The organism is Bacillus sp. SJS, from assembly GCF_000732485.2.
Taxonomy (GTDB): Bacteria; Bacillota; Bacilli; order Bacillales; family Bacillaceae; genus Metabacillus_B; species Metabacillus_B sediminis.
In genome coordinates this window covers 1-115,343 of record NZ_JAQV02000019.1, presented here as the reverse complement: position 1 = coordinate 115,343, position 115,343 = coordinate 1, and the positions used below count along the sequence as shown (strand labels likewise).

102 protein-coding genes, 2 pseudogenes and 1 riboswitch (1 of these 105 running past the window's edge) are annotated in these 115,343 nt (G+C 40.5%); of the genes and pseudogenes, 35 read left to right on the top strand and 69 right to left on the bottom strand.

Annotated features, from left to right (window positions below; genetic code table 11):
• The 4 genes from AS29_RS11130 to AS29_RS11115 form a co-directional block, all read right to left on the bottom strand.
• Positions 1 to 477, bottom strand: partial view of a chitobiase/beta-hexosaminidase C-terminal domain-containing protein gene (locus tag AS29_RS11130; RefSeq protein WP_051860599.1) — the start only. It extends 3,075 nt beyond the left edge of the window; only the first 477 of its 3,552 coding nucleotides appear in the window; the start codon lies at positions 475 to 477; its stop codon lies beyond the left edge, outside the window.
• A 27-nt stretch (positions 478 to 504) separates the two neighbouring features.
• Complete coding sequence (locus AS29_RS11125; protein ID WP_051860598.1) at positions 505 to 3,084, bottom strand: 5'-nucleotidase C-terminal domain-containing protein; 2,580 nt, start codon at positions 3,082 to 3,084, stop codon at positions 505 to 507.
• Positions 3,085 to 3,474: 390 nt separating this feature from the next.
• Positions 3,475 to 4,452 (bottom strand): ring-cleaving dioxygenase, encoded by a 978-nt coding sequence (locus tag AS29_RS11120; protein WP_035405844.1) that lies wholly within the window; start codon positions 4,450 to 4,452, stop codon positions 3,475 to 3,477.
• A gap of 144 nt (positions 4,453 to 4,596) precedes the next feature.
• Positions 4,597 to 5,796, bottom strand: coding sequence for a dicarboxylate/amino acid:cation symporter (locus tag AS29_RS11115; RefSeq protein WP_035405842.1), 1,200 nt, complete (start codon positions 5,794 to 5,796; stop codon positions 4,597 to 4,599).
• Between the two features lie 178 nt (positions 5,797 to 5,974).
• Between AS29_RS11115 and AS29_RS11110 the strand changes: the two genes are divergently transcribed.
• On the top strand, positions 5,975 to 7,261 hold the full coding sequence (locus AS29_RS11110; RefSeq protein ID WP_035405841.1) for a phytoene desaturase family protein: 1,287 nt from the start codon (positions 5,975 to 5,977) through the stop codon (positions 7,259 to 7,261).
• Between the two features lies 1 nt (position 7,262).
• Positions 7,263 to 8,135 (top strand): RNA polymerase sigma-70 factor, encoded by an 873-nt coding sequence (locus tag AS29_RS11105; protein ID WP_035405838.1) that lies wholly within the window; start codon positions 7,263 to 7,265, stop codon positions 8,133 to 8,135.
• 160 nt (positions 8,136 to 8,295) lie between these two features.
• Here AS29_RS11105 and AS29_RS11100 read toward each other — a convergent pair whose 3' ends face one another.
• A complete protein-coding gene (locus tag AS29_RS11100; RefSeq protein WP_442854529.1) occupies positions 8,296 to 9,753 on the bottom strand; it encodes an RNA-guided endonuclease InsQ/TnpB family protein in 1,458 nt (485 codons plus the stop codon).
• 485 nt (positions 9,754 to 10,238) lie between these two features.
• Positions 10,239 to 10,733, bottom strand: coding sequence for a lactoylglutathione lyase family protein (locus tag AS29_RS11095; protein ID WP_035405836.1), 495 nt, complete (start codon positions 10,731 to 10,733; stop codon positions 10,239 to 10,241).
• 226 nt (positions 10,734 to 10,959) lie between these two features.
• On the opposite strand from AS29_RS11095, the gene AS29_RS11090 reads away from it, so the two are divergent.
• Positions 10,960 to 11,211, top strand: coding sequence for a winged helix-turn-helix transcriptional regulator (locus tag AS29_RS11090; RefSeq protein WP_331712026.1), 252 nt, complete (start codon positions 10,960 to 10,962; stop codon positions 11,209 to 11,211).
• Between the two features lie 290 nt (positions 11,212 to 11,501).
• On the opposite strand, the gene AS29_RS11085 is transcribed toward AS29_RS11090, so the two are convergent.
• The 5 genes from AS29_RS11085 to AS29_RS21605 form a co-directional block, all read right to left on the bottom strand.
• Positions 11,502 to 11,984 (bottom strand): GNAT family N-acetyltransferase, encoded by a 483-nt coding sequence (locus tag AS29_RS11085; RefSeq protein WP_035405834.1) that lies wholly within the window; start codon positions 11,982 to 11,984, stop codon positions 11,502 to 11,504.
• A gap of 130 nt (positions 11,985 to 12,114) precedes the next feature.
• Entirely contained in the window at positions 12,115 to 13,605 is a 1,491-nt protein-coding gene (locus AS29_RS11080; protein WP_156505935.1) for a hypothetical protein, read from the bottom strand.
• A gap of 173 nt (positions 13,606 to 13,778) precedes the next feature.
• A complete protein-coding gene (locus tag AS29_RS21045; protein ID WP_082883818.1) occupies positions 13,779 to 14,756 on the bottom strand; it encodes a hypothetical protein in 978 nt (325 codons plus the stop codon).
• Positions 14,757 to 14,967: 211 nt separating this feature from the next.
• Positions 14,968 to 15,447, bottom strand: coding sequence for a DinB family protein (locus tag AS29_RS11070; RefSeq protein ID WP_035405830.1), 480 nt, complete (start codon positions 15,445 to 15,447; stop codon positions 14,968 to 14,970).
• Between the two features lie 107 nt (positions 15,448 to 15,554).
• Positions 15,555 to 16,142, bottom strand: coding sequence for a CGNR zinc finger domain-containing protein (locus AS29_RS21605; RefSeq protein ID WP_035405828.1), 588 nt, complete (start codon positions 16,140 to 16,142; stop codon positions 15,555 to 15,557).
• Between the two features lie 161 nt (positions 16,143 to 16,303).
• Here AS29_RS21605 and AS29_RS11060 point away from each other — a divergent pair, with 161 nt between their 5' ends.
• Both AS29_RS11060 and AS29_RS11055 read left to right on the top strand, forming a co-directional pair.
• The gene (locus tag AS29_RS11060) at positions 16,304 to 17,161 is read left to right on the top strand and encodes an alpha/beta fold hydrolase (RefSeq protein WP_035405826.1); all 858 of its coding nucleotides are present in this window, start codon (positions 16,304 to 16,306) and stop codon (positions 17,159 to 17,161) included.
• A 389-nt stretch (positions 17,162 to 17,550) separates the two neighbouring features.
• Positions 17,551 to 17,745, top strand: a complete 195-nt coding sequence (locus AS29_RS11055; protein WP_051860597.1) for a hypothetical protein — start codon at positions 17,551 to 17,553, stop codon at positions 17,743 to 17,745.
• Between the two features lie 66 nt (positions 17,746 to 17,811).
• Here AS29_RS11055 and AS29_RS11050 read toward each other — a convergent pair whose 3' ends face one another.
• The 15 genes from AS29_RS11050 to AS29_RS10980 all read right to left on the bottom strand — a co-directional run bounded on the left by AS29_RS11050 (position 17,812) and on the right by AS29_RS10980 (position 44,097).
• A complete protein-coding gene (locus AS29_RS11050; RefSeq protein WP_035405824.1) occupies positions 17,812 to 18,216 on the bottom strand; it encodes a hypothetical protein in 405 nt (134 codons plus the stop codon).
• A gap of 104 nt (positions 18,217 to 18,320) precedes the next feature.
• Positions 18,321 to 19,154, bottom strand: a complete 834-nt coding sequence (locus tag AS29_RS11045) for a hypothetical protein (RefSeq protein ID WP_035405823.1) — start codon at positions 19,152 to 19,154, stop codon at positions 18,321 to 18,323.
• Positions 19,155 to 19,168: 14 nt separating this feature from the next.
• Complete coding sequence (locus tag AS29_RS11040; RefSeq protein WP_035405821.1) at positions 19,169 to 22,618, bottom strand: hypothetical protein; 3,450 nt, start codon at positions 22,616 to 22,618, stop codon at positions 19,169 to 19,171.
• Positions 22,615 to 23,493 (bottom strand): DUF4007 family protein, encoded by an 879-nt coding sequence (locus AS29_RS11035; protein WP_035405819.1) that lies wholly within the window; start codon positions 23,491 to 23,493, stop codon positions 22,615 to 22,617. The genes AS29_RS11040 and AS29_RS11035 overlap by 4 nt, the downstream gene beginning before the upstream one ends.
• A gap of 107 nt (positions 23,494 to 23,600) precedes the next feature.
• Positions 23,601 to 27,875, bottom strand: a complete 4,275-nt coding sequence (locus AS29_RS11030) for a hypothetical protein (RefSeq protein WP_035405817.1) — start codon at positions 27,873 to 27,875, stop codon at positions 23,601 to 23,603.
• 15 nt (positions 27,876 to 27,890) lie between these two features.
• The gene (locus AS29_RS11025) at positions 27,891 to 28,712 is read right to left on the bottom strand and encodes a DUF4007 family protein (protein ID WP_035405815.1); all 822 of its coding nucleotides are present in this window, start codon (positions 28,710 to 28,712) and stop codon (positions 27,891 to 27,893) included.
• On the bottom strand, positions 28,709 to 33,922 hold the full coding sequence (locus AS29_RS11020; protein WP_051860596.1) for an ATP-binding protein: 5,214 nt from the start codon (positions 33,920 to 33,922) through the stop codon (positions 28,709 to 28,711). Before AS29_RS11020 ends, AS29_RS11025 begins: the two co-directional genes overlap by 4 nt.
• A gap of 7 nt (positions 33,923 to 33,929) precedes the next feature.
• Positions 33,930 to 35,477, bottom strand: a complete 1,548-nt coding sequence (locus AS29_RS11015; protein WP_035405814.1) for a hypothetical protein — start codon at positions 35,475 to 35,477, stop codon at positions 33,930 to 33,932.
• 11 nt (positions 35,478 to 35,488) lie between these two features.
• Complete coding sequence (locus AS29_RS11010) at positions 35,489 to 37,243, bottom strand: hypothetical protein (protein WP_035405812.1); 1,755 nt, start codon at positions 37,241 to 37,243, stop codon at positions 35,489 to 35,491.
• A gap of 596 nt (positions 37,244 to 37,839) precedes the next feature.
• Positions 37,840 to 38,085, bottom strand: coding sequence for a hypothetical protein (locus AS29_RS11005; protein ID WP_035405810.1), 246 nt, complete (start codon positions 38,083 to 38,085; stop codon positions 37,840 to 37,842).
• A 28-nt stretch (positions 38,086 to 38,113) separates the two neighbouring features.
• Positions 38,114 to 38,389: a hypothetical protein gene (locus AS29_RS11000; RefSeq protein ID WP_035405808.1), complete on the bottom strand. Its 276-nt coding sequence runs from the start codon at positions 38,387 to 38,389 to the stop codon at positions 38,114 to 38,116.
• Positions 38,390 to 38,451: 62 nt separating this feature from the next.
• Positions 38,452 to 39,987, bottom strand: a complete 1,536-nt coding sequence (locus tag AS29_RS10995; RefSeq protein ID WP_035406075.1) for a response regulator — start codon at positions 39,985 to 39,987, stop codon at positions 38,452 to 38,454.
• Between the two features lie 194 nt (positions 39,988 to 40,181).
• Positions 40,182 to 41,354: a sugar ABC transporter permease gene (locus AS29_RS10990; protein WP_035405806.1), complete on the bottom strand. Its 1,173-nt coding sequence runs from the start codon at positions 41,352 to 41,354 to the stop codon at positions 40,182 to 40,184.
• Between the two features lie 13 nt (positions 41,355 to 41,367).
• Positions 41,368 to 42,888 (bottom strand): sugar ABC transporter ATP-binding protein, encoded by a 1,521-nt coding sequence (locus AS29_RS10985; RefSeq protein ID WP_035405804.1) that lies wholly within the window; start codon positions 42,886 to 42,888, stop codon positions 41,368 to 41,370.
• 87 nt (positions 42,889 to 42,975) lie between these two features.
• Complete coding sequence (locus tag AS29_RS10980; RefSeq protein ID WP_035405802.1) at positions 42,976 to 44,097, bottom strand: sugar ABC transporter substrate-binding protein; 1,122 nt, start codon at positions 44,095 to 44,097, stop codon at positions 42,976 to 42,978.
• A 727-nt stretch (positions 44,098 to 44,824) separates the two neighbouring features.
• Between AS29_RS10980 and AS29_RS10975 the strand changes: the two genes are divergently transcribed.
• Positions 44,825 to 45,715: an AraC family transcriptional regulator gene (locus tag AS29_RS10975; RefSeq protein ID WP_051860615.1), complete on the top strand. Its 891-nt coding sequence runs from the start codon at positions 44,825 to 44,827 to the stop codon at positions 45,713 to 45,715.
• Positions 45,716 to 46,102: 387 nt separating this feature from the next.
• On the opposite strand, the gene AS29_RS10970 is transcribed toward AS29_RS10975, so the two are convergent.
• The 3 genes from AS29_RS10970 to AS29_RS10960 form a co-directional block, all read right to left on the bottom strand.
• Positions 46,103 to 48,199, bottom strand: coding sequence for a M28 family peptidase (locus AS29_RS10970; RefSeq protein ID WP_035405801.1), 2,097 nt, complete (start codon positions 48,197 to 48,199; stop codon positions 46,103 to 46,105).
• 132 nt (positions 48,200 to 48,331) lie between these two features.
• Positions 48,332 to 49,141: a hypothetical protein gene (locus tag AS29_RS10965; RefSeq protein WP_035405799.1), complete on the bottom strand. Its 810-nt coding sequence runs from the start codon at positions 49,139 to 49,141 to the stop codon at positions 48,332 to 48,334.
• 26 nt (positions 49,142 to 49,167) lie between these two features.
• Complete coding sequence (locus AS29_RS10960) at positions 49,168 to 50,259, bottom strand: D-alanyl-D-alanine carboxypeptidase family protein (protein ID WP_051860595.1); 1,092 nt, start codon at positions 50,257 to 50,259, stop codon at positions 49,168 to 49,170.
• Positions 50,260 to 50,586: 327 nt separating this feature from the next.
• Between AS29_RS10960 and AS29_RS10955 the strand changes: the two genes are divergently transcribed.
• Positions 50,587 to 51,444 (top strand): STAS domain-containing protein, encoded by an 858-nt coding sequence (locus AS29_RS10955; RefSeq protein WP_035405796.1) that lies wholly within the window; start codon positions 50,587 to 50,589, stop codon positions 51,442 to 51,444.
• An 11-nt stretch (positions 51,445 to 51,455) separates the two neighbouring features.
• Here AS29_RS10955 and AS29_RS10950 read toward each other — a convergent pair whose 3' ends face one another.
• Entirely contained in the window at positions 51,456 to 52,250 is a 795-nt protein-coding gene (locus AS29_RS10950) for a class I SAM-dependent DNA methyltransferase (protein ID WP_035406066.1), read from the bottom strand.
• Between the two features lie 136 nt (positions 52,251 to 52,386).
• Positions 52,387 to 52,527: a hypothetical protein gene (locus AS29_RS21385; protein ID WP_156505934.1), complete on the bottom strand. Its 141-nt coding sequence runs from the start codon at positions 52,525 to 52,527 to the stop codon at positions 52,387 to 52,389.
• A gap of 254 nt (positions 52,528 to 52,781) precedes the next feature.
• On the opposite strand from AS29_RS21385, the gene AS29_RS21380 reads away from it, so the two are divergent.
• A complete protein-coding gene (locus tag AS29_RS21380; protein ID WP_156505933.1) occupies positions 52,782 to 52,946 on the top strand; it encodes a hypothetical protein in 165 nt (54 codons plus the stop codon).
• A gap of 450 nt (positions 52,947 to 53,396) precedes the next feature.
• On the opposite strand, the gene AS29_RS10945 is transcribed toward AS29_RS21380, so the two are convergent.
• From AS29_RS10945 to AS29_RS10925, 5 genes are all read right to left on the bottom strand, one after another.
• On the bottom strand, positions 53,397 to 54,827 hold the full coding sequence (locus AS29_RS10945) for an NADP-dependent isocitrate dehydrogenase (protein ID WP_051860594.1): 1,431 nt from the start codon (positions 54,825 to 54,827) through the stop codon (positions 53,397 to 53,399).
• Positions 54,828 to 55,018: 191 nt separating this feature from the next.
• Complete coding sequence (locus AS29_RS10940) at positions 55,019 to 55,867, bottom strand: DUF6671 family protein (protein ID WP_035405792.1); 849 nt, start codon at positions 55,865 to 55,867, stop codon at positions 55,019 to 55,021.
• The gene (locus AS29_RS10935) at positions 55,864 to 56,331 is read right to left on the bottom strand and encodes a hypothetical protein (RefSeq protein ID WP_035405791.1); all 468 of its coding nucleotides are present in this window, start codon (positions 56,329 to 56,331) and stop codon (positions 55,864 to 55,866) included. The genes AS29_RS10940 and AS29_RS10935 overlap by 4 nt, the downstream gene beginning before the upstream one ends.
• Positions 56,332 to 56,709: 378 nt before the next feature.
• Positions 56,710 to 57,045, bottom strand: coding sequence for a DUF2294 domain-containing protein (locus tag AS29_RS10930; protein ID WP_035405790.1), 336 nt, complete (start codon positions 57,043 to 57,045; stop codon positions 56,710 to 56,712).
• Positions 57,046 to 57,817: 772 nt separating this feature from the next.
• Positions 57,818 to 59,272 carry a protein adenylyltransferase SelO gene (locus AS29_RS10925; RefSeq protein ID WP_035405789.1) on the bottom strand — a complete coding sequence of 485 codons (1,455 nt, stop codon included), beginning with the start codon at positions 59,270 to 59,272 and terminating at the stop codon, positions 57,818 to 57,820.
• 153 nt (positions 59,273 to 59,425) lie between these two features.
• Between AS29_RS10925 and AS29_RS21375 the strand changes: the two genes are divergently transcribed.
• Complete coding sequence (locus AS29_RS21375) at positions 59,426 to 59,602, top strand: hypothetical protein (protein WP_156505932.1); 177 nt, start codon at positions 59,426 to 59,428, stop codon at positions 59,600 to 59,602.
• A gap of 97 nt (positions 59,603 to 59,699) precedes the next feature.
• Positions 59,700 to 59,897 (top strand): type VII toxin-antitoxin system HepT family RNase toxin, encoded by a 198-nt coding sequence (gene hepT / locus AS29_RS22060; RefSeq protein ID WP_442854528.1) that lies wholly within the window; start codon positions 59,700 to 59,702, stop codon positions 59,895 to 59,897.
• A gap of 90 nt (positions 59,898 to 59,987) precedes the next feature.
• Here hepT and AS29_RS10915 read toward each other — a convergent pair whose 3' ends face one another.
• The 3 genes from AS29_RS10915 to AS29_RS10905 all read right to left on the bottom strand — a co-directional run bounded on the left by AS29_RS10915 (position 59,988) and on the right by AS29_RS10905 (position 63,082).
• Positions 59,988 to 60,413, bottom strand: coding sequence for a hypothetical protein (locus AS29_RS10915; protein ID WP_035405788.1), 426 nt, complete (start codon positions 60,411 to 60,413; stop codon positions 59,988 to 59,990).
• A gap of 192 nt (positions 60,414 to 60,605) precedes the next feature.
• A complete protein-coding gene (locus AS29_RS10910; protein WP_051860592.1) occupies positions 60,606 to 61,856 on the bottom strand; it encodes an MFS transporter in 1,251 nt (416 codons plus the stop codon).
• A 329-nt stretch (positions 61,857 to 62,185) separates the two neighbouring features.
• Positions 62,186 to 63,082, bottom strand: coding sequence for a LysR family transcriptional regulator (locus AS29_RS10905; RefSeq protein WP_035405787.1), 897 nt, complete (start codon positions 63,080 to 63,082; stop codon positions 62,186 to 62,188).
• A 111-nt stretch (positions 63,083 to 63,193) separates the two neighbouring features.
• Here AS29_RS10905 and AS29_RS10900 point away from each other — a divergent pair, with 111 nt between their 5' ends.
• A complete protein-coding gene (locus tag AS29_RS10900) occupies positions 63,194 to 63,940 on the top strand; it encodes an SDR family NAD(P)-dependent oxidoreductase (protein WP_035405786.1) in 747 nt (248 codons plus the stop codon).
• Between the two features lie 48 nt (positions 63,941 to 63,988).
• Here AS29_RS10900 and AS29_RS10895 read toward each other — a convergent pair whose 3' ends face one another.
• The 7 genes from AS29_RS10895 to AS29_RS10870 all read right to left on the bottom strand — a co-directional run bounded on the left by AS29_RS10895 (position 63,989) and on the right by AS29_RS10870 (position 69,570).
• On the bottom strand, positions 63,989 to 64,258 hold the full coding sequence (locus tag AS29_RS10895) for a hypothetical protein (protein WP_035405785.1): 270 nt from the start codon (positions 64,256 to 64,258) through the stop codon (positions 63,989 to 63,991).
• Between the two features lie 14 nt (positions 64,259 to 64,272).
• Entirely contained in the window at positions 64,273 to 64,440 is a 168-nt protein-coding gene (locus AS29_RS21370; RefSeq protein ID WP_156505931.1) for a hypothetical protein, read from the bottom strand.
• A gap of 208 nt (positions 64,441 to 64,648) precedes the next feature.
• Positions 64,649 to 65,701, bottom strand: coding sequence for a LysM peptidoglycan-binding domain-containing protein (locus AS29_RS10890; RefSeq protein WP_051860591.1), 1,053 nt, complete (start codon positions 65,699 to 65,701; stop codon positions 64,649 to 64,651).
• A 227-nt stretch (positions 65,702 to 65,928) separates the two neighbouring features.
• Complete coding sequence (locus AS29_RS10885; RefSeq protein WP_035405784.1) at positions 65,929 to 66,663, bottom strand: hypothetical protein; 735 nt, start codon at positions 66,661 to 66,663, stop codon at positions 65,929 to 65,931.
• Positions 66,660 to 67,376: a hypothetical protein gene (locus AS29_RS10880; protein WP_051860590.1), complete on the bottom strand. Its 717-nt coding sequence runs from the start codon at positions 67,374 to 67,376 to the stop codon at positions 66,660 to 66,662. The genes AS29_RS10885 and AS29_RS10880 overlap by 4 nt, the downstream gene beginning before the upstream one ends.
• A gap of 99 nt (positions 67,377 to 67,475) precedes the next feature.
• Positions 67,476 to 68,423, bottom strand: coding sequence for a sensor domain-containing diguanylate cyclase (locus AS29_RS10875; RefSeq protein ID WP_035405783.1), 948 nt, complete (start codon positions 68,421 to 68,423; stop codon positions 67,476 to 67,478).
• Between the two features lie 178 nt (positions 68,424 to 68,601).
• Positions 68,602 to 69,570 (bottom strand): NAD(P)-dependent alcohol dehydrogenase, encoded by a 969-nt coding sequence (locus AS29_RS10870; protein ID WP_035405781.1) that lies wholly within the window; start codon positions 69,568 to 69,570, stop codon positions 68,602 to 68,604.
• Positions 69,571 to 69,806: 236 nt separating this feature from the next.
• Here AS29_RS10870 and AS29_RS10865 point away from each other — a divergent pair, with 236 nt between their 5' ends.
• On the top strand, positions 69,807 to 70,313 hold the full coding sequence (locus AS29_RS10865) for a hypothetical protein (protein ID WP_035405780.1): 507 nt from the start codon (positions 69,807 to 69,809) through the stop codon (positions 70,311 to 70,313).
• 19 nt (positions 70,314 to 70,332) lie between these two features.
• Here AS29_RS10865 and AS29_RS10860 read toward each other — a convergent pair whose 3' ends face one another.
• A complete protein-coding gene (locus AS29_RS10860) occupies positions 70,333 to 71,061 on the bottom strand; it encodes a hypothetical protein (RefSeq protein WP_035405778.1) in 729 nt (242 codons plus the stop codon).
• Between the two features lie 94 nt (positions 71,062 to 71,155).
• A complete protein-coding gene (locus AS29_RS10855) occupies positions 71,156 to 71,722 on the bottom strand; it encodes a Uma2 family endonuclease (protein ID WP_035405776.1) in 567 nt (188 codons plus the stop codon).
• Positions 71,723 to 71,950: 228 nt separating this feature from the next.
• On the opposite strand from AS29_RS10855, the gene AS29_RS21765 reads away from it, so the two are divergent.
• Both AS29_RS21765 and AS29_RS10850 read left to right on the top strand, forming a co-directional pair.
• Positions 71,951 to 72,223 (top strand): hypothetical protein, encoded by a 273-nt coding sequence (locus AS29_RS21765; protein ID WP_051860589.1) that lies wholly within the window; start codon positions 71,951 to 71,953, stop codon positions 72,221 to 72,223.
• On the top strand, positions 72,166 to 72,690 hold the full coding sequence (locus tag AS29_RS10850; protein WP_231889927.1) for a GNAT family N-acetyltransferase: 525 nt from the start codon (positions 72,166 to 72,168) through the stop codon (positions 72,688 to 72,690). The genes AS29_RS21765 and AS29_RS10850 overlap by 58 nt, the downstream gene beginning before the upstream one ends.
• 116 nt (positions 72,691 to 72,806) lie before the next feature.
• On the opposite strand, the gene AS29_RS10845 is transcribed toward AS29_RS10850, so the two are convergent.
• Positions 72,807 to 73,325: a GNAT family N-acetyltransferase gene (locus AS29_RS10845; RefSeq protein ID WP_035405775.1), complete on the bottom strand. Its 519-nt coding sequence runs from the start codon at positions 73,323 to 73,325 to the stop codon at positions 72,807 to 72,809.
• 495 nt (positions 73,326 to 73,820) lie between these two features.
• Between AS29_RS10845 and AS29_RS10840 the strand changes: the two genes are divergently transcribed.
• Positions 73,821 to 74,297 carry a DinB family protein gene (locus tag AS29_RS10840; RefSeq protein ID WP_035405773.1) on the top strand — a complete coding sequence of 159 codons (477 nt, stop codon included), beginning with the start codon at positions 73,821 to 73,823 and terminating at the stop codon, positions 74,295 to 74,297.
• A 73-nt stretch (positions 74,298 to 74,370) separates the two neighbouring features.
• Positions 74,371 to 74,731 (top strand): annotated as a pseudogene (locus AS29_RS10835) (YdeI/OmpD-associated family protein).
• 736 nt (positions 74,732 to 75,467) lie between these two features.
• Here AS29_RS10835 and AS29_RS10830 read toward each other — a convergent pair.
• The 4 genes from AS29_RS10830 to AS29_RS10815 all read right to left on the bottom strand — a co-directional run bounded on the left by AS29_RS10830 (position 75,468) and on the right by AS29_RS10815 (position 80,794).
• The gene (locus AS29_RS10830; RefSeq protein WP_442854527.1) at positions 75,468 to 77,729 is read right to left on the bottom strand and encodes an alpha-galactosidase; all 2,262 of its coding nucleotides are present in this window, start codon (positions 77,727 to 77,729) and stop codon (positions 75,468 to 75,470) included.
• A 26-nt stretch (positions 77,730 to 77,755) separates the two neighbouring features.
• Positions 77,756 to 78,577, bottom strand: coding sequence for a carbohydrate ABC transporter permease (locus tag AS29_RS10825; protein WP_035405770.1), 822 nt, complete (start codon positions 78,575 to 78,577; stop codon positions 77,756 to 77,758).
• A complete protein-coding gene (locus AS29_RS10820) occupies positions 78,577 to 79,473 on the bottom strand; it encodes a carbohydrate ABC transporter permease (RefSeq protein WP_035405767.1) in 897 nt (298 codons plus the stop codon). The genes AS29_RS10825 and AS29_RS10820 overlap by 1 nt, the downstream gene beginning before the upstream one ends.
• Positions 79,474 to 79,540: 67 nt before the next feature.
• Positions 79,541 to 80,794 (bottom strand): ABC transporter substrate-binding protein, encoded by a 1,254-nt coding sequence (locus AS29_RS10815; RefSeq protein WP_035405765.1) that lies wholly within the window; start codon positions 80,792 to 80,794, stop codon positions 79,541 to 79,543.
• A 185-nt stretch (positions 80,795 to 80,979) separates the two neighbouring features.
• On the opposite strand from AS29_RS10815, the gene AS29_RS10810 reads away from it, so the two are divergent.
• Positions 80,980 to 81,936, top strand: a complete 957-nt coding sequence (locus AS29_RS10810) for an AraC family transcriptional regulator (RefSeq protein WP_051860587.1) — start codon at positions 80,980 to 80,982, stop codon at positions 81,934 to 81,936.
• A gap of 10 nt (positions 81,937 to 81,946) precedes the next feature.
• Here AS29_RS10810 and AS29_RS10805 read toward each other — a convergent pair whose 3' ends face one another.
• On the bottom strand, positions 81,947 to 82,201 hold the full coding sequence (locus AS29_RS10805; protein ID WP_035405763.1) for a hypothetical protein: 255 nt from the start codon (positions 82,199 to 82,201) through the stop codon (positions 81,947 to 81,949).
• A gap of 829 nt (positions 82,202 to 83,030) precedes the next feature.
• Between AS29_RS10805 and AS29_RS21760 the strand changes: the two genes are divergently transcribed.
• The 4 genes from AS29_RS21760 (at position 83,031) to AS29_RS10785 (ending at position 86,845) form a co-directional block, all read left to right on the top strand.
• Positions 83,031 to 83,234, top strand: a complete 204-nt coding sequence (locus AS29_RS21760; RefSeq protein WP_231889925.1) for a hypothetical protein — start codon at positions 83,031 to 83,033, stop codon at positions 83,232 to 83,234.
• Between the two features lie 407 nt (positions 83,235 to 83,641).
• The gene (locus AS29_RS10795) at positions 83,642 to 83,899 is read left to right on the top strand and encodes a hypothetical protein (RefSeq protein WP_051860586.1); all 258 of its coding nucleotides are present in this window, start codon (positions 83,642 to 83,644) and stop codon (positions 83,897 to 83,899) included.
• Between the two features lie 244 nt (positions 83,900 to 84,143).
• Entirely contained in the window at positions 84,144 to 84,974 is an 831-nt protein-coding gene (locus AS29_RS10790) for an STAS domain-containing protein (protein WP_035405762.1), read from the top strand.
• 180 nt (positions 84,975 to 85,154) lie between these two features.
• Positions 85,155 to 85,236: riboswitch (cyclic di-GMP riboswitch) on the top strand.
• Between the two features lie 61 nt (positions 85,237 to 85,297).
• Positions 85,298 to 86,845, top strand: coding sequence for a methyl-accepting chemotaxis protein (locus tag AS29_RS10785; RefSeq protein ID WP_035405760.1), 1,548 nt, complete (start codon positions 85,298 to 85,300; stop codon positions 86,843 to 86,845).
• A gap of 185 nt (positions 86,846 to 87,030) precedes the next feature.
• Here AS29_RS10785 and AS29_RS10780 read toward each other — a convergent pair whose 3' ends face one another.
• Entirely contained in the window at positions 87,031 to 87,378 is a 348-nt protein-coding gene (locus tag AS29_RS10780; RefSeq protein ID WP_035405758.1) for a VOC family protein, read from the bottom strand.
• Between the two features lie 618 nt (positions 87,379 to 87,996).
• Between AS29_RS10780 and AS29_RS10775 the strand changes: the two genes are divergently transcribed.
• The gene (locus AS29_RS10775) at positions 87,997 to 88,287 is read left to right on the top strand and encodes a hypothetical protein (protein WP_035405756.1); all 291 of its coding nucleotides are present in this window, start codon (positions 87,997 to 87,999) and stop codon (positions 88,285 to 88,287) included.
• A 377-nt stretch (positions 88,288 to 88,664) separates the two neighbouring features.
• Here the strand turns inward: AS29_RS10775 and AS29_RS10770 are convergent, their stop codons facing one another.
• Positions 88,665 to 90,368: a methyl-accepting chemotaxis protein gene (locus AS29_RS10770; RefSeq protein ID WP_051860585.1), complete on the bottom strand. Its 1,704-nt coding sequence runs from the start codon at positions 90,366 to 90,368 to the stop codon at positions 88,665 to 88,667.
• Positions 90,369 to 90,690: 322 nt separating this feature from the next.
• Here AS29_RS10770 and AS29_RS10765 point away from each other — a divergent pair, with 322 nt between their 5' ends.
• From AS29_RS10765 to AS29_RS10735, 7 genes are all read left to right on the top strand, one after another.
• Complete coding sequence (locus tag AS29_RS10765; protein ID WP_035405754.1) at positions 90,691 to 91,341, top strand: hypothetical protein; 651 nt, start codon at positions 90,691 to 90,693, stop codon at positions 91,339 to 91,341.
• Between the two features lie 844 nt (positions 91,342 to 92,185).
• Entirely contained in the window at positions 92,186 to 92,746 is a 561-nt protein-coding gene (locus tag AS29_RS10760; RefSeq protein WP_035405752.1) for a GNAT family N-acetyltransferase, read from the top strand.
• Positions 92,747 to 92,935: 189 nt separating this feature from the next.
• On the top strand, positions 92,936 to 93,355 hold the full coding sequence (locus tag AS29_RS10755) for a hypothetical protein (RefSeq protein ID WP_035405751.1): 420 nt from the start codon (positions 92,936 to 92,938) through the stop codon (positions 93,353 to 93,355).
• 613 nt (positions 93,356 to 93,968) lie between these two features.
• Positions 93,969 to 94,481 (top strand): histidine phosphatase family protein, encoded by a 513-nt coding sequence (locus AS29_RS10750; RefSeq protein WP_066099038.1) that lies wholly within the window; start codon positions 93,969 to 93,971, stop codon positions 94,479 to 94,481.
• Between the two features lie 53 nt (positions 94,482 to 94,534).
• On the top strand, positions 94,535 to 95,188 hold the full coding sequence (locus AS29_RS10745; RefSeq protein ID WP_082883816.1) for a DUF1801 domain-containing protein: 654 nt from the start codon (positions 94,535 to 94,537) through the stop codon (positions 95,186 to 95,188).
• 173 nt (positions 95,189 to 95,361) lie between these two features.
• On the top strand, positions 95,362 to 95,877 hold the full coding sequence (locus AS29_RS10740) for a DUF6584 family protein (protein WP_035405746.1): 516 nt from the start codon (positions 95,362 to 95,364) through the stop codon (positions 95,875 to 95,877).
• Between the two features lie 94 nt (positions 95,878 to 95,971).
• Positions 95,972 to 96,343 (top strand): iron chaperone, encoded by a 372-nt coding sequence (locus AS29_RS10735; protein WP_035405744.1) that lies wholly within the window; start codon positions 95,972 to 95,974, stop codon positions 96,341 to 96,343.
• Positions 96,344 to 96,409: 66 nt separating this feature from the next.
• On the opposite strand, the gene AS29_RS10730 is transcribed toward AS29_RS10735, so the two are convergent.
• The 3 genes from AS29_RS10730 to AS29_RS10720 all read right to left on the bottom strand — a co-directional run bounded on the left by AS29_RS10730 (position 96,410) and on the right by AS29_RS10720 (position 99,110).
• Positions 96,410 to 97,000, bottom strand: a complete 591-nt coding sequence (locus AS29_RS10730; RefSeq protein ID WP_035405742.1) for a sugar O-acetyltransferase — start codon at positions 96,998 to 97,000, stop codon at positions 96,410 to 96,412.
• Positions 97,001 to 97,153: 153 nt separating this feature from the next.
• On the bottom strand, positions 97,154 to 98,554 hold the full coding sequence (locus tag AS29_RS10725; protein WP_035405739.1) for a DUF4179 domain-containing protein: 1,401 nt from the start codon (positions 98,552 to 98,554) through the stop codon (positions 97,154 to 97,156).
• A complete protein-coding gene (locus AS29_RS10720) occupies positions 98,547 to 99,110 on the bottom strand; it encodes a sigma-70 family RNA polymerase sigma factor (RefSeq protein WP_066099036.1) in 564 nt (187 codons plus the stop codon). Before AS29_RS10720 ends, AS29_RS10725 begins: the two co-directional genes overlap by 8 nt.
• A gap of 328 nt (positions 99,111 to 99,438) precedes the next feature.
• On the opposite strand from AS29_RS10720, the gene AS29_RS10715 reads away from it, so the two are divergent.
• A complete protein-coding gene (locus AS29_RS10715) occupies positions 99,439 to 100,269 on the top strand; it encodes an alpha/beta fold hydrolase (RefSeq protein WP_035405737.1) in 831 nt (276 codons plus the stop codon).
• Positions 100,270 to 100,706: 437 nt separating this feature from the next.
• Positions 100,707 to 101,207 (top strand): DUF5412 family protein, encoded by a 501-nt coding sequence (locus AS29_RS10710; protein WP_331712025.1) that lies wholly within the window; start codon positions 100,707 to 100,709, stop codon positions 101,205 to 101,207.
• 97 nt (positions 101,208 to 101,304) lie between these two features.
• On the opposite strand, the gene AS29_RS10705 is transcribed toward AS29_RS10710, so the two are convergent.
• The 4 genes from AS29_RS10705 to AS29_RS10690 form a co-directional block, all read right to left on the bottom strand.
• The gene (locus tag AS29_RS10705) at positions 101,305 to 101,721 is read right to left on the bottom strand and encodes a DUF4304 domain-containing protein (RefSeq protein WP_035405733.1); all 417 of its coding nucleotides are present in this window, start codon (positions 101,719 to 101,721) and stop codon (positions 101,305 to 101,307) included.
• 380 nt (positions 101,722 to 102,101) lie between these two features.
• Complete coding sequence (locus AS29_RS10700; protein WP_035405731.1) at positions 102,102 to 102,623, bottom strand: DUF3916 domain-containing protein; 522 nt, start codon at positions 102,621 to 102,623, stop codon at positions 102,102 to 102,104.
• Positions 102,624 to 102,653: 30 nt separating this feature from the next.
• Positions 102,654 to 104,240, bottom strand: a complete 1,587-nt coding sequence (locus tag AS29_RS10695) for a HEAT repeat domain-containing protein (protein ID WP_035405729.1) — start codon at positions 104,238 to 104,240, stop codon at positions 102,654 to 102,656.
• Positions 104,241 to 104,531: 291 nt separating this feature from the next.
• A complete protein-coding gene (locus AS29_RS10690; RefSeq protein ID WP_051860583.1) occupies positions 104,532 to 105,179 on the bottom strand; it encodes a polysaccharide deacetylase family protein in 648 nt (215 codons plus the stop codon).
• Positions 105,180 to 105,423: 244 nt separating this feature from the next.
• Between AS29_RS10690 and AS29_RS10685 the strand changes: the two genes are divergently transcribed.
• Positions 105,424 to 105,948, top strand: a complete 525-nt coding sequence (locus AS29_RS10685) for a hypothetical protein (RefSeq protein ID WP_035406036.1) — start codon at positions 105,424 to 105,426, stop codon at positions 105,946 to 105,948.
• A gap of 111 nt (positions 105,949 to 106,059) precedes the next feature.
• Here the strand turns inward: AS29_RS10685 and ppsA are convergent, their stop codons facing one another.
• The 4 genes from ppsA to AS29_RS10665 form a co-directional block, all read right to left on the bottom strand.
• Positions 106,060 to 108,675 (bottom strand): phosphoenolpyruvate synthase, encoded by a 2,616-nt coding sequence (gene ppsA, locus AS29_RS10680; protein WP_035405727.1) that lies wholly within the window; start codon positions 108,673 to 108,675, stop codon positions 106,060 to 106,062.
• 182 nt (positions 108,676 to 108,857) lie between these two features.
• Complete coding sequence (locus tag AS29_RS10675; RefSeq protein WP_035405725.1) at positions 108,858 to 109,823, bottom strand: tRNA dihydrouridine synthase; 966 nt, start codon at positions 109,821 to 109,823, stop codon at positions 108,858 to 108,860.
• A 302-nt stretch (positions 109,824 to 110,125) separates the two neighbouring features.
• Positions 110,126 to 111,865, bottom strand: coding sequence for a sensor histidine kinase (locus tag AS29_RS10670; RefSeq protein ID WP_035405723.1), 1,740 nt, complete (start codon positions 111,863 to 111,865; stop codon positions 110,126 to 110,128).
• Positions 111,865 to 112,575, bottom strand: a complete 711-nt coding sequence (locus tag AS29_RS10665) for a response regulator transcription factor (protein WP_035405722.1) — start codon at positions 112,573 to 112,575, stop codon at positions 111,865 to 111,867. Before AS29_RS10665 ends, AS29_RS10670 begins: the two co-directional genes overlap by 1 nt.
• Positions 112,576 to 112,813: 238 nt before the next feature.
• Here AS29_RS10665 and AS29_RS10660 point away from each other — a divergent pair, with 238 nt between their 5' ends.
• The 3 genes from AS29_RS10660 to AS29_RS10650 all read left to right on the top strand — a co-directional run bounded on the left by AS29_RS10660 (position 112,814) and on the right by AS29_RS10650 (position 114,955).
• On the top strand, positions 112,814 to 113,767 hold the full coding sequence (locus tag AS29_RS10660; protein WP_197491601.1) for a CPBP family intramembrane glutamic endopeptidase: 954 nt from the start codon (positions 112,814 to 112,816) through the stop codon (positions 113,765 to 113,767).
• A 55-nt stretch (positions 113,768 to 113,822) separates the two neighbouring features.
• Entirely contained in the window at positions 113,823 to 114,050 is a 228-nt protein-coding gene (locus AS29_RS10655; RefSeq protein WP_035405720.1) for a hypothetical protein, read from the top strand.
• A gap of 245 nt (positions 114,051 to 114,295) precedes the next feature.
• Positions 114,296 to 114,955 (top strand): hypothetical protein, encoded by a 660-nt coding sequence (locus AS29_RS10650; protein ID WP_035405718.1) that lies wholly within the window; start codon positions 114,296 to 114,298, stop codon positions 114,953 to 114,955.
• Positions 114,956 to 114,964: 9 nt separating this feature from the next.
• On the opposite strand, the pseudogene AS29_RS22055 reads toward AS29_RS10650, so the two are convergent.
• Together AS29_RS22055 and AS29_RS21755 are read right to left on the bottom strand one after the other, a co-directional pair.
• Positions 114,965 to 115,152, bottom strand: a pseudogene (locus AS29_RS22055) (tRNA-dihydrouridine synthase); the annotation flags it as partial.
• Positions 115,122 to 115,343: hypothetical protein (locus AS29_RS21755; protein ID WP_035405715.1), on the bottom strand; the 222-nt coding region annotated here is incomplete at its 5' end. The gene AS29_RS21755 and the pseudogene AS29_RS22055, both read right to left, overlap by 31 nt.

The following is a 115,343-nucleotide window of genomic DNA, read 5'->3' as shown; positions in this document are numbered from 1 at the left end:
TGAAGGGAGGCTTGCCGTAACTGGTGATGTTTGGTTTGCTGGTGCAACAAATTGAAGGGCTGTAACAGGGTTCATACCAGGCACTGAAAAATAAGCCTTCAAAGTTCCTGTTACACGGATTTTCTTGCCTAAGTTACTTGAATTATTCACCAGGTTAACGGTATCTCTAATTGTTCCTGTAGGCAATTGAACCGGCATAATCTTCGCCTTATCTGTTTCAGTAGGTGAATCTGCTATAGCTATATTTGTGTTAACTGTAAAGGTTGGTCCATGGGAATACACCGGTCCGCTTGCTGTAGTACCCACAATGTAACCTTCAACATCGGCCACAGATGACGGGTTATTCAAAGCAATTGCATCAGCAACCGTCAATGCAGCAGCAGCTTTTCCTACAGGTGCCGCTGGTGCCAGCATAGACAGCACCAGGGCAAAGATCATTGCGAATTGAAAAGGAATTTTCCAGGTTTGCTTTTTCAAATGGGTATCCTCCGTTAATAACTATTATTAGTCAATAAAAATCGTTTCGCCGGCTACATTCACAGATTCCGCTGCGATTTCAGTTCCGCCCTTGATGATCAGATTTCCTGAGATATTGGCATACTTAAGCTCGGCCAGATCAGCCGCTTCCACCATTACGTTTCCAGGAAAAACTTGCGGTTTTGCCTCTGTTCCATTGAACTCGGAAGCTATAACAGATTGAATGATACGGGCATCCGGATAGGCCGTGATTACCGGTTTCGCTTTAAGGTAATCAGAGAAAATCTCCCAATCTGTGAATCCAGGTTCGCTCACACGGCCTTCTTCATAGGCTTTTGCAAACATTGTATATCCGTCTCCGCCTTTAGCTGTAAAGACGTTTGTTGCGACAAAATAGTTCTTGTCCATTTCAATCGCGTTAAAGGAGCCGTCTTTCTGTTTCACTTCCATTGTTGTTATTCTTGAACCTGCAGGCTGGGCAGCATTGAAGACATACTTGATTCCGGAAGCCTGAAGGAAAGCACCGTTCGCCGTCGGGTAAATGCTCAAACTGTGCTCAAGTGCTGCTTTAATTTCTGAACCTTTTAGTTCCATGATACCGAGGGTATTTCCGAACGGAAGGACAGTTAGGACTTGTGACAAAGTGATATCCCCGGCGTCTAGTGTAGTGCGGACACCCCCACCATTTTGAAGCGCAATCAAAGTGTCAGGGTTTACGGATTGAGCCTTTTTCAGCATTCCGTCCGTAATAAGGTCACCCAGGTTCGTTTCACCAGTTCTTGCAGCCGGATTTCCACCAATCAGCTTAACATCCGTTTGGCCAACTCCTGTTTTTTGCTTTTCAACTACGCTTGGTTTGTATTTCTCATTCAGAATTTGCAGTGTTTCCGCATCATCCTGGTATTTATACTCATCCGCATCTGCTTTCGTATTACCATTCTTATCTTCGTATGCGAACAGATCAAGAAGCTTGCCGTTGTGAGACTCGATTTTTCCTTTTGCGTCAAAGGTTACATTCAAAGTACCTAAAAACTTGCTGTACTCATTTGCTTGTGTAATAACAGTCATTTCTTCGCCTGTCGTATCCACATATGGAGCATCAATCTTGTTATGGGAATGGCCGCCGACAATGATATCAATACCTTCTACTTCTTTTGCCAGGGTAACGTCGTTGTCTCCGCCGCCATCCTGGAAGCCGATATGAGTCAGGGCAATAATCTTGTTGACTCCCTGTTTTTTCAACTCAGCTACTTGAGTTTTCGCCTCGTTGATGTAATTTTCAAATGCAACATCTTTACCAGGACTGGAAATGCTTACAGTCTCAGCAGTAGTTAAACCGAAGATCCCAACTTTTTCTCCATCGATTTCTTTAATGATGCCGTTGTAAATCTGGCCCTTTTTTGCATCCGCTGTAACGGAATCATGGAACATTCCTTTCAAATTAGCATCCTTTGAAAGGTCCACATTCGCACTGACGAATGGAAAACTAGCTTTTTCAACGAACTTGGCAAGAGGTTCCGTTCCAAGGTCGAATTCATGGTTACCAAATGTCATAGCATCGTATTTCATCAGATTCATAAACTCAAGGTCAGCCTGTCCCAAGTATTCATTGAAATATAGAGTACCCGAGAACACATCTCCTGCATCAAGCAAAAGGGCGTTCGGGTGTTCATTTCTGAATTCTTTAACCGCTGCAGCTCTTTTCGGAGCATTTTCCACATTCGCATGGGTGTCATTCGAGTGCATAAGAGAAAGTGTGATCGCTTTTCCCGGTTTCTCTGGGGTTTCAGGCTTTGGTTTGATTTGTTCCAAAGCGTCCTCGAATTTTTCCTTTATTTCTTGAAGGGCTTCCTTCATGTTTTTTTCTATTATTTGAATGCTTTCTTTAAGAAATTGATTGCCAGGGAATAGCTTTACAAGATCTGCTTTCTGCTTTGCTCCTCTTTCTTCCACTCTTTTAAGGAGAGCAAGCAAGGCCTCTGCTTCTTTTTCATTCTTTGCATCAATGGCAGACTGAAGCTTTTTTTGAATGTCATATTGAGTCATTTCGTATTCTGTCATTTCAATGGAAATTTTAGCAGGAAGCGTATATTTGCCATTGAATGCATGACGCACTTCAGTACCGCTAACTTTTCCAATCTTTCGTTCAAAGGCTTTTGTCAATTCATTTAATTTGCTGAAAGACATCCTGGAATCTACTGTTACTTCCATACTGAAATACCTGCTGTAATCCGATTGCATGTCAGACAGCTGCTTCCCAAGCTTTACGGCATCGATATAATGGGCAGCTTTCGTATTTGTTTGCTCTGAATACTGAATGCGGTTGAGCATTTGTGTCTTAGAAGAGGAACGCGGCATGGATTGTACTGCTGATTTCGCAGCGGCGAGGGATTTTTTTGCGTCATTGTAAGCTTTCAAAAACCCTGGGGAAGTCTCCAGTTTTTTTGACGAGTAAAATGGTGCAAGTGCTTTCACCTTGGCTTCTGCCGTTTTAACTGCCTGCTCTGCCTTGCTGATGACTGCTCCTTGAGCAGGATTTGCTGCAGCAACAGTGCTTAAAGCAATTGTACCGGCAGCTGCAAGTTGAACGATCTTTCTCTTACGCATAGTCTAGCCCCTTTAAATGAATTGATCCAAAAATCTCCTAATACAAAAATCTTCATAATTCGACATTGAATCTGATTAAAATATACTTTTTTAATTCAGGCCGTTCTACTCACAGTTTGTAAATTTTATATAAGTTTTTTGTAAATTGATATAATATTTTCCAAAGATAAACATAGATTTTACCTATCAAAATTAGATTTATAAAGTGAAAATTGCGGATTTTGTATAATATTTATCAAACTTTCCGAAAAAGGTTTCACCGATTTATTTTGTCGGAGGGGAGCAGACAGGATTCGACATCACTGTATCATCCTTCTTCTGTCATCAATCTTTTGTCCAAGGAACAAAAAAAAAGATGGCTAATTGCACCATCCTTTCATCAGATTAAACCTATTCCTTCACAAACTCCCTCGTGCTCCTCACCGTATCAATCGGCCGCACCAACCCTTCAATCTCCTCACGCTTCGGCTCAAGGAATGGAGGGAGCGACAATTTCTCACCGAGCGTTTCATACGGTTCGTCCCCCATGAAGCCTGGTCCGTCTGTCGCGAATTCAAACAGGATTTGCGGAGCGACTCTTGCATACAGGGATTCAAAAAAGTGGCGGTTCACATAACCGGAGTTTGGAAGACGGAAGCTTGAGAGCCTGTCTGTCCATTCATCCAGGACAGTGCGGTCTTCCACGCGGAACGCGGCATGGTGAACGGTTCCAAACCCTTGGACCGCTTCCGGAAGATCCGGGTTATCCTCAACGATGACCTGAGCTCCGTTTCCGCCCTTTCCGACTTCAAACAAGTGGAACGATTCTTCCTGTGCCGTTTCTTTAAATAGAAGAACTTTCTCAAGCATCTGCTTGAAGAAATCAAAATTCCCGATCCGGACGAAAATCGGTCCGAGCCCTGTGATCGCATATTCCAGTGGAACCGGCCCTTTTTGCCAAGGTGTACCGGATTCGATTCCTTCGTTGCGCTCATCAGAAATGAGCTGATACTTTTGATCATCAAAATCAGCAAATGAGAGCGTCTTTTTCCCGAATTGCTCCGTAATCCCCTCATGCTTGACGTCCAAACGGTCAAATCGCTTCACCCAGTAGTCAAGCGCTGCATCGGTCGGCACGCGGAACGACGTCTTGGATATCTCGTTCGTTCCGTGCACACCCTTCTGGATGCCCGGAAAATCAAAGAACGTCATATCTGTTCCCGCACTTCCCTTATCATCCGCGAAAAACAGATGATACGTCTGGATATCATCCTGATTCACCGTCTTCTTAATCAGTCTCATTCCCAATACATATGTGAAAAACTCATAGTTCTTTTCAGCGCTGCTCGTAATTGCGGTTACGTGGTGGATGCCTTTAAGGTGGTTCATGGTCCACAGCTCCTTATGAAAATATCTTGGATTCGAGATAAATTTATCATGTAATACTCAGCAAGTCAAGAACGGTGTTTATTTCCAAGTTGCTTAAATTAAATAGAGGATTCCTCATATCTAAGGAATCCTCTGGTTAACAAACTATTCTTTCTCCCACCGGTTAATTACCGTAGCATTCGCGGTGCTTCCGATGACATTGAGAGCGGTTCTGAATCCATCCGTTAATCTGTCGACTCCTGCGACAATCGCTATTCCTTCAAGTGGCAGTCCCGCCGCTGATAATACGGTCGTCATCATGATAATTCCGGCACCTGGCACTCCTGCCGTACTGAAGGAGACAAGCAGGGCACTGATAAATACTGCCGTAATTAATGAAGCCGTAATGGGAACATCGAAGAACTGGGCGATAAACAGGGCATTGAACCCCTGGAGAATGGCCGCTCCATCCCGTTTCACGGCTGTTCCAAATGGCAGCGCGAAGCTTGCCACGCCATGATTCATCCCATAGCGGCTTTTTGCGTTGTCCATGGATACGGGCAGTGCCGCGTTGGAGCTCGCTGTTCCAAATGCGAGAGAAAAGGATGGGAAAAAACTTTTAAAGAAATGATTTGGCTTAGCGCCAACGATTAGCAGGAATACATAATAGATGGCCGTCATCACTGCAATGGCCAGAAGCAGTCCCGCAATATACAGCAGAAGCTTGTTCAAAATTCCAAAGCCCTGTGAAGCAACGACAGATGCCATTAAGGCAAAAACCCCAATCGGCGCTGCTTTTAGGATCAGCTGCAGAATCCGGTCCACGATGGCATAGATGCTTTCAATCAAGGAAAGAAACGGCTTCGCTTTATCTTTTACCAGGTTCATGGCCACGCCGATCAGCACGGCCGATATGATGACCTGCAGCAAATTAGCGGTGCTCAAGGCTTCAAACGGATTGGTCGGGACAATGCTGACAAGCCACTCTACCAGGGATTGTCCCTTTTGAGTCTTCGATCCCTCTCCCATATTTGAAATGGAAACACCGGATCCCGGCTGCAAAATCGCTGCCGTAATCATCCCCACGGCAAGCGCTACCGAGCTAGTCACGATGTATAAGGGCAAAAGCCTGATTATATAGGAACCAATCTTTCCTGTTCCCTGAAGGCTTGTCAGTCCGATGATTAAGGATGTGAAAACAACGGGTACGACGATAAATTGAATAATCCGTATAAAAGCCTGTCCAATAGGTGACAGAATATAACGATCAATCGTTCCCACTTGACCGGGTGCGATTGCCTGTAATAGAGCTCCTGCCACAATACCTAAAATAAGGCCTGCTAAGATTTTCGTTGATAATTTCAAGTGGTGTCACTCCCTATCCCGAGTTAATTTATTGATTTACTATATAATAAATTTCCGAATGAACCAACTCATATTACTTGAGGTAGTTTACCCTTTCCGGATACATTTTTTTCTTAATTTGTCACAGAACACCTCCCCTCTTCGTCTTGTTACTAAAAACAGAAAGAGGGAATATCTGATGAAAAAATATGAAGCAGCAATCATTGGCGGAGGAATTTCTGGATTGACGGCGGCAGTTTATTTGGCAAAGGCCGGGATATCAACGGTGGTGATTGAAAAAGGAAAAACACTAGGGGGTCGGGCAAAAACCGTCAAGAAGAATGGCGCCTATTTCAATATCGGAGGCCATGCTCTCTATAAAGGCGGAGCAGCGGAAGCGGTATTAGATGAACTGGGGATTGAACTGTCGGGCGGTGTACCTGATGCGAAGGGGAGAGCTATTTGGAACGGGTCGCTCTTCTCGCTTCCCGCGAGCCTCCCTTCCCTCCTATCCACAAAACTTTTATCGCTATCCGGTAAGATCGAGCTCGGAAAGGTAATGAGAAAGCTGAAGAATCTACAGCCTGCATCAATCGGAGAGAAGAGCTTACGGGATTGGGCTGAGTCTGAAATGAACGATCCCATGGTCCGGCATGCTTTTTACGCACTATGCAGAACCTCAACGTATTGCATCGAACCCGAAAATCAGCAGGCGGCGATTGTGCTCGATCAAGTGCAGAGGGGGATGAATGGGGTATTCTATATCAACGGCGGCTGGCAATCCATGATCGATCTTTTAAAGCAAAGAGCCATAGATTTCGGTGCAGACATCGTTCATCAATCCGCTTTTTCGATCAAGAAAGAATCAGGGTTTGTGATTACTTTAAAAAACGGGGACAGAATCGAGGTTCCAATGGTTCTTTCAACAGCAAGCCCTGAACAAACCTTCTCTCTGATAGAAGGAGCGGCTGGAACCTCATTAGATACATGGAGGCAGCGCGTCAAACCAATTTATGCGGCCTGTCTCGACGTTTCACTCCGTCAGCTCCCAAAACCGAACGAGCAATTTGCCATCGGCATCGACCAGCCGATCCTGTTCACCAATCAATCAAGGGCCGCAAAATTAAGCGATAATGGCTCCTCCGTGATCAGCCTCATCAAGTACTTGGGGACGGACATAACCTCAAACGCCCAGGCTGATCAAAGAGAGCTCGAGAATTTCCTGGAATTGATGCAGCCATGCTGGAGAAAGGAACTGGAAGGCTATCAGTACTTACCTCACATGACGATCTCGAACGGTTCCTGTGCACTGAATGGCTATCTTTCCCTCGGTCCAGCGGTCCCGGATATCCCAGGACTTTACATTGCAGGAGATGGAGCCGGCCGCAGCGAATTACTTGCAGATGCCGCATTCGCAAGCGCGAAAAGAGCGTCAGCCTTGATGATTCAAAAGTGTGCAAACCCTGGAATGTTAAAGGAGGCATAATGTGAGTCCGAATGAATCCGAATTGCTTTTCACCGCTCACCACCCCCTGCTTTTCTCTTTGGCATACCGAATGCTCGGCAGTGTACAGGATACGGAGGATCTCCTTCAGGATGTGTTCATCACATTCAATGAAACAGAGACAGAAGACATTCAAAACAAGAAAGCCTATCTATGCAAAATGGTGACAAACCGCTGTATCGACCGTCTAAAATCTGCTTCGAGAAAACGGGAGCAGTATACAGGAACGTGGCTGCCTGAACCGCTGATTACCGAAAACCATCCAAACGGCGATCCGGCCGGCCAAGTCTTCTTAAAAGAATCGGTATCCATGGCCTATTTGCTGCTGCTTCAGCAATTATCCGAAACGGAACGTGCGGTCTTTATCCTGAAAGAAGTGCTGCAATACAGCTACGAGGAGATAGCAGAAATCGTCGGCAAGAGCAGCACCAATTGCAGGCAAATATTCTCACGGGCAAAAAGGCGCATCAGCCCTCCGGAGGAAGAACCCAAAATGAATCAAAAGGGGAAATGGCTCGCCGAACAGTTTTTTGGAGCCCTCGCTTCAGGAGATACAAGCAAAATTCTCAGCCTCCTGGCTGCAGACGCTTCCCTCTTAACGGACGGTGGAGGAAAAGTGAAAGCAGCCATCTTCCCAATCCTTGGAGCGGAACGCATCGTCCGCTTTTACATGGGGATATTGTCAAAGTTCCCTCAGGATATGACCTTTACCATCACTTACGTAAACGGAGATCCAGGACTCATTCTATACGCGGGGAAGCACGCGTACGCGGTCCTCTCCCTTCACATCGAGGAGAACAAAATCAAAACGATTTACTCCGTCTTGAACCCAGAGAAGCTCACTCATATTACTTGATCATGAATACTCCCACCACTTAATTTCTACCGAAATTTGAAGTGGGGGTTTCTGAGGTATCGACTTTAAAATGACGATTAACCACCAGTGGAGTTGACACATTGGTGTGCTGAAAACACCCAACCCCTCTATCCCATCGGTTGAACCTTTGGGATTGCTTTTATTTTAAGACAAATGTTTGTGGCTGCATGAAGGATGCGGCAGGTGAGGAGGGCTCGATAAAGGAATTTGCAAACACTTTCCTTATGATGTTGGCTGCCCCATTTACATCTGCATTGAGGAGTGTCCCATTCTTCGAACGGTAAAGCCCACGCTTCATACGCTTCCCTGAGAAGGAGCGTTTGACATCGTTCTGACCAAATACAGGTAGAAGGTCATTATCCAGGAAACTGGCTTTTGATGTATAGGATTCTTCTGTAAGAAGAACGTGTATACCATGCCTTTCCGCCTTGTATGTCATCATTTTTATTAAAAGAGAGTGCGGAATTGTGGTGAAAGACTGGTTGTTTCGCTTACCTAAGTCTAAGTTTTGTTTCCAGTCTTTGTTTTGACCGATGACAATGGTATCCACATCTTCTTCTAAAGCAATTTTTATCATTTGATGACTCGCTTTATGAAACAAATCTTTGATTTGCTTGAATCGTTTTTGATGAATCTTTTCTAAACGTTGAGAAGTGAAGGAACCTTCTCTTGGATGTTTACCCTGACGAAGAATACCCACATAATAGGCTTTTAGTTGGTTGAATCGTTGATTGACGGATTTGATGTTTTTGCCCTTCACTAAAACAGGTCTACGACCTGTGGTGGTGACGATGGTTGCTAGATTATCAATTCCTAAATCAATGCCCATGATTCGATTCTTCGATTCTCTCATTTTCACTTGTGAGGGAATTTCGAAAACCATTTCCACCACATAGTGACCATGCTTGGGAATGACCCGTATTTGTTTAAGTTTCCCTTCGGAAAAACCCATTTTCCCAATGTTCAGTCGCTCTTTCGTTTTTGGGAATTTGACATACCGGTTCTCTTTGATGACGCAATCCTGATTGGAAAACGAAATTTCTTTCTCTTTCCCCCGGCTGTATCCAGGTATTTTTGGTTTGGATTTAAATTTACCAGGATGGGCCTTATATTCTCGTAAACTGGCATAAAAAGACTTCCAGTTTTGAAAAACGGTCTTCATCACCCCTTGACTGGATTGGGTAGGGAGGGAACGATAATCCGGTTGAACGGCAGCTTTAAAAAAACCATCCAAGAAATGATAGTTGACATACGGTTTTTCGTTCGATGGCTCAGTAAACAAATTACATTTTATATCTTTTTGCTGGTCCAACGGCTTTGTTTCTTCTTTGCTTCTCTTTTTCTCATAAGCTAGAAGTTGGGTCTTATTCATATGTGGTAAGTGCTTCTTGATAGCTTCTAATACCTCTATTTGGAGTGGTTGTAATGCCTTCGTTTGGGTCAAACCGGTGTAAACCTGACGGATATAAAAGTTCGTGGTGTTGTACAGGTTCTTTGAATTTGTACACATCTCATTAAAATATGAATGCATCCGATACCCTTTTTTTACCCATATTTGCATCGTAGTATATCTTTTGATATCAGCCATTCTCTTCATCACACCAAACGTACGTTCCTTCTCTTTATCATACCAAAAAGGGGCCAAAAAGACTAGTCGTAAGACCGCCCATTCACCTCCCACCTAAAATTCACTCGAATTTTTGAGGAAGGAGTCCTCTGGGCTGAGATGATAGAGCACCCGCCTGGCTGCTCTCAAACTGGCGACAAGGAAGTTGCCGCCAGTTTTTTTGGTGAAGAGGATGCTGTCAAAAAATACTCATATGAATCGCAATCGAAAGATCATTTAGTATGAAAAATAGAGAGCACACTGGATTTTTCTTTTATTTATCTATTGGGTGAGGGCGCGTATTCGCGGATGCCAAAGAAAAGCATGAAGTACAGTGGACAACGATGAGAGGCCTTACAAAATTGTCCATGCAGATCCTCCACCAAAACACTCTTAAAATCACAAAATGAAAGGCCTTTCCCACCGGAAAGGCCTTATCAATTATACTACTTTAGCTAGTGGAGAAAGATTAACTATCAATAAGCTCCTTGAGAATACGTTAATTCATAGCTATGAGTGTAAATTTCAAAAATATTACCGAACGGATCTTCAACGTAAACCATTTTATATGGTTTTTCACCTGGATAATATTCTCGAATAGGCATACGCTGCTTACCGCCATGTTGTTTAATTTTTCCTACAAGTCCCTCAATGTCTGGATCTTGAATACAGAAATGGAAAATGCCCGTTTTCTTATATTCAAAGTTGTTTTCAGGTGTTTCATTATCCGGGAACTCAAACATCTCTACTCCAATTTTATCTCCGGTAGCTAAGTGAGCAATTCTAAATTTTTCCCAATCGTCTCCAAATACATCCCGGCACATTTGACCGATCGGTGTATCATCATTTTCTACATCTGAAGGCTCCATAATAACGTACCATCCAAACACATCTGTATAAAATTTAATTGCTTTATCTAAATTAGGTACTGAGAGACCAATATGAGAAAATGTTTTAGGGTATGTGAACATAAGTTTCATTCCTCCGCTTTTTTATATATTATTGGTGTGTACAATTGAACACATGACTAGTATATTTCAGGATTTTTATTAACGGAAGAACGCACTTTTTTGTGAGAAACTAACCTAAAAGTAAGAGAGGAATGAAATGCGAATGGACACTAAAGTCGATCATACCGGAAAATTAAAATGCTCGATTGAATATACATTAAACAAAATAGGAAACAAATGGTAAACAGTGATCCTGTGGCATTTAGGTACAGACGGTACTTTAAGATATAGTGATATACGCAAGCTGCTACCTGGCGTAAGCCATAAAGTAATGACTGAGCAGCTCAAGCAGCTTGAAGAAGATGATCTAATCGACCGGACTCAGTACAATACGGTCCCACCTAAAGTGGAATATTCTTTAACTGAAAATGGAAACTCTTTAATGCCTATATTGGAACTTATGCACACGTGGGGGATTGAACATAGCGAGGATTTCTGAATAAGAAATTTATCATAAGATTTTAGCTTAAAAATAAATAATATAACTACTTAAGAAGAATATTGTAAAAAACCCACAAAGGTCTTGTGGGTTAAGACTGGCGACAAATCCTTTTTACAAGGAAGTTGCCGGCATTTTTTTTTGTATATTTAGAGAGGAAATATACAGAGGTTAAGAGGATGCTGAATCAATTAGAGAAATTCGATTTTCATTTTACACCTCTTAAAACTGGAAATTCCGTTGAACAGGCCGTCCGGTTAAACTTATAAACTCTCTGTTCTCCTCCCAAATCAATCCACCATCTTATACAGCAGCAAATCATCCACATACTTCCCATCCAGAAAAAACTCCTCGTGGAGCCGCCCTTCTTCTTTAAATCCGATGGCTTTGTAGAAAGCGATTGCCTTTTCGTTTGTAGAGAGAACTCTGAGCGAAATTTTCCGTACCCCCTGCTCTCGGGCGGTCTGCTTCAAGTATTCCAAGAGCCGGCTGCCCACTTTTTGGCCTTGATAATCCGGATGAATCCCGATCGCCATATCGAACACGTGCCGGTTGGAAGGCACATCGAAAGGATGCTTAAAGCTTATGTATCCAGCGATCCGGTCTCCTTCTGCCGCTACCGTTTGCTCTCCCTCCGGGTACGATTTTTCGTAATCCTCTACGGAATCCCACTGCAGCAAAGCGGGCGTATTCGTGCTGTTCCAGATCAGCCGATCCAGCTCCATCAGCTGCTGCATGTCTTTCTTTTGTGAAGGCCGAATGTTGAGATGCATATGTATTTCCCCCTTTTTACCTTATTATACAAAAAGGACAGACCCTCTGGCCTGTCCTTTTTCTTTATTCAACAGCTTCTGGAATCAAAAAAAACTGCGAGTAAATACTCGCAGCTGATGCTTTATTATTTCAGTACTTCCTTTTCGTTTTCCTTTGAAAATGATTCTCCAGGTTACTCAGGCTCCTAACAAACCCATTCATAACCTTCCGAAGATCGGGTTCCCTCTGCACTTCCGGTTCTGCCTCAACTTCCGGCTCCAGCCCGTCCTCTTCCTCTTTGATCCAAACCTCGCAGCCCTGAAACGGATTAGCCGTTCCAAGATACAGGCTTCCATCCACGGAAGGAAAAAGATTGCGCACTCCGTAGTTCTTCGGATTGCCGAGGCCGTTGAATGTAATCGGTGTCCAGACCTTGGCATTGTTCGATTTCCAAAGGTCAAATCCGAAGAATGGATTTGAAATCAGTTCTTTCGCCTTGAGGAAGGAGAGGACCATGTCTTCCATCATTCCAGGCTCGAGAAGCAGCGGGGTTTCCTGTCCGCCGAATAGCGCTTCAAGCAAAGACTGAATCGCAGGAGGAATAACCACCGTCCAGTCAAAGGAGCCGGCATAAATCATCCCGTCATAGCTCTGGATCTGCCAGCAGTAGGCGTTGAAAGGATTGCCGAAGCCGGAAGGATAAAGGGCTAGGTTCCGCCTGCCGGTGACAGGATCAGTCGCTTCCTTCGCAATGCCTCCGACAATCACTCTCCAGCTGTCATCCGGTTCGATCCGTATGATGTCAAAGCCCTTCGTGATGACCGTTGAACCATTGAGAAGCGGGAGGAACGGAATCATGCCTGTGCCAAGATAGATGGCCTCATCGTAAATCGTCATATCAAAGGCAACGACGTTGATTGCATCACCGGCTCCCTGATCAACGACAAGCTGCCAGCCGGAAGACGGATCGGAACCAACCGTCCTCCACACATCAAAGCCGCCCTGCTTGGACAATCCGAGATAAAGACGGCCGTTGAAGCTGATCATACTCGTGATTTCACCGGTAATTTCCGGCGGCAGGGAAATCCGGTCAAACCCCGATTCACTCTCATTCAAAAGAAACAGCCTCGGAATCTCATCAGTAGACGTAAGCGGAACCGTCGCCACATAAAGACGGCCCAAATGCTCCTCCATCGACCGGGACGTCCCGCCTTCCAAACCTGCGAACGCCACCCACGACGTCTCTTTCGTCCTTTTATAAATGACAGCAAGGCTTCCATCAGGCGAAGTCGCCGCCGTATAAAGCTTCGCATCCGCTGCTCCCCTCGGATACTGAATCATGAACCGGAACCCAAACGACGTCTCTGCCGTTTTAAAATCAAACTCCCAATCCGACGTCCCATCCTTCCGAATCCGCCAGATCTCCGCCCGGTAATCATCATTCGGCAAAAACGCCTTCGGAATCGGCAGCCCCAGACCCTCAAACGCCAAATTCGGGATATTCCGTCCCGTCCCTACATACAAATACTCGCCCAGCTCATCCACCGCCCAGGCATAATCATTCTGCCTCGCATCCGAAACCTCCGGCGAAAACCCATTGATCGGAGTAATCTTCCGAAACCCGCCTGTAAACAAATGCATTCTCCCTTTCCCATGTGACCGAACCGGCCCCATCATTCTATTGCTATGGTTAGCTTATGAATGGATGGTGGAAGGGACAGGGCTTGTTGTCGGGGGGATTGGCGGAAGTTTTAGTTTCTTATACACTTGTGCATAATTATCTACCACTTAATTATAAATCTAGCTTTTAGTTATTATCTATGCTTGTAGGCATAATCAATAAAAGGATAGATTTGATTAATGTCTGTAACCCACTCCAGTCGTATGTAAGCTTCATGAGGATATTTATCAATCTCATAGGCCTTACGATCGAAACCTCTTTTTAACATTTCATCTATTTTCTCTTGAATTTTAAGTCCAAGTCTTTGATTAGGTGCTCCAATATGTAGGATTAAACATCTTTGTCTAGCAGTAGTTAAAGTTGCAAATTTAGTTGATCCCACTTTTTTATATCCTATCCCATCCTTCGTTCCAGCATCCTCACTATTAAAATTAGGATTATTCACAATATATAAATCAACTTCTTCAGCTAATTTTCTAGCCTTTTCTTTTTCAAAATGAAGAAAAAAGTAATCTTTAGACCGTTGTCTGTCACCAATTCCGTTAATTATGCAGAATTCTTCAAATTGGGTCAGCAGGAACACAGTTAAAGCATCTCCATTTTCTTTGTAAACTGTTTGATTGGCCTTAAAAAAATTTCTTACTTCTTTCCAACTCAGAAGGATGGGTTCATTATTTACATATTGTTGAGGAGCGAAATTTTTCTTGTGTCCATCTAATTGTTCTTTCAGTAAAAAAGAATTGTATCCAATCTTATTTTCAATCAGTAAGGAAATTTCTTCTGAGAGTATTGCTGCATCCGGAATATTAGAGGAGGTTATTTTCCCCTTTTTAATCACTTTGCTTTCTGCTATACCAATTATTGCAGCATAGGGGGTCTTGTTTGTTAAGCATCCTTTTACTTGATATCGATATTCAAAATTTCTCATTTTAACCGCATTAAAGCCTAACCACTTAGCAAAGTTGATAGTTAAACTTGGATTCGAATGCTGCAACACGTTTAACATGGCCTTTGTTACATTGTTTTCTATTTGTAAGATTTTCGTTCCTTCATCTTTGTTTTTAGTTTGCCCCCTGTAGTAATGAAAAACATTCTGGTAAATAACATCCATCCCCCTTAATAACATAGTGACTTAAATCTAATATCTATTTTTAAAATTAAAAATTAGCAGGAATATTTTTTTACATTATTATACAACACAATACTAGGAGGAAAAACAAGCAAGTCTAAAATATATTGATCTGTTTCAAGATCTCAACAAGTCGAGGTCCGTTTCTTTTAAAACAAACCCCACAAAAAAAACCACTCGAAAAAGTGGCTTTTCACTGCTGACGGGAGAGCATCATCTTATAAAGTTTAATCGTATTAAAGTGCATTCCCTCATGATACAAGCTGAAGGTGAGGAATTGTTCGACCGTCTCAAGCGTCATTCCGGCAGAAGTCGTATACGGAGCAGAAACCTTTTCCTCCAGGCGGCCAGACAGCGATTCCCGAATCCGGGATTGCTGCATTTCCATGAGAACCTTTAGCTCATCAAGCACCGGGACCGGAAAAGAATGCCCGTTTAACGGGGTGGATCCGTACTCAAACTGCTCTTTAAACCCATTAGGCAATACTTGCGGAAGACCTATGTATGAAAAAGCAAACCGCTCCAATACAACATACACATGTCCCGCATTCCAGCGGATCGAGTTCCTGAACCCATCCGGAATACGATCAGCCATATCCTCTGTCACGCCTTCCAGCTGCATCAATGTTTGGTTTCTCACAAACGCCAGCTGCTTGAATAGGAAGTGTTCCATTGTGATCAGCTCCTGCCCTTTTTGATTATTTTACCAAAAAGGACAAAATAATAGTAGATTCATAGTTAAACCAAAGAATTTGCTTTGCAGAAGTCTTTTTAAAGTACTTATTCCCTTTTCTTTTTCCTTGCATAAAAATCGGCTGCTTTTTGGCGATTACCGCATAATTCCATGCTACACCAACGCCTTTTTCCTGATTTTGAAGTATCGACAAAATAGAGTTGACATTCCTGGTGTTCGCATTTCCTAACTCGATGTGCAGGGGTTGAATTTAGCGTTTGAATAATTGATTGGATGATAGTATATTGCACGTGTTCTATGGTCGTTAATCCTTCAAAGACCAATGTCAATTTGTCAAACTCTGAATCGATAGATAGGCTTACCTTAATTTGTTTGGTAAGCCTTTTTAATTGCTCCGTGAGATTTAAAGAAAGTTTTCCTTGTTTTTCTAAATCACCTAAAATCATTTTGCTCAGGTCACGTAGTGATTTGAGTTCCTCTGTTAGAGAATTATGGATTTCTACATTTTTTAATGCCTGAAAATCTGACTTCCGAAATAATTTATTATCTTCAAGCCACTGAAGAGTTTTGGATGGCTCGATCAGGATATCAATGGTTTGGTTTTCGGATATATATTCCGTATTTACCAAGTTTATCCACCCTGCTCCACCTAATAAAAATAGTGATTTGTTCAATATGTTTCACCTCCATTCAATTATAACCTTTAAAAAATACGTTTACAAGTTATAAAGCGAGTAGTAATATAGAGTTGCATAACCGCTAAATTTTATTTTTAGAGGTTATAATAAATCGTTTTTCTGGAGTTATAATAAAAATTTTAAAGGAGATGTAAAAATTGAAAATCAGTTATCATAAACAAAAAGTCGGGGATGTTGAAGTTTTTTATCGTGAAGCTGGACCTAAGAACGGTCAAGTAATTTTATTATTACACGGATTCCCATCTTCAAGTCATATGTTTCGGGACCTTATTCCTAAGCTGGCAGAACAATATCGTGTCATTGCCCCTGATCTTCCCGGGTTCGGCCAAACAATAACTCCACAGCGCAGTCAATTTAACTTCACATTTGAAAATCTGTTCAAAGTAATTGAAGGTTTTACTGAAGCATTAGCTCTAAAGCATTATATCCTTTATGTGTTTGATTACGGTGCACCTGTTGGCTATCGTTTGGCAGCAGCTCACCCGGAAAGAGTTCAAGCAATTATCAGTCAGAATGGCAACGCTTATATGGAGGGATTTAGTGACGCATGGGGAACATGGGAGAATTACTGGTACTCTCCAACACCTGAAAACCGTGAAGCCTGCCGAGATTCTTTGACCCCCGAAACCATTAAAAATTTTCAGTATCTACATGGAACTGAAGCCAGTCTTGTTTCACCAGACGGGTATTCCTTGGACATAGCTTACATGTCTCGCCCAGAAGCCGAAGAAATCCAACTGGACTTAATTCTTGACTATAGCTCAAATGTTGAACGTTATCCTGACTTTCAGGCTTATTTTCGTAAGTTCCAACCTAAACTTTTAGCCGTATGGGGTAAAAATGATCCTGCCTTTCTTCCTGCTGGAGCCGAGGCTTATAAGCGCGACATCCCCACTGCAGAAGTTCATTTACTTGATACTGGACATTTTGCACTTGAAACACATGCTACAGAGATCAGTGAGCTAATTCACAAATTTCTAAAAAAAGTAAAATAATAACGGGTTGAGTACAAAGAGAATGGTCCATGCATAGAAAAAAGACAGTCCAGCAAACCGAAAAACGGAGTGCTTATACTGTCTTTTTTTCATTCGGTCAGTCTATTTTTAGGGAGCTTATTCCACCTCGCCGCCACCACCAAAAATGATTTAAATTTCCGCATCAGCCGTTCGCATCAAAATAAACACTGCGCTTCAACACAGCTATAAGAAAAAGAGTACGTTGCAATGACGGGACATGATAATGGTAAAATAAAAGGAACAACCAAAACGGAGGAATCACTCTATGCCTGTATACAACAAACTCGTTCGCGACAACATCCCCCAAATCATCCAAGCAACCGGCAAGTCTTTTGAAACCCGGATAATGGAAAACGAGGAATACATCAATGAATTACATGGCAGCCGAAACAAACGCAGAGGCGATCGAAGAACTTGCAGACCTAATGAAAATCTTTAAGCCCTTTGCGGAGGTGCACGCCTCGAGTCTTGCCGAAGTCAAAAAGATCCTCCAGGAAAAAGCGGAAAAGCGCGACGGGTTTGAGGAGAGATTTTTTCGGTTGGAATTAACAAATAAAATGTAAGGATTATAAAATATTTTAAATTTTTTCGATTGTGATATGGAATTATATTAGGCACTAATTATTTAATCATTTTTTCAACTTACTATTCAAAGATCTGATAAAACATTTATTGTTAATACACAAACACTCAATAGAGTAGTATATGGGTTCTCCTGTTTTCTTTATAACAAAATTTTCGAGAAAATAGGGATTATAAGTGACTTCCTCATAATACTCTTCGTTCTGTTTCATCAAGCCTTCGAAAGTACCTACAATATAAGCGTGTACGTTTCTATTATTAGTATTCTTTACCTTATTTCTGCCAGCCTTACCTACAATCATCTTTACGCTTTTTAATAAAATTCCTTGTCCATAACCTATCACTTTTCTTGTGGAAGCATCTTGAATTGAAAAAACATTTAAATGCAAATTTCTGTAAACTTTTATTTTTTGCCCCTTAACTAAATTGCAGCCACTTTTTATGATTAACAATATTGATCACCTCAATCAACGCTTGTCCCATATTATTACCAAAATCAGCTGCATGATTCAAAAAAAAGACGTAGCATATATAGCCCCGTCAAATTTAAATACGTTTATGAAAATGAACAAACACATGGAACAGTATCATCACTTTTTTGTAGAAATTGATCATAGCCCTCTAATTCCATACGCTCACGGTATTCCCTTAAAGTATAAGGTTTGCTATCTTTTTTCAAAATTGACACATTCTTTTCAAAATGCTTTCTAAAGTTTTCTTCCATTTCCTCTTGTTCTGCATATTTATCTGGCCAGACTGCATAAAGTAAAGCATAATGCTGAAAACCACCTCTTACGCACCTTCCTCCGCAATTGGCATGTGAAAAACCTTTTATCCCAAGCTCTGGTTTCATTTTTTCTGCAATAGTATACATTCTAGGTAGCTTTATTCCCCATTCATTCTCGATAATTGATTTTACATCTATATCTGCTTTAAAAGTATCAATCATTGGGAATCGTGTTTGTATAGGTTCCACTGGTCGATGTTCATAAAACTCTTTAAGATTAACTGCTCGATGAGATTCGTGAGGCCCAATTCCAAAGTAAAGAATTGGTTCGAGATTATGAACATCCCTCAGTTCTTCGAGAAAAACAATTGTTTGATAAACCTTCAACTCTTCTGAACACTTTGCTAATCTAGAATTCCCCAAAAAACGATAATCATAAAAAACTTCTTCGGGTGTTCTTCCATCGACGCGTTCGGTAATTTCAAGGCCGATATAATCAGCGACCTCATCCATAAATCTATAGTTATCATCATCTTCCCATAAAGTATTTGTAAAGAATAGAATACTGTTTTCTTTACCGTATGCTTGGACCATATTATAAGCTATATATGCACTAGAAGCGCCACCACTGAACATTGCTACATGGACAGGTTTTCTTTCCATTATATGTTCAACTCCTACTCTATAAATTCATCAACTAACTTTAATACCAGACACTCTATTTCATCTTTTGTGACGTTACGGCCGGCGTTTCTTATCATTCTCTCAACATTCATATATATAGTTTCAGATTTTTTTGAAAGATTAGTTTTATTTACAGTTTTAACTTTTCCATTATAAGTAATCTGATGGTGATTTTCCTGTTCTCGATCTTGTTCTAATGTAGCCTTAAAATCAGAAGCAATCTGATTTTCAAAGACCTCTTTTGTTTTGTCTGACCAATCTTCTATTTCAACACCTACGTAATTGAAAGCAAAATCACATAGCCAAGTGTCCTCACTTAAACAGTGCAGGATACTTTTAACTAAACTATTTTGCTTTTTAACTTTAGGAGGTTGTACTTCGGCCCACATAACAAGTCTATTAAAATCTTCCTGTTTAGTTATGGATAGAATCTGATTTTTGAGTTCATCCTTGTAAGCATAAAAATGATTTTCCAATTCTGATTTTTTTTCCAATAGATTTTGAAAGGCATCATCTTTATACAATTCAAACAATTTTGTAAGGCTCTCTTGTGGATTTATCTCACTACGCCGAATTGTATCTTTTAATGTAATTAGCTCTTTATTTATAAAAACGGTAGTTTGTGTAATCCTAGGTAATCCTCTTAACCAACTCAGAAGAGCATTATTTAATCTGATTACAATAGGTTTGTTTCTTATAAGTTCATTCTCATAAGAACCAAATTCTTTTTCTAACATTTGAAAAAACTTTTGAAATTCATTATTGAAATTATAATAAATATATTTATATTCTCTAGCCTCATAAAACATCATAAATAGCTTTTCTCCATTTATCCCCGATACAAATAAATCATTACGATAAAACATAAAATGGTCCCATTTATCTCTTAGCAAAGATACTAAATATATAGGTATTAGCGGCTCCCTGATACCAAATGGAGGTTTCACCATAATATTAACAAAATCTTGGAGAGTACCTTTAGTATTATGCTCTAGATGATTAACCAATGCAGTTCTCAGTATGCTATATTCATTAGATTTAATTTCATTGAGATTGGTAATATCGAGATTATTATTTTTAAGGACAGTTGCATAAATAAGATAATCTGGTCCGTGGCCTTCAATACCCAAATTTCGTTTATTATAGTCGTTTATTAAATGATCCAGAACTATCTGGCCCGCTTTTTTCTGAACATTATTCAACCTTTTACGATTAAAAGAATCATTTCTAACCTCTGGTGTATGGGGGAAAAGATGGAACATTATATCACTTAATTTATTCTCTAAAAGAATTTCACTCGTAACATCAATTATTTCACCTTTATGCATCCAAATTGTGTCACTATCATATGATACATATTTAGATAGAAAATCTTCTATTACAAAATTCAGGTCTTCTTTTTTCAATAATAATTCTTGTCTTAGGTTTTTATCCTCACTAAGAATTTCATCATTATTTAGCAGTGTCTTTATAATAAAATACTCTCTAAGTTGGTCTTCTATTGCTGTATAGGGTAAGCGAGAAATACAGAACAACAGTGGTTCCACTTGCACTTGCTTTAATTTTTCAAGAACAGGACTAAATTCATTTGAGGACTCCAGTAAGACATAAAAAACTGTTGCATCACTCGTGAAGTCTTCATCAATAAAAGTGGCTGAATTATCATTTATTATTTCTGAGCTAGCTATAAATTTAACATTTGCATAGCGTGTAATGCTCTTTCTATCGTTATATTCATTGGCGAAGAAAAAATGTTTCGGCAAACAATTTTCTAATACTGACATTTGTTTTTGTTTTGTTATCGACAACTGTGGTTCATGATCATTAATCAATTGATCGATATGGAAGGAGCTACCTTCCAATAACTCCCAATAACCTAACACACGATTAAACCGGATAATTTTTAACAAAGATAATTTTGTTAACAGTTTAGTGATACTTTCCAAACTCATGTCTAACGCAAAACAAAGAAAATCAGTATCTAATCTATTACTTGATTGAAGGCCCGCTAATTGCCATAGTGTAATAACTTTAACAAGGGATAAAGCATTATTATCGGTTAATATTTCAGGCGTTTTAGAAATCAAAGATTTATAAACTCTTAAATCTTTAAGTTCATCTTTATTTGTATCTACATCATGTAAGTTTGGAAAAAAGTACGTAAATAAGTTAGCAGCTAGATAATACTGTTTTGTTTTATATAAGTGGTTTAACAAACCACCAGTTTCATTACTTTCCAGAAATGTAAATAAAGTTCTCTCGTTTTGTCCATGATTGCTCGAAAGGTAAGGAAGAAGATATAATGCTACTGGATGTAAGGGATATATTCCTTCAACTATTATCCTTTCAATTTCTTGCTGGTTAAGTTCTGGAAACAATGGGTACTTCCTTAAATATTGATTAATTTCATACTTATATGCATTATCAGGGGCGCTGTTTGTTTTTAAATTTTGAATTATATTATCAGCTAACCTAACGAAAGTAGATTTGTCACTTTCTACATTGTAAACCTTAAATCGTTTTTCAATTCTTTGGAACTCATTTTTATACTCTTCATTCAAGAAATTAAAATATTGTCGTAAGTTTCTATGAGTTATTAGCAGAATATGAAGATTATCATTGTAATGGTCTGCAAGCTCAGCCAAATCCTGTAGATCTTGCATTGTGTCATGAATATCACGTGACTCTAATGTTTGGAGTAAACGACCAAACTCATCATATGCTATAAATAAACCTAGATTTTGATTGTTTAATTCATCTAACACTGAAATTATTTGATTTATAAAACTTTCATTAAAATCTATGGTGAAACTTGCGCCGGATGTTAAATCTGGATAGATTGATAAGAACCAATCCACTTCATATTTATCCTGGTTCATAATAGCTATACGCCATATATTTAAATCTTTATTAGAATCCTTTAGTTTCTTTTTGAATTCTTTGTAAGTTTTTGGATAATGATTTTCCCATAGATTAATAGTATCAATTATTTTTCCATATTGACCTGGTAAAACAATATTAATATTATTTTCGTTGATTGTTTTTATAATAGCCGTTAGTATAGCCTCACGGAACCGACCTTCATTACCGTTGAGGACAACTGTTAGATATTTTTTTTCAATATCTTTAGTTTTTTGTAACTCTTGATATATATCACCATGAACTTTATTGAATTTACCCAGTAAACTCTTATAAGTGCTATTGTCTATTCGTTTAGAAGCGATATTTCCTATAATGGTAGCAACTAGAGATTTACCTGTACCATATGGCCCTACAATTATATGTGATCGCTTATTATTTAAAGGATCATTAAATCCCCTTAATAAACCAAGTAGAGATTCTGCATGAGATGGAGTTGGAAGGTAGCGATCAACAAACTCTTTTTTTCCTAAATCGAATTTTATGTTTACGCTTGTCTTAAAAGTAGCGGCTGCAGTTTTCATGTTAAAACTTCAACCTTTCGAATATATTCTGTTTTCAAAAACTCCAGAGGTTCTATGTTGGGAATTCTAATTAAGTCTAAATTGTTAGTTCGAGTAAAATGTATTGGATATATAGGGTGCAATGTTAATTGATTAAGGGCAGTTACCACTGTAGATCTATTCATGTTATAAATTCTTCCCCATAGTCCGTATTCTGTAACTAATTCATCTACTGATACTGTTTCAATGTTATTTAATGATTTGTATTCTAAAAGTACATACATTAACGCTGTTAGACCTATTTTTGAAATTGACAAATTTCGTTTGTATATTATTCCTTTTTTGTCTTCTATAATTGTCAGTTTGCTTAAAGGACTTTGAATCACTTCTTCTGGATCAATATTACTTTGACCAGCAGTATAAAGCTTTACAAGACAATCTATGTCTTTTTTTAGAGAGTTATTTGAAAAGGATTTAATTTCACAATCTCTAACCCAGGTAGTAAACTTCATAGATAAATTTTCTTTAGTAATCACCGTTTCATTTAAAACATTAAAAAACCAGTACCAAGCAGTACTAGGCTCTTTTTGTCTACACAAGTGGTAGTGTAGAATTGAGGCAGTATCCTGAAATTTCACAAATTTATCATACTTATAAACTAATTCACCAATCTTAGTAATTAAATGAACTTTTTTACGCTCCTCATTGAACACTTCTTCTACAACACCCGTTGCTACAACCCAATACCTAAGAGATTGAACCATATTTTTTCCAAGTCCCATTTTCTCAAAGGCTTCTTTATCATAAAAGAATCTATTATCTTGTCTAAGATGATTAATAGCTTTATTTAGCCATCTATCTCTTAAATAAAAACTTTGATGTTGACCATAACCCATAAAAAACTTCCTTTCATTTCCTCCTGGAGCTCGTATTCCAGTGAGGGTGTAATACAAAAGAAGACATCTAGATATTATCTAGATGCTCAATCACTTATATCACTGATTTAGCTTAGGACTTTCATTTGAGATACTAATTTATCATAGCATACTTTTTTTTGCTCTTCAGTTAAATTATTGAATAAACTAAGGACCCCTTCGATAGAGAGTTCGCTTAATCTTCTCATAACCATTTTATTCACATTATTAAGCTCAATAGATGTTTCTAAAGTTAAGTAATGCGGCAATATACTTGTATCATTTAACCATGTAGTACATTCTGTTACGGTCCAATTAATTAAACTTTGCTGATTTGTTAAGTATCTTTTTATCCATTTTTCTTCTAAACTATTGATATGATTTAATACTTTTCGTTTATAAGAATCAATAAGCTGAATAAAATCTATATCGGATTCTATCTCATACCATTTTTCTTCTAGTAGCAGAAGTTCTATATTAAGTGCCTTACGATCTTCTTTAATTTTTTCTACGATCCCTGTATCATTTAAGAAATTTTGAAGCTCATTTGCACTTTGCTCAATGCTTTTCCTATCTTCTTCTTTTAGTGTTCTTGATAAAAGAGCTTTTGCTTTTACTAAGACAAGTTCACAAGCATCTATGTCGTTTAAATCAAAAAATGCATCATATACACTGGTAATCTCTTCTGTTAATTTTTCAATTTTTTCTTCTAATAATTTCACTCTAGGATCTAATTTTTCTAAGTAACTTTCTAAATAATTTCTATCAACATTATGGCTTAATATAAAATCAACTAAATCCTGGCCTTCCCTTTTTAAAATTAAAAGTACATCATATCCCATGTTTTCTGTTGGATTACTTTTTCTCAAATATTCTAAAACTGTACCATTTATATTTTGAAGCTTATGAACAACTGTAAGATCATCTAAAATCTTTTCTAATTTTGAACGAGTTTTTCTTGCTTCTTCTTTATAGTCGTATTTTATTAAATAGGTAATAATATCTTTAACCCATTTTTCAAAAAGAGTAACTTGCCCGATACTTTGGCATTTTAATCTTAAAAGCCAATTATTAAATTCTAAATTGATAAATTCATGAGATTTTTCCATTAAACTTTCAGATAATTCTATGTGTTTTTCGTTGTAAAAATACCTTGATGAGTCTTCTATGGATCCATTAAGTACTTCACTTTTTTCTATGACCTCAAATATTTTTTTAAAGTCCTTATCTCGAATACCCTTTTCAAAAGTTGCTTTAAGTGCACCTATACTTTTTGTAGTTTTTTCATGAAGTCCGAGTCCTAACTGTAGCACCATTTCCATGTGGGCAACTTTATCTTGTAAGTTTTCAGGTATATCTTCTTCTATTTTCAGCTGCTCTAATTCTTTATAAAGACTTGGACAATAATCTACATCATTGTTTCTTTCAACTTTAATTGAAAGGGATAGATATCGGGTAGATAGTTCATCTATATCTACTTTTTCAATAGAACTATCTAGGAGATTCTGTAATCTAATTTCCTTGTCAAGATAGACTTGCTTTCCCCATTCTTCTAGTCGTAATCGATTACCTTGAAAATTTACTCGAGTCTCAATTTTTCTTTGTGCTAAATATGATGCGATTAATAATGCTAATGAATAGTCATTAATTCCATATGGTGGTTTTTGATATTCTTCAAAAATCCAACTTATGTTCAAGGTCTTAGTTTTTTCTAATTTTTTATCAAGTTCATTAAAAATTTTTCTGACTTTTATATTAGTTGGAGAGACAAAACCATAGTTATTATTTATTACTCCCCACGAACCAAACTTTCCATCAAAAAGAACTTCCTCAATTCTATTTTTCATTTCTGTAGTTTCAGAATGGATGATTTGATAATTCATACCAGATAGCATTAGTCTTGAAATTCGTGAGACTCCTTGTTTAGACCTACCCAATGTCTTACTGGAAAACCCGGTATAAGGAAAAGGAATAAGATCAGGATATAATCTCTCAAATTGTGCTTCAGTATATTTGTTTAGACGCTCCTTCACCTTTTCAATACCACTGCTTCGAATAACCATTCGTTGAGTTGCTAAATTATTGAATCTGTCTTTTACCAACATTTCACTTTTAGAGATATATTCCGGGATAAAGCGGCCGAATTTTACCTTTTCTTCCTCACTAAAATGCTTTGAAACTTGATAATCTAAAATTGAATTGTAAAATAATGCTTCCTTATCATCTAAAAGGAATAGAGATATTGGGATATCGTCATATTTTAGCTTTCCTAATAACGTTTCTAATGATCTGACCTTTAAGTCATCTACATTATTAGGTATATAAACCCATATCACTTTCCCCTTAGGAATGTCTGGTTTTGTACTTAACTCCCACTCATTTTTCAAATCTAATAAGTATTTATTATTAACCTCTTCTAAATGAACTAGATGTTGTGTATATTTCCATTCGCTTGATACAACATAATTACGTTGTGCAAATGAAGTTTCAACATTTTCCAACATAAGTAATTCTTTAATAGTACTCTCGAAAACTAAATTCAAATTTAAACTTTTATTAATTTTGATCCTTTTTTTCTGTATCATTCTTTTAAAATCATTTATTCCTGTAGCATCTGCAACAAAATCGAAGACATTAGCAACATCATCAAAGCTTAGTACTCCAAAATCATCTACTAAAGTTGATAACCCAGTCTCTACTTCTTTTAGAGTTAAATTTGAAGCATACACTATTGCAGACTTGACCTCTTCAATAGATTTTGTTTTAAAACGACCAATTCTTAAAATTAAATTTGCAGCTAATATTTTTTTAAGTCTTTCATCAAACTTGTCACCAAATTTAGTGAGAATTTGATTATATAGTATACAATATTCACTTTGCTTCCTTTCATCCTGTTCGGCTGCAAGTAACTCTTTAAAAAAGTCAGACTGGATTATTGATGTAGCAGGTATAAAAGGTAAGGTGCCGAAATCATGTAGCTTTACTTCATTAAAGTTTTCAATTTGCTTTTCAAGAAATGTTAAGGAAGAGCGTTGCTGCAACCAACTTGAGAGATTAGATAGCATCCATGTAGTCATTGGATGTAGAGGATAAATTCCCTCTAGGATAACCTTTTGAAAGTGGTTATAGTCATTCCACACACTTGAATTTTCTGCCGAAGGTAACCAAGATAAAAGATCGGTATGGAATCTTCTCCAATTTTTCGTTTCTTCCTCTTTATTTAATTTTTCTTGAATTAGCTCTTTAAACGCAATTTGATTTGTTCTTTCAATTAAATTAGCAAATATTGTTTCTAAATTGGACGACAAGTGTATTTTTTCACTCGCTTCATACCGTCCTACATACCTATTGATATTAGAGGAACGATCTACTCTTGTTAGATAACTTTTTAAATCTGATTGTATAAAACCTACAAAAAGAATTTTATCGTCACTATCTTGTACTGCCTCATATATCTGTTGGAGCGCTGAATCTCCTGCTCTAGTGGGATATGAAGAAGCGAACTCAATATATCTTCCAAATTCATCAAAGAGTACTAGTATCTTATTAAATGGCCCTCTATCTCCGCACAAATTTTGTGAAATCTTTAATAGTACGTCACCCGCAGATACCCCTTCATCCCAACGAATATACGTACCATTGACTGTATGGTAAACCTTATTAATTACTTCAAAGACATTAGTATCTTGCAAAATGTTAACATAAAGATAATTTTCTAAAGTAGAAGTTACTACATTTGGAAGTAATTCCCTTCTGGCACTTTCGTATAAGTCTCTAAACGTTGAAAAAGTATTAATTAGAAAATTTTTAGCTATTTCATAAGATTTTGTTAATGTTTGAAGGAACGCCCCATCTATATTATGCATGGTTAAAACTTTCTGAGTAGCATTTAATATCTCATAGTTTAAATTAAAATCTTTCATTCCATTAAGTACAAGAACAAGATTAGGTTTTGTGTGAAGATTTTCAATTTCAGTACTAATATTTTTATCCACTTTTTTTAAGTTAGAAATTATATTATTAGAAACTGCTTCATGGGTTCCGAATAGTGAAGCTATCGTAACAGCCAAGTGTGATTTTCCTGTACCATATGGAGCGATTGTCATGGTGAAATTTGACCCATTAGTTTCTCCATATAACTTATTGCCGATAATTCTAGTAAAAGTAGCAGTATCAACTAGCTTATGACTTTTAAAGGTAATATCAGCTTCACTGACTCCAAAATATTCTGGACCATGAAATACAAAACTTTTTGCAACTTCTAATTGCTTTTCTTGGTGGTAAAACCAATCAACCTGAACCGCGCCATTAAAATAAAGTTCCTTTTTAAAACGAAGCACATCTTTTATCTTTAGCCCTTCCATACTTACATTCTCCCATCATATTAATAGCGAGTATAATTTATTTAATATATCCTTAGAATTTTCATGCCTAACAATAGTCAAAGGGTTTAATTGTCTATTTAATATTATTATTTTTTCATCATGAAGTAATTCGAGTACATGGTGAATTTCTCTGTCTCCCCACACATAAGGATCTCCAAAATATAATTTTTCTTTAATCTCATTAAATGTTATCTCTGTCCTGTCCTCCAAGAATATTTCCCAACTATTAAGTAATTGATAGGCATATAAATACATATAAGAAGGTTCAACATTGTGTGGAATCATTCGATAGTTATTATCCTCTTCTTTTAGTAATTCAAGAGCTGTAAAACTTCTATCGTTGTTAAGGTAACATGAACGAAAAGGGGTAAGGTTGACTTGCGCTTCAAAGTTCTTGTTTACAACTTTTTGTAAAGACTCTTTTGAAAAGGACGTTCCTAGTTGCTTAATTACTTCATTAAAAATATAGCTCCAAAGAACCGTTTTCGAATTTTTAAATGCTAAGTTGTAGTGACAAATCCATTTTGTAATAGATTCTATTAAAAATGGATCCTCATTTTTAATTACAGTTCCTAAAGGATTTGGATATAATTGATAGCGCCCTTCACAAACTTTTACATCTAAAATTCCCATCATTTCTGCATATAAAAGATTAGGTACTACTTTTCCTGAACTTTCTCCAGTAGATATAGTAGTAATTTTACTAATTTCTTCTTTAGTTAAAGGGGGACAATTTTCTTGTGATAGACTTAATAATTGTGCTAGAGCATCTCTTTCTGGAGCAAATGACTGATGAAAATTCAAGCTGCGAATCATTCTTCTTTAACCCTTCTAGAAAATGGTGATACATCAACAATTCTAGGTCCTTTCCTTTCTAGATTGCCTTCAGTATTTAAAATAGGTCCCCAAACAACACATTGGCCTTTTCTTAAACCAGATAATCTTTTGGCCCATTCTTTACGTTTGTGTGAATCAGTATCTAAGTAAGATGCGATATTGGTGATCTCTTCTTCCGGAGGAGAAAAATATATTTTTTGACTTGAATTTTGCAATCGTTGGATTTCATCTTTACCTAATTGCCCCTGCATAAACTGGGTGGCATACCATCCAGACCAACCAAATTTCCTTCCTTCTGTTAAAATTTTTGCGCTTGGAGATTTTTCACTATGATCTAAATTTTGTGCTTCATCAATTATTGCTGGAAATGGTTTTACTTTATCTCCATGAGTTAATAAATAGTTCCATAGATCCCATAAGATAAACTCAGTAATAACCAGCTGCACATCTCTATTGAATCCAGTAAGTTGTACAATGAAAACTTTACCTTTTTTCTCAAGATGCTCATCCCAATTGTAAGAGGATGTCGTATTAAATGGATTTCTATCAATTATGGATTGAATTTTTGAAAGGGTAGTTAGAGCATAGGATGTACCTAAAGCTTCTAACTCTACTCCCAGTAAATTTAAATCCATTGCATCTCCGTATTTTTTCAAACCTTCCTTTGTAGCTTGATACAGAGCATTTGCTTGCTGTGATCCAATGTCTTTGTATACCGCTGAGAAGACACTTTTAATTCTCTCAGCCACATCTTCATCACTTTCAGGTAAAAATTCATCTTCATCTAATTCTTTAAGGTTTCTTTTGAATGGATTTACAGGGAATTTGTCTCTAAAAACCAAAAATTGTTCTATGTCATCAGAGAGAGCTTCCTTAAATTCTGGTTCTAATTTTGATTTTTTAAAGCCATCCGTATAATCAAACACAATACTCGAAATTCCATTCCTAGCTAATTCATATAGAAGGCACTGTATAAAATAGGTTTTCCCTACTCCTGATTTACCTGATATAAGTATGTGTCTATTTTCTAGTTGCGGGTGTCCATATTCCCAGTAAATATCCTTTTGAGTTATAGTATCTTTCCCTAATAAAATTCTAACTTTCTCCAGAGGCGTTGGATTATTGAATTTATTTCTCTCTTCTTTTTCTAAATCATTAGAATGTTTGACTTGACTAATCATATTTCTATTCCCGTTAAAAGTTGACTCCTGAGAATTATCTACTTCCGCTCCAGATTTCTCATGTTTTTCTAATGGGCTATTTGCTTCTTGTTTATCCACTTCAACTAATGTTACCTCTTCTGAATCGACTACTTCGGTTTCAAACTCATTGATTAATAATTCAAAATCCTGTTTATTATTAGCAAAAACACGTAGATTTTTTCCCACTGCTTCAAATGTTATGTTTTCTAACATTTCATTAGGAAGTAAATTTTTTTGAATATAAATTTGTCCAAATGCTTCGTGTATACAAGGAACACTTGATCCTTCAAGCTGAATTTCCTTTTCAGAGATTTTTTCTTCATTGTAATCAAGCCAATATGTTAGTAATTTCGCAGACCAATTGATTTTAAATTTACCATCTAAAATTTTTAGCAAATTTTTGTTGAAAGAAATTTGGTCCTCTTCTTTAGCAGATACGAAGTTAGGAGAAAAAACTAAAGCCCGATATAGTTGTGCAAACCAATATCGTCTATTAAAAACTCTCGATGACCCATAAAAAATATCAGCAAGGTAAGAAACGCAATTACTTAGCTGCTTCATCCCTTTTTCTATCTGCTGATTATTTTCTTTTCCCATCTTACATTCAATAACAGTAGCATTTATGTCAATAATTTCAGAATTTATTCCTTCTTTATTGATTTCAATGAGTAGGTAATCCGGTCTATTTGGCGTATCCACGAACCAATGCATATAAGAATCTAAGGGAATATATGCCTTTAATAGCAAATTCGGTTCTTGAGTGTTTATATTGAGACTTTTGGCTGACAAAATATACGATAAAAAGCTGTGTACTTCATAATCATAGGGGTTTAAAGATTTTAGTATTTTTATACCGTCTAAATTTTTTGATTGATCAATACAGAACTGAGCACAAGCAAATAATTTTTCCTTATCCCAAGAAGGAAAAATATTTTTAAGTCTTTTAGTAAGCTTATTAATTACATCTTCTCGCACCTTACTGGACGCTGAAATAGTCATATTTAATTCACCGTATGGACCTTCTCCAGTTGAGAAGCTGATGACTTTATCCTGACCAAAAAATTTCCTATCCAGTCCAGTATCAAGAGATACTACCCATCTAGCTTTATCATGTAATATGTCAAGCACAGTTTTCATTTGATCAGACATAAAAAGTTCTTTTTCTACTCTATATATGCCATCTTTGCTATCAGGATTTTCTATTCTATGGGATAACTGAGAGTGTATAAACGCTGCTTGAAATTGTCTTTGGCTTATAGAAACTGCTCTACCGCTTTCAGCTCCATAAATTGGCATTGGATGAAATACCATAGGAAACCGAGTATCTGAAGGAGTTATGTTTGCTTCACCAGTATGTCGATTAGAAATTCTCCCTGTACTCATAACATTATTGGTAAAAATCAGATCATGTTCTAAAATTACTTCTTTTAGAATAGAGCTATTTCCAGTTCGTAAATTTATGCTTCTATAATATGTTTCAATACTAACGTTATCTTCTTCTTCAAAAAAGTTATCTAGCCAAAAATTAACATAGGTTCTTCCTTCTTGAAGATGACTAGGAGAAATGATTTGTAATTTGATAATAGTAGGATGTGACAAATCTTTTAATTTTTCTATAAACCCATGCACCCCAGCAACCACTGGTTGAAGATGATCAAAATTAACAAACCCTATTTTTATTGAATCAGATTGAGCTGGAAAAGTTTGAACATATTCCATTAGTTTTTGTTCTATTAAACGAGACATAAATGAATTAGTCAGCATTTCTTTAGTATTAAAGTCTTCATCAAATATTAAATCATTGTCCAGCAGCGCCATTGATTCTAATGATTCCTCTTCTAACACTTCGCCATGCAAACCATAATATCCAAATACTTCTTTCGTTAGACGATTAGTAGAGCTTTCAGAAACAATTGTATCTAAACCTGTAATTATGGTAGATTGTCTTGCTATATTGTCGATCATTTTTTCGAATTGACAATTTGGATTACCATTAACTAACTCAATTAGAAGAGTATTTAGACCTTGGCGATAAAATGCTTGTTGTTCAATCATTTTCTCTAACATAGCAGGATGTATTGGTGGTACTATGGCACCTTTTAAATACTCCTCTTTTGCAACATCTTTAGATTGAACCATTAAGAATAGATTCGTCACTAAATAAATGTATTTTCTCTCAACAGTATCAATACTTGAATAGTTTTCAACTAAAGATTCTAGTACATTTGTGTACTTTTCTATAAAAAGAAGAGCAGATCTTGATTTTCTCGCATTTACAGTGTTATAAAAACCATATTTCTTTAAATCTTTAATAAATTCTTTGAATGGGCTACTAAGTTGATATAGCCTAGTCGTTATGCTTCCTTCTTGTAATTCCATTGGAAACAGCTCAAATACATTACAAAAATCCTGTCTAGAACCACTTAATTGATGAAAGAAGATTTCTGAATCAACGCTACTTAATAAATTACCTAAAGAAACGTTACTAAATATAGGAAGAAATCCAGTCGATGTTTCACATTGGTCTAACAATTGATCAAGCAAATTTATATCAAATGTATTTAACCAGTGATCATTTGGATTAAATACCCACTTATATTCCATTTGTCTATCAGAATCTTGGATTTGCACAGAAATATGAATATATGAAAGTGTTTGAGTTCCTTTTGTTGGTTTTATAGAGAGGTTATCAGAATATGAAATCTGAAAAGGATCTTCATTACTTTTGTATCGAACAGTAATATACTCTTCTAATTCCTCTTGCAAATATTCAAGTAGTCCGCCGGTTGCAAAACATATTTTTGACCAGGCATTGTATAAATCGTAGATATTGTCCTCTAAATAATTTGAAAGTACAGCTTCGTTTAATGTGATCGTTAATAACGGTTTCTTTTCTTGCTCGCCTAAATTTTCTAGTGTCATTAAGCTGCTAAATATCATCTTTGAAAACGCTTCAATAGGAGATCCATATATTTTAGTTATTGTATCTTTTTTTGAAGAACCGGTTTTAGCAATTTTAAAGTTTACAATAGCATTGATTAAATTAAAATCTAACTGAAATAACATTGGTCTTAAGGTATCGAGATTTATCCCCTTAAAATAATCAGTTAATGCATTCTCGAAATTATCAAATGATCCGAACATTTTATTCACATCTTCAATTTGCTTTCCAAACTCTTCAAATTTCTCGTTACCTTTAAATTCTTTAATTCTTTTTTCAAGTTTAGAGAATTTAGCTTTAGTTAGTCCGTCTTTAAATTCTGCTCTACTCTTGAACTTATATGACTTTTCCAATAAATCAAACTTTCCCTTTTTTGATAATTGGGTAATTGTTTTATTATCTAGTTCATAGAATGTAGGTAATCCCCAATCTTCAACAAAATTATATCCAATCTCCCCTAATACCTCATTAATTCCAAATAAATTTTTAGTTTCTAAACGGTCTATTACACTACTCAATTTGTATAAGTCTTTTGGTATAACCCGAAATAAATGATCAAAGAAGTGATTAACGGCATTCACTTCATACTGATCATCCAGCTCTATCATTTTTTCGAACCAATTTGCATATTTTTTCCCTATTTTTCTTTCAATTATTTCTGGTGAAACTTTATAAAAATCAGCTAAACCTCCTTTATCTTGAACATTTTCAGTTCCCATAAGAAATAAAATTCCTTTTTGGTCAGCAATTGAGTTTCTCCAGGTTGTCATTTGTGCTTCTTGTTCAACAAAATCTTCTTGTTCAAGCTTATCAAGATACACTATATATTCTTCTTGATCCTTGAAGTTTTTCCATTGCTCTTTTGCTAGCTTTGCTTTGAATCTTACTCCCTGCTCAGATGACTTTTTTTTGAAGTAACTGCTTACTTCTAAGTAAATTTTTGGATGCAAAAAATTATCCAGACGAAATAAATAGGAATTATTATTATTGTTAAAATCAATCTTCTCTTCTAATATGGTTATAATTTCATCTATATAATGTATCAATTAATTTTCACTCCTGAAATGGGTTTTCAACGATGGATGTAGAATCTGATAGATCCCTTAAAAACCCACAATCTTTTAACATTATCTGAAACTTTTCTGAATTTGCATTAAAAATAGTTACGTCTAATTCATTATTTTCCAACCAATGCTTCTTAGCTTCTGTAGAACCAATAATTATTTTAAAATGCTCATAACATTTATTTAAAAATGTTGTATATAACATTCTTTTCCCTGGGGGTACAATTGCTAATACTAATACCTTAATTAAGCTCTCATTAATACTCAACCTCATATTTCCACCTTTTGGTGGTATAATAAGTCCAATTTGCTTCCCAAGTTTTCTTATAAGTCTGTTTGAATCTTTAGAAGCCTCTTCATAAATAGCCTCTTTAGTTCTATTATGTTCACCTTTATCCATATATCCTTCTAGATCAGCATGATGCACTGCTCTGAATACGTTTTCTTCTAGTCTTTCATAAGAAGTTACAGCCATTTTGCGTATCTGATGGCTAGGATCATTTATTACATCAATCAACCATTCACCGTTATCTATTCCATATAAGGTAATTTGAGCTTGTAAACACATCATTCTAATAACTTGTAAAGCAATCAGTGAAGTGAATAATTCTATTTTCTCAGTTGTGTTAACTGAAGATGACAAAAGGTTTAGCAATTCTTCTACTGTATTTGCTCCTCTTTTTCTATAATTGTCTGGTATCCACTCCATTTTCTTTTTAATATAATCTAATTTTTCAATAGGATCTTCTTCGATCTCTTTTAGATCTTTAAATTTATCTAATTCCCAGTTATTTTGTAAAAATTTTGATATTTTGCTGAGTTGAGGAACACTTGTAATCAAACTTTTTATTCTTGATTCTAATTTTTCTTTTATCTCCGGCAATTCTTGTATACCTTGAAGAACGTGTAGATAGTATACTTCTCCACCTCTTGCCATAAATGCCCGATAATTAAAATCAAATTTCCCATCAACTTCTTTAATATTTGATGTTGAATTTATTCTTTCTCTTTCAGTTTTGCTTCCGATTGCCTCGCAAAAAATTAATTCTGGGGCCATAGGTAGTAATGATTGAGCAAACCATGAGCGTTTACCTATTATGGCATTAAACCCATATAATAAGTCTTGTAATACATTAAGTATAAATTCTTTGTTAATATTTGGATCTTCAGTAGAAATCTTATCTTTTAATAGTTCTCTGTGTTCTTCTAATGCATCTATATCTACATTAAATCGTTTATCAATTTCACTTCTATTTAAAAAGATGAATCGTTTTAAAGCCATTTTAGGAGATGGATAGTAAACTAAGTTATCGTTATGCTCCTCTGTTATGGTTTCAAACTTATATCTCCCCTCAGACATTTCTTCTTTAGAAACCTTTTTAGGCGAAGAAAAAATCACTAAAAATTCTAATAAGTATTCATATAGGGTCTGATCTCTGAATAATCTTTGTCCATACGTTTGTATTTGGATATTTTGTTTATAGATGTCAAAATTTGCGTTAGGAAACAAAGTAGTATTGTTTAGTTTTACTGACATTTATACACTCCTTAATCTACAAATAATTCCAGTTGATCTATTTGCAGCTTAATTAATTTTGGTCCATTCAGAGTATGAATGAGTAATCTAATTATTTCATTCTCATCACGATACTTATAATCGTTAAACAGCTGAGATTTCATAGTATCAATTCCATGACTTAAGGAGGGGTTTATGCTAGTGGTTACTGCCCCCAAAGAAATTCGATTAAAGTAATCAAATAACATTAAAGGAATTTTAAACTTTTTCCCACTTGAAAATATAAGGTTTATTTCATAATGACTCTCATCATCATCATATATTGATCCCAGATACTCTTGATCTACATTAATGTCATTATCATTAAGTTCCCCTAGCAATAATTGTACATTTTGATTACCTGTGCCATGCCTTTGTAAAGGAAGATATATTTTTCCCATATCTTTTTCAAGGTGAGTTCCTACTAGAATAAAATTTAAAGCTTTATATATTGTTGCTTTAACATTTCTTTTTTCTTTTACTGTCACTTTTTTGCTTCTATAGCTTATATAATTACTAAAAACAGGTGAAAATAATTGGTCGAGTAAATAATTTGTAGTTTCTTCATTGAATCTACCGAAAAGAAAGTTCATTCTACGAATAGCCTTTCTTAACTGATAAGGTTCATCAGTTTGCATAAAATCTACTGGTTTTAGTCTATATTTTTGACTTCTTTTATCCCATATTTCAAAAGCAACTTCTTTTGTTGAATCTGTTAAATGAGTGAAATCATTTTTAACAAAAAAATCATAATCATATTTTGTCTCTTTACTGTCTAAGTTGAGTTCCTGCAATTCTTCTATCGCTCGAATTTGCCTAGCTTCCTCGTTTACCTCTAATCCTTTATAACCAAAAAATAAATTACTAAAGTGGTATCTAAATTTCATTTCTGAACTTGATGATTCAGAAACGTCATTACACGTCAAATTTCCAGTCATCGAATAGGATAACTGTGCAAGTATTTGCCTAACAGTCAATCTTCTATCTAATTCAAATAACCAACGATAATAGCTTGTGACAAAAGAATTAACATTTGTTTTATTATCTTTAATTGATTTATAGTTATTATAAATTGGACAAGCATCTACTTTTTGACAGTTTGTACAACCTTCCCATAATTCATCAGAACTTATACGATCTATCAATTTGGGTACCAATACTACGTTGTCTATACGAGCCATGTTTATTAATAATATTTCACTGTCTCCAACTGTAATCTCTACTCCACTATTTTTATCCATTACTTCTAGCAACTTCATTTCCGCAATATCTTCAGAAACATTTTTTATATGTCCAATCTTAATTAATTGGCGGAAAGTATTTATTAAAGGACCAGTATTGGAGACCACTATTGAAGAAACCCCGTCCTTTTTTCCCTTTATAGCCTTTCTTAATAACTCTAATTGTTTTTCCTCCATTAACTCGCTCATATCTTTTATATATAAAAGGTCACGTTCTAACTCGATAGAATATTTTTGTTCATGTTTTTTTAAACTGCTGCCCTCTTCAATCATTTTTAGTGATTTAAGAATTTGGTACACTAAACTAGTTTTACCATCCCCAGCATGTCCAGTGAGTATCACGCATGTAGGTTTCTCCTTTAGCTTTTCTGCAAGATAAAACCCCAAATTTCTTTCTACGTGGAACTTTTTATAATAATTATTAGTTATCTGAGCTTCTGCTAAAGCATTCTCATTGGAGCTATTAGCATTGTTTAAAGTATTCAAGTAAGCAACAAAATTGTTCATTATCTCTCTTCACCTTTTCAAAATAATAATAATAATAGATTTAAAATACGGTATAAATATCCTATTAGTTGGTTTCATAGTAACAGCAAGCATTTATGTATTTTGTCGAAAAAGCACGAAACTTCAAATCTAATTAATATCCTTTAATTGTCTGAATTTCAGCATGAAATGAATCGTCTGTTTTGAGGAATGTAAATAAAGAGGAATAACAATGAGGAACACACATTAGAATTGTTGGTCCTTGGCTTAATAATTTAGAATCTCCAACTTAAACATTATTAGTAAGCTTTTTAATCACACCATTAATAGCATCTATTTTATTATCGGCTCGCTTATATACTTTCTCTTGCTTAAATGAACCAAACGCCTCATAAAAAGTAGCATTAAACGTAAATAACTCCACTTTAATAAAACTTTTAGCACGGGGTATAAGAACCAATTCTATTGTTTTAATAACTATTCACCTTCTATGTAAGATTAAATTCCTATTTTAATTATAATCCATTAAATGTATATCAGTAAATAAAATTATTACCCTTTGTTAGGGGGAAAAATCCTGAATAACCACATTTAATGGATATTCAGAATATGTTTCCTCATTTCAAATATCTTTTATATTTATTTCTAAACGTGACTGTACTCATTATCAATATCGGAACACTAATTTCATTCCACGCATTTATGGTTTTATCACCATCATCATACAATGGAATATTATCTTCACAAATATAAATTACCTTTTCTAACGGATAATCGTCTCCAATCTCGTTTTGGTGCTTAACTATGTGATCTGTTATTTGCTCAGGCCATTTTGCAAATTTACTCGTTATTGCTTTAGCCATATTTATTCCTTCTCGCATTTCAAAAAAATTATTTGTTAAAATTCCTTATCCCCCATATCCCTCTTCCTTTTCCTTCTACTGAGAAGAAAATATCTTTTTTATCTCCTGGTATTCCCATATATATATCACAATCACTAGAGTGTAAGTATATATTTTTCCTAATCTGTGATCTCCAATCAACATACGCACTTAAGTCAATTTTACTTCTAGTTTCAATTTCATTATATATTTCTGACAATTTACCTTTTCCACCTAATAATTCTAATGAAATTTGAATTTCATTAACCCATTTGATTTTATTCATATAGTTATTCACCTAGCCATTATGGAATTTGGAAATAAAAGTATCTATATCATTATTCTTGCTCACCAATTCGCTTTCCCAATTATTTCCTTCCGATACTCCTTCGGCGACACCCTGCAAACCTTTTTAAAAACCTTACTAAAATAATTCGGATCATGATACCCGACCTCATACGTAATTTCTTTAATGCTCTTCTCCGGATTCCCCAGCAGCTTCTTCGCCTTTTCAATCCGGCATTCAGTTAACAGGTCGATGTAGTTGATGCCGAGTTTTTCTTTGAACATTTTACTGATGTAAATCGGGCTAAGGCCCACTTTGGTGGCCAGGGTGTCCAGGGACATGTCTTCGTTTGAGTGGTCGATGATGTATTGTTTGATTTGGTGGATGGTGTCGGCTTCGGTTCGTTTGTTGTGGCTGGCATAGGTTTGCTTCATCCTGTCGAGCAGGGCGTCGGTTTCGGAGCGCAGCTGGCGGTACTGGTACGTTTGGTAGGAATAGAGGGGGGTGATGGTTTCGATGCCCATTTCCCTCATGACACGGGATCCGATCCAGAGTACTTCGAGCATGCGCTGCTGGCTTTGGAGCAGGTCGGTTCCTTTGTTTTCGTAGTGCTGGATGAGATTCATCAGCCTTGTCCGTACCTGCTGCCACTCTCCGCGGCGCACCTGGTCGGACAGTTCTTTTTCCTGCTGGTCGGCGAATGGTTCTTCGCTTAAGTCCCCTGTGACCGGTACATCGGAATAGAACCGGAATTTGGACGGGACCGCCGTATCCATGGCCGCCATGAGTGCTTCCTTATAGGACTGCCTGATTTGGTCAAGGGACCCATATACGTTTCCGATTCCGACGAACCAGTGGTCCTGCGCTCCTGATTTCGCGATGGAGAGAATGTCCCGGGCGAGGGTTGAGGCCTGCGCGCGGAACGATTGGCCCGGTTTCCTGAAGAGGATCACCGGGAGCTGGTTGCCATTTAATGCCCCGACCCAGCCGCTTCCGGTCTGCCTGACTTTTTCTTTGACGAGGGGATAGAAATGGTCCTCTCCATCTGGAAGCAGGACGATCATCGCGAACATCTCGTCTGCCGACTGGATGTCGAGGATTTCAATCAATTGGTCCACGCGTACATCATGGACGTGGTGGAACAGCAGCTGGGTGACGGCATCCGTTTCAACGAGTGACCGGGTGCTTTGCATCTCCTGCCGGCTGCTTTCAAGCGACTTTTTTTCTTCTTCGATTTCCTTCAGGACTTTGCCGATCGTCATGACGATGTCGGCCGCCTTGCTTGGCTTCAGCAGGTAGTCCTTTACCCCGAATTTAATGGCCTGACGCATGAAGTCAAACGTATCGTAGGCGGTAACCATGATGAATTTGATGCCTGGATCGTCCGCTGCAATTTGTTCTACAGCCTCCAGCCCGTTCATCCCCGGCATTTTGATATCCATTAGAATCAGATCCGGCTTAAACTCTTTCGCCATCTGAGCGGCCATGTTCCCGTTTCTTGCCTGCTCGATGATGAGCTCCGGAAAGTTCTTTGTTAAGATGAGCTGCATCCCATCGCGCTCAATCTGTTCATCATCCGTAATCAGGAGCCTGATCATCCCCATCCACTCCCTGCTGTTTATTTTCTATATGTAAGCGTTATCTAAATAATCGATTCGATTTTTCCGTCTTAAGTCCTGTATCCCCTTGAATGAAAGCGTTCCCTTCTTCCTAATCATATACCAACCCACATCCAGCCATCTACAAAAACAAGAAAAAAAGAGGGACTATTTTCAGTCCCTCCTGCGGTTTCTTAGCGTTTTTTCCTTGTCATGACATCGAAGATTACCGCTCCAGCGAGTACGCCGCCGCGGATCATGTACTGGTAGGAGATTCCGACACCAAGCAGGTTCATCCCGCTTGTGAGGGAAGCCATAACGATTGCCCCGATGATCGCACCCGTTACTTTTCCGACTCCCCCTGCAGAGGAGACACCGCCGACATAGGCTGCCGCGATGGCATCAAGCTCAAACAGCGTTCCGGCTGTCGTTGTCGCGGATTGAAGACGGGAGGTGAACAGGATTCCGGACAGGGCAGCGAGCATTCCCATGGAACCGAAAACGATATATGTGATTTTCTTGACGTTCATCCCGCTCAAATGCGCCGCTTCCGGGTTGCTTCCGACCGCATAGATGTGGCGGCCAAGTACGGTTTTCGTTGTCAGGAAGTGATACACAATCACAACGAGCAGCATGATAATGACTGTCCATGAGAAACCGTTGTAGCCTGCAAGGATCCAGGTAATATAGGCAACAATGGCGGAAATGAAGACGAGTTTCAGGATAAAGATTCCGAATGACGTCACTTCGAATCCGTATTTCACTTTGTTCCGGCGTGTTTTGATTTCGCTGTAAATCAAGTACAGAATGCCGAGAAGACCTACTAACAGGGAAAGCACATGCAGTCCGCCTACTTCCAGCAGGGATGGGATGTATCCGTTCCCGATGGCATTGAATGCATCATCCTGAATGATGATCGTACCGGTTTTCTCCGTTACCTGAAGGAGCGCTCCCCTGAAGATCAGCATTCCGGCAAGCGTTGCGACGAATGACGGGATTCCAATTTGGGCAACGAGCAGACCGTTAAATAGTCCGACAACGATCCCTAGGATCAGGATAAGCGGAATGACGATCAGCATCGGCATTCCTGCCTTTGTCAGCATGATCGCGACGATGGCGCCGAGGAAACCTGCGACGAAACCGACCGATAAGTCGATGTGGCGAATGACGATGACGAGGGTCATTCCGACCGCAAGCACCGCGATATAACCGGCGGAGTCAATCAGATTACTGATATTCCGGGAGGACATGAAGAGTCCATCCGTCATGACGGAGAATGTTAGAATAATAGCGAATAAGGCGATGTACATGCCGTAGTCACGAATGTTTTCACTGATTAGCGTTCTGGCTTCACGGAAAAAGTTCATTGAATAGTACCTCCTATTGCGTCGCAAGCTGCATAATTTTTTCTTGATCGGCTTCTTCGATGGCGAGCTCGCCTTTGATGGCGCCTTGAGCCATAACATACACCCGGTCGCTCATCCCAAGCACTTCACCGAGCTCGGATGAGATCATGATGATGCTCATGCCTTCATTAATGAGTTCGTTCATGACCGAATAAATTTCAAACTTCGCTCCGACATCGATTCCACGCGTCGGTTCGTCGAGAATGAGCAGCTTCGGTCCGACAAACAGCCATTTGCCGAGAGACACCTTCTGCTGGTTCCCCCCGCTCAGGTTGCCGGCCAATTGCTCGAGTGAAGACGTTTTAATATGAAGGGATTTTTTATAATGATCGGCGATCTTGATCTCTTCGTTGTTGTTCAGCACCCCTTTTGAGGAGATGCCTTTCAGGTTGGCGGCAGTGATGTTGTTCTTGATATCCTGGATCAGGAACAGGCCGTCCCCTTTCCGGTCCTCGGTTACATAGGCGATCCCTTCGCGAATGGCGTCACTCGTATGCTTCAGGTTCGCAGCCTTTCCGTTGAGCTTCAAGTTTCCTTCTAATTTATAGGACTTGGCATTCCCGAAAATACTGAGGGCAAGCTCGGTCCTCCCTGATCCCATCAATCCTGCAAGCCCGACGATTTCGCCTTTCTTTACATGCAGGTCCACATCCTTGATTACCTTTCGGCCCAATTTCGGATCATAGGCGGACCAATTCGATAATTCGAGGATCGTTTCACCCGGTGCTTTCTTTGGACGCTTCGGATAAATATCATCAATGGCCCGGCCGACCATGTTTTTGATAATCGCGGCTTCGGTAATCTGTCCTGAAGGGCCGTCCAATGTACAAATCGTTTGGCCGTCACGGAGAACCGTAGCCTGGTCGGCAATGGAAATCACTTCTTTTAACTTGTGCGAAATCATGATACATGTAATGCCCTGCTTTTTCAGTTCACACAGAAGCTCGAGAAGGTTTTCACTATCGTCTTCATTCAGTGCCGCGGTCGGTTCATCGAGAATGAGCAATTTGACATCCTTGCTCAGTGCCTTCGCAATTTCCACAAGCTGCCGCTTTCCTACGCCAAGATCCTTGATTAAGGTATCAGGTGTTACATCAAGCTTGACCTTCGCAAGCATTTTCTTCGCTTCGACGATTGTCTCGTTCCAGTCGATGACTCCACCCTTTTTAACTTCGTTCCCGGCAAAGATATTTTCATAGACTGTGAGATCCGGAAACAGCGCAAGCTCCTGATAGATGATGGCGATGCCTGCGTTCACACTGTCATTGATTTTATTAAACTGCTGCACACTGTCTTCATAGACGATGTCTCCATCATATGTTCCATATGGATACACACCGCTGAGCACCTTCATCAGCGTGGATTTCCCCGCACCGTTTTCACCGACGAGGAAGTGAATCTCGCCTTTCCTCACCTTGAAGTTGACATTGTCGAGTGCTTTGACGCCTGTAAAATGCTTGGAGATCTGTCTCATCTCCAGAATGTGTTCACTCATCATGTGATCCCCCTTAACAAAACAGCTGATACAATCACGAAATAGTGATAGAAAGCTCTACCACTATTCCGCCTGGTGTTTAAGTTTTTACAGACCTGAGAATTCTTTCTCTTCGTAGTACTTGGAATCAATCAATTCCTTTTTCACGTTTTCTTTATCTACGACAATGACGTCGGTTTGCTTAGCGTTTACTTTTTTCTTGCCGTTATCGTAGTCACCTGTTGTTTCAGGTTTTTTGCCGTCAAGGATTTCAACTGCCATACCCATCGCATCTTTCACGAGTGTACGAACATCCTTGAATACGGTCATGGATTGCTTGCCGTCAATTACGTATTGGATGGAAGCTTTCTCTGCATCCTGACCCGTGATTACAAAGCTTTTCACGTCTCCGTCAGAACCGAATACATCTGCGATGGAACGAGCTGTTCCGTCGTTTGGAGCAAGTACCGCAACGTCGCCCTTCATGTCAGCTTTAGCTGCAGTCAAGTGAGTTTGCGCTTTGTTTTTCGCTTCGCTTGGATCCCAGTTCGTTGTTACCTGGCCAAGAATTTTGCTCAATTGGTCACGGGAAAGCTCAGCTGTATCCTTCAGGGCTTCTGCTTCGCTTGAGTTTGCCACCTTGAATGTTCCGTCAGCGATTTTCGGCTGAAGAACGCTCCAGGCACCTTGGAAGAATAGGAACGCATTGTTGTCAGACGCTGCTCCGGCATACAGGTACAATGGAGTTCCTTTGCCTTTTGCATGGTCGATTAAGTATTGTCCCTGAGCTGCACCAACAGCCAGGCTGTCGAATGTTACGTAGTAGTCTACTGCATCCGTGTTTGTGATCAGACGATCGTAGGAGATAACTGTTACATCATCTTTCTTAGCCGCTTCTACAGCAGCAGCAGCCGCGTCGCCATCCTGCGGGCTGATGATTAGAACTTTGATTCCTTTGTTCAGCAATGTTTCAACGTTTTCTTTTTCCTTAGCGGAAGAACCTTGGCTGAAAAGAATTTCTGTTGTATATTTTGAATCTTTTAACGCTTCCTTAAATCTTTGCTCATCCTGTACCCATCTTGGCTCATCTTTTGTAGGCAATACGATTCCTACGTCGACTCCCTTGCCACCGCCGCCACCGCCAGTGCTTTTACTGTTGCACGCTGCAAGCATCCCGACAAACAGCATAAGAACCATCAGCGATGAAAACGCTTTAAAAAATTTGTTCATTTGTAAACCCCCTGAACTGATTTTGTATGATTACAGCTCAATTATATGCTGAAGGTCCCGGTTTGAAAGCGTTAACAACTAGCATTCTTTTAATATTGTCTGGACTTTTTTAATATTTTGGGTGGAAAGAAGTGCGGGCGGCGGGGGCCAGCGGGTCAGTCCCCACAAATTTTACCGTACGAAAGCTCTGGCACCTTCTCCGCTAACCGTTGGGGCAGAAAGGCTCATGGCAGATGGTCTCTGTCCCCTTTTGCGGTGAAGGATCGCGGGACTGGCACCGTGCCAGTCCCCGAAGATTTTACTAGACGAAAGCTCCGGCTCCTCCTCCACAAACCGTTGGGGCAAAAGGGATTATAGACCACATCCTCTGTCCCCCGTTGCGGTGAAGGATCGCAGGTCTGGCACCATAATCAGCATAACAAAAGGACCAATGGTGCCGAAAAACTATGTGTCATCTTAAAGGAAGCCTAGCCAGGATAAGTTAAACCAGCCTTTCACAAAAAGTGACTAATCTAAAATAAGCGCCGATTCCTGCTCCAATAAAACCAAGCGTAATTAAGGTTTTTTCTAATTATGAGTCACTCCAATCCCTCCCTTCTTCCAATTTGAACAGAAAAATCAGGAAAAATTTTCAACCATACTTCCAATCCGACAAAAATAAGTACAGAATGGTCGGGAAAGCAGATGACGGTTTGGATAAAATCAGGTGGAAAGGACGGTGGCGGAAATGCTGAAGGAAATGAATGAAGCGCTTCGATATATTGAAGAGCATCTTGGAGAGGAGCTGGATATGAGAGAGGCAGCCCGGATCGCCCGCTGCTCGGAGTTCCATTTCAAAAAGATGTTTAGCTATCTGGCGGGAATGACGCTGCTTGAATATATTCGGAGAAGACGGCTGACGCTGGCAGGCTTTGAATTGAAAAAGGGGGATGTTAAGGTGATTGATACAGCGCTTAAGTACGGCTACCAATCTCCTGACGCGTTCGCTCGGGCCTTTCAGCAGCTGCATGGAATCACGCCATCCGAAGCAAAGACGAGCGGTCATTCCCTTAAAGCCTATCCGCCCGTGTCCTTCCAATTATCCATTCAGGGAGGTAAGCCGATGAATTACCGGATCGTTGAGAAAGATGCATTTCGTATAGTCGGGATCAAGAAAAGGGTACAGATTGTTTTTGAAGGGGTGAACCCGGAGATTGCAGCTATGTGGAACAGTTTAAATCCACAGCTGATTCAAGAACTTAAAGCCCTATCCGATGTCGAACCACCAGGCCTTATCAGTGCTTCGGCGAATTTTTCAGAAGGCAGGCTCGAGGAAAAAGGAGCGCTGGACCACTATATTGGGGTTGCAACTGTGAAGGATGGTCCTGCACACTTCGCCTCGCTCGAAGTTAAACCATCCCTATGGGCGGTTTTCGAAGCGATCGGCCCCTTCCCGGACACCCTCCAAAACGTATGGGGCCGAGTCTATTCCGAGTGGTTCCCCTCCTCCGGATACGAGCAGACGGAGGGCCCGGAAATTCTATGGAACGAAAGCAAGGACACAAGCTCGCCCGTATTCAGGAGTGAAATCTGGTTTCCTGTGAAAGCGAGAGATGAAATTGCGCCAACCAAACTTTAAAACATACCAAACCATATGCAGGACGTAAGAATCTTTGGAACATTTTTAGCTTGGTAAGGAATGAAGGGGTCAGTCCCCACAAATTTCACAGAACTAAAGCTCTGGCACCTTCTCCGCTAACCGTTGGGGCAGAAAGGCTCATGGCAGGTGGTCTCTGTCCCCTTTTGCGGTGAAGGATCGCGGGACTGGCACCGTGCCAGTCCCCGATGATTTTACCGTACGAAAGCTCCGGCACCTCCTCCGCTAACCGTTGGGGCAGAAGGGATTATGAACTATATCCTCTGTCCCCCGTTGCGGTGAAGCACAGCGGGTCAGGCGCCACAATAGAAACCGCTATCTACAAAAAAAGGAACCCGCTAAACCACGAGTTCCTGCAAAAAAAAACCGTTACAATTTCACATTTCCCAGCTTCATCCGAATCTTCTTCATCAGTTCCGTCTCTTCTTTAACCACCTTGCTTAATTCTGCTTCCTGCTCCGCTTTTACCTTCTTTAATTCAGCAATCTCTTTAGTGTAATCACCAGTTGTGTTCTCTTTTACAGAAGAAATCACATTATAAAGATCTACATTTTTCACGTATTTCCCCGTTCCCCAGAACAAGCGGTCATCCGGCTGATGGAGGGCTGAGTCGGTGACTTGGTCAATCACTTTTTTATCAAAGTGGTAGCTGTACCATTCATCCTCAATAGAAAGCAAATACTCGTCGAGTGCTTCCTGTCCTTTCCCCTGCTGGAGGGCAGCGATGCTTTGGTCAAGCAGGCTGATTGTTTTCTGATGCTCTTTATGAGCAAAGGTTGGAACAATCGACCAGTTCAGTTTCATCAGCTCGCCCTGTGTCAGCTGGAATACTTGGAGCAGTTCTTTTTCTGCTTTTGCCAGGGCTGCTTTTTGCTGCGGTGAAGTAGCAGCTTCTCTTTGCTTTTCGTTGATATCGAGCATTTTTTTATATAGTGAATCCGCAAGTTTTTTCGCTTCCCCGGTTTCCGTTCTGAGCGTGGCTGGATCAATATCCGCACTTTTCAGGATGTCATCATCGATGGTTTGCTGGAATCCCTCCAGCTTCTTCCCGAAGTCGAAAGGCATGATGGCAATCTGATCGGCGTGAATCATCAGGGAACCGTAAAGTTTGACATGATCAGCAAGGACTTCTTTGTTCCCGTATCTCGCCGTGTCATATTGGGTGTGGTAAAGGGTTGTGAAGAAGTCCGAGCCGGAGCGGTCGTTTGCCACGGTCGGGACGCCGGCAATGGAATAGCTGTAATCATCCGAGCCTGTACTGTTGTTCCCCGTTACTTTGTAGCCATTCGGATAGGTCGCTGTATTCACGGCAGGTGCCTTACTGTCGATATAATCCTGCACAAAGCCCATCAGTTCATCGTTTGTATTGACTTCATCCGCGTCCTTTAATTTAATGGCCGCAAACTCCGTGTTTACGAAAAGACGGGAATTGCCGCGCCATTCCGGATGGAGCTTGTTGATCATGTTCCAGCTGCCGATCTGCCAGTCGAAGTAGGAGTTGATGGCACCATATTCCTCGGCGGCATGTCCAACAAAATAAATGGGATGTTCAGGCTTGTAGTTTGAATCCTTCATCGCTTTCGCCACGCCAAGCATTAAGCCGATCGAGGCTGCGTTATCATTGAAGCCTTCGAAGTATCCGTCGAGATGCCCGCCAACGATGATGCCTCCCGTATTCGTTTTTCCGGGAATTTTTCCAACCACGTTGTAGCTTGTCCCTTTTGGGGTAACCTTATTGTCAGTTTTTAAATTGACAGAAAGGGACTTTTTCTTTTTTAAAAGATTCTTCAGCTTGCTTCCATCCTTCACCGAAATGTTGACGGTCGGAATCGTGACGGGTCCTGTGAAATCAAAGGTATTCAGCGTGTCCCTGCTAATCGTTCCATATGTATCCCGGACGATCGCGATGACACCTGCCGCTCCCTGAAGCTCCGCCTGAAGGGCTGGATAGTTGATCCACCAGTCATTCTTTAAATCAATATCTAAAAGAACGATTTTCCCTTTGGCATCAATGTTCTTGTAATCATCCTGTGTTCCTTTGCCAACGTAAATGAGGTCCGCCTTTAATCCGGACTTCGGCGTGCCTTTCGTTGCATAGGAGGCTACCGGCATGGAAATGCGCGGATAATCCTTAAATGTGAGATTCCCCCCCTTGAACTCCCAGCTGTCCACTTCGAAACTCTCTTTCTTTACATCCTGCAAACCAAGCTTTCGCATTTCTTTTTCTACATATAAAGAGGCCTGATGCTCTGCCTGGCTGCCTGCGGTTCTCCATTTGTATTTGCTGAGCTCATACGCTTTGCTGAAGACATACTCTTGATCCACCTTATTCATGAAGGCATTCATGGCGGTTTTTTCCGCCTGTTCTTGTGCAGCATTCTTTTCTTCCGCATGTGCTGTCTGGCCGGCAAAAGGCAGGGCAATGACTGCGGCAAGAACTAGTTTCATATACTTATTTGATTTCAATCCTGTTTCCTCCCTGATATTATTTTTCCTAATCTTCAGATTTTATCGTATCCAATCGCTTCCATTGGTGCAACGGTTAGGGTTTTTATCCGCAACAAAGCCACAATGAAACCTTCATTATGGCTGGCAGCTTTAAATTTCAGGCAGCAATACCCGGACATCTTGAAATGCTCCATTCGAATCTACTCTGAACATTACCGTGCTGTTTCTGCTGTCGACTCCAACGGAATACCCGCCATCGCTCGAGTTAATCGTCTTCACGCCAATGCTGTAAAGTCCTTGAGGAAGGACTCCGCCTTTCTCATAATCTTTCACAAGATTCTCCGCACTGGGAATGGCATCACTCCGGTTTTGAGTATTATAGTAGAATGCGAAGTTTACTCGTATGCTGTCTGGCTCTTCATCGGTATTTTCACTGCTTTTCATATATGCAGGCAATAGTTGTTCCGTCTGGATTTTCTGGGTCTTCTTGAAATCTTCGGCAAGCTTGTTTTTTATATTTTCCCCTACATTTACGTTTAGATAGTAATAAAAGTTATCCTTCATTTCATGGTACCCAGTAGGTGATTTTTTTAGAAAACCATATTGATCAATCATTTTCTCTGACAGGGTGAGTACCTCTGGATGCTGATTGATAAAAGCTCCCTTTACCAGTTCAGGATATACGCGCTCTGATTCAACCTTATATGTATCACGCTCCATACTGATATAAACCGTGGTCACGTAAGGCTTTTCAATCTCAATCGCTGTTTGGTGTTCGATCCCTTCAAACCAGTTGTTGTCCCATGTTAGAAAATGATAGTCTTCGCTTTTTATTCCATAGGACTCTTTCAAATACTGATCGAGAGGTCTTTTTAAATCTCCCTCATTCATGCACCCGCTCATAACAACAGTTAGGAGTGCAATCAGGAGTCCTGCATAAATCGGCTTCATTCTGTTCATGCTGCACCTCTATTTTTCTCCATTCTTTACCTGGCTGCCGGCTCATTCACTTCCACAGTCGAAATCAGCGGCGAACTCCCCACCATTCTCCCATTCTTCCAAACCGTCACCTCACCGAATGGCTGTCCAATGGCAATCGATGTAATCGGCGTTCTCGGGAAACTATTTTTTATGGTAATCGGCAGACTTGAATCCTTTTTGGTGGAAAAGGATATGCCGTTTTGAACAACTAACGGCACTTGGGTGTTACGGACATTAATGGTTGCCGCTGTTTGTCCGGCCGCGACTGGCTGAATTGTCTCCATCATGGAGAAGGAGTAGTTCGTCATGGCGGCGATATCCTTTACCGCATAGGATTTAGTCGATTTCATGACGACGCCGATCAGGGTGGTGTTGCCTTTCTTTACGATCTCAACGAGGGAATTGCGGGCTGCATTTGTGTAGCCTGTTTTACCCCCGATGACATATGGCATGCCATGGAAGGTGGCCTTGCTTGTCAATTTTACGGTTCTCTTCGAGGTACGGACGACCGCAGATTTTGTTCCCATCGCTTTAAGTACTTCCGGATATTTCAGGTATGCTTCCCTTGTAATCAGCGCCATATCCTGAGTGGTGGTATAGTGTTTGCTGCTGTGAAGTCCGTTCGGGGTGACGAAATGGCTGTTTTTCGCTCCGATTTCCTTTGCCTTCTTATTCATTAATGCACTGAAATTGGATTCGCTTCTCGCTATATGCTCGGCAATCATCGCCGCGACATCGTTGCAGCTCAGGATCAGCAGGGCATTGAGCGCATCCTCCCGGCTCATTTTTTCGCCGGCCTTTAAGCGGAAATAAGAGTTGCTTGCGTCCTTCTTCACCGCGTTCTTGCTTGCCGTCATCATCGCACCAGAGGATACTTTATCCATTAAGATCATCGCGGTCAGCACCTTTGTCATGCTTGCCGGATACCATCTTTTGTCCTGATTCTTCGTATAAATGAGTTCCCCTGAATTTGCGTCCATGACTACAGCGTACTGGCTATAGATTTTTGGAACTGCCGCTGCTGCATGAACTGGGGTAACCTGACCTGCGATAAAAAAGAAAAGAAGAAAATAGAAAACTAGCTTTCTGTTAAACATGGAAATCCTCCTGGAAATAGAAATGGTATAACATACCCAATGGCAGAACGAATCGACAAACTCCTTCTACATTTTACAGGAGGATTAGGTATTTGTGTCCTAAAATATGTATTTTCTTTTAAAATAGAAGAAAAAGGCAAGTTGAGGGGTATTTTGATCTATTAATGTATTTGTTTAACCTTCTAGGAAATAGGGTAAATGACATTTTAGGCCATTTGAAATAAATCTTTGGTATAATATGTCGCATATAAACCAGAAGAAAATAAACGACAGTATATAGATTGAGAAACAATTACATAAATCGTGGGCAGAAGGGGGAGGAATTGCATGATTCATTCCATTAAGAATTTCGACGAGGCAGCAGAAAAGATTTTAAGTTTTATGAGCACGATTGTTCCGATTAACACTCTTTTCATTGCTAAAAATGATCAAAAATCCAATAAAATCGAAAAAGTGGTTAACCGGGATTATGCCTTGCTGAATAGCGGGGATACCCTGCCCTTTCAAGATACATTTTGCAAGCTAAGTGTGGATTATGGGAATCGCGTTCTGATGATTGAGGATTTGAACGGTAATGATTGGACGAAGGATATGACCGTTACCAAGAATTTGTCAGGTGGAAGCTTCATTGGCATCCCAATCAATTTCAGCACTGGGGAAAACTACGGAACCATCTGCGGTCTGGACAATAAAAAGGTAGAATTTGAAGAAGAGCACGTTGAGCTGTTTACTACCATGGCCTCCCTCTTAAGCTATGTCCTTGATCTTGATCGAGTCAATCGTGAGGTAGAGGAATTATCCGCTCCGATGGTGCCGCTCACAGATGACATAGCCGTTCTCCCTGTAATTGGAGACATCAGTCAAAAAAGGGCTGAAATCATCATCAAGTCAACCCTTAAGCAAAGCTCAGACCGCTGCCTTCAATATCTCATACTGGATCTATCAGGAATCAGCCGAATTAACAAAGAGGTCATCCATCACCTGCTCCAGCTAGTCAACATGCTGGAGTTAATCGGAGTAACCCCAATCCTAACTGGCATCCTCCCTGAACATGCACAGCAAATGGTTCAAAGCAATCTGATTTTAGACGGGATTTTAGTGAAGAAATCTCTGGCAGCGGCGTTATCGCATATTGGGTTTGCGTTAGTGGAGAAAGATATAGCTGGAACGGAAGAACGTCCATGAGGGCGTTTTTTTCATTTCAGACCTAAAACAACCGTCAGCTGAATTTCCTCTACAAATGAATCGTTTGGATGAATGTTTAGAAGCGCTTCTCTCAATTCGGTTTCATACGCTTCCCGCTGTTCCCCTATCCACCGCCTTGACCCATAGGACGTTGAATACACATTTCCAATTATTGAATCAGCTGACCAAACATACTGATAGGCAGGAAGTTTCACGACTTCTGCCTTGAATCTGGAACGGGAGACTCTTTCTTCATAGCTCATAGCAGGGTGCGAATACGTTGTGCTCCCCGCCTTCCGCTCTTCTCCGTACCAATTCCGAACGACTCGATTCAGTTCCAGTTGCCACGGTTCAGACTTCTGATTTGGATTATAAGCATCTATGATTGCAATTCCTCCACCGCCATCGATAAGCGTGTAAAGACCTTCGAGGATGGCTTCCTGATCCATCCAATGAAACGATTTCGCCATCATAACCAGACGGAATGCTTCATTATTTATGCCATTTAAGTAATGCTCCGCTTTTCCAGCTAACCATTCACAATGATCCACCCTAGCTGCAATGCGGTTCCGTTCTGCTTCGACAAGCATTTCCTCTTCAGGATCTACTCCGATAAGTTTCTCAAACCAGTCGGAAAGCCTGAGAGTGAGCTGCCCGGTTCCGCAGCCTAGATCAAGCATCTTTCCCTTCCCATCTAATTCAAACCGGTCTATCAGCAGTCTGATTAAGGAAGAAGGATAGATGGGTCGGTATTGAGAGTAAAAGCCGGCGGTGCCTTTAAACAGATCCTTATCATAGCTTGTCATATCCATACTCCCTCCTAATCTTAGGTAATAATCATACTAAAAGTGGAAGTGGCCGGATACCTCTCCCTAAAATTTCATATACATCGAGATGAATAAACCGTAAAGTGATGCTGTAATTTTCCATTTTCAGCATCCCTTAGTTTGCAATCCATTGGTACAGAAAATAGCTGATGACGATGATGATAACAATCACGCCCCCAATGGTCGGACTTCCATATACTGTTCTATTCCAGCCATCATCAGAACTGATCTTACTTTTTTCTTGATCCTTTTTCATTAAGCACCTCCCAATTTTTTTAACTACAATAACCAAAAATCAAATATTAATAGAAAAGTATGATTATCCCAACTAAAAATGCCTCTGCTTTTTATGTTTGAAGCCTTTCTTTTGTATACTATTTGATTTTTTCCTCCACCGATTAAATAGATATATTCCCTTGAAATATTTTACCATTTTTTTCTTGATGATCCTTTATAATAGAAGGAACTAACCCAGTATCACCAGATATAAGATAGATAGGAGAATGGCTCTTGTATTTATTTAGAAAGCTTTATTTAAAGGCGATTAAAATCAAGTTCATCACCCTCATGACGGTCACCCTCTTATTCCTCATTCTTAACGCCTGGATCATGAAGGCACTTGAGCCGCAGACAAAACGGGACTGGCACCGTGCCAGTCCCCACAAATTGTACTGAACTAAAGCTCCGGCACCCACACTTCAAAGCCTTGGTGTACTCTGCCATCATCATTGAGTTGAAACTGTGCTCTTCATATGTAGTTGGAGTTCGGATCAAGCTGCGAACCTTGGCTTGAATGCTGCATGTCATAGCGGAAAACGACTTGTGCCGCGGTTTTCTTATTGACGTTTTAAACCTAGACTAAAGATAAGGGATTAGAGCCATAATTCCTGCAAATTCGACTGAATATACAGTCCCCATTTGATAAATTCGGGGTCCATCATCTGTTTAAAAGTGCCGACACGAAAAAAGGATCGCACCAAAAGAAACAACCTTGTTTCCTTTTGCGCCTTCCTTTTTTCTGGTTATTTCACTATCCAATAAACCCGCAGTGACGATTCTCGGTCACGGTGACCATCCGGTTCTTTTGATCGTCTTCTTTAAAATTGTCCTATGCCATAACCCGGTCTATCCATGTACGGCCGAAAATCCCGGTATTCCGTCAAACAGGTATAGATTTTCCGTTTTAATGCAGTCAAATCCATGTTGGATAAGCTTTACATACAGTTCTGCTGCCTGTTCAGGTGTAATGCCGTCTCCAAGGAAACGGCAGCGCCAATGGTCCGTGCAAAATGTTTCCGGTAGCCCATCGGGATAAACCTTTACTCCGCGATTTGTAATGACGGACAGACCTAGATTCTCTGACTTGATAGCTGACACCTTACGGCCAAGCTCATCTGGGTTTCCACCTTTCCAGTGTAGAAAAATATCGATTCCTGCGAGTTCTTTTTTTGCCGGTTTGGTTTCTGCTGCCGCAATCTTCCATGAAGATCCTGTGCTGTATGAGACAGGTTTAAGTGCTGTGGGAATCTGACCAATCCGGGCGATGACTGCATCCGCGAATTCCTGGGTGCCGGCTTTTTGTTTGCTTACGCCTTCTTTGTATAAATCATACGTATGGATTCCATCTTCGATCGTCCTCAGCCAGGCATTATGGACGGCTGCGGCTGCTTCCGTCTGTCCGATATGGACGAGCATCATGATTGCTCCATGCAGCAAGCCGGATGGGTTTGCGAGATTTTGGCCGGCACGTCTTGGTGCAGAGCCGTGTATCGCCTCAAACATCGCACAGTGTTCTCCAATATTCGCAGATCCCGCCATCCCGACCGATCCTGCGATCTGGGCCGCAACATCAGATAAGATGTCTCCGTATAGATTTGGCATGACGATGACATCGAACATTTCCGGTGTATCTGCAAGTTTTGCTGCTCCAATATCAACAATCCAGTTTTCCTTCTCGATTTCGGGATATTCCTCGCCAATCTCTTGAAAAATTTTGCTGAACAATCCGTCTGTAAGCTTCATTATGTTGTCTTTCACAAAGCATGTTACCTTTTTCCGGTTATGATGCCGGGCATATTCAAATGCATAGCGGACAATTTTCTCTGTGCCCGGCCGCGAAATGAGTTTTAGACATTGATATACATCATCTGTTTGCCTATGCTCAATCCCAGCATATAAATCCTCTTCATTCTCTCGTATTATCACGACATCCATGTCCGGATGAAGTGTGTCCACAAATGGGGAAAAGGATGGGCAAGGCCGTACGTTTGCATATAGTCCAAGTGCCTTGCGAGTTGTTACATTCAAGCTTTTGTAGCCTCCGCCCTGCGGAGTGGTAATCGGCGCCTTCAAAAACACTTTTGTCCGGCGAATTGAATCCCATGCCGTCCTGTCCATCCCAGCAGTAACTCCTCGTTCGTAAACCTTTTCACCGATTTCTACTTCTTCAATCTCAAGCTCAGCACCTGCAGCTTTGATCATGCGGAGTACCGCTGTCATTATTTCCGGACCAATTCCATCCCCGTGAGCTACTGTAATTTGCTTTTTCATCTTCATCCCCCATTATTCTCCAGTTTCCAAATAACCGCTTCCGTTGCATGTATGGCAAACCATGTAACCATGGCTATGGCACTTGGCACAGTCCTGTCTGAAGTTCTCACTTTCCATTTGCCCAGCCTGCAAACACATACAAACTACTTCTCCATGCCCGTCGCAGTATACACAATTCATCTCCATCTCTCCTATTCTTATGGATTGCAAATAACACAATACATCGCACCTGCTTCTGTCTTTCCATCACTCCGTTTTTCCGTCCTGCTATATGTGCAGGCTTTGCAGCTAAAAATCTCCTCTTTCACCATCGCAGTCGGAATATGGCACAGTTCACAGGGAAGCCCTCCTACCGTTTTGCTGACCCCCCAGCCGGGACATCCGCATTCAGGACATAGAGAACCCATCCGTTTCACAAGTTTTCTCGCTGCCTCATGGATGACCTTCTGCCTCATAGGATTATGATGGGCCCTCATATCCGTTTGAATTATTGCGAGCTGATCTTTTGAGATCGCTGTGCATTCTGCAATCGCTTCATCCAGTTCTTTTCTTCCGCAGATTCCTTTGTAGAAAACAGGCTCAGTCATTTGATTTGGCCTTACAATTAAGGAATGGGATGGAAAGTCCGCTTTTTTTAGAAAGGTCTCGGCTGTTTCCAGGGACGAGACAGTCGCTGAACTGAAATTGGTTGCGGTGCTGATGACCTGTTCATGTATTTCGATTCCAAGAATTTCGTCGATCCACAAAAAAATTTCACAATCCTCCCCGACAAAAGGAAAGAACCGGCATGGACCAAAACTTCCTTCACTGGCTAGACCGTAAGGAAGGCCAAGCCGCTTCATTCCAAGCTTTGCTTTTAAACGCGCTGTTTCCAAGGGAGGCTGCTTTCTTTCTGTTTCCCCTGTAAATGTCCCCAATTCATCTGTGTTGATATTCTGAGGGACCCGAAGGGAAATTTGCAGCTCAGCGAACACTGGAACAGCTATTTCTTCCTTTCTATGCATCGTAGCAAATGCGGCCTCTTTACCGGAATAGGGATGCTTCATCCACTAAGCTCCTTTAAGGAAATCAGCTGCTTTCTTTCTTTCATTAAGAGGTAGCCTTTGACCGTTATGTTTTTAGGGAGAAGCGGATGCTGCTGCAATAATGTCACCGTATCCCTGACATCTTCCAGAGCAGACTGCTCTCCAAACCATCGTGAAGGATCCAATCCATGTAAATACTTCAATAAATAATTTGAATCGTTTAGACATTCCTCTGAAATCCCATGTTTCCGCATTAACTCCTTCCATTGTTCAAGACCGCTTTTTCCATCCGTCCAGATCACCTCAATCCGATCTATTTTCAGCTTATACACGAGTATTAAAACGCCCCGGATAAATGAACCGTATCCATCCCAAATCTGCCTGCTGGGGCAGCGGATCACATAAGCTCCGTCTTCTTGAAACGCAGCATCCATATCTGCAAGGATTAATACACGCGGTTTCTGATTCTCTTTTATCCCAACCATAGAACAACCTCCCTTTTTAGTAAGAACAAAAGCGCAAGTGCATTGAAGCAAAGAAATTCTGCCTAGCGGGCAACACCCTGTTGCAGCGAAGAACTTATCCGCATCAGTACGCCAATAAGAACTGGAAAGAAATCGGGTACAGTCTGGTTTTAACTTGAGGGGATTTTCTGAAATGACCTCAAGAGGCCGAACGCTGGGGTTAGCTAAAGATTTCTTATTTAGCAACTTATCAGCACTAAGGAGCATTCAGATTATTCCCTTAAAACAAAAAACCGGTAAAGAGCAAGGTGGATGTGTCCACTCTTACACTCTTTACCGGTCTGCATTAAACCGCCCTCTTCAGGGCTTTTTAAATGTCTCCCGTTTTTCAATATACCCCTACCCCATAAGAAACACCATGACCCGCTCCCCTGTGCGCGTACTGATATCTGTATGAAAGCTCATGATTTCCATTCCTGTCGCGCTGCTAACAATTTGCTTTAATTCATCTGCACCCGATTCCACTAGTTCTGCCCGGATTTTCTTTACTGACAGCAGACCGCTTTCCGTTTCAGAAATCTTCTGTTCAGCCGGTGTTAAAACCCCCTTCAACACCACCAGAACTGCATGGTCCAAGATGCTTGTTTTCACTTGGAGAGGACCTCTTCCCAAGTACTCCTTCTCCCACTTTGTAATAAGCCTGCTGATGATATCTTCCATTTCTCCCTTGCTCATCCGATCCCCCCTATAAAAAAAGAGCATCCTCTTTTTGTATGCACAAAAAAGAGGTATGCCCGATTTATTATGAACAGCATATATGTCTAGTTCGCTCCCCCTCAGAACGGCCCATACCGTTGCTGCCTGGAAGAAGTTTTACCATACATGCTATCGAGTAATCTTCCGGTTTCATTTCCTATATTACGATGCCGAAACATAAAATGTCAATTATTTTGAGAGGGCTTTCACTCTGCATTTTTTTCTTCTGTTTAACGTACGTTGACCCGTTCCTGTTCCATTGTTTCATCTACGGCCGAAGCTGCACAAATAAACCTTACATTTCGCTATCATCAGCTGTACATTTACTACTAGTATACAGGACGATGAAGTGATTTGTTACATAATTAGGAGCTTCTTTTGTTCTGTAAAAAAACCCTTTCATGATTTATCCGTATTTTCGAAGTGGTGCAAAGCTGGTGTGCCTGTACCCACAAATTTTACCGTACGAAAGCTCCGGCACCACCGCTGCAAAGTACTGGTACTCAAGAGCTGACCGTCCGTAGCCTCTGTCCCCTGATACGGTGAAGGAAAGCGGGACTGGCACCGTGCCAGTCCACACAAATTGTACTGAACTAAAGCCCCGGCACCCACACTTCAAAACATTGGTGCACAAGGTCTGGCTAGACATTGCCTCTGTCCCCCGATGCGGTGAAGCAGAACGGGACTGGCACCACACAAAAAAAGCTGACCAAAAGGAGTCCATCATCCTTCCAGGTCAGCTTTTTTTCAGTCAAGTCCCGCAATACGTCTCATAAGGACCGCACTCCGGCCCCGGCGGCTCAGCGTATGCCGTCTGTTTTTCCGAGTGCTCATATGGATTTGATAGAACATCCAATAGTTCCTCCATCGCAGTCAGATCTCCGTTTACCGCAGCATCAAGCGCCGCTTCCACCCGATGATTCCTTGGAATGATGGCAGGATTGCTGTTCCGCATCAGCTGATGAACGGCTGCTTCCGATTCTTCCTGTCTTGACAATCTTTCCTGCCAACTCCCTTTCCAACGGGCGTAATCCGGATTGACCGAGAGCGCATGTTCCTTGTCAAAGGTCAAGGCCACAAACGTATTCGTATAGTCTGCCTTTTCCTTCTGCATCATAGCGAGGAAATGCTGAATCAGCGTTTCATCCTCTTTTTCCTCATTAAATATTCCGAGCTTTGCCCTCATGCCCTTATACCATTGCCGCTTGTACAGCTCAGGATAGCCAGAGATTGTCTCCTGGGCGATTTTCACCGCTTCCTCCTGTTCTTTATGCAGCAGCGGCAGAAGGCTTTCCGCAAATCTTGCCAAGTTCCAGCCGCCAATTCCCGGCTGATTCAGAAAGGCATAGCGGCCTTGTACATCAATTGAGCTGAAGACGGTTTCCGGATCATACGTATCCATAAAAGCACATGGACCGTAATCAATCGTTTCCCCGCTGATCGTCATGTTGTCCGTGTTCATAACTCCGTGGATAAATCCAACAAGCATCCATTTGGAAATCAGTTCGGCCTGTCGTTTCATGACTTCCTGAAGCAGGGACAGGTACCGGTTATCATCATTTTTGATTTCCGAATAATGACGGTCGATTGCATAGTCAGCAAGCGCCCGCAGTTCTTCCTCGGATGTCCAGTTGGCTGCATATTGAAAGGTGCCGACGCGCAGATGGCTCGCGGCCACTCTTGTTAAAATGGCACCAGGCAATTCGGTGTCGCGGTAAATCGGCTCCCCCGTTGCTACAACCGCGAGGCTGCGGGTTGTCGGGATCCCTAGACCATGCATCGCTTCACTGATGATGTATTCACGCAGCATCGGTCCAAGGGCAGCCCGGCCGTCCCCGCGGCGTGAATAAGGTGTCGGTCCTGAGCCTTTCAGCTGGATATCCATCCGTTCGCCTGAAGGAGTGATCTGTTCTCCAATCAGCATCGCACGTCCGTCTCCAAGCATCGTAAAGTTCCCGAATTGGTGGCCAGCGTAGGCTTGGGCTAAAGGAACGGAGCCATCTGGAATTTCGTTTCCGGAAAGGATCGCTGCATCGTTTTGAAGCTCATCCGCACTCAAGCCAAGATTTGCAGCAAGCTGTTTATTAAAAATGACCATCTTCGGATGATTCACTGGATTTGGTTCAATTACTGTGTAAAAGGAGGATGGCAGACTGGTGTAGCTGCTGTCCAGGTTCCATCCTGTTTTCCCTGATCCGGTTCCCATTGTATCTTCCTTTCTTTTTCCTTGTGGATTAATTTTGTTCTTCTTTATATTATTATACTTTTAAAAGAGTCTAGTCTGCCTTAGATATGCGCTCAAAGTAATAAATCAATAAACTGGTATAGTAGCCGTAACGAAAGGTCTGGAGTGAAATCTATGCAGAATTTGATGGAAGTGAAATTCTATACAACAGGCAAGGTTGCCTATTCTATAGATGATAACATACTCATGAATGCCGAAATGCTCGCTCTCAGTATGTACGCTAAACTTAATGAAGAACGATCGGATATTCTTAGCAACTTAGAGGAAAGCAGGACGAGTTATGAAGAATGATGTGATCTTAAATAAAATAAGTGTGATTGAACGATGCAAAAAACGTGTCTTGGAGGTGTATGAAAATCAGCCTGGAAAATGGCCATGCATATAGTGGCTGAAAAAAAACTCCGATATACTCCAGGAAAAATCCATTATTGACCAGGATATTTCCTCCAAAATGAAAGCCATGGTTGCCTTTCGCAACATTGCGGTGCATGATGATCAATCCATTAATTTAGATATCCTCGAGCAAATCATTTCAAAGCATTTAGACGACTTTATGGAATATAAAAAACAAATTCTTGCGTATTAATTTTATTGACTAACCGGACCTCTTTATGAGAACAAAAAAAGCACTGCCACTTGCTGTGCTCTTATACTCCGATTTAAATGTGCTTAATTATTATTGTACCTCTTTTACATTCATTAGCTTTGCAATACTTTGTATATCTTCTTCATTAAGTAAATAAACGGATCCAGTGTAGTTTTCTTTTTGGAATCTCCCTATATGATCTTTAGGATAAAGCCACAAAAGGATTGTGTCAGAGGAATCGTCTTTATAAGAAATGCTCATCTTAAAGTTTTCACCGTCAGCAGTCGTTGCACCCGAATAGGATGAGGATTTCTTTAATGCTTTTACGATTACTTTAATATCTTCTTGATGTTCCAAAACAATTTCTCTATCCTCTATGTGCTCATTAGTTTCTGAAAAGAGGCTCAATCCGTTACCTGTTATTGTTACCTTTTTAATATCCTTTGGCTCTCCTCCAGTTGAACAAGCAGCTAAAATGATTATTGCGATCAACATAATGATGCTCAGCTTTTTCATTTTATCCCCCCTCGTTAAGTTTGACGGGGTGTCGAGATAAAAGTTTCAACATTCCCAATATCTTACTTCTTTTATTGAGTAAAGCGCTAAAAATGGAATTTCCTAATTCCCAATAAAAAAAGCCAACTAACTCATGTGCGAACTAGTTGGCTTTTTGCCTTACACCTTTCTGTTTTTGCTCCTAAAAAATAATTACATCCCCTGCTTCATTTCCTGCTTAACAGACGATTTCCTCATAATCGGCACAAGCACAAGCACGCCAATAACGAGGAGTACGGCGGATATTTCGTACAAGTACACGATGGAAAGGTTCTTTTTCAGCACGCCTGAAGCGGACATCGTGATGACCATCGCTCCCATAAAGAGTGGATTCAGAATCCCGTTAACCCGTCCGATAAAGTTTGCTTCCGTATTTTGCAGGATCATTGTATTGATTCCAATGTGAATACATGGCATGAACAGCCCGGCAAAAAATTGAGCCGTCAGCGTGAGCCATAATTCTGTCGACAGGCCCATCCCGACCATACCAATCGCGCTTGCTGTCATTCCAATTGCAAGAAGCATTTGAGGCATGACCTTCTTGGAAATGGCGATTGTAATTCCGCCCCCGAGAATCATGCCGATTCCAAATGCCGCCATAAGCCATTGCAGATCTTCTTTCGGAAGCCCGAGTCTTTCCGTTATCAGAAACACTCCAAGCGGCTGCGTTAATCCAATCGCAAGGCCGGCCGCTGCAAAACACGCTCCAAGAAGAGTGAGTGCCTTGCTATTTAATACATAGCGGAACCCTTCCTTCATTTCCTCCATCAGGCTCGTCTTCGGTTTTTCTTTTTCCGGCTCAGGATCCGTAGGAAGCATGAGGAGAACCGCTGCTGAAATTAAGAAGGCAACACCCATGATTCCAACAGCCGCAAGAATCCCATACCGCTGGAAAACGAAGGTTCCAAGAATCGGACCTAAAATCATAAACAGGGCAAAAACGGTCTGGTACATCGACATCCCCATTTGAACAAGCTCTGCCGGAACATGCAGCTTGAACAGCTTCATCCCCGCCGGCTGGGAAAACTGGGAAAGAATCGAGGAAACGAGAGTCGCGAAGAAGATGATTTTCCAGTCTCCAAAGAACAAAGTAAGCAGAACGACAAACACGGAAACGGCGCTTAATAGATCACACCATACCATCGTCCTCTTCGGGCGCCATCTGTCCGCGAACGTCCCGCCTATAAATGAGAATAAAAAGATCGGAGCAAATTCAGCAACAGAAATCAGTGATACCGCCACCGGATTTTCATTCGTCTTTTCGATTACATAGAGCAGGATCGAATAATTTCTCACCCAAATTCCAATCTGAAGGAAAAACACCGATATTAAAATTGTGCGAATGACTCGATTTTGAAACAAAGCCCCCATCCCTGCTTTTTTGGGGCTCGCCATTTCTGACATAAAAAAAACCTCCTTTTCCATCCTGGACAAGAGGTTTTGCTTTGATCACAGGTAGAAGACAAAACATCCCCATAGCTACTGGGCATACGTGTCTTACATATCAGCGCTCAAAAGGCAAAACTAATCCAATCCAGAAAAATAGCTCGTATTTGGCATGATTACGACTGTTTTTCTAATCAGGAATTAGTAGATCATCGCCTCTTGGTCACCCTTCCGAAAATACTTCATTGATATTTCCAACATTACCCTAATTCTTTCCGGAATTCAATAGATCATTTAAAATTTCATACTTCTTCTGCTTCTTACCCTGTATTCCACTTGATTTGTCTTCATCTTAACTCCCTGTGGATCCTTCGCATGAATTCTTTCACCTTTAGGGAGGGAACCTTGTCCTTTCTCCTGATTAAGGCAAGATGAAGCGCCTCTTTATCGGCACCATCAATCTCAATCGGAATGACCGTCTCGTTTGGATAGGGGGACCGGCTGCGAAAAGAATAATCCATCCCGAGTGTAACAGCCACTCCACTTTGCACAGCCCGCTTGATTGCTTCCGTGTTATTCGTGGTAAACAGAACATCGATTGGGCCATAAGGCGATAAGGTATCGTACGCAAACTTTTTGATGTAGTCATCGTTATACAGGACGAGCGTCTCCTTAAAAAGCTGCTCCGGAGAGAACCTGTCCAGCTTGGCAAGCGGTGATTGTTTGTGAACACCCGCAACCATCTTCCCCTCCAAGATCTTTTCGGCAATCAACTCGTGATTTTGAACAGCGAACGATTGGGAGGTTAAAACCAGCCCTATATCCAGATCGTTATTCAGTATCCCTTCGGAAATTTTCACCGGTCCCATTTCATAAATTTCCACTTTAACATTCGGATAATCGGTTTTAAACGCGGAAACCATATCGATTAGGAGATTGATAGGACCCGGGATCATGCCAATTTTCAAATCACCGGCAAGCGTATCGGAGCAGCGGTTGGCTTCTTCCTTCAATTCTCCGATGGCAGCGAGAATTTTTTCCGCCTTCTCCATGATTCGTATTCCCTCCGCCGTTAAAGCTGTGCCTTGACGATTGCGGATAAAAAGCTGGACTCCCAGTTCTTTTTCCAGCTTGCTGATTGACTGGCTGATAGCTGACAGGCTTACATGCAAATGATCAGCTGCCTTCGTAAGCGAGCCTGCTTTTGCCGCTTCTGCCACATGCTCCAATTGCTCAATATTCAACGCTCACCCCTCCTTAAGCTGCACTTAACTAAATGACACTTTTATTAAATTATAATTAATTTAAGAGAATGATAAAATCAAAATATGCTAGAAACAGGGAGGAAATAGAAAATGACGAAAAGAGTAGCCGTTATTACAGGCGGAGCAAGCGGAATTGGAAGAGAAACGTGTCTTAAGTTTGCCAGAAAAGGAGACCGGGTTGTCGTTGCTGATTTTAATGAAGCAGCCGGAAATGAAACAGCCGAAATGATCCGCTCAAATAACGGGGAAGCCATCTTCATTAAAACGGACGTTTCCAAGTATGAGGATGTTACCCGCTTAATCGAGAAAACCGTTGAAGAATACGGAAGAATTGATATTATGTTCAATAATGCCGGAATTGGCTCATCCACACCGGTTCTGGATATGAATATGGAAACCTACCATAAAATCATCGATATTAACCAGCACGGTGTAGCATACGGAATTATCGAAGCAGGCAAAAAAATGAAAGAGCTGAACATAAAAGGAGTCATTATTAATACAACTTCGGTTTATGGAATTCTTGCATCTCCAAGCACATTTGCCTACCACGCAACAAAAGGCGCCGTAAACATGATGACTAAATCAGCTGCACTTGAACTGGCTCCTTACGGAATCCGGGTAGTAGGCATTGCACCTGGGGTTGTGGATACAGCCATTATCCAAAGCTACAGAGACCACGGCATCATTGATTCAATGAAAGCCAAAGTCATGGGCAACAAACTTACCCAGCCTGAACAGCTGGCAAATGCCGTCTACCTTCTTTCACTGGAAGAAGCCGACGCCATCAACGGCAGTGTAGTTATGGCTGATGAAGGATACGCTTCCTTCAAATAAAACTTTAGCCCGGAGAATCCTTCTCCGGGCTTTTTTGCACGATTGAACTTAGCTGATTGGCCGTTGAACAACGTAATCTTTCCGTCCGGCACCATTTATTGGCCGTGCCCCGCCGGATTTTGTCCGTTGAACCACGTAATCTGGCCGCTCCTCCACATAAACTGGCCGTTTTATTTTATCTGTCCGTTCGTCACCATTTACTGGCCATTCCACGCCGGATTTTGTCCGTTGAACCACGTAATCTGTCCGTTCGTTTTTATCTGTCCGTTGGCCACCATTTATTGGCCGTTCTCCGCCAGATTCTGTCCGTTGAACCACGTAATCTGGCCGTTTTATTTTATCTGTCCGTCCCCACCATTGATTGGCCGTGCCCCGCTCGTTTCTTTCCGTTGAACCGCATATTCTGTCCGTAGTCCCATCGAATCTGTCCGTCCGAATTTATCTGTCCATTCGCCACCATTGATTAACCGTTTTCCGCCAGATTCTGTCCGTTGAACCACGTAATCTGGCCGTTCCTCCACATAATCTTGCCGTTTTATTTTATCTGTCCGTTCGTTACCATTTATTGGCCTTTTTTCGCCGAATTTTGGCCGTTCCTCCGCATAATCTGCCCGTCCGATTTTATCTGTCCGTTCACTGACCTTTTTTAGCCGTTCGACTCTCGTTTCTGGTCAACAAAAAAAGAGCAGTACACCTGCTCCTTTACTGTCATTTTCTTTCCCAAAAAATCAAAAACGGATAGGGGTTAATCGCTTGGAAGCTTTGATTGTAGACGCCGATATGCAAATGCGGAGCAAACTTTCCTTTTGTTCCGGTCTTTCCATACCCGCTATCCCCGACTGTACCGAGGTACTGGCCTTTTTTAACAGTTCCACCTTGCATCATGCCCGCTGCATATTGATCCAGATGGGCGTAGTAGATTCGGAAGTTTTCTTTGGTTTTGATGGTTAATCTCCATCCGCCCAATTCGTTCCAGCCGTATCTCTCAATGACTCCATCGGTTACGGAATAGATAGGCGTTCCCTTTTTAGCCATGATATCAATTCCTTCATGGGTTCTTGAACCGCCATAGCTTCTGGAATTTCCCCATGAATCCGGGTAAGATTGATAGCTTCCTGGCTCCAATGGGAAAACTCCCTCACCCAATACAGGCAATACACCCTCTGTCATTTTTAATTTTTGCCCTACGAGCAATTTGTCACTCTTTAAACCATTTAATCTTTTGATCTCCTGGACCGGTGTATTAAATAGTTTGGCAATGGCAGAGAGGGTATTTCCCGGTTTTACGATATAGTAGGTTTCTTTAGCCGGCGAAGCTGCTTTCGCTGATGCCGGTTTCTTAGCCGTGCTGGCTGGTTTTACAGGAGCTGCTTTAGGGATAATCAAGGTTTGTCCTGTTTTAATGACCGCAGACTTTAAATGGTTGGCTTCTTTGATTTTATCAATCGATACAGCATACTTTTTTGAGATGGCAGATAAGGTTTCTCCTGATCGGACGATGTGTTTTTTAGAACTAGAGGCAGTGGCTTGAGCAGCGGGTTTCTTCACATATAATGTTTTCCCTGCGTGAATCACGTCGGTATTCAAGTTATTCCATTGTTTTAGCTGGCTGACTGTTACTTTGTTAACATGTGCGATTTTGGACAGGCTGTCTCCCGATTTTACCCGGTACGTCTGGGATGCTGCTGCTTCTGCGTTTGAAGCTGCAGTGAAACTGATTGCTCCTGCCAAAGCCATCCCTAAGAATAGGCTTTTTTTCATGATGAAAGTTGTCCCCCTTGAACAAATTAATTACTTTATAACCGCTACCATGGTACCACGAAGGGCATCAGTTTAGAACGATTGAAAAATACTATTTAAAAATAGGTAATAAGACTCTTAAAATATATTCTGAGCGTTTTAATAGGTTCAACTAATCATAATTACCTTTAATCTGCAAAAAAAGAACCCCTGTAAGAGGATTCTTCTCTGAAATGCGTGCTGCTCCTCTATGGGCTCTCCATATCACTCTCATTGACCGGCCTCAGGTCTTCAATTGCTTCATAGTTTCTTGAATAGGTCGGTCCATCAAACAAGATACGTGATTCTTTCCGCGCCTTATCATAAGAAACCCAGCCAATGTACATGGATTGCTGAGGGAACATCCCCATGGTTAGCGGATCAATATTCTGGTCGGATTCTGCTTGGGCTACAAGATTTACGGCTGCTGTCCATTGCTCAGGAAACGGAATCACCCCATAGGATTTCTCCTGAAGAGAAATTTTCTTTTTCATTTGAATTTTCGGCTGGTAATTCTCTCTATTACCTGAATTATGATAACCTCTATCTCTCACTAAGTAAAAGTCAATCGCACTCAAAGGATGATCAGGAGGCAGATTCCAGACTATCACGTAAGAGGATGGATCATTGCGGTGAATCTTCCATACCGCGGGCTTCCCTTTTGTATCAACACTCACTACATTCCATTTGTGATTTCTCCACACCCAATAGCTCAAGCCGTAATTCTTAACCTTTGAAATAAACGGAAGTACCATGTGACGGTCGTCAATTTCAATAGCCTCCTGAATGGTTCGAGAGTAGGCCTTTGGGAATGTCCGGTTAATCTCAGCGATTGCTTGATCATCCGCTGGAAATGCAGAGGGCTTTGAAAAATAAAACCAATAGAAGAATAGGGCTGCCGCTAAAACAACTGCTACCACAAGAATCCATTTATTCTTCGTCATTTGACCGCCCCCTCAAGCAATGATTCTTCAGAGCGGAAGTAGATTTGCTTATTCGGAGTGGATACCAGGATTCCCTTTCCATCTCCTCCAACAAAAATCAGGGGATTCATCCCGCTACCCCATTTCGGAAGCGTCCCTGTAAGGAGATACGGAAACCGTTCCATTCTTTCTTTCGCTTCTCTATGTTCGTAGTACCACTCATTAATTCGGTTCGGGCGCTGCTTCAGCAAGGGCAGCTGTTTCTTAAGGCTCTCAATATGTAAGCCGGATTCTTTAGCAGTGGGATGAATGGCAATAAGCGAGGCATCCTCCACATTCGCCAGGTAGGTTGACGGCTCGTTTACCGGATAAAGCGCTTGATGAACCGGGATGGATAGCAAAGCAAATAGTAGAAAAATAAAATTCGCCAGGAATCCCAGCCAAGCAAAAGACCGGTACGTCTGCCATTTTTCTTTATTTTTATTTAATAGATAATAGAGAATTCCTACCCCAAGCGGAAAAATGGACAGTTTAACCACGGTTCCAAGTATACTCACATCAAAGGATATAGAAAGAAAACCAACCAATAGAACTCCAGCAATCTTCCAAACTTTCGGTTTTACCCTTTGTTTTTTATAGATTCGATAGGCAAAAAAGATCATGACTCCCCACGCCAATAAGGCGGCCACTGTAGCCGCTGCATTAAACAGGGGAAAATTTATCGTGAAATTCATAGGAAACTCTTCCTCTTTCCATCTATATGATTTTCATATTTTACCATATTTAAGGTTTAAAAAAACAACAAAGACAACCATTGGTCGCCTTCACCTTTCTTAATAAAAACGAAATGTGTTCTTCCCTTGTGTTTTTGCCCGGTATAAAGCATGGTCGGCATTTTTTAGAAGCATGTTTAAAGATTTGCTGTCACCAGGCAGGTAGGACGCAATCCCAATACTGACTGACAAACGGAAATCAGCTAGCTGCGTATCCTCGGAAGATAGATGGACAAGCAGGTTTTCGGCAAGATTATGTAAATCCTCCGAGTCAATAAGACCGACGAAGTTAAGGATAAACTCATCTCCACCCAAGCGGGTGGCGAAACCGCTGTGCCGTTTCATGTACTCCTCCAGTTTCCGTGCCGTTTCTTTCAGCACTTCATCGCCTTTATCATGTCCATACAAATCGTTCACTTTCTTAAAGCCATCCAGATCAAGAAAAAACAAGGCTCCCCCGCTGGCTGAAAAATCATGAAAATGCTTAGATAAAAACTCCCGATTATACAAACCGGTTAAAGAATCCCGGTACGCTCTCCGCTCCAAATCCAGATAAAAAGAAAACATCTTGGCAATCTTTTGAAACATTTGAATGCTCTTTGTACTGAATGCAGCAGAAGAAGTTTCAACCGCGCACAGCGTCCCAAAGGCTTCCCCATCATGAAGGATAATTGGAACGCCTATATAAGAATTGATGTTGGCATCCAAAAGTATTTTCTGCACTCCATTAAGGCGGTTCACTTTTCGAACATTTTCAATAATCAAAGGTTCATTCCGGTCAAAATCAATCCGGTTGCAAGCGGTATCAAGAAGGTCCATTCGCATTCCTTCCCACACTTTAATATTCGTTTGATTGTCACGCACTTTCAGGATGATTTGCTCGGAATCGGTCATTGCACTTAAGAAAATCAGCTTGTCCGGCATAAACTCATTGGCCATTTCAAGAATATCAGATGCCATTTCTTCAAAATTTTTATACATATTCAATTCATTCAAATGTATCTCCATCGTTCCACCCCCATTTTCCTCATCCGTTGTCATTATACGAAGAACTGATGAAAATTTAAAGAGGTTGAACTACCCGCCACTTAATTTTCTGGCAAAAATTCAAAGTGGGGGATGAAACGCTGGGATGATAAACGACAGCATTTTGAAATAAAACAGGCTTCTTTACTTTTCATGAACTTCACACAGAAATGACCACTTTTCCCTGAGCGTGTCCTTCTTCAAAATACCTGAATGCTTCAGGAACTTCACTAAGTTTAAAACCCCGGTCAATCACGGGTTTTATTTTGCCGGTTTCAATAAGTTCTTTCAAGAAAACCAAGTCCTTTTGGTTTGCCTTTTGAAGAACATTTCCCATTTTCTTTGTTTCGCACATCGACAGCAAAGGGCCAAGAGTCATGGCTTGGAACATTTGAGCACCGGAGCCTCCAACCATTACATACGTTCCATACGAAGTTAGTGCACGCCTGTAAACCGAAATCGGCTGATACCCGTTAGCAGCCACAATCAGGTCATATCGCTCCGTCTGCTTGCTAAAATCATCCTTTCTATAATCAATCACATGATCTGCGCCTATTGATCGCGCAATGTTTACATTTCTCGTACTACATACAGCCGATACCTCTGCTCCGAACGCTTTCGCAATTTGCACTGCAAACGTCCCTACGCCGCCAGATGCTCCATAAATTAAAACACTTTGTCCTGACTGGATCTTCCCTTTATCACGGAGAGCCTGTAACGCCGTAACGCCAGCCATCGGGACAGCAGCTGCTTCCTCAAAGGAAAGGCTGGCTGGTTTACGAACGAGTGCACGCTCAGGAACCGATGCATATTCAGCAAAACTGCCCCACCCGCTCAGGGATAGATCGCCGAACACCTCATCACCGGGCTGAAACTGCTTAACATCTTTGCCAACAGCTTCAACCGTCCCTGATATGTCTCCCCCAGGTATAGAGTATTTAGGTTTTAGCAGACCGAAGGCAAATCGGGCCAGAAACGGTTTGCCTCTGAGAAGAACCACGGTGCCATAATTCATGGAGGCTGCATGGACTTTAACAAGTACTTGAGTGTCTTTAAAAATCGGTGTTGGGATTTCTTTTAATTGAAGAACATCAGGTGAACCATATTTTTCAGAAACGATGGCTTTCATTCTTATTCCTCCAATCTACTTGTTTATGATATTCATATTCATACAAACTGATCTTCAAGACACGATTCTAAAAAAACCGTCTAAACGAATACGACATTGTTATAGCCTTAATCAATTAGGAAACCCCTCCAATTAATGCATTAAAAATTGCTAATTTGGCAGCAGTTTTCTTGTAAGATTCATCATCTATACTGTATAAGAGCAGAACCTTTTCTGCTCTTATTAGGAGGATTCACATGAATTTGTATATGGTTTCACTCTTCATTTTCACGCTAACGTCCCTATTATTTTTCCTATTCATTCTAGACTTTTCAAAAGAAGGAAGATCCTGTTCAGCCTCTATGGATCACCATGGTTTCGTCAGTTGCATTGGGGTTAATTGTGAACATAGTCATTTGGTTATGTATTTCTTCGTGACAGGATCCTTGAATGTTTTAGCCTCTGTTTTCAAATTGGAATTGAACTTGAAGGAGATTGGAATACTCGGATTAGTTTTAGTCGGTTACTCGCTTTTCCTCGAGAATTTCTTTGAAGCGATGGGGAAGCATGCAATTGGAGAAAATATTATATTGCACCTTTTTCTTGCAGGTGTGAGGTTTGCCGTTCTTTATGGAGCTGGGATCATGCTGGATCTCGGAAGCCGGGAGAATTTCATTACAGCTGCCGGCCTGACGCTTGTCGCGCTGGCAATGGAGTTTATTCTGCCGCAGCTTTTCAGAAAAAAGAAGGCTGGGGGGCTTTAGGTAAAAGCCTCCCCCATTGTTATCTCTGCGTTGGCTGCGATCCAAAAATCGCGACATACTGATTCTGCAGCACAAACCGGTCCGTTTTCCATGCCAGCGTATTCTGGACATATCCTAACGCATCCGCATTGTATCTCCCCGCTGCCTTTTGATACGCCAGCAATTCATACACTCCATTCGAATCGAAATCCACTGGATACAAGCCGCTCAGTGGATTAACAAATCCTTCGATAGGCATTTTCAGCTTTCCGTTTCGATCATAGATTTCATTCAAGTACTCCGGATCCCTTAGAGAAATATCAATGAGATAGGTTAGATTATTCGCCTTGCTCACCAATTTCACTTTGTAGTTGTCCTGATACGTGACCTCATATTCATATTGCCCATTATACTTCTCGGAATCAAAAAGCAGCCTGGGTTTATTTTGGAGAAACGAATAAAGGTAGTCATACGTAAAAGCCCCGCTTCCCCCCGATTCAATTCTGATTAAAATATCGGCAATGCCATCCCCTGTAAAGTCCTCCAAAAATAAAGTCGGACTATAGCCCGCATTTTCCCGCAGCTGAACCCTTGTAGCTGTGCCTGTTCTCCCATCCTGCACGAGAAGCGTAATGTTTTGAATAAATGGACTGTCTGCCGTTTTAATCCCGGTTAAATACACATTGTCCGGGACGCGGTCCCCCGTGACATCTTTCCTCGCAAATGCGACAACCTGCGGCTGATTGGCTCTGGGATCATACGTGTACATAGCTTCCCCCCATAAACGCTGATATGTATTCTATGGGCGGATGGAGAAAAGGGTGATTTTCCAATCCAACAAAAAAAGCCCCAAAGAGGCATTTTTATTGCTTAAACAACAAATTCGCATCTACATAAAACTCTTCAAACAAACTCGATTGAATAACCCCTATTTCTTTCACTACATCTGTTTGCACATATTGCTTATTATCAGAAAGGGTGTAAACCTGGATCGTTTGAATGAGCGGATTCACAATCCAGTATTCCTGGACCCCGTACTGCATATACAGATTTAATTTCGTTACCAAGTCATGCGATTGGTTGGAGGGACTAATAATTTCTATAATTAATGCAGGAACGCCCGTATATCTAATCTCACTTAATCCGGATTTGTCACAGATTACCGAAAGATCGGGAATAACCACTTTGTTTTCTGTTATATCCTCTTTTGATAACTCAACATCAAATGGAGCATGAAAGACTTCACACTCTTGTCCTTCTAAAAGCTGGTACAGCTGCACAAATAAGCGGCCTGAAATTCGCTGGTGAATGGTTGATGGAGAAGGAGTCATGTATACCACTCCATTTATATATTCCATCAGCTTATCACTTTGTCCGCGTCTTTTATTATACTCTTCAATGGTTACATGGTTTTCTTTAGGCCTACTCACGCTAAAACCATCTCCCTTTTGATGAATTCTACTCCTACCTATTATATCAGGATTGCGAATCATTTATAATCTGAGCTTGGCAGTCCTTTTGTGCAAACTGTTAATAAGCTGTGGAAAAGTTCTCAAGGAAAAAAACAGGCAGATTCATTCAATGAAGTGTCTTTTTATAACAAATTAAATATGTTAAATTTTTCAATATGAAGGACAAAACTATTTAAGGAGTTACTAATGGATACCTATACCAAAAATCATCTCATGCTACATACTTTCTGTGAGAATGATATGGACGGATTAATCTCTTTATCGCAGTCGGTAGGATGGGATTATGACGCAAATGATATGAAAACGATTTTGTCTTCCGGAAAAATAGTTGGTCATAAAAGTGAAATCGGTCAAACTGTATCAAGTGCTGCCATTATTCCTTATGACCTGAAGGACAGCCAATGTATGAAAAGTTGGGATTTAAGGTTGTCGGTGATGTACATAAATTCATTTGCATGAACTATGTACCTTCTAATAGTTTTCCTTATGGAGGATTAAAAGCAGAAGTTTTACTGGAAGCTGATTTAGATAAGGTTTTTGAATTAGACAAAAATGCTTTTGGTGATTTCCGGCGAGAATTCCTTATAAATAGAATAAAACAGTCTCATCAATCTCTAATTTTGAGAAATGAAATGGGAAGCGTGCTCGGTTTCGGTCTTTCTGTCTTAGGTTCATGCCATTTAATTTTAGGTCCGATTGTTGCGCCAAATGACAGTGCTGCTGCCTACCTGCTTAATCAATTGGCTCTTAATCACAAAGGAAAGCTAAGAATTGATCTTTCACCCCGGGCTGAAACGTTTATGAATCATTTGAGAAAAAGCGGTTTTGAAAAAGTCAGTCAGCCTCCAATCATGATCATCAATTCTGATAGCATGCCTATTAGAAACAACCACTTATATGGCATTGCTGCACAAGTTTTTGGGTGAAAAATTATTCTGTCAAAAGTGTGGATCAATTGATTTCATTAAATCTTTTAAATGAATATGTTATTAAACTGTGGAAAAGTGCTGCTCAGCAAAACTTTTCCACAGTCATCTGAAGCTTAGCCAAGTGACTTAACAAAAATATAATCCGTTTGTTTTTCGTCCCCCATGTAAAAAGAGTGGGCTCCCGTTTGAACAAATCCCATCTTTCTATAAAAGGCGATGGCGTTCTCGTTCTTTTCCCAAACTCCCAGCCAGATTTTCTTTTTTCCCTGCTCTCCCGCTCGTTCGACCGCTTTGTTTAAAAGAACTTTTCCAAGCCCCTGCTTTTGAAATCTTGTTCGTATATAGATCCTTTCAACTTCAAGTGACTCGTCATCCATTTTTTCCGACTGGGCATCATTGATGTTAACCTTTAAATATCCGGCAAGCTCTTCATTAAAATAGATGAAATAGAATTCGGAGAAGGGATTTGATAATTCTTTTTCTACCTGTTTTAATTCAAAGGCCTTTTCCAAATAGGCTTCCATATTTTCAGCTGTATTCTGATTTTTAAATGTATCATTAAATGTTTCAATCCCTATTTCCTGCAGCAGCTGTAAATCTTCTGGATTGCACTTGTTCATATGTACGGTCATGTTCATCCCTCGCTTGTATATTCTTTGTTCTAACATAGAAGGTAAAGCCCAACCTTAGTGAAAAACATTCCTATTAAATGTGAATTTTTTTAAATTGAGAATAGTAAAAATCAAGGATTTACCGGCTTTATCTTAGCATTTTCATTCACGTTATACAATTAAGCCAGATATGAAAAGGAGTTTTATAGGAAAATAATCAGCCTGCTCCTACGGTGCGCCGGAATGCAAAGCCAGGCGACATTATTAAATTCTTTACTTATCTGCAGACGGCTTTGACAGTACCCCGATAAAGTGGCTGGTACTGAAAAATCTGGAAAACGGCTGTTCATTTTGAGCGAGCATTTGATGGATTGAGGATTGCTGAAGAGCTGCCTGTCAAGCTTTTAATTATGCTACTCGAATTAACTATCAAAATGTGAATTTCACTAAACAAACAGGATTTTGGAGCATCCGAGTTGAAAATCAATGGAATAGTATAGAAGGAGTGTGAAAGCATTGAAAGAGAGCGCTATTTTTGATTTATATGATGTTTATAGAGAGTATACGATCGAATTAATGAGTTCTATCCCGGAAGAACAATCAAGTGTCATTCCTGAGGGTTTTAGCAATTCATTACACTGGAATTTTGGACATATTCTAGTTTCACAAGAGCAGTCAATGTTTAACCTTGGTTTGGACCAATCCGGAGAACTTCCCGTGGCAACTTTAGAAGCATTCAAAAGGGGAACAAGCCCAAGTGATTGGTCTGGTACACCACTTACACTGAGTGAAATACAGGTGCAATTGCAAAAGCAGAAGGTACGAATCAAATCAACTTTTTCCGGTAGACTAGGGGATCCGGCCGCTAATGTCTTTGATTTGGGACAACAAAGACAGTTAAAGACGTTAGGTGATCTATTCGTGGGCAGTCTTTGGCATGAAGGACTGCATCAGGGGATTGTCGATAGCATTATACGATCTTTAAAATTGTAAGTAACCTAAATACAATCAAGCAATATATTCTTTACTGCCTGGTGATCCAAAATTTTAAAAGGAGTGTCCCCTGATGATAAACAGCAGAATGAATCCTAAGATTTATGAATCTTTAAGTAAAGCAGGCAAATGGAAAGAAGAATATGGGAAACTGAGAAAGATCGTTTTTGACTGCGAGCTGACCAAAGAATTTAAGGGAATGCACCTCTGTTAAACGTTTGAGGGGAAAAACATCGTTTTAATGCAAAAATTCAAAGAATATTGCGCTCTTCTGTTTCAAGATTCCCTATTTGAAAACGGATTTTGATACGTTGACTCCTGGCCGTCAACGAGCCTATCTTCTTTATTTTGCAGCGCCTAAACAATCCAATACCAGGGTGTCACGCTTTGAAAAATACAGGCAGCAAACGGATGGGAAAGGGTTAAACGATTAGGACATTTTTATTGAAATGTCCATCGGGGCCACAACAAGAAACGGAACCCGCTGCTTTATTGCGGGTTTTTTCTTTTTGTTGTCTGGCAATGGAGGTTTATTACATTGATAATGAGTCAAATCGGCCTACTCTTAGTAAGAAAGATAAACAAATAAAAAAGAATTTGCCAACTAAAAAGGGGCTGTCTGAAAAGTCCCGCAGAGAGGAAATGATTGAAATCACCCCCCCTGAGCGCTCGGTATAAGCATCCAGGAGGGTTGGGTTTTTAACTAATATTTTTTAACAATTAAGGTATAGGCTAATTGGTGTGGAAGGTCCGCGACTCCAGCGGGAGCAGCGGGACAGGTGAGGCCCCGCAGGCGAGCAGCGCAGAGAAGGCTCACCGCCCGCCCCAAGGATAAGCAAGCTACTTGGAGCGGAAATCATCGAAAACAAACCAAATGTAAAAAGCGGGAAGAAGCTTTAACACGGATTTACTGGACAGCCTCTTCTCCCCACTACATTTCTTGTTGCCGACTAATACATCTTACTTGCTCTGTAGCCTTTTTCCTCAGTTTTCTATTAAATCACAGTATGCTCCGCCAGGTACTTAGTAGACATTCCATTATTCCCCTTTTCCAAAATATGGTACAGAAGTAGCCCAGATGATTTGATGATGGCGGAGACCGAACTGCCTTTCCAAAAAGAGAAAGAAGAACATTATACTCGGTCTCCTTTCATCCTATTCATTCAATAATTAAACTTCAGTCAGCAGCCATGTTTTAGAAGTGAAATCTCCTGACTCATCAATACCGCCGAATTGAGTGCCGGTGTAACCAGCTCCAAGTTCAAATCCTGCATACATTAGTTCATCCCCATAATAAGATAGAGGTTCTTGCTTCAAAGTTTCATGTGCTTTCGTATCAATCTGAGTTATTGTATAGCAGGCATTTGGCTTTAATCCTTGTAAATAAATGCGGCGGAATCGATCATTCGGACGAGCTAACGTTTGATAGTAAGCTAATATGGCTTTGCTTTTATCTGGTGCTACGGTCATCCATGATGTTTCATTTGAGTTTTCGGCAAACGGACTCTTTAATCGATAGAACGTTCCGAATTGAATTAAGCGGCGATGTTCTTTGTAAAAAGAGACTTGTGATATAACTTCTTTCTTTTCTTCGTCATTTAACTTCATGACATCAAGCTCGTACCCAAATGTTCCGAAAAACGCGACATCTCCGCGCGTTTTTAATGGAGTAGAGCGCTTAACTTGATGATTTGGAACAGCAGATACATGGGAACCCATTGAACTTAATGGATACAGGATGGATGTGCCATACTGAATCTTGAGTCTCTCTACTGCATCCGTATCATCACTCGTCCAAGCCTGAGGGGCATAATAGAGCATACCTGGATCAAATCTGGCGCCTCCGCTTGCACACGATTCGAATAGGACATGAGGAAACGCTTTAATTAATTTTTCATATAACGAATAGACTCCTAGTATGTATCGGTGCGGAACTTCCTTTTGTTTGTGTGCCGGAAGTGCCAAAGATCCAACCTCAGTCATGTAGCGGTTCATGTCCCACTTTACATAGGATATATCTGAAGTACTTAATACATCAGCCATTGCAGAGTAAATGTGATCTACAACCTCTTGCCGCGAAAAGTCCAATACGTATTGATTTCTTCCATGGGACTTCGAGCGTCCCTTTACTTGAATTAACCATTCAGGATGAAGATTATAGAGATCACTTGCTTTAGATATCATTTCAGGTTCAAACCAAATACCGAACTTCATCCCTAATTTAGTTATGTTCTCAGATAAGTTTTTAAGACCATTTGGTAATTTGCTGCGGTCTTCTGTCCAATCACCTAAAGAAGATGTGTCGTTATCGCGTTTTCCAAACCATCCATCATCCAGAACAAACATCTCTATGCCAAGTTCTTTTGCTTCTCGTGCAATGACTTGTAGTTTCTTTTCGTCAAAATTAAAGTAAGTTGCTTCCCAGTTGTTAATTAAAACCGGCCTTTCCCGATCACGCCACACGCCTCTGGCAAGTCTGCTTTGATAAAGTTTGTGGTATTCTTGGCTCATTTTATTTAATCCCTGATCCGAATAAATGAATACAGCTTCCGGTGTCTGGAAACTCTCTCCACTCTCAAGCGTCCAAGAAAAATCAAACGGATTAATACCAATGGTGGCTCTTGCAATATCATAGTGGTCTACTTCAATTTGCCCAAGGAAGTTTCCGCTGTAGATCAGACTGATTCCGTAAACGGCACCATCTGTTTCGGTTGTATTCGGTCTTTTAAGTGCAAAGAAGGGATTATGCTGGCTTGAACTCGTTCCTCTTGTACTGCTGATGGATTGGATACCGCTCTCAAGTACACGTGATTTAATATGCCTTTCCCTCGACCAGCTGCCAGAAAGATGGAGAAATTCATAGTCAGAATCAGAAAAATCAATGGAGGCACTTGCCATCCGTTCGATACATATGCTCTCTTTGCCTTCGTTAAAAATTTTTGCTGAGCGTGCAATCGCTGGACTGTCGCGGAAAATCGTATATGATAAAACTAATTTTGTCTGAATTAGATCATCAGTCAGTGTAATTTCTAATGTTTCCGCTTCTCCTTCAGTCTCTGTATACGTTGCAGGCAAGCCTTCCAGGAATGGTTTTCCATTCAGGATTCGATGAGAGGCATAAGAGAAGTCGGTAATTCTGCTTCCATCATTTTGGAGTATATGAAGAGCAGGTTCCCTATAGTCGCTTGTACCATAAACCGGATAATCCAGTTTCATTCCATCGAGAGAAAATGAGAGATCCCCTTCATACACACAAGACATGGCTGCACGGGCAGCCATTGGCTGCATCCGGTGAAAATGACTGGAATCTGTCAGTCTCTTTCCAAAATATAAGTGTCCAATATGTCCATTTTTTAAAACCTGGATAACATAGCTGATGTTTTCATTTTGAAGATGAAACTGAATAGGATTTTCGCTTGAATAAATCATCAAATCTTTGCCTCCCCAAATTAAGATTATTATCCTTTAACCGAGCCAGCAGCCAAGCCTTGGATGAAATACTTCTGCAGGAATAAAAAGAGAATAATCATTGGCATCATTCCTAATAAGGAGCCGGCAGCCACTAGGCCTACATCGTTTGAATATTGGGAAAAGAATACAGAAAGCGCAACAGTAATAGTATGTGCTTCCGCTTTTTGCAAAAAGAATACAGAGAATTGATAATCGTTCCATACAAACATACCGGTAATTATAATGACGGATGCTGTCACAGGCTTTAGCAGTGGAAAAACGACTTTAAAAAAAATCGTTATCGGTCCTGCTCCGTCCATCATTGCTGCTTCTTCCAACTCTGCAGGTATGGTTGAACGGATGAAGCCTGTATACAAAAATATGGTTAATGGCAGCCAAAATGATACGTGAACAAGGACGACCGCCCAAATTGTGTTGAGACCTCCGATGTCGACGATAAACTTATATAGAGGAACCAATATGGCCAATGGGGGAACAATCATGACCGCAACAAATGCAAAATACATGAACCGATTTAATTTGGTTGCAATTCTAGCGAGCGGATACGCAGCTAAAGACCCGAATATAATTAACATTGCAACAGAGAGAGATGTAATGAGAACATTATTGAATAAAGCTGTCCCCATATTTGCTTGTTCCCAGGCATTCTGAAAGTTTTCCAGATTAAAGGACGTTGGGAAGACCCATTTGGAACTTGTGTCATCTCCACCCTTCAACGATGTTGTGATGAGCAGATAAAAAGGAATAATATGCATCAAACTAATCACAATTCCAAGGACAGTCCAGACAAGTTTTTTTTCCTTATTCATTAAGCTTCAACCTCCTTGCGCCGCAGATATAGGAGCGCAGTCATACTAATCAAAATAATGATCAAGAACATTAGGTTCCCAAGTGACGCTGCGTAGCCCGCGTCCTGTCTTGCAAAATATAACTGATACATCATGGTCGACAAAGATTGAGAGGCATACCCTGGTCCTCCATTCGTCATCGCTACAATCACATCAAAAAGTTTGAGTCCGTTAATAAGATTCAGGACAATGTTGATGGTGATGGAAGGAATCAGCAGCGGAAGAGTAATTTTTTTGAATTGCTGAAAACCTGTTGCACCATCAAGTGTTGCCGCTTCATAGTAATCTTTTGATATCCCTTGTAGTCCTGCCAGATAAATGATCATGGCAATTCCAAGAAACTGATATGTGTTAACAAATGTAATGAGCCACACATTCAAGCTTGAATTTCCAAGAAGATTGGTTTGCTCTCCTCCAAAAAAGACAATCAAATCGTTCAAAGCTCCGCCATTATATTGAAAAATGAAGTACCATATATAGCCCATGATTAATGGACTGATAATAACGGGCAGATAGACAATCGTTCTTGTGATGGCTCGAAATGACATACTTTTATTGAGTAAAAGTGCATATAACAGACCAATTCCATTCTGAAAAATCGTACTTCCTATTCCGTAAATGAGGGTATTTTTCACAATAAGCAGAGTGTTAGGATCTGAAAGCATGCGCATATAGTTATCCAGCCCAACAAAATGCAATTCCTGGGAATAGCCGTCCCAGTTCGTAAAGGAGATGCGAAGCCCATTAATAAATGGATAAATAATAAATATACACATTAATAAAATAACGGGAACGTAAAGCCAGTTTAATGAAAATGTTTTTATCTCTTTTGATGCGGGTTTATTAGTGACCACGATATCACAGCCTTTCGTTTCTCCTCATGATAATGAAAGAAGAGAGGTGTATTACCCCTCTCCCTGCTCCTTATTGAGCATCTAATCGCTCAACTTCCATTTCCATTTTCTCTGAAAATTGCTCTGGAGAGATTGAACCGGACAGGACCTCTTGACCTAAAGTGGTCATGACATCCCACATTCCGTTTGGCAAGTACACTCGATCAAAGTACGGATAAACCCGAGTTTCTGCATATTGTTCGTAATATTCTTTGTACATACTATTGGCTTGAATATCCTTCAGGCCGGCTGGAAGTCCAGAAGCTTCTGCCATTTTTTTAGCATTTTCAGGTTTTGAAAAATAGGCAAGCAGCTTTTTGGCTGGGTCTTTCTTGGTGGAGTCTTTCCAAACCCCCATTGTATACCTTTCCCCACCGACAAAAGTAGCTTCATCTCCTGCATGAATAGCAGGAATAGGCATTAATCCAGCGGTCGTATCAGGGTTGATTTTCTTTGCTTCAGTTACAAACGCCGGCGGGTACATTGCGAATGCTATTTTATTTTCTGCAAATAAACGCGGACCGTCAGAATATTTCGCTGTTAGTACATCTTTATTGATGTAGCCGTTATCATACATCTTTTTAAACTGTTCAGGAAGATACGTCCAATTTGACCATTTAAACTTACGTTCCAAAAGACTTTGGCTTTCATCATTCTGCTTGCTGCTTATGAGAAGCGGAGTAGCGAAATAGTCAAAATATTGTCCGAGCGTCCATGAATCAGCGCCAGCGAAGAAAAAGGGTGTGACCTCGCCCTTACTTAAGTCAACGATTTTTTTCGAGGCAGCCATCACTTCATCAAATGTTTTGGGAGCTTCGATTCCATATTGATCCAGGACCTCTTTATTGTAAGAAATTCCTTCCTTTGCCTCATTAAGAGGGAGAGCGTATACTTTCCCTTTCTTATCTTTCAGAACAGGTGCGATCGTTTCGGTTAAGTTTTTCGCCCATTCTTCTCCGCTCAAATCCTCTAAATATTTTCCGTAACGTATTTGAGCCCAACCGTGAGTGTCAAAAACATCTGGCATGTCATTGGCTGCCATTTTGACTTTAAGCAGATTTTCGTATTCTCCTCCGGGAAAATTGGCCTCAACTTCAATCCCGCTTTCTTTTTCAAATTCTCCAATGATTTCTTCCATTGTCTTTTTTACATTTTCGTCTGAAATAGTAGAAAAAAGAGTAATTGACTTATTGCTGGTCTCTGAACCGGCTCCGATGCTTTGACAGCCAGAAAGCAATCCTACCCCTAAAAAAATAGAAGCAACTGTACTTATCATCTTTTTCATCTTTTTCGTATCCTCCATCCATTATGTTGAAACCGTTTTCTTACTGGTATCATAGATGAAGTTACCTTAAGTGAACAATAGTAAAAAGTATCTTCTCAAATGATAAAAATTTGCTATTATATATCTATGCAAAAAATTCACATAATACAAAATAGCGGTTTATATAGATAATTAAGGATGATAGAATGAAAATCGTTTGGGATAAGATGAATAATAAGGATGAGTATAAATTTTTGCTGTGGAAAGTTGAAAAATTCGTCTTTGGGGGATTAAGAATGGACTACTTAAATAATCAAGACAATCACGGATCTTATGTTTATAGATTTTCAGAAAAAGATCTTCATCAAGTCGCTCAAATTTGGTCAATCGGCTGGGATGTTCAGACATCTACCTTATATGAATGGGATTTATCTGTCCGGAAAGATCATGGGAATTGTATTTTCCAATATACGATATCTGGAAGCGGGGAAATTGAAACAGACGGGGAGAAAATCCTTGTAGGAGCGGGACAAGCTTTTATTGCATCCATACCTAAAGCATTTAAGTACCGGCTTAATCCAATTGAGGGGAAGTGGGAATTTATTTATATCACCCTATTTGGGGATTTTGCAAAAGAGAAATGGGAGGACTTACAAAGAAAAGCAGGACACGTAATAAGGCTTCATCCTGAATCCAAACCTATCAGAAATCTAATCGATACTTTTGAAAAGGCCAAAAAGCAGGCACTAACAGATGGATTGGATGCATCGGCAGCTGCCTATGTATTTGTTTTAAATCTCATTCAATATGTAAACGAATTAGAAAAAGAATCATCTGAATGGCCAGATAGTATTGTGGCATCGACAATGTTTGTAAAAAACTACTATCATCTTGATATATCTGCAGCTAACATGGCTGAGGTATCCGGATTGTCACGGTCTCACTTCACAAGGTTATTTAAAGAAATAGTGGGTGAGACTCCGATTCATTATTTAAACACCATAAGAATACAAAAGGCGAAAGAATTATTAAAGAACTCGAAATCAAGCATGAATGATATTTCTTTACGTGTTGGATACTCAACGCCAAATTATTTCAACAAAGTGTTTCAATCCATCGCAGGGATGACACCTGCAAATTACAGAAAGAAACACCAGTATTAAGCCTGCCTGGCTATTTGGTATTTACTTTTATTGTGATAGAAGCATGCTCATAATTAATAGTAAGCGTTTTTCCTGGACTAATAAAATTCTCTAAGAGATCTTCAGCGGCTTCGATTGAAAATTTTGCGCGTTCTACCTTCTCTGTTTCAGCAACTGATAATTGCTGAATATTTTTTTCTCTAAATAAGGTAACTTCCTTTTTTAAATTTAGCAACTCGTGCTGCAATTGCTCATACAGTTCTTGAATATTCGAAATATGTGACATGCGCAGCCTCCAATTCTTATGTTGATATGGGATTATGTATGATTATAACGTATCGAGCCTCCTGGAAAATAGTATTCAATATTAGTTGACGCAGGATTGCTGTATCATGTAAGCTCTGAAAATTGGGTACCCTAAGGTATAAGATTAATGAAGGCTCTCAAAGGGAATCATTTCTCTAAGCATTTATTATTTAAACCGAAAGAGAATGACATGGATAAGTTCCAAGAAAATTAGTATAATCATCTTGCTTTAACACAATACCACATCTGGTATCAAGTCTATGAAGTACCTTTCACAAAAAAGGGAATAGAAAATCAGCTCGACATTTTGGCAGAAGAAATTGAAATTTCGTCACAAGCAGGAACAAGTAAAGGGAAAAAAGCCTAGAAGATCGATTAAAGGTTTATGGAGGCTGGCAAAATTCACAACATATTAAAACTGCTCAAATTGAATATCTTGAAAATCATGCCCTTTCGTTAGTAGCTGACATTGTTTATCAAAACATACGTCCAGATAACAGCAAATATAGTTATAAAATTCGTTACTCGACCGTCCTTAAACTTTTGGAAAATGATCTCCCTCTATTTACTAAGGTTAAAATTGAACCTACGGGAATATTGAAGAGTTCCAATTTCAACCTGCTTATGCAGAAAACAGGGCATTATCCTTTATACATTATTGGCTGTATTTAATGGAAACAGCAGCTGTAAATGCGAACAAATTCCATGAACCTTTAGCTAATGGATTTAAGATTCAAAATAACGATGACTCAAAAATCCACTCGATTGAACTATTTAATAATTAGCTTGCAGCATCTGCAAATGAGAGTATGAAAAGTGCCTACTATCCAAAAACTATTAAAGTGCAAGAAAATGGTGAAGATGCAATTAAAGTATCAGCAGACATTGTAATTGAGGGGATTTCAGAAGATGGTAAACAACTCTGCTCGGAATTTCATTACATGTGGACTCTTGAAAATAACTTGGATGAACGGTTTGCCCGATTAAAAGAGTTGAAGATCGATAAAAAATGATTTGTTTAGGATTTTGAAAAACAGTTGGAATTTTACTTTAAGTATACTTGATGCCCATCATTTTATGTGTGAGTTATGATTTAAATAAAAGTTTTGTTTCTGAGCAAAATGCGATTTGATGTTAAAATGGGGCTGTCTAAAAAAGTTCATCCTAAAATTTAAAAATTCCGGACGAGCCTTTCAATATTCCGTGTGTTCAAGATCAATTTAGAAACAATTAGAGGAACCCCTATGATGTCAGCCCTATAAGTCCTTCAAGAAAAATCATATATGCTTGATCACTTAGTTCCTGCTAAAATGCGTTATCTAGGTCAACATAATTAAAACCATATGATTTCTAAAAAAGCAATCTTTAAAATGCACCTGATTTTTGTGGAAAAGATACAATTTTCAGAGGAGCTTATAGGATGCCAAAAGAGAGAATTACAACCAAAGATATAAAAATCTATGAACATCTAATTGAACTTCAAGAAGGCCTAAAAGATGAGTATGGAATTCAGTCCGCATATCTTGGTAAAAGGTTCGGAAAAACTACCTATGATGCCTCTGCTTATTTATCCCCCACCCTAAAAAAATTAGAGCGGTTAGGGGCTGTAGAAAAGGTTTGTCGCGGTCATTACAAACCCATTACTTTTTCTTTTTTTAATCATCGCCTGCCATTCTAATGAAAGATAGCTTAGAAAAAAATGGATTTCACCTAACAAATAATATAGTTCACAAATAGGTCTACTTAAGCTAGATTTAAAGAGCAGAATAATCCAACGCGTATAAACTCGCGTATAAACTCCATTAATTATTTAGAAAAATGAAAATGAAGACAATTTTTATGTCATGCACACCATAAACACATAATCGAGTAATCATTTAGCACATTAAAAAGATTTTCAATTTTGCAGAGGAGCTGGGAAGATGCACAATGAAAGGATACATAAAATAATAAGCGAAAAGGTAAAGAGCCAGATTCCTGAACTTAAGAAGCAATTTTTGAAGCATAAAGACAGGGAATATGGTCGTTTTCAAAACCAGGAAGAAGATTTAATACAGTGGAGAGAAGAATTAATTGAACTCTATGCCAAAACCATTCAGCTTGATAGACAAGAGGCTATCCAATTGGTGATTAACTGGGGGAAGAAGGTATCTGACTTTCTAGTTAACATCCAAATGCCATTAGATGAAGCAATTGATGAAATACGATATTATCGAGATCAAATTGGCCAGATTATTTGCGAAAGTGCAACGCACGAAGAAATCTCATATCGTGAGTTTTACCAGCTGATTTCAGCATTCGACTTTTCTGTCGACCACGCCATTCAAATAGTATGCATCACTTATATGGAAAATAACTTAAAAAAAATGCAAAAAGCACAGATGGAAATTGAAGAACTAACTGTACCAATCATCCGGCTCTCATCTAAGATAGGCGTCATTCCTTTAATTGGTGAATTAGACTCTGATCGAGCTCTTAAACTGATGGAAGAAGCACTAAAGCAGAGCTCTAAAAATGGGTTTACTCATTTAATCATCGATCTTTCAGGGGTACCCGTCGTAGATACAGCAGTAGCAAGCCAGATCTATAAAGTACTGGAAGGTTTAAAACTAGTGGGCGTTATTCCTAAACTATCGGGAGTCCGTCCAGAAATTGCTCATACGATGGTGAACCTCGGAATCAACTTCAAAGATAACCCGTCCTATTCAGACTTAAGTCTTGCCCTGGAGAAAATTGGTTTCATCCATAAATAATATCTGAAAACCCCATCATTATTCAAAGCTAAATAAAGCAAACAAAGTAAGGCAACTATCTAAAACAAATCAAATTCATTTGAATGTATGAACCATTTGTTTTATTACGCCTTAAATTTCCAGATTTTTTATATCCTTTTCTCTAATAAAATATTTTTCTAGACCGATATAATTATTAGTTGAATAGAGAGACAGAGAATAACCATCTTTATTTGGGCGCTTGGATGGTTTGGAGTCAGTAGCGCAACCGGCTAATTAAACAGTTTGTTTAATTGGCTTTTTTTGTCTCTAAATTTATCAATTAACTAATTGAGGTGTAGTGTATGGACAAGAGTAAATTTAAAGGGCATTTTCTAATGCTGATTTTTAGTTCTGGGACTGTTTTTCTCTCGATATTGGTACATGGATTGCATCGTTTTACTGATTTTCTAAATGATTATCTGGTTATGAGAGGAAGCATCCATCTCCCCCGTCCTCTGGATGTTACGCTAATGATTCTATTCATTCTTCCGGTTCTCTTACTAGCAGCATCTATCGCCTTTTTTATAAAGCGAAAAGATCATCGGCTTCTCCCATGGCTCCTTACTCTTTGCCTTACCTTCTCGTCCGTTTCCATTATTGCTGGGGGAAAAGGGCTGGTAGAATATCACTTTTCAATCTTTATGGTGATCGCTCTAATTGCCTATTTTGATTCCATAAAAATGATTCTATTGAGTACTATAATCTTTGCGGTACAGCATTTGGCGGGATATTTTCTATTCCCTCAACTGCTGTGTGGAACCAGTAATTATTCTTTTTCTCTGCTGCTTATACACGCTATTTTTTTACTATTCACTAGTGGAGCTACAATTGTACTTTTGCTTCATAAACATAATATGAAAATAAGCTTATCAGAAGATAAAGAAAAAAGTGAGAGAGAAACAGAAGAATTGCTTACTACATTAACAATGATGTCTCACGAAATGCTTAACGTCTCATCCGAAATTAAAGGAACATCCAAAGAGACAAGTATTGCTTCTGAGCTAATAGGCAGTAGTGTAAATGATCGTGCAAATAAAGCTGAACAGCAGTTAATCCTTGCTAAATCAAGTATGGCAAGCTTGCAGGGAATGAATGACAAAGTCAGTGAACTAAATAAACGTACAACCGAAGTATCTGAGACTTCCCATGCAGCTTCTGGTTTTATAGGCACAGGTCATCAGAAAATGGCAGAACTTCACCTTCAATTTGATCATATAAATCATAACGTATCAGGGTTGGAAACAAGTATTTATGCGTTTAAACAGCAACTACAAGAAGTCGCACGATTTATCGGCGTCATTAATGGGATAACTGATCAAACAAACCTCCTTGCATTGAATGCATCAATTGAAGCAGCTAGAGCTGGGGAATTTGGGAAAGGTTTTGCCGTTGTAGCAGAAGAAGTTCGGAAGCTTGCTTTACAATCTGACTTGTCTGCGAAAGAAATTGTGCGCGTTGTGTCAGAGATACAAAAAGAAATGATTTCAATCCAAAAACAAGTAGAAGTTTCACTAGCAGACGTTAAAAAAGGGGCAATACTTGTGGATGATTCAAACCAGGTGTTCGATACAATTTTTTCTACAAACAGCCAGGTCAATGAGCTCCTTGGTCTATATAAGGAAAGTATTTCGGGATTAACAGACTCAAATTTAAAAGTACAACAGGCTTTCGAATCTATGCTATTTGATTCTCATGAATCTCTTACTTCCAGCCGAAGAATCCATGCATCCACAAATGAACAGACCGTATTAATGGGATCGTTAATGAGCCAATCTGATCATCTTGAAGTACGCTCTAAGAAAATTACGGATTTAGTAAATAGTCTTAATCAGCAAAAAATCCATGAATGATTTGGAAAGGCATTTGAATGTCAAAGGATAATTATAAAATTTTTTACTAATTCTGTGTTAAATAGCTATGTTTAAAATTGCCAAAAAAAATAAACGCTTGGGTAGGACCCAGGCGTTTGCAATCCTGATTCAGCTCTTTTCTTTTCAATTAAAGCATCCGATAATAGCAATTGAATTAGAACTCATTATTTTTCCCAAAGCTCAACCAGTCGACCTTCAGGATCTTCAATCCAGATAAACTTTCCAAATTCACTAATCTCTTTTTTCTTTGCAAAAGGTACACTCATATGTTCAAGATGCTTAATCGTCTCCTCTAGATTATGCACTTGGAAATTTAACATCACTTGCTGTTCTGTTGGGAAATAACTGTCATTATCTGCAAAGAAAGAAAAGATCGTTTCATTTTCTAATTGGGGTTTAATCACAGTCCCATTCCAATTCTCTATTTCTATCTTCAGCACTTCGCTATACCATTTTTTCACAACTTCAAGATTCTTAGTTCTCCAAAATATTCCTCCGAAACCTTTTATCATCTTATCTAACTCCTGTCAGTTCATCAATTTTTGTTATTTTCTTTCTCGCCAATGCTACTTTGTTAATAGAGCAAAAATTTATTTATTTTATTCTACCACAATCCCAAAAATCATTGATTTATGTGATTGTGGAGATTATACAACAAAATGAATTTCGATTTTGTATCATATGTTCCCTTTACAGGAAATTGAGCATTCGACTTTAAGGATGTCTTGCAGCATGCTGTAATTAGCTTCACTGGTTTCATGATATTGAAACCAAGCTAAATCATAATCCTCAATATTTCATTGCTGCAAAATGCGGTAGCTGAAGCAACTTAAAAATAACAATAAAACAGGGCTCAAAAAAATAGCTGTTTTACCAGTTTAGATGAGTATTAAGAGAATTTATTATGTTTGCTCATTTGATCATTTTCAAAATTCAAGGAACGCTAGGATTAAAACCCTATTAAATACAAATTTTAGAAATCTTATAAAAGGGGCTAGTTTAGAGTTGACAATACATACTACCATGTAATTTTCAGTTAAAAAAATCCACACATGAATCAGGGAAACCGTCCACTCTCCTACTAAATTTCCACATATTCTAAAAAGGAGAAAACTCAGAGGGGTGAAAAATTGAAAAAAGAGTGGTTTAATAAAGAAGCTAGAGCTCTGGTTGGTCAACAAGTGGAGGTTGTTACAACCAATGGGAGTTATACAGGGACCCTTCTATCCGTAGGAAGCAACTTTATCATTATGAGAACACGGATTAGAGGACAATTGGTTAGGCTTTTAATCAGGATTGCGTTAATCATAGCTTTATTCCGATTAATAGGCGGCGGCACAGGGGGCGGGTTGTTCGGACGGCCATCTTCACGAGCTGATCTCAACACGCAAAATAGTTTTGACTATGATCAAGAGCTTTAATGCTGCAACCATTTTTCAAGTGACTTTAGAAAAACAAGGCTAATAGATACTAGCAATATTTTTCTCCTTTAGCCGGTCTTCCGATCATGAAGAAGACTCGGCTGTTTTTATACATATTTTATATGCGAAACCACTCGAAATTCCTCTAAAGAACTTGCTTCAATAACATTTACGAAATAATTTCCTTTATTGCTAATATGACAGGTTTCCTGCTCATACCTACACGTTGTCATCCACTAAATAAGAAAGCCCAGCAATTATACTTAAACCTATTGGATGCATGAACACTGAAAGTACTTCTTATCTAAATATGCTACGACTAAAAAAGAACCCATTTTCAGATGGATTCCTCTCACAGAAATAATGCACAACGATGCTTAAAATTTAAATTTTTTTAGTTCCTCTTGAAGTTCGCTAGACAAGAAACCCAATGATGCAGCAGAAGCAGAGACCTCTTGCATGACAGCCAGTTGTTCTTCTGCCGCAGCCGCAACATTTTGTGAGTTTTCTGATGCAAGATCGGCTATTTCAGCAAATGAATTTACGGATTCGTTTACTTTTTGAGTGGATGCAGACACCTGTTCTGTCGAAGAAGAGACTTCTTCTGACTTTTCAGTTACTTGTTGGATCGAAAGAAGAATATTTTGAAATGCATGGCCCGCTTCAGCTATGATGTTTGTTCCGGTTCCAACCTCCATTGTCCCTTGATACATAGAGTCTACAGCTGCTTTTATGTCATTTTGAATCTGATGGATCAATTTTGATATTTGGTCAGCTGAAAGTTTGGATTGCTCCGCCAGCTTGCGTACCTCATCCGCCACTACGGCAAATCCCCTGCCGTGTTCGCCTGCTCGAGCAGCTTCGATTGCAGCGTTTAAAGCTAATAAATTGGTCTGGTCTGAAATTCCTGTAATCACTTGAACGATTTTTCCGATTTCCTTCGATTGTTCACCAAGATTAGTAACAAGATCAGATGAAGTGCCGACTGATGCTTCAATGGATTTCATTTGAATGACAGCCTTTTGGACTAATTGATTCCCTTCACTAGCTTGATTTTCCGTATTTAAAGTAACTTGAGCAACATCTGCTGAAGATGCAGCAATCCGCTGAATATCTGTTGAGATATCTCCCATCACGATTACGGACGTTTTTGCATTCTTAGAAGATGTATCCGCTCCTTGTGCGATTTCTTGAATGGAAGTTGTGACCTGTTCAGCAGAAGAAGTGGACTGTTCTGCCGAAGCAGAAAGCTGCTGGGAAGAGGCAGCCACTTGATCAGATGTGTCCCCAACTCTTTTTAACAGCATTTTAATATTTGCAGCCATTGTATTCGAAGCATGAACCAGCCGGCCGATTTCATCCTTGGACCTTACTTTTAATGAATCCCCGAGGAAATCCCCTTTTGCAAGGGTTTCTAAACGGGTAACCACAGATAAAATAGACTTTGAAATATAATTCGCACTCCACAAAGCCACTGCAATGGCCATGCAGATGGCAAAAACGGATACAAAGATGATGATTGATTCAGATTGGGAAGCAGCAGTCTCGATCCCCTTCGCTTGACGCTTTACATGGCCATTCTGGATATCCACTACCTTAAGCCAAGCATCAATGGCTTGTTGACTATACGGAAGACACTTTTCTTCCATTAGAAGGATGGCACCCTCCGCATCGCCGGTGTCATAAAGGGGGATGATTTCATCTTTAACTACGTTTTCCCATTTACCAGTTTTAACGTAGGCGTCTTTTAACGCAGACTCCACTTCCTTTGAGATTCGACCTGAACTAATCGCATCTTGGAGAACTTTTTGAGTTTCAGTAGCTTTATCTGTCTCTGATAAAAAGCGCTGCTTGAACGTTTCCTGATTAAAAAGGATATAGTCCCGAGCAAGTTTGGCTCGATTTGCCACACTGAATGTCATGGAATTGGCGGACTCTAAAAAGGTCATGTCATTGGATGTTATGTCTTTAACATCTTCGGACATAGAACGGATCGTAACTAAACTGTAAACAGCCAGCACGGATAAAATCAGCAAAATAATCCCAAAACTTAATAAAAGTTTCGCTTTTATACTTTTCATGCTTTTCCCCTTTTTCAAACAAATTTTGGAAGCATATCAAATAAGACTATATACCTTATATCGACACCGTTTTAGATAGTTATATAGACTCATTAAAATAAATAGTTTTGAAAAAGTGGACTAGATCATAATGCGAGAATATACGTTATTACAATAAACCTGTTCATTATTTCAAATATCGCTTATATCAGCAATAAATTTGAGAAATGGGATATGAACAGTTATCCAAGAAAACCAGTGTATGTAAAACCATTTTTATGAATATTAAAATCCCATCAATCAATAATAAAAAGATAACTTCAACTTTGAAAGGAGAAGCTTTATGAAAAAATTATTGTTGATGGGAACTATTTTGTTGTTTCCTCTGAACATGCAGGCTGAAACAACTAGTGCCTACACTAAACCGCCGGTAAACTGTATTAGCCAATCTGAGGTACAGTTCGAAAATACATTCAGGAGACTTTGGATTGATCATGTATTGTGGACAAGTAATTATATTACAAGTGCAACAACATCTGGAGCGAAGGATCAAAAACAGGTACTGATTAGGCTTTTGAAAAATCAGGAGGATATTGGCAATGCTATAAAACCATTATACGGAGAGAAAGCTGGGAATAAACTGAAGGATTTGCTTAAGGAGCATATTGTTATGGCTGGAAAGATCGTAGATGCGGCTAAAAGCGGAAATGAAGCCTCGGTGAAACAGCTAAACAAAGAATGGTATAGAAATGCTGATGACATAGCAGCTTTCCTCAGCGGTGCCAACCCTTCTTTTAAAATGGAAGATCTAAAAAATTTGTTGTATATGCATCTGAAATTCGTGACAAATGATTTATCAGCAAGTTTGGCAAAAGATTGGAACGCAAGAATCGTTTCAATTGACGAAGGGATCACACATATAATCCTAATGGCAGATACGATCTCTGCGGAAGTTGTAAAGCAGTTTCCAGATCAGTTTAAAAAAGAATCTTAAGAATCTTCCAGGAGTATGGTCAAGTAGATTTTAGAGGTAAATCTACAATAACTAAAAAAGAATGCCGAACATTTACTGCTTAATTCAATCAACACATTGTTCAGTTTCACTAAAATGGAAACCATTAAAGGACCTGATTCGGGACAGGAGACCGGTCCTTTTAAGTAAAAAGTTAATCTCTCCCCAAATGAAATAGAGCTGATCCAATTATGAAAAGAAGATAACCAGCACAAATACTTAATATCAAAAACGGAAAAGCCCTGCAGCTTTCCTGAAGCACTTGCTATAAAGAAATAACGAAACCTTGCAAAAGCAGCGAAAACAAGTAATTGGTTGCTACTTCACTATTTTAAAGATAAAAACGAACTGCTAACTGTAGTCCTTTCATCGATTTCAGCAAAGATAATACATATGTTAGACAATACTGAAATGGTAAAAAATCATTCTCAAACGTTGTTAAGTGTCTTTATCAAATGATGAAAAATCCGGAAGTTAGTCCCTGCATGAAGTTGTGCCTCGAATTAATTGCAATTGCTTACAAAATCCCTTCTATCCCATAGCAAGAGAGATTTGTGACAGTTTTTATGAGTTTTACAAGAAGTTCATAATAGTCGGTGAAGGAGAAACGAATGAACAGGCGGCTGCCTTGGCCATAGCAATTGTGGAAGGAAGTACTCTTATTGAGTCACTGGACTTCTACCCCGTAATTCTGGAAGGAATTGAAAAAATTACATGATCCTACAATGCGGCAGTCGGCTAATTTTAGTATACAAAATAGGACTTCTTTTAAAAGTACGCTAAGCTTGGGAATGTACCGCATTGAGAGATTAGAGGGAGGTTACAAATGGAGGAGCAGGCTGTTTTATTTCATTCATTGGACGGTGAAAAAATTTACTTCAAACCGCTCAGGATCGATGATGTTCAAGAGATGCATCATTATGCGTCCGATCAAGACGTTTCACGATTTATCGGCTGGAATTTGATGAATACTTTGGAGGAAACTTCTGAGCACATTGAAACCATGTTAAAACGTGAGTCGGAAGGTACTCATTTATATTCCTCCATTGTTGAAAAATCAACACAAAAAATGATTGGGACAGCCATGATTTTCAATTTTGACCGTGATGCAAACCATGCTGAAATTGGTTATGTATTGCATAAAAATCATTGGGGTAAAGGATTTGGCACAGAGGCTGTTGCATTAATGAGTGAATTTGCATTCAAATCCCTTAAGCTTCATAAACTCCATGCCAGAGTCGTGCATGCAAATGTTGGGTCTGGACGGATACTTGAGAAGAACCGGTATGAGTTAGAAGGACAATCAAAAGACCACTATTTTATAGAGGGTATGTACTATGATGCATTGCTTTTCGGCAAAATTACTAATCTAGACACTTCGCTTTAAAATACTCAAATACATAAAAGACCGTTTTCCTGCTGTTACCCCCTTCTTTGCCAGATTGGTCCCGGAATATAGAAGGATGATTGACGGCTATTCTTGAAACTGCAGGCGAGATCGAAGTGCTTATTATAGCCTTAAGCTGTAAGGATCTCCAAATTGATCAAGCAATCAAAATGAACATGGGGGACAAAATTGGATAAAGAGATAGAAAAAATAATCGTTAAATCATTTATCACCAAAAGGCTCCAAGATAGAGTTTTGTTCGAATTGTCTTCAGCGAAGAAACGCAAAGATGCTCTTAATCGTTTCTGTCATTCTTATCGGACCACTCTTCGTGAAGAGTATATGTTTGAGATTCCAAAAACAAACTCAACTCCCGCGGAAATAGCCAAGTTATTAAAACAGAATGGTGCTGGAGACTCGTGTTATGTGATTTCATGGGACGAAGAAATTGATGGCAAGGAACTGCTATTATTAACTGCCTTAGAACACACTGTTGGAATGGGGATGCCGTCAATCATTTCCTGTATACCAAATAAACTTGCTTATTTTGAAGCTGAACTAGAAGTCCTTCCTTCACCAAGATTCTTACTAAAAAGAGATCACATGTAATGGTATGCAAAATAGGACTTCAATTTCCAAGTCCTATTCTTTATTATTCTGCCTTTCTAACGGTGACCTAAGCGTCAGAGGGTAATGGTGATCACTGACGTTTTTTCAAATGCAAATTACCTTTGTTAAACAAAACCAATCCATTAAACCGCTCATACAGGGCGTATAGAGGATATAGCAGACCCATAAACACAATAAAAGACGGGATTTTTTCAATAACAGGTATTACGTCATACAGCAAAGAGGTTACTATTCCGGTTAGGTAAATAAATAATGGAATGATGGCAATCACCCCGATTAAAAGAAAAGGGGTTACTTTTGTTTCTTTTAATTTGGCTTTGCAGCGCGGTCACTTCATGGTAAAAGGGGATGAAAAATCCTCAAAGTCATCGAGGGTTATGGGTTCTTGAAAATTTGGGCAAGGTATAGAGGTTCTCATACAAATCTCCTAAAATTGAATTTACTTAAGTATAATTGGGATGAACCCATTGCGTAAATAGAGTTTAACAGGAGTGCCTATCTAAAAAGAAAGGTCCGGATCCTGAAACAATGAAGGATATTAGCAGGCCATCATCGAATGTTGATAATAATTCGATTGAAGAGGATGATCTGGATGCAGATATTATTGATTCGTCACGGGGAATCGGAAGACGACTTTTTAGAGCAGAATGATAATGGTTCAACGGATCTGCCTTTAACCCCAAACGGGCTGCTGCAATCAGAGAAAATGGCGCAGCGGGTTTCTAAAGAATTCCCTCCCGATTTTGTTTGGAGCAGCACGTTAAAAAGAGCCAGCGGCACGGCAGACGTTTTATCAAAGACGATCGGCTGTCCGGTTCATTACATAGATCAATTAATCGAACAGCAGGATTCAGAGAGTAACCACGAATTTAGGATGCGGGCAGAATCCGTTCTTTCTTATATTAGAGAAAACAGTAAAGCATACTCTACCATTGCCGTCATCACCCATGGTGGAATGATAACGAAAATAATGGAAAGTTTTCTTCATTTACCGATTGAAAACAACAATTGGTTTCATACGAACAATACAGGTATTCATTTCTTGGATTATTACAAGGAAATGCAAATAATAAAATTTGCTAATAGTACAAGTCACTTAGATTGACAATTATGACTGCATTTTGCTGAAAAATGATGAAGCAAGAGAGGTGTAGATTTATGACAGACAGGAACACAAATCCTAAGGTTGATGAATTTTTAAGTAAGGCCAAAAACTGGCGGGAAGAATTTGAGAAGCTCAGAGAAATCGTTCTTGGCTGCGAGCTGAATGAAGATTTCAAGTGGATGAATCCCTGTTACACACTAGATGGGAAAAACATCGTTTTAATCCATGGATTCAAGCAGTATTGCGCCCTTCTGTTCCATAAAGGCGCCCTACTGAAAGATACTCATGGAATCCTGGTCCAGCAAACGGAAAATGTGCAGGCAGCGCGTCAAATCCGATTTACCAATCTTCAGGAAATCGCTGATATGGAAGCCCTCCTAAAAGAATATATTCATGAAGCGATTGAAGTAGAAAAAGCCGGTCTGGAAGTGAAATTAAAAGAGAAGACTGAATACACGGTTCCAGAGGAATTCCAGCATAAGTTGGATGAGCTTCCTCCTTTAAAAACGGCATTTGAAGCACTGACACCTGGACGGCAAAGAGCCTATCTTCTTTATTTTGCTGCTCCCAAACAATCCAAAACCCGGGTAGCACGGATTGAAAAGTATATGCCTCAAATCTTGGATGGAAAGGGATTAAAAGATTGTACGTGCGGACAATCTCAAAAGATGCCGTACTGTGACGGCTCGCATAAATTCGTTCGATAGAGATCAAACGGATGGTTCATTCAAACGATAAACAAAAGCTAAAATTGATAATTTCGAAACGCTAATCCAGTTACCTCGTATGGCTTTATAAGAAAGTAATAATGTTGATTAAAAGAAATACGATGTCTTCCCCACTCAGATATGATCTCTAAATGGGAAGTGTCAATTTCAAAATGAAGGGAAGAGCCGGTATAAAAAAAACACCAGCCAAAGCATTAAAAAGGGTAGAACAGGACATTGAAAAGAATGATTTTGGGAAAGCAAGGGATCGATTGCATGGACTCCTGCACTCTTATCCTGATGAATTAGAGCTTCGAACTAGGCTAGGGGATATTTATTATGCGTTAAGACATCCTTCAATGGCTGGCCGATATTGGTATTTCGAGAAAAACAAGACCCCCGAAATGGTAAAAGCCTGTCTGTTATTTGAGAAACAAATGGGGCATGACCCTTTGAACATATCGAGAGCCCTAAAATTCAAAGGAGATCATGAAACGTTAAAAAATTTGCACCTAGAACCAGTAATTTCCGTTGCTCAAAAGAAGGTAAAAGAGAAATTAGAAGAAGAACAATATCCTGAAGATGAATGGAAGGAAAAATTCTTTACGATTGGTTGTATAACCATTTTCATCTTTATTATTTCTTTAGTTGCTATTGGTATTTATACAGTTTTTACCTGGATATTCTAGTTTTATATTCCTTGCGCGCTGTTCGAGTTTATCCACTGTTCATTTTCAGGCATGGTTCCAAGTTCAGCAAAAACTGTAATCAAAGGAGCATAACATGGAAACTTTCACAAACTATTTAGCAGGCATCGATAACCCCGCCCACCGCAGCCGAACAGAGGAAATACTGACGTGGGTCGCAACTAAATATCCAAAATTGGAGCGGCAGATCAAATGGAATACCCCCATGTTTACGGATCACGGCACATTCATTCTCGGCATCTCCACAGCGAAGCATCATTTAAGCGTTTCACCTGAAGAAGCGGGGATTGCGCACTTTGCAGATGACATTGCACAAGCCGGCTACAGCTCTACAAAAGGTTTGTTTCGCATTCCTTGGAATGAGCCGGTAAATTACGAATTGCTTGAGAAAATGATTAAATTTAATATCGAGGATAAGGCGGACTATACGAATTTTTTCCGGAAATGAGCTCTCAAAATCTCTTCAGCATAAAGTGTTTTATCCACAAACTAAGGGTGGTGACTGGCACCGCCCTTATATTTCAAATCCAGTTCGATCGGCTTCTGTAATTTCCCGAATGACCTTACACGGGACACCAGCTGCTATGACATTTGCCGGAATGCTTTTTGTAACCACACTACCCGATCCAATGATTGTATTTTCTCCAATGGTTACACCTTGATTAATATGAACGCCTGCACCAATCCACACGTTATCCCCAATACTTACAGGCTTGGCATAACATCCTCCCGCTGCTCTTTCCTTTGGATCTATTGCATGATTCGAGGTATAAATTCCAACTCTAGGTCCAAACAAAACATTGTCTCCTATATGGATCTCTGCCCCGTCCAGCATGACGCAATCGAAATTAGCGTAAAAATGATCCCCTATCGAAATATTAAACCCGAATTCACATCTGAAATTCGGTTCTAAATGAACGCCTTTCCCCATGCTTTTCACAAGCTTTTTTAAAAGCTCTTCTCTTTCATGCTGGGGTTTGCTAAAGCTATGATTATATTCATTTGTAAGGAACACCGCATTTTCTCTTGCTTTAATTAATTCCGGGGTTAAATCGTTATACATTTGACCTGTTAAAATGAAATTTTTCTGTTCTTCTAAATTCATTGGAAATCCTCCAGATAAACGATAAGATTATGTTCTTTCTAGTACACATTATCATAAGGATATCCTACAAAAAACTACGTCCTCTAAGAATTTTTTTGATGATGATTGATTAGAGCATACAAAAACCCGGTGCAGCATTCACCGGGTTTTTGCCTATTTTTTAATCAGGTCCTCTTTTTTGATTGGGATTTTCAGTTCCATCTCTTTATAGAGGACCGGGTTTACATTCGGGCTTGATAAGTACAAGTCGTTTCTAAGCCCAGTATTAAACTCTGCTACTTTGTCACTCTCATTGCTGTTGATGTTTTCGAATAAATTTTGATCCATTAATAGATTTTTACCACTATTCGATTCCTTTCCTATGGTGAGATGAAAAAATCTGGCTCTCAGCTCAGGAAGATCGCCTTTTACTTTATAATAAATCTTCAACCTTTTCTTATCCTTAGATTCCTCAATTTTATTTACCACAATAGCCTTATTGTTCTGCGGGAAGGTCATTGGGAGCGGATCTGTAATCCTTTTTATTGTAATCTGTCCTTGATTGGGGTTGTTTTCAGCATCATTATATGAGAAGGGCTGCACCAGGATATAAGATGGAATACCATCTGTGGGTGTATATTTTCCGGTGGCGCGCAGAATAAATTTTCCATTCTTCTCTTCTCCTGAAAAATCACTATTACCAAAAGCAGAAATCAGATTTTCTTTATCATCCAAGAGTCTATAATTAGCTCCTCCAAACGCACCTCTCCCTTTATCTTCCTTTAATACAGAAACTTCCGTTACGGAAGGCGCCAGGATGATCTGGTGCACACTAAGTTTGGTTGAATTTTTTGTCAAACTCACTTTGGGCTTAACGTTATAGACCTCTCCTTTTTGGTCTATCGGAATTGAAAATTCCCATCTCCCTTTTGTCCCTCTTTCCTTACCAGATAAGAGGTTTTGATTCGAGAAAAATTGCACCTTCACATCGAATTTTTTCGGCAGCTTCTCTTTTATAAAGTAGCTTGTCACACCCTTGAAAGAATGTGTTTCCTGTTTATAGGGATTTATTTGTGATTGTGCTGAATCGGAAAAATCAGAAGCGTTGATAGCCTTCCCATTCACTGTAATCTTCGGATTATGAACTGGCCCGACGAATTTTGTTTTCGATTGAACCTCATAGCCGATTGCCATTCTGTATCCGTCGAACATGATCTCTTTAATGGACACTTTGATCCCGTTGCTCTCTGAAGTCTTGTTCACCTGTTGTGGATTATTTTTTTTGCTCCAAGCCACCAACCCCGGATCATTCGATTGGCTTAATAAGGTTGCCTGCTTCGAAATTCCCGCTTCAATCTGATCTTTTATAGGCATTTGCATGATAAGGATAAACAAAATGGTGGCAGCTGCAATAGTGGACAAAATTACAGCAGGAATCCCGCCCCTGCGCTTCTGACCTGTGTTTGGTTTCTCTCTAATTCTTCTCATAACGGCAAGCTGATCCACCATCTCAAATTTCATGGAGCCCATTTCCGTTTGATCCATCAATTCTTTAAATCGGTTTTCTTTAGCCATAAAATAGTTCCTCCTCTTTAATGAGGGGTGCGAGCTTTTTCCGTGCCCGGTCGAGCCTGGTTCTCACTGTACTTTCTGGTATATCGAGTACTTCTGCAATTTCCGCAGCACTCAGTTCCTGATAATAATAGAACATAATGACCTCTCTGTATTTGACCGGGAGCTTGAAAATGCACGCCTTCAGCCATTCTGAAAGCTCTCCATCCATAAGTGCTGTCTCTGTCTGGTTCTCATTATGGAGAGATTCTTTCATTTGATGGACAGGGAAAACCCTTCTCACATAAGCACTTCTTAAATGGTCTTTGCATTTATTAGCGGTGATCCGGTAAAGCCACGTTTTTATAGAGGCCTCTCCATTAAAGGATGAGAGATTCAGATAAACTGACACAAATGTACTCTGAACCAAATCCTTTGCTGTCTCCTGATTCTTCACATAAGAATAAGCCAATTTTAAAAGCTCGGTACCATAATCCTCCATGATTTGCTTAAAATAGTCCTCACGCTCATCAGGATGGTTAACCTTTGACTGGATGGAAATCTTTTTGCCGGCATTCATTGGTTTCCCCCTTTCATTCATTAGACGGAGAGAAGCAGAGGGGTTTCTCATTTTTTGTAAACTTTTTTGCCTGCATAGCAAAATAAGCAGAGGATTCTGCCTGTCTCTGCTTATTTTTAGCCCTCCAGCCCGTTTTTCCGTAACAAGATCAAGACATTCTGATTCTAATTGACGATCCATTTTTCAGCTCTGCGAAAGGCCTTCCTGTATACCTCTATATTCTCAATAAGGGCTCCACCTATTTTTTCCAATCCCTCTTCCCTTTCATATTTTACCAGATTATAATAGTTGATTATGATGTCATTTTGTTTATTTTGGAGGAGCCTATATGCCTAAAGTGGAAATGGATCACGTTCAATTACACTATGAAGTCCGCGGTGAGGGACCGCCTGTTGTATTCCTTCACGGACTGGGTGCCAGCTGGAGAATGTGGGAGCCGCAAATTGACGCCTTTTCCTGCAAGTACCAAATGATTATGGTGGATTTAAGAGGCCACGGGGAATCTACAAAGTCGTTCCCTGACAATGAGTTCTCTGCACGGGTGATGGCAGAGGATCTTAAAATGCTATTGGATGAACTTCATCTCCCGAAAATCCATTTGGTGGGGTTATCCTATGGATCGGTCACAGCCCAGCTGTTTGCACTAAAATATCCCCATTACATAAATAAATTGGTCCTGTCGAACGGATACAGCGAGTTTCCCTCTAAAGTGTCCGGATGGGTATTGAAGCTATCAAACGCCATCTTTAAGAAGCTGTCCTATGAAACGATTATTAACCAGATGATGAAGGTTTATGGAAAAGATGAATATACAAAAAGCGTGCTGCGGAACTCATTCACCTTTGACAAAGACATGTTTATCCTGGCGAAAAATTCAGAGTTCCCTTACCATACGGACCAGCTGCACCGCATCACCTCACCGACACTTGTGATGGGCGGTGAAAAGAAAGTGATGGGCGTCGATGAAAAGAAAGGCTCCCAAAACTTGTTCGCCCATATTCCGGATGCCGTGCTCTTGTTGTTTAAAGACGCCTTCGATCCGCTGAGCACGATGAGGAAGGATTTGTTTAATGAAATGGTCCTCGATTTCCTGGAGGGCAAAGAGTTTAAGAGCCATGACGGGGTGACGGTTTACCGGAAAGAACCAGTGAACATCTAGAACATTTATAAAATGCTGCTGCGATTGTAAAAGGAAAAGCAGGAGATGATGGCGGCTCTTAGTTGAAGGCACGTCAAAAGATAGTCACGTTCAATTAAAACAAAGGGGAGTGAAAATCAATGTTTGATTTTCACTCCCCTTTTTAAACGGTCTCGGATCTACCGGGTCGGTTTCCATGGCAGGCTGATTGTGTTTCTCCATTGTTTTTCAAATAAAAACTTGCCACTAAATAAAGGCTACCTCACTGGAAGGACATATTCCCTGACTTTTGATTATCAATCATTTTTGATTTTTGGCAGCTGATTTCCATTACTTTCTGATAAACTAAACATAACACGATTTACCTATTCGTTGAACAGGAGGATACCGCTATTATCGATCTGATTGGATTTTTACTGTTTTGCCTTCTCTTTATTACTACCATTTTACTAATCATTTTGTTTTTAATTAAACTCGTTCTTTCCATCATCAAGAAGAAGCCCTTCCCCAAAAAATGGCTTGGTGCCGCTTTGACAGGCTTCGTATTAGTAGCCGGGTTTTTTCTGTATCAGACCTATTTCTTCACCTTTAACAAGATTGATCGGCAGAATACGCAAAAAGGACCCGGACCTATATCATCCCCTTCAGAGAAATACACAGCGAATGCTTTTTATGAACTCTATGGAGGTGCCGCAGGAGGAGTGAACGTATGGGTTGAAATTACAGAGAATAATGAGGCAGGCAATATCAAAACCATTTATTATAGTGATGCAAAAGATGATTTTTCTATGAAATGGCTCGATGAAGATACCCTCTATATCCTGAATGACAACCCCGAGTATCCCGATTCGGACCGGAGTATTAAATTAAATGTAGACAACGAAATTTATGATGAAAACGGACGGGCTTGTCAGAGCTTGCTGATGAATGATGAGTTTGAGAGGTGTTATCAGGATTGACGGGTTGTTTTTAAAAGATTGGCTCTGTTAAAGCTCAATTTTGAAAAAAAGATAAAATTGAGGAAATTCCGATAGAAAAGGAGTTCCCTCTTAAAATTTATTTGAATAGAGAAGAAATCCAAGAATCATCGGATGTTTTAAGCAATTTGAGGACATTTTCTGTAACGTTTGTATAATCTTCTTCTGTTCTTGCGTTTTTATAATCAAACCATTTTCCGTCATCCTCTGAAGATATTGCACCCAATCTATACCGTTCATCCATATGATGGGCATTAACTTTGTTTGGAGGAATCTTTTCTCCCCCATATATTATTGTTCCTTCTTTGGAGCACGTAGCTAACTCGATAACAAATGAGCCACCCCATTTGTTGAATTGAAATGTAATCAAATCAATATTATTTTCATTTATTCTTCTAAAATGTGGAAGGGAACCTTTAAAACCTTGTTCTCTTAAAATTGGTATTACTAGCTGTTTTAAGGCAGTTTCCATCGTTTTTCTTTCAATAGACGCCATTTGATTACTCCTTCTATTTATAAAAGTTAGATTGCAAATTTAGATAGACGGAGAGTATCGTAAGAATCAGTCATATCAGAAACTGCGATGTCTAAATGTTGATGAAGGAACTATCCCAACAGATCAGCTTAAGGAAAACTTATATGATGACTTTCTGAATGAATTGCTGATTTTTTATTGACCTTTCTATTCAGTTAATGTAATCAGTAGTGCTTATATAATAAAGCTTGTAAACCTTGCTTAAATGGCTGAAACAGATGTCGCTGCTCATACTGAGTGACTGTTGAAAAAAGAGTTTTCTTCCCAATTAGAGTTTCTCAAGCGAACACAAAAACTCATAGCTAATGTAGCAATTGAGTTTTTAATTAGGTTGTTGTTCTTCAGTTTACATTACCTACGAACCACATCGAACCATCTATCAAACGTCTTCCCACAAAGCCTTTAACCTCTAAGCCTTCTGGAATTTGCAATCCCCATTCATCCTGAAGGAAGCTGGGGTCATCAGAAGGTTCATAATCTTTTTCAAGCTGGCCGTTATGGTTCAATCCTGCATAAAAACTATCCAATCCAGCTTTGGTGTACCCTATGCTAATATTCATATGATCTAAATGAGGAAAAGACAAGTAGCACAAAATCCGGTATTCCTTCTCCTTCTCCGTTTTTAAATCATGTAACTCCTTTCCTCCGTTAATGATCCGTTGTGCTAATTTTCTCTTCTCGTTTTTAGAGAAGTTTTCGTAACCATTGAATGCTTCATCCATGTCGAAACTTAAGGCCCTGCACCCTAAATAGGTGGGACTTAAGTCGTTTGGAGTTGGCAATGAGTGTGACCATTCCTCAATCTCATTCATGAAATTCCGATACATTCTTCTTTTTCCGCGGACTTTCTTTTTTCTTAACATTTATGATAACTCCTTAACAATCAGCGTTTTCTAATACCCCTTCAAGCAAAATTCAATCTGTTCACTTTCACTCTGGCTTATTTCAATTCCATATTTTAATAACGCTTGTCTAATCAAAACCACCTGCTCTTTACTTGGAGCAGTAAATGTACGATTGTACACAGCCATCCATTTTGCTAATTGCCGTTTTCCAAGTCTGCTAATCGAATCATCTTCCTTCGTAACATAGAACTCCAAAATGTACCTCAGTGAATCCCATTTTGAAAGAGAGCTCAGCAAAACAGCAGCCTGATACCTGCTGTGATAAGTCTTCCCCTCTTTATATAATCTGTATATGTCATTCGTCCTCTCATAACAAAACGTTCTTTGTACAGCTCTTCTCGATTCTTTTGAGATACCACTGTGTTCATGACTCATCAGTTTAATGAACTCATCTTTATTATTTTCAGCATCAAGCATCGAGACTGCACGGATTGCAGCTTTAACAATACCTGTTTTATCAACATTCAATAGAGGCAGGATCATTTCCACATGGTCTTTGCTCCCAGTCTCTCCGATCCCCAGTAATGCTCCGCGGAGATTTTCATCAGGCTTCTGTTTCAATACCTTGGTGTAGTAAGGAGCAATTTCAGTGATGTTTTGTTTCTTTAATAAATACCTTGCTGCTGACCTTATTGCTGCGCTTTTATCAAAGAGAGCTTTTTCAAGTTCCTTTATGCTTTGGTCAGGATTTAATGTGGCCTTTTTCTGCAAAACCTCCGCTCTGATCCTCGGAAATTTGTCTTTTGTTAAAGTGGAATAAAACGCATTAAACTCCCTTTCGTTAATTCCGTTCATGATTTCGCTGAATAGGATCAGCCGTGAATGAGGTTCCTTTTCCCGTTTAAAATAATTAACCAGTCTCTCTTTCTCGAACATTTTCGAATGAATCATGATCTTATAGCTAAAATATCTAATTTTATGAATCTTAGATTGTGTACCTTGATGAAGATAGGGGACAGCCTCTGCCCGTGAAAGCAGGGTGACCACCTGATCATAAAAAGCCCTGTGGTCCGAACGGTTCGAACTTCTCAGCTTAAAAACAATCGGTAAATTCTCAATCATCTGCTGCGCATAGCTAGTTTTCATGCGCTCTTGCACTAGCTTTCTTGCCGTATCCCTGACCTCAGGAACCCAATCGTTGCATCTAATCAGGAAAAAGGACAGTTCTCTGCCTGTTTCGAAAGATGATAATTCGGTCAGTGCTTCTTCTCGTAAATATCCATTAGGATGGAATGTGCATAAGCCTAAAATAGAGACCTTCTCATCGGCTGTCATAGCGGGCAGGGATAGATGATGATTCTCCCACTCATCACTCCAATCCATAGAATGCTCCCTGAAAATCGGATCTAAAAGTAATAATTTATTATTTTCCAATTTGGATAAGCATAGATGAAGCGCCTGGATTGTCCTCGCCTTTAAAGCATCTGAGCTTGTCAATAAAAAGGAAAATGCAGCAGGGATTTTGGTAAGGTCATTTTCATTTTTAATCGAATCCAGCACCCCTTCTATGTAGGGCTTTGAGTAATGATCCGCTGGATAGGACTTACGGCTGCGCTTGAAAAAATTCCATTTCAACTTGGATGCCTTCTTTCTGGAGCGATGGCTTTCATTGATTGCGAAAAATCTCGCTTGTTGATTCATTATATCAATTGCCGGCGGTATTTATCTTTATAAATCTAGCCTTTTAAAGCTGCATGCAGCATAAAAAAAGAGTAAGCCTCTGCTCACTCCACTCTGATCTACAGCCTGCCATCATTCCAAAAATTATTCACAACATGCTGCTTCGGATTATAAGGCACCAGCACATACCCTCTTGATTTCAAATAATCAATAATTTTAGGCAGCACCCGAACGGTTTGCGGCCGCTCATGCATGAGAATGATGATGGGCTTTTTTTTGCCTTTCCACGGCAGGTACGGCATTTATTACGTTCCAGATAATCGTGCCGTATTGACTGCTTTTATATCTCCAATCGTTACTGTCAATCGTCCAGTCCCACATTTTAAAATGATACCGCACGAGCCAGTCTCTATAGGACTTCGTCATATACGGCTTGCTCCCATAAGGCACTCTAACCCGATAGTGATTAACCTTCACCACCGACTGCAGTGTTTTTCTTGTCGTTTCCATTTCCAAGGCCACATTTTTAGGACTGCCTCTATATAGCTTCCTCACACTGTGAGAAACACTATGCAATCCAATATAGTGCCCCTCCCTGTTCACTCTTACCATGCTCGTCTTGTAAGCTCTAATATTTGGTTCAATCGCGAAAAACGACGCCTTCACTTGCTTCTTTTTTAAGATATCGAGTATTTGAGAGGTGTACTTGCTCGGTCCGTCATCAAAAGTGATGTAGGCAATCTTGGCTTTAGAGGCAGGCTTAGGCGAGGGTTCTCCCTTGGCTGAATCCATAGTATTATTTGGAGCTTGTTCAGCTGCGGTGACATGACTGAATGACGTGAAAATCAGGAACGCGACAATCAAAAAGGAAATGGAAAGCCGGACAAATTTCATTTTATTCCTCCCTTTATAGAGAAATTTCTCTGCCGATTTATTGTATTGGTGAGGGACGCAATTTAGTCCGGTGGATTGGTGGTTTTTACCTAAAAAGTATTTCTCTTTGATTCTTAATTTCGATGCCACTTCAGCCATCATTAATGTTCTATAAATAGATGGACTTATTAACGGTGAGAATAATGTCTAAGGTGTTCCAATTTTTCACAGCTCATTATTATGCATGAAGAAAGGACCAAGTAAAATGAAGAAAAGGAATACGAAGGGTTATTACGCAGCTCTATTTTTGCTCATTCTAATGCTCACGGGTTGTACAAGTGAGGGGAAATCGGAGCCATCAACAGAAACTTCAGGAAAAATAAAAAGTGTAGTAGTAGGTCCCTTATCCAGCTATTCCTCTAAAGAAATCGAATATGCCAGAGTTTGGCTGCAGCTTGGACCGAATCAGGACCTCGATGAATTAAACGTTCATCTTCTTCCCGCCGGAACGCCACTTAATTCTGATGACAGCACCAGTGCTGCCTATCCTGAAGATGTGATCCAATTAGCAGGTTCCCGACTGGCAGATGGCTCTGTCACGTACAGTGGGAATGGTAACGGCACGATCAATGTTTACAACATACCTTTGCGTTGGGATGGCCAATACCCTGCTGGAAAGAAATTTTACGAAGAGATCATCAACACTACAAAATTGGTATCAATCGATAAGGGCAGCCCTGATAAAATTGTAAAGCTCATTAACAAAATGAAGATTGTGGAGGGGTTTTAAGACTATGGCCTTTAAATAGCTCCATTAACCGTTTCCGCTGCCATCCGTAAACTATAGGCAATTGAAAAGAATCAGGTTAAGGAAACCTGATTCTTCTTGCTAATCCACAACTTACAATAATTCAATAAACCCTTCTGTTCCATGCACACGAATCCGCTGTCCATCTTTTATCCGTTTGGTGGCATGTTCGACACCGACTACTGCCGGTAAGCCATATTCCCGTGCGATTACGGCTCCATGGGTCATCAGGCCTCCCACCTCGGTCACCAAACCTTTTATAGATAAAAACAAAGGCGTCCAGCTGGGGTCGGTAAAGGCTGTGACCAGTATATCGCCCTCTTCTAGATTGGCCTCTTCTACATTCAAGATTACACGCGCCCGGCCCTCTACAACACCAGAAGAAACAGCGAGGCCTGCTATCGCTTCGGCGGGGATATGTTCTCGTTTGTACCGGCCTGTAATAATTTCGCCATCAGACGTGATTACTCGGGGCGGAGTTAGTTTTTCGTAGTAGCTGTATTCCTCTTTTCGCTTGTCAATGACGTGTTCATCCAGTTTATTGTTGCGAACGGTTTCCTGAAATTCTTCAAAAGTGAGATAATACATATCTTCTTTTTCATGAAGTACGCCGGTTTGTACGAGCCGCTCCGCTTCCTTTAATAACGCTTGCTTATAAACGAAATATCGGCGGACAATGTCGTACTTCGGATATTCACGATATCCGATAAAATTCCGGATCACGCCAATCATTTGTTTAGTCTCTTCGGCTACTTGTTCACCACCCGGCAATTGTTTCAGCCGGGCTAATAGCTCCTGCTCTTTGTTCAAAGCTTTTTGCCGGCCATGTTCAAATTTCCGTTTGCTGGCGCCAGGTTCAAGGTTTTTGATGTTGCTGAGAATCATAGGTACCAGCATACTTGGTTTTTCACTCCAGCGTGTTCTCGTTATATCGATTTCTCCGGAACAACGCATTCCATATTTCCCGAGGTAAGAAGCAATGGCATCACGAACGTGTTGTCCGCCATCAAATTGAACCAATTCATCCAAAAAGCTTTCATCCTTAACCTCTTGTAAGTACCCGATGATTTCCGGATAGGGACGAATCACATCTGCCACATCCAGCAGCTCCAGCCCCATTTCAGACGTGACGTTGTCAGGCACTGATAAGGATAGGGTGTCTGCGGTGTTTTTTTCACCCAGCCATTCCTCTATCTTTTCGTTGATCCATGCCGAGGCATGGATGGCTGCCATAATGACCTTCAGATGGTTCATATCAGACGCACGCTGACGCCGCTGCTGCATATCGTCCAAAATACAATCGAAAACATCCAATCCTGATTTCGTTTGTATCGTATGTTTTAACACTGATAACGAATCCTCGCTGCTCTTCATCAAATCAGCAACAATGGCCGGATTGGTCCCTGCCTCTTCCAGAATATCCGCAGATGACATGCCCTTATGGCTTTTAACGGGTCCCTGTCCGCTTTTGGCATTAGGGTCCAATTTGATGAAATCCCTCTCTATGATGGTCATCAGCGCATCTTTTACGAGTGGATCAGAGTGTCCCAGGACATCCAGCAGATTCTGTCTGCCTGCCGCTGTTCCCAGTCCCATCGTAATATCCACGAACAGCCTTCCCCCGCCGGTTTTAAACATAGGAGCATTACCTGTCAACTTCCAAACCGATATCCCAAGTGGTTTAATCGGATCTGTCATCATTTGCTGATGCGCAACAGATACATAGACATGATTCTCATCGTCATTCGCTTCAGGAATGGGATACAAAGTGGTAATCGGCCGGCTCTGGACGATATAAAATGTATCTTCAGCCAAACACCATTCAATGTCCTGGGGAGACCCGAGATATTGTTCAATCCGTTTTCCAATACGTGCGAGCTGTAAAATCTGCTGATCGGTAAGCGTTTGTGTTTTTTGCTGATCAGCAGGAAAAGCCTTCGTTTCGGTTCCGCCTTCTTTCCGTCCATAAACAGCGATTTTTTTGCCCGCTATTCTCTTGTCCACAATCAAATCTTCCTGGACTTTATAACAATCGGCCGATACCAGCCCAGAAACAACCGCCTCGCCCAGTCCGAAACCGGCATCAATAGAGACCACCTTGCGGCTGGATGTAATCGGATCGGCCGTAAATAAAATCCCTGAAGCTTGCGGGAAAACCATCTTTTGAACGATAACAGATAGATGAACGCTACTGTGCTCAATCCCCTGCTTCATCCGGTAGATGATTGCTCGGTCCGTAAAAAGGGACGCCCAGCACTTGCTAATGTGCTGTAAAATGTCCTGGATACCGATGATATTTAAATAGGTGTCCTGCTGGCCGGCAAAAGAGGCATGTGGCAAATCTTCGGCCGTCGCACTGGAACGCACTGCATACGCATGTCTGTCACCGAGCATGGAAAGATGGTCAGTCACTTCACGCACCACATCCGATGGAATATCCGCATTCATGATGATTTCACGAATACTCCTGCTCATTTCACGAATCCGTTCCCGTTCTCCTGCTTTTACTGTCGACAGCTGATTCAACAAAGTCTCCAATGATTCATTTTGTTCAATGGCTTTTCGATAACCCCCGGTTGTCACACAGAATCCTGCAGGTACATGTAATCCTTGTATGGTAAACAATCGCCCAAGATTTAATGCCTTTCCGCCAACGATCGCACGGTGGGTTTTATTGATTTCCTGCAAACCGAGAACCAAAGAACTCATTCACATCTCTCCTCGCCCATACTATTCAATTGATTTTAACAGGGGAAAATGGGAATAAACAGACTATTTCATCCATTTTTTGTATGGTATAATTAAGGTAGAAGGAGTAGCATCAGTGGTTTTACATACGATTTCCGTATATAAAAAAACGGCACACCCCATACCGGGTTGTGCCGTTTTTATTAATGCGTTACTTGTTTGAAGGTATCAAGCAAAGCCCGCACTTCATCCGTTGATTTCGTGTTCATCAGCTTGCTTCGCAGTTCTGCCGCTCCAGGGAATCCCTTTACATAAATTTTGAAAAAGCGGTGAAGCCCTGTAACCGAGCGCGGCACGGTTTCCGCATAGTGATCCTGCAGATCCAGCTGAAGTCTTAATAGATCAAGATACTCCTCACTGGTGTGCTCTTTCGGTTCTTTTTCAAAAGCAAACGGGTTTTTGAAAATTCCCCGCCCGATCATCACGCCATCGATTCCGTATTTTTCGGCAAGCTCTAATCCTTTTTGACGGTCAGGAATGTCCCCATTGATGGTGAGCATCGTATCCGGAGCAATCTCGTCACGCAGTGCTTTGATTTCCGGAATGAGCTCCCAATGCGCATCCACCTGGCTCATTTCATCTCTTGTCCGCAAATGAATGGAAAGGTTCGCAATATCCTGCTTCAAAATATGCGCGAGCCATTCCTTCCACTCTTCAATCTCCTTAAAGCCAAGGCGCGTTTTCACGCTGACAGGAAGACCTCCCGCTTTTGCTGCCTGAATCAGCTCTGCCGCCACATCCGGACGCAAAATCAGGCCGCTGCCCTTTCCTCTTTGTGCCACATTCGGAACAGGACAGCCCATATTGATGTCGATCCCCTTAAACCCCATCTCCGCCATTCCAATACTCATCTGACGGAAATAATCGGGACGATCCCCCCAAATATGCGCCACCATCGGCTGCTCATCCTCCGTAAACGTCAAACGCCCGCGTACACTCTCAATGCCATCCGGATGACAGTAGCTATCCGAATTCGTAAACTCCGTGAAAAACACATCCGGCCGCCCTGCTGCACTCACCACATGACGAAACACTACATCCGTCACATCCTCCATCGGTGCCAGCACAAAAAACGGACGTGGCAGATCACGCCAGAAATTATTACTCATTTATCGTTCCATTCCTCTCTATATGGGTACATCTTTAAAATTTTGGTCAAAAAAAAACTTCTTTTACACTTATATCATGGGTTGGGGGTGATTTCAATGAGGAGTGGGTGGGGATGGCTGTATTTTATGGGGAAATTGTGCGGAAATAGGGATAGGTTAATCTAAAGTAAACACGTTCTTTATGGTGATTTTTGTGCGGTCGGCGGGATAAAGTGAAATTACATACAAACAGGAGAAAGAAAAGGTAAAAACCATTTAATGAACCAAAACGGACATTCTGGAATAATAATCCTTCCTTTCTCCTACTCCCCTCCCAAAGGAAATTCAAGCCGGAAAACAGTACCACTATGTTTTACAGAAGAAACATGAATGCTCCCGCCGTGTAGCTCGGCGATTGCGCGGGCGATGCTCATACCAAGGCCGGCTCCTTCAGTCTGTTCATCTGTGCTTGTGCCGCGGAAGTAGCGGTCAAAGAGGTGCTGGACCGTTTCTTCGTCCATTCCCGCACCATTGTCAGAGATGGTGACAATGGCGGATTCGCCCTGTCGGCTGACCGAGGCGTTAATGCTCGTGCCCTTTGGGTTATGCTTGATGCAGTTATAGATCAGGTTATCGAGCATCCGCTCAAACCAGCGTATATCCGCTTGTATATAAATTTTTGAATCTGCGCTTTTAAAATTGAAAGGAACATCCTCAAGAGTGAGGTCGTTGGCAAATTTCAGCATGATGCCCCGTACAAGTTCATTCAGTTCGGCAGGCTTCATTTGGTGGGGGAGCGACTGGTTTTGGAGCTGGAAGGCAAGGGAGAAATCCTCAATTAAGTCCGTCATATAATCCCCTTTTTCCCTGATCATCCTTCCCATGTCCTGCAGCTCTTCTTCGGTCCAGTGGTACTGTCCGCTTTCGAGCAAATGGGCGTAGCCCTGGATCGTTGAAAGGGGTGTCCTGAGATCGTGGGAAATGCCGGTCATCCACTCTTCACGCGTTTTTTCCAGCCGGTCTCTTTCCTTGTCTGCGGCAGAAAGTTTTTCGGCCATTTCGTAGAAGGCCCCAATCACTTCTTTATAAAGCTTGTACTTCAGGCGCACCTTCCCATTTTTCTTGAAGACTTTTTTGCGCTCTTTTTCTGTCAGTACTTCCCCGTAATTCCCGTAGCCCATCCTTTCCAGCCAGCTGGTGAAGAGAAGGAGGGGCTGGCTGTACCTGAATCCCTGCCAAAAGGAAATGCCTAACGTTAATGTGAGCAGAACCACTCCGAGGATAATAATGAGCCTAACAATTTCGGTAAGAATGGAGAAGGTAACTGGCTCTGCACCTTGCTTGGGTGTATGGAGAATCCAAGTAAGACCAGATTTCGGATCCATGAAAATGGCTGTATGGGTTTCGAATTTTCCTGGTGAAGTTGTCCTGACAAGCACGTCCAGCGGCTTGTAGTCTTCCTTCATCTTTTCAGAGCCGGTTGACTGGACAACCCTCCCTTCCTGGTTTATCACCTGGATGGAGCCTTCTATTTTCTCTAATTCCCTTTCCAGCTGCTTAAGGTTTTCGCCAGAGATCCTTCCATTGCTTGAATACGCTGAAAACAAGTGCTGGAGGCTTTCCTGCTCATTATTTTCATATCCAAGCATATAAAAATACGGCTTTTCAAAGGTGGTATCGACTTGGGAGTAGACGTAGAAGCCTTCATATTGGTTCGTTTTTTCAATCTGGAGAATCTCGCTGACTGAGTATGAGTCAGGCAGGAATCTAGGTGTATTTTCTGATCCGATGACGTCTCCTTCCATATCAACAACCTGCACCCAGAGATTCCGTTCTTCGAGCTGGTGTTTCCACGCATCGCTGATGGTGGCCTTATTTTCCTCGATCTGCGTATCAATCGCAATGTTTTCAACGGCGCCTTCAGGGAAGTTTTGCTTCATTTCTTCTCTGTTTACATGCATCAGAAGCGCAAATAGAAGGACCAAAGAAATCATCCCAACAAACACCATGATGGAAATGAACTGAAGGGAGAAGTGGAGAGCCAGTCTCCGCCTGAGCGACATCAACCTTTTTTCCCCTTGACCAGCTTGTAGCCCAGCCCGCGCACGGTCACGAGCAGTTCAGGCTGGCTCGGGTCTATCTCAATTCTTTCCCTGATCCTTCGAATATGTACTGTAACGGTATTGTCATCCACAAAGCTGTCAAATCCCCATACGGCTTCAAGCATCTTCGTCTTAGAAATGATGGTATTCGGGTGCTGGCACAGATATTGCAGCAGGAGAAATACCTGGGCAGGCGTCTGCACAGCCTTGCCCTCGACGATCAGTTCCCCTGCCTCTTCATCCAGGATAAAGCGCCCGAAATCATGCTTCCTTCCAGTCTCTTTTAAGGAAGGGGCATAAACCTGGTTCCGCCGGAGCCTCGCCTTAATCCTCGCTGCAATTTCAAGCGGGTTAAAGGGCTTGGTAATATAATCATCCCCGCCAATCGCAAATCCTGTCAGCACATCAAGGTCGGAGACGCGGGCTGTCAAAAAGAGAATATAAGCATCGGAGATTTCCCTGATTTTCGGGCAAATCGTGAAACCGCTCTGTCCTGGTAGCGTAACATCAAGCACCACGATATCAATGGGGTGCCGGGAAACGCACTCAAGCGCTTCTTCTGCAGTATAAGCTGCATGGATATGGCTGAATCCTTCTTTTTTCAGAACGGTTTCCATCAATTTGACGATTGATTTTTCATCATCCACCAATAAAATTTCTGCATTTTCCACTTTTGCCCACCTCGGTATCTATCGTAGCACACAAACCTTACCAGTATATTAACAACTCCCGGAAAAGTTTATCAGAAAGTAAACTTCTGTTTCTTCAAGGGAAATAAAGGCGGCTTATACTGAGTAAAAGAGAATCTTCCAAAAAGGATGCAGCAGCCGAAGATTGGCTTTGCTACCCATCACAAATGGGAGTTTTTAGAGTATGAATCTAAAAATAATAAATCGGAGGATAAATACGATGTCAAAAGAAAAAAGCGATGAAATGGAAAACGAAGGGGCAGCTTTGAAGAATGCCCAGCCGGCCGCAGACAGCACCAGACCGTTCGGTGCCCACCTCCGTATTAGCTGGTGGAAGCCACTCGCAGTCATCGTTGTGCCATCGGTGGCGCTGGTTGTCGTGCAGGTCTTGTTCCGCCTGGCCGTTGGCCTCATTGAAAGAAGCGACGATCCGCTGTCACCTGCTTATACACCGTTGAGGTTTCTGAGCGACAGCTTAAGCATAGGCGTCACAGGTGTACTGGCGGTCTTGCTCCTCGTCTGGATGGCCAAAGTGCCTTGGCGCAGCCTGCTCAGCTCACCGCGAGCATTCGACAGACAGCGCTTCGTGCAGTACCTGATTGGCGCGGCACTGCTTGTGTGCGTCGGGATCGGTGTGATTGCGCTCTTTGCACCCGAAGCACCGGGATGGACCACATTTGGTTTTACTGGAACCACGATTGCTATGCTTGTGGTCACTTTCTTATTCACTCCGATACAGTCCGCAGGTGAAGAGCTGATGTATAGAAGCGCCGTCATGCCGGCCGCTGCGTCATGGGTGCGTCCAGTCCTCCCTGCCCTGGTCGTCGGTCTCCTGGTCTCCAGCCTTCACTTCGCGGTGATGCACGGTTCCACAGACCCTTGGCTGTTTGGATACTTCTTCGTTGTCGGCGCCTCTACAGCGCTGATTGCAATCATCAGCCGCGGCATCGAGGCGTCAATCGCGTTTCACGTTGCGAACAACGTCATGATGTCGACCGTCAACTCGCTCATGGCTGACGGCAAAGTATACTCCTTGGACCGATCCACTGAAACGGGAGATGCATCCCTGCTCATCCTTGCCGCCGTCAACGTCGCCATGGTCGCATTTGTCTGGATGCGCGAACGGCGGGCGGGCGTTGCCCAGCAGTCGGGATTGACGAACGATATGAAATAAATTTTTAATTTTACCCTCATGGAGCAGGTAAGGTTGAATAACTGGAAATGGGGAATTGAAAAGATACATTCGGTACACTTCCTCCCCACCACTGCAAAAGGATGTGAAATTAGCAGCACCTAACTATAAGTCTATTAAGACGAAGGTTATTGTAGCGCTGGCGGATGAAACCAGACTGCAGCAGATCAGCTATAGAGCGGACTTCGGCAACGCCAGTTTTATCGGCTTGAAGGCGGAAAATATCGACCTGTCCGTAGCTATCACCACTGGACGGTTGAGTTAACCTCAAAATCCGGGGATATTATGGCGGAGAAACTCCAGGGGGATGCGGAAATCCAGCTGCACTCTGGCGATATCAAGGTGGATGGGCTGAAAGGCGCTCTGGCAGTGCAGTCCACTTCCCGGAGACATCACAGCGCCCGAATCCCCTAAAAAGACGGCAGATGTTATCAAGGTAAGGACCGTTTCGGGTGATAGTCGGATTGGCAGGGTTTCCCCAAATTAAAAATACAAAATGGAGTTGAGGAAATGTTCAAAGAGATACGCAGACGTAAAGCAGCGCGGCGGATCAAGGCCGGTAACGGGCGGCCGCTAAAGGATTTCCGCTGGTGGCAGCAGCTCTCCCGTGCACTGTTTTACCTCACATTGACAAACGATGCTGGCCGGCAAGCAGTGTTCGCAGTTGACGTCCCGTATTGGCAGAAGTTTTTCTCTGCAGATGACGATAAAGGAACGGCCCACCTATACCTCGATGGCAAACATTACGCCGAGTCTAAACTCCCTGCCGCCTTCCCCGTGGCTGGAGGAACGATCGAGGTAGCGGCTACGATCTTCGGCCTCAAACGCTGCCATTTCGTAACCGACGAAGGAACGGTGCACCAGCTTATCCCGGATGAAAGTTCTGCTGAAGGACGGCGTGCCCGTCTCGATCGCGAACACCCCACTTTGAGCCGCTGGATCCGTTTCATTTCGCTGATCATGCTCATTGTTCCGATGGTTCTAGCCATCCCCCAGATCATCGATGCGGTCACTCAGGTACCCGAGATCGCTCAGCGCTTCGGGACCTTCAACTCACCCATTACTCTGCCGGCGTGGATCAACATTGGACTCGGTCTCTGCGCCACAGCAGGGAGCGTGGAGCGCGCAACGCGACTGCATTGGAATGCATTTCTAGACGGGAACATGTAGCAGGCAATTGATAGAGGCTTCCTGGAATTCTTCAAGGCTCAAATGCCCGCGTACACTCTCAATGCTATCCGGATGACAATAAACCATTCAAATTCTTAAACTCACACATCCTGCCGTCCCTCCGCACTCACCACATGACGAAACACACCATCCGTCACATCCTCCTTCAGTGCCAGCACAAAAAACGGACGCGGCAGATCACATCATAGTAAGCAACGGGGACGGCTCTCAGCAGAACCGTCCCCGTGCCATACAGAATTGTTTCGTTTTCATGAGCTCCCTTTATTATTGGCTCTGTTAAAGCCTGATATTGATTTTTAACACCTGTTGATTGGAGTGGAAGGCGTGAGACTCCTGCGGGAGCAGCGGGACAGGTGAGACCCCGCAG

What these genes read in the sequence shown, in the direction of transcription:
- AS29_RS10805 (WP_035405763.1), bottom strand. Translation starts at nt 82,201, where the DNA reads ATGTCACATATTTCGAATATTCAAGAACTGTATGAGCAATTGCAGCAC.
- AS29_RS10965 (WP_035405799.1), bottom strand. Translation starts at nt 49,141, where the DNA reads ATGAACAGAATGAAGCCGATTTATGCAGGACTCCTGATTGCACTCCTA.
- AS29_RS10670 (WP_035405723.1), bottom strand. Translation starts at nt 111,865, where the DNA reads ATGTCGCTCAGGCGGAGACTGGCTCTCCACTTCTCCCTTCAGTTCATT.
- AS29_RS11055 (WP_051860597.1), top strand. Translation starts at nt 17,551, where the DNA reads ATGAATTACATGGCAGCCGAAACAAACGCAGAGGCGATCGAAGAACTT.
- AS29_RS10900 (WP_035405786.1), top strand. Translation starts at nt 63,194, where the DNA reads ATGACGAAAAGAGTAGCCGTTATTACAGGCGGAGCAAGCGGAATTGGA.
- AS29_RS10790 (WP_035405762.1), top strand. Translation starts at nt 84,144, where the DNA reads ATGCACAATGAAAGGATACATAAAATAATAAGCGAAAAGGTAAAGAGC.
- AS29_RS21760 (WP_231889925.1), top strand. Translation starts at nt 83,031, where the DNA reads ATGAAAAGTGCCTACTATCCAAAAACTATTAAAGTGCAAGAAAATGGT.
- AS29_RS11010 (WP_035405812.1), bottom strand. Translation starts at nt 37,243, where the DNA reads ATGAACAATTTTGTTGCTTACTTGAATACTTTAAACAATGCTAATAGC.
- AS29_RS10875 (WP_035405783.1), bottom strand. Translation starts at nt 68,423, where the DNA reads ATGGAGATACATTTGAATGAATTGAATATGTATAAAAATTTTGAAGAA.
- AS29_RS10950 (WP_035406066.1), bottom strand. Translation starts at nt 52,250, where the DNA reads ATGACAAGCTATGATAAGGATCTGTTTAAAGGCACCGCCGGCTTTTAC.
- AS29_RS11035 (WP_035405819.1), bottom strand. Translation starts at nt 23,493, where the DNA reads ATGGGTTATGGTCAACATCAAAGTTTTTATTTAAGAGATAGATGGCTA.
- AS29_RS21045 (WP_082883818.1), bottom strand. Translation starts at nt 14,756, where the DNA reads ATGGATGTTATTTACCAGAATGTTTTTCATTACTACAGGGGGCAAACT.
- AS29_RS10770 (WP_051860585.1), bottom strand. Translation starts at nt 90,368, where the DNA reads ATGAAAAGTATAAAAGCGAAACTTTTATTAAGTTTTGGGATTATTTTG.
- AS29_RS11025 (WP_035405815.1), bottom strand. Translation starts at nt 28,712, where the DNA reads ATGATTCGCAGCTTGAATTTTCATCAGTCATTTGCTCCAGAAAGAGAT.
- AS29_RS10660 (WP_197491601.1), top strand. Translation starts at nt 112,814, where the DNA reads ATGTCAAAAGAAAAAAGCGATGAAATGGAAAACGAAGGGGCAGCTTTG.
- AS29_RS10815 (WP_035405765.1), bottom strand. Translation starts at nt 80,794, where the DNA reads ATGAAAAAGATGATAAGTACAGTTGCTTCTATTTTTTTAGGGGTAGGA.
- AS29_RS21765 (WP_051860589.1), top strand. Translation starts at nt 71,951, where the DNA reads ATGGATACCTATACCAAAAATCATCTCATGCTACATACTTTCTGTGAG.
- AS29_RS21385 (WP_156505934.1), bottom strand. Translation starts at nt 52,527, where the DNA reads ATGAAAAAGGATCAAGAAAAAAGTAAGATCAGTTCTGATGATGGCTGG.
- AS29_RS11080 (WP_156505935.1), bottom strand. Translation starts at nt 13,605, where the DNA reads ATGCATTTGTTTACAGGCGGGTTTCGGAAGATTACTCCGATCAATGGG.
- AS29_RS10795 (WP_051860586.1), top strand. Translation starts at nt 83,642, where the DNA reads ATGCCAAAAGAGAGAATTACAACCAAAGATATAAAAATCTATGAACAT.
- AS29_RS10825 (WP_035405770.1), bottom strand. Translation starts at nt 78,577, where the DNA reads ATGAATAAGGAAAAAAAACTTGTCTGGACTGTCCTTGGAATTGTGATT.
- AS29_RS10940 (WP_035405792.1), bottom strand. Translation starts at nt 55,867, where the DNA reads ATGAAGCATCCCTATTCCGGTAAAGAGGCCGCATTTGCTACGATGCAT.
- AS29_RS10810 (WP_051860587.1), top strand. Translation starts at nt 80,980, where the DNA reads ATGAAAATCGTTTGGGATAAGATGAATAATAAGGATGAGTATAAATTT.
- AS29_RS11125 (WP_051860598.1), bottom strand. Translation starts at nt 3,084, where the DNA reads ATGCGTAAGAGAAAGATCGTTCAACTTGCAGCTGCCGGTACAATTGCT.
- AS29_RS10860 (WP_035405778.1), bottom strand. Translation starts at nt 71,061, where the DNA reads ATGTACACGTATGATCCCAGAGCCAATCAGCCGCAGGTTGTCGCATTT.
- AS29_RS10995 (WP_035406075.1), bottom strand. Translation starts at nt 39,987, where the DNA reads ATGATCAGGCTCCTGATTACGGATGATGAACAGATTGAGCGCGATGGG.
- AS29_RS10980 (WP_035405802.1), bottom strand. Translation starts at nt 44,097, where the DNA reads ATGAACAAATTTTTTAAAGCGTTTTCATCGCTGATGGTTCTTATGCTG.
- AS29_RS10850 (WP_231889927.1), top strand. Translation starts at nt 72,166, where the DNA reads ATGTATGAAAAGTTGGGATTTAAGGTTGTCGGTGATGTACATAAATTC.
- ppsA (WP_035405727.1), bottom strand. Translation starts at nt 108,675, where the DNA reads ATGAGTTCTTTGGTTCTCGGTTTGCAGGAAATCAATAAAACCCACCGT.
- AS29_RS11070 (WP_035405830.1), bottom strand. Translation starts at nt 15,447, where the DNA reads ATGGAACACTTCCTATTCAAGCAGCTGGCGTTTGTGAGAAACCAAACA.
- AS29_RS10700 (WP_035405731.1), bottom strand. Translation starts at nt 102,623, where the DNA reads ATGTTAAGAAAAAAGAAAGTCCGCGGAAAAAGAAGAATGTATCGGAAT.
- AS29_RS11110 (WP_035405841.1), top strand. Translation starts at nt 5,975, where the DNA reads ATGAAAAAATATGAAGCAGCAATCATTGGCGGAGGAATTTCTGGATTG.
- AS29_RS10945 (WP_051860594.1), bottom strand. Translation starts at nt 54,827, where the DNA reads ATGAAGATGAAAAAGCAAATTACAGTAGCTCACGGGGATGGAATTGGT.
- AS29_RS10720 (WP_066099036.1), bottom strand. Translation starts at nt 99,110, where the DNA reads ATGAATGCCGGCAAAAAGATTTCCATCCAGTCAAAGGTTAACCATCCT.
- AS29_RS10765 (WP_035405754.1), top strand. Translation starts at nt 90,691, where the DNA reads ATGAAAAAATTATTGTTGATGGGAACTATTTTGTTGTTTCCTCTGAAC.
- AS29_RS11000 (WP_035405808.1), bottom strand. Translation starts at nt 38,389, where the DNA reads ATGAATAAAATCAAATGGGTTAATGAAATTCAAATTTCATTAGAATTA.
- AS29_RS11045 (WP_035405823.1), bottom strand. Translation starts at nt 19,154, where the DNA reads ATGGAAAGAAAACCTGTCCATGTAGCAATGTTCAGTGGTGGCGCTTCT.
- AS29_RS10930 (WP_035405790.1), bottom strand. Translation starts at nt 57,045, where the DNA reads ATGAGCAAGGGAGAAATGGAAGATATCATCAGCAGGCTTATTACAAAG.
- AS29_RS11040 (WP_035405821.1), bottom strand. Translation starts at nt 22,618, where the DNA reads ATGAAAACTGCAGCCGCTACTTTTAAGACAAGCGTAAACATAAAATTC.
- AS29_RS10960 (WP_051860595.1), bottom strand. Translation starts at nt 50,259, where the DNA reads ATGTTTAACAGAAAGCTAGTTTTCTATTTTCTTCTTTTCTTTTTTATC.
- AS29_RS10955 (WP_035405796.1), top strand. Translation starts at nt 50,587, where the DNA reads ATGATTCATTCCATTAAGAATTTCGACGAGGCAGCAGAAAAGATTTTA.
- AS29_RS10990 (WP_035405806.1), bottom strand. Translation starts at nt 41,354, where the DNA reads ATGAACTTTTTCCGTGAAGCCAGAACGCTAATCAGTGAAAACATTCGT.
- AS29_RS11120 (WP_035405844.1), bottom strand. Translation starts at nt 4,452, where the DNA reads ATGAACCACCTTAAAGGCATCCACCACGTAACCGCAATTACGAGCAGC.
- AS29_RS10870 (WP_035405781.1), bottom strand. Translation starts at nt 69,570, where the DNA reads ATGAAAGCCATCGTTTCTGAAAAATATGGTTCACCTGATGTTCTTCAA.
- AS29_RS11015 (WP_035405814.1), bottom strand. Translation starts at nt 35,477, where the DNA reads ATGTCAGTAAAACTAAACAATACTACTTTGTTTCCTAACGCAAATTTT.
- AS29_RS10690 (WP_051860583.1), bottom strand. Translation starts at nt 105,179, where the DNA reads ATGAAATTTGTCCGGCTTTCCATTTCCTTTTTGATTGTCGCGTTCCTG.
- AS29_RS11030 (WP_035405817.1), bottom strand. Translation starts at nt 27,875, where the DNA reads ATGGAAGGGCTAAAGATAAAAGATGTGCTTCGTTTTAAAAAGGAACTT.
- AS29_RS10975 (WP_051860615.1), top strand. Translation starts at nt 44,825, where the DNA reads ATGCTGAAGGAAATGAATGAAGCGCTTCGATATATTGAAGAGCATCTT.
- AS29_RS11100 (WP_442854529.1), bottom strand. Translation starts at nt 9,753, where the DNA reads ATGAAGAGAATGGCTGATATCAAAAGATATACTACGATGCAAATATGG.
- AS29_RS10910 (WP_051860592.1), bottom strand. Translation starts at nt 61,856, where the DNA reads ATGTCAGAAATGGCGAGCCCCAAAAAAGCAGGGATGGGGGCTTTGTTT.
- AS29_RS10725 (WP_035405739.1), bottom strand. Translation starts at nt 98,554, where the DNA reads ATGGCTAAAGAAAACCGATTTAAAGAATTGATGGATCAAACGGAAATG.
- AS29_RS10780 (WP_035405758.1), bottom strand. Translation starts at nt 87,378, where the DNA reads ATGATAAAAGGTTTCGGAGGAATATTTTGGAGAACTAAGAATCTTGAA.
- AS29_RS10880 (WP_051860590.1), bottom strand. Translation starts at nt 67,376, where the DNA reads ATGAATTTCACGATAAATTTTCCCCTGTTTAATGCAGCGGCTACAGTG.
- AS29_RS21375 (WP_156505932.1), top strand. Translation starts at nt 59,426, where the DNA reads ATGCAGAATTTGATGGAAGTGAAATTCTATACAACAGGCAAGGTTGCC.
- AS29_RS10750 (WP_066099038.1), top strand. Translation starts at nt 93,969, where the DNA reads ATGCAGATATTATTGATTCGTCACGGGGAATCGGAAGACGACTTTTTA.
- AS29_RS10845 (WP_035405775.1), bottom strand. Translation starts at nt 73,325, where the DNA reads ATGACCGTACATATGAACAAGTGCAATCCAGAAGATTTACAGCTGCTG.
- AS29_RS11005 (WP_035405810.1), bottom strand. Translation starts at nt 38,085, where the DNA reads ATGGCTAAAGCAATAACGAGTAAATTTGCAAAATGGCCTGAGCAAATA.
- AS29_RS10865 (WP_035405780.1), top strand. Translation starts at nt 69,807, where the DNA reads ATGAATTTGTATATGGTTTCACTCTTCATTTTCACGCTAACGTCCCTA.
- AS29_RS10685 (WP_035406036.1), top strand. Translation starts at nt 105,424, where the DNA reads ATGAAGAAAAGGAATACGAAGGGTTATTACGCAGCTCTATTTTTGCTC.
- AS29_RS10760 (WP_035405752.1), top strand. Translation starts at nt 92,186, where the DNA reads ATGGAGGAGCAGGCTGTTTTATTTCATTCATTGGACGGTGAAAAAATT.
- AS29_RS10735 (WP_035405744.1), top strand. Translation starts at nt 95,972, where the DNA reads ATGGAAACTTTCACAAACTATTTAGCAGGCATCGATAACCCCGCCCAC.
- AS29_RS10985 (WP_035405804.1), bottom strand. Translation starts at nt 42,888, where the DNA reads ATGAGTGAACACATTCTGGAGATGAGACAGATCTCCAAGCATTTTACA.
- AS29_RS10705 (WP_035405733.1), bottom strand. Translation starts at nt 101,721, where the DNA reads ATGGCGTCTATTGAAAGAAAAACGATGGAAACTGCCTTAAAACAGCTA.
- AS29_RS10730 (WP_035405742.1), bottom strand. Translation starts at nt 97,000, where the DNA reads ATGAATTTAGAAGAACAGAAAAATTTCATTTTAACAGGTCAAATGTAT.
- AS29_RS10925 (WP_035405789.1), bottom strand. Translation starts at nt 59,272, where the DNA reads ATGGGAACCGGATCAGGGAAAACAGGATGGAACCTGGACAGCAGCTAC.
- AS29_RS10885 (WP_035405784.1), bottom strand. Translation starts at nt 66,663, where the DNA reads ATGACGAAGAATAAATGGATTCTTGTGGTAGCAGTTGTTTTAGCGGCA.
- AS29_RS10740 (WP_035405746.1), top strand. Translation starts at nt 95,362, where the DNA reads ATGAAGGGAAGAGCCGGTATAAAAAAAACACCAGCCAAAGCATTAAAA.
- AS29_RS11085 (WP_035405834.1), bottom strand. Translation starts at nt 11,984, where the DNA reads ATGCATCTCAACATTCGGCCTTCACAAAAGAAAGACATGCAGCAGCTG.
- AS29_RS10715 (WP_035405737.1), top strand. Translation starts at nt 99,439, where the DNA reads ATGCCTAAAGTGGAAATGGATCACGTTCAATTACACTATGAAGTCCGC.
- AS29_RS10650 (WP_035405718.1), top strand. Translation starts at nt 114,296, where the DNA reads ATGTTCAAAGAGATACGCAGACGTAAAGCAGCGCGGCGGATCAAGGCC.
- AS29_RS10785 (WP_035405760.1), top strand. Translation starts at nt 85,298, where the DNA reads ATGGACAAGAGTAAATTTAAAGGGCATTTTCTAATGCTGATTTTTAGT.
- AS29_RS11095 (WP_035405836.1), bottom strand. Translation starts at nt 10,733, where the DNA reads ATGTTCACATACCCTAAAACATTTTCTCATATTGGTCTCTCAGTACCT.
- AS29_RS10915 (WP_035405788.1), bottom strand. Translation starts at nt 60,413, where the DNA reads ATGAAAAAGCTGAGCATCATTATGTTGATCGCAATAATCATTTTAGCT.
- AS29_RS10675 (WP_035405725.1), bottom strand. Translation starts at nt 109,823, where the DNA reads ATGAGTAATAATTTCTGGCGTGATCTGCCACGTCCGTTTTTTGTGCTG.
- AS29_RS10890 (WP_051860591.1), bottom strand. Translation starts at nt 65,701, where the DNA reads ATGAAAAAAAGCCTATTCTTAGGGATGGCTTTGGCAGGAGCAATCAGT.
- AS29_RS10745 (WP_082883816.1), top strand. Translation starts at nt 94,535, where the DNA reads ATGACAGACAGGAACACAAATCCTAAGGTTGATGAATTTTTAAGTAAG.
- AS29_RS10935 (WP_035405791.1), bottom strand. Translation starts at nt 56,331, where the DNA reads ATGGTTGGGATAAAAGAGAATCAGAAACCGCGTGTATTAATCCTTGCA.